This window comes from Butyrivibrio sp. CB08, assembly GCF_003625485.1.
GTDB lineage: Bacteria > Bacillota > Clostridia > Lachnospirales > Lachnospiraceae > Butyrivibrio.
This window is the reverse complement of record NZ_RAIR01000006.1, coordinates 1-115343: the sequence shown is the minus strand read 5'-3', so window position 1 is coordinate 115343 and position 115343 is coordinate 1. Positions and strand designations below refer to the sequence as shown.

Genomic DNA, 115343 nt, shown 5'->3' with positions numbered 1-115343 from the left:
AGGAAAGCCGTGTAGTTGTGGGCTTTTCCGGAGGCGCAGACTCCGTTGCCCTTATGGAAGTCCTCTGTGACCTTAAGGACCTTCTTAAGATCAGCATCTTTCCTATCCACCTAAACCACATGATCAGGCAGGAAGCCGGGGAAGATGAGGAGTTTTGCCGGGCTTTTTGTGCAGATAAGGGCGTTCCCTTTAAGAGCGTTTCTGTAGACATCCCTTCGATGGCAAAAGAGAAGTCCCTCACCGAGGAAGAGGCTGGACGATATGCAAGATACGAAGCCTTTGAAAGCTACGCTGATGAGGTGGGTGCTTCATATATCGCAGTAGCCCATCACCAAAACGACGTGGCTGAGACGCTTCTTATGAATCTCCTTCGGGGATCTGGACTTCACGGCGCTTCTGCCATAAGGCCGGTACGAGGAAATGTTGTAAGACCGCTTCTTGGCGTGACCAGGCAGGAGATCGAGGAGTTCCTTCGAAAAAGAGATATCTCTTTTTGCATAGATAAGACTAACCTTGAGGATATCCACACCAGGAATTATCTTAGAAACCAGATCATTCCAGAACTTGAGGACAGGATAAATGACAGGGCGGTAGAGCATCTTGCAAGCGCCGCAAGCTCTTTTGACAAGGCAGATGAATTTATAAGAGGCTACGCAAAAGAGATATTCCAAAGGATAGTGAGCTCTGCAGGGGATAAGCTGTCTGTTAACAGAAGTGACCTTCTTACTGAAAAGGAGATAATCCAGGAAAACATTGTTCTTATGATGTTTGAAGAGCTTGTAAGGAACAGAAAAGACATTGGAGCTGTCCATGTGGATGCGGTATTATCACTGCTACATGGGACAGATGGCCAGACTATAGCAGATCTTCCCTACGGACTTGTAGCAAAAAGGACCTATGACAGGCTTGAGATCGGGAAAAAAGGAAACCCTAAAGAGTCTTTCGAGGAGGTAAGCGTCAGCCTAAGTCAGGATGAGGAAACTGAAATTACAGTTCCAGTACTGGGGCGGGTTAAAATGGCGGTTTTTCCTTACAATAAAGTAAAAGAGGTTCCCACAGAGACATATACTAAATGGCTCGATTATGGTAGAATACAAGAAGTTTCCTTTAGAACTCGAAGAGGAGATGACTATATCTGTATCAACACCAGCGATGGCAATCGCAAAAAGCCCCTGTCCAAGTTCATGACAGACGTCAAGATCCCTAAGGATGAGAGGGATGAGATGGTGATCGTTGCAGATGGCAGCCACGTTTTATGGGTGCCGGGATATCGCTTAAGTGCTTCCTGCAAGGTCAGTGAAGCTACTAAATATATTTTGGAAATTAAAATCGATGATGGAGGAATAAATAATGGCTGAATCAGTAAGAATATTGCTTTCTGAAGAAGAAGTGGATAAGAGGATCAAGGAGCTGGGCGACCAGATCAGCAAGGACTACGCTGGCCAGACTGTACACCTTGTATGCGTATTAAAGGGTGGCGTTTTCTTTATGTGTGAGCTTGCTAAGCGCATCACTGTTCCTGTAACCATGGATTTCATGTCAGCTTCCAGCTATGGCAGCGCAACCAAGTCCAGCGGAGTAGTTAAGATCGTTAAGGACCTTGACGAGCCACTTAAGGACAAGAACGTTATCATCGTTGAGGATATCGTTGATTCAGGCAGAACTCTTTCTTACCTTATCAAGATGCTCGGTGACAGAGGACCAGCAAGCATCAAGCTCTGCACAATGCTTGATAAGCCAGAGAGAAGAGTTACAGACGTTAAGGTAGACTACACAGGATTTGAGATCCCTGACGAGTTCGTTGTGGGATATGGTCTTGATTATGATCAGAGATATCGTAACCTTCCATACATTGGGGTAGTGGAGTTTAACTGATATCGAGGGGAAGTATTGTTAAAGGGGGACTGCGCGTAACGTGAATCGGTCTAGGAATTATAATTCTATTTTTGTATTTGTAATAGTGCTGCTGGTAGCAGTGGTGCTACTTGAGTATGGAAGAGGGCTTGTAAACAACAAGGACACTCTGTATTCAAGAAGTTCACTTGAAAGCGACGTGGCAGCACAGAGAGTAAGATATGTAGCGATCATGCCAAATGCCGAGACTCCAACAGGTTCTGTGAGAGTCAGCTTTAGTGATGGAAGCGACGACGTTGTCTTCTATTCAACAGATGTGGCAGCTATCGAGACATATCTTATTACTAATGGAGTAAACGTGGAAGTCAAGGACGTTCCCACGGAGAATGTCCTGATAAATGGAATTATTCCAATCATCGTCGGACTTATTGTCATGGTATTTGTGTTCTCCATGTTTTCCAATGCCCAGAATGCGGGCTCTGGAAACAGCAGGATGATGAATTTTGGCAAGAGCAGAGCCAAGATGTCCACTGGAGAAGAGAACAAGATCACACTTAATGACGTAGCTGGTCTTAAGGAAGAAAAAGAGCAGCTGTCAGAGATCATAGAATTCTTAAAGGACCCTGAGAAATTCACCAAGGTTGGTGCAAGGATTCCAAAGGGTGTCCTTCTTGAGGGTGCACCAGGAACCGGTAAAACTCTTTTGGCGAGAGCGGTAGCTGGAGAAGCTGGAGTACCATTCTTTAGTATTTCAGGTTCAGATTTCGTAGAGATGTTTGTCGGTGTCGGCGCATCAAGAGTAAGAGATCTCTTTGCTGAGGCGAAAAAGAACTCTCCCTGTATCGTATTTATCGATGAGATCGATGCTGTGGCAAGACGCCGCGGAACCGGTATGGGTGGCGGACACGACGAGAGAGAGCAGACTCTTAACCAGATGCTTGTTGAGATGGACGGCTTTGGTGTCAATGAGGGAATCATTGTCATGGCAGCCACCAACAGAGTAGATATCCTTGATCCGGCTATTTTAAGACCTGGAAGATTTGACAGAAAGATCACTGTATCAAGACCTGATGTAGGCGGAAGAGAGGAGATCCTCAACGTTCATGCAAGGAATAAGCCGCTTGCTGAGGACGTAGACATCAAGCAGGTAGCTCAGACAACAGCCGGATTTACGGGAGCTGACCTTGAGAACCTTCTCAATGAATCAGCCATTAACGCGGCTATAGCTGACAGACAGTTCATCAAGCAGGATGACATCAATAAGGCGTTCATCCAGGTTGGAATCGGAACTGAGAAGCACAGCAGGATCATTTCCGACAAAGAAAAGAAGATTACAGCTTACCACGAGACAGGACATGCTATTTTGTTCCATGTTCTTCCAGATGTAGGCCCGGTACATACAATTTCCATCATCCCAACTGGTCTTGGGGCAGCAGGCTACACAATGCCTCTTCCGGAAAAGGATGAGATGTTCCTTACAAAACGCAAGATGCTTCAGGATATTATGGTCTCCCTTGGGGGAAGGATTGCAGAAGAGATCATATTTGGCGACATTACAACCGGTGCTTCCAGTGATATCAGGAAGGCCACACAGGAAGCCAGAAGCATGGTTACCAAGTACGGAATGTCAGATAATATCGGTGTAGTCAGCTACGACGACAACGAAGAGGACGTATTTATCGGTTATGACATCTCCCACAGCAAGAAACATTCTGAGCTGGTGGCTGGTGAGATCGATAAGGAAGTCAGAACCATCATCGAGAAGTGCTATGCAAAGGCAAAAGAGATCATTCTGCAGTATGAGGATGTTCTCCACGCCAGTGCTGATCTTCTGATAGAAAAAGAGAAGATTGGCAGGGAGGAGTTTGAAGCCCTTTTCGAAGGACATGACATCACAGAGGATGTTGAAGTGTCCATTTGATTGTGCAATTTTCACAAAAACAACGAGCTGTTTTTGACAAATTTGTGAAGTATTAGTCTTTACGCGGGGTTGGGGTGATGTTAGTATAATATGCGTAACCCCCCAATACATTATATAGTTTTTTGCTATACCCCATAAGAAAGAAATACCTTCTCTAAAAAGACAGCTTACCCGCTGTCTTTTTTGCTATTAATAAATATTTAAGGACGACCTAGACCTATGAACACAAACGCGTTCTTCCATGACATGACACTGGATTACCTTCGTCCTGCGGAGCCAGATGCCTTCCGAATCACAGATTTCAGATTCAGATGTGCACACAATGACGCTGCGCAGGTAGTTTTGGTGTTTGGAAATGAGAGAAGGAAGATGAAACTTAGCGAGACCGAAGGCGGTTTCGATTATTACGATATTTCTGTCAACATCGGAAAAGATCCTTTCAGATACCACTTTGAGATCACAGGAAAAGACGAGAGCTTTAGTTACTTCGACAAGCGAGGCGCTGTAGGCAGCCTTATGGAGAGCATGAAGTTCGTGGTAGTACCTGGTTTTTCCACACCAGACTGGGCTAAAGGCGCAGTAATGTATCAGATCTTTGTGGACAGATTCTGTAACGGCGACAAGAGTAACGACGTCTATTCAGGGGAGTATTCATACAATGGTATGGCAGCCCGCCTTGTCGAAAACTGGGAGGAATATCCTGATGCCAGGAGGGATTTTGGAGATTTTTATGGCGGAGACCTCCAAGGAGTAATAGACAAACTGGATTATCTTCATGACCTTGGCGTTGATGTTATCTACTTAAATCCTATCTTTGTTTCACCATCATCACACAAGTACGACACACAGGACTATGACCACATAGACCCTCACTTTGGTAAGATCGTTGAGGATGGAGGAGATATTCTTCCTCAGTATGAAAAGAACAACAAGCGCGCAGAGCGCTATATCAAGAGAGTAACCAGCAAAAAGAACCTTGAAGCCAGCGACATGCTTTTTGCAAAGCTCGTTTCAGAGGCTCACGCAAGAGATATCAGGGTAATCCTTGACGGCGTATTCAACCACTGCGGTTCATTTAACAAGTGGCTGGACAGAGAGAGAATCTATGAGGATGCCAAGGGCTACGAGAAGGGTGCTTATGTTTCAGAAAGCAGCCCCTACAGATCATATTTCTCTTTTACAGGCGGCAACTGGCCATATAACGGAAATTACGATGGATGGTGGGGATATGACACCCTGCCAAAGCTCAACTACGAAGGTTCCAAGGACCTTGAGGACTATATAATCCAGATCGGTAAAAAATGGGTTTCAGAGCCCTATAACGCCGATGGATGGCGTCTTGACGTGGCTGCTGACCTGGGACATTCTCCAGAGTACAACCACAAATTCTGGAAGAGGTTCAGGCAGGAAGTCAAAAAGGCTAAGCCTGATGCCATAATCCTTGCTGAGCACTACGGACCAGCAAGAGACTGGCTTATGGGCGATGAGTGGGACACAGTGATGAACTACGACGCCTTCATGGAGCCTCTTACCTGGTTCCTCACTGGTATGGAGAAGCACAGCGACGAGTTTAAGCCATTGCGAGTTGGAAATGCCAGAGAGTTCTTTGACACCATGCTCTATCAAGGCGGCGAGAACTTCACAATGCCTTCTCTTTATACAGCAATGAATGAGCTTTCAAACCATGACCATTCAAGATTCCTTACAAGGACCAATCAGAAGGTTGGAAGAGCAGATTCCATGGTCAGAGGCTCTTCAGATACCGGAATCAAGAAATATCAGATGAGACAGGCTGTTATGGTTCAGATGACATGGCCTGGAGCACCTACGATATATTATGGAGATGAAGCCGGACTTTGCGGCTTTACTGATCCTGACAACAGGCGTACCTACCCATGGGGCCAGGAGGACAAGGAGATGATCCGTTTCCATAAGGAGATGATAAGGATCCACAAAGCCTGCCCTGAGCTCATTAAAGGTTCTATTCGAGAACTTTTCGCAGAAAACAACATTATTGTTTACGGAAGATTCAATAGAACCGCGGCGGTCATAGTTGCGATCAACAACAACGGTTTTGAGGTTACAAGGGATATTCAGGTATGGCCATTGGGAATTCCAAGAGATGCAAAGCTCAGGCAGCTCATTGTAACTGATGCCACAGGATTTGATTCAACTATTACAACCAAGACAGTAAGTGACGGCATACTCAGCCTTACAATGTCAAGAAATACCGGATATGTCCTGAGGTTCAACAGCTTCGCTGCTGTAACGGATGACGAGTTCTGGTCAGACAACGTAATCGAGTTCTAGTGCCTTTACACCTAATAAAAGCAAGTATATAATGGGTTTAACCATCAAAAACTATAGTAAAGGGGAGAATCAAAATGTTAGTATCCGCAAAAGACATGCTTGTAAAAGCAAAAGAAGGCCACTACGCAGTTGGTCAGTTCAACATTAACAACCTTGAGTGGACAAAGTCTATTCTTCTTACAGCACAGGAGCTCAACTCTCCTGTAATCCTTGGTGTTTCTGAGGGCGCTGGTAAGTACATGACAGGTTTTGGCACAGTTGCAGCTATGGTTAAGGCTATGGATGAGAGCCTTGGAATCACAGTTCCAGTAGCACTTCACCTTGACCACGGTACATACGAAGGATGCTACAAGTGCATCAAGGCTGGTTTCACATCTATCATGTTCGATGGATCACACTATGATATCGAAGAGAACGTAGCTAAGACATCTGAGCTCGTTAACGTATCACATGCTCTTGGCCTTTCAATCGAGGCTGAGGTTGGTTCAATCGGCGGTGAGGAAGACGGCGTTGTTGGAATGGGCGAGTGCGCAGATCCAGACGAGTGCAAGAGAATTGCAGACCTCGGTGTTGATATGCTTGCAGCTGGTATTGGTAACATCCATGGTAAGTATCCAGAGGGATGGCCAGGACTTAGATTCGACGTTCTTGATGCTATCCAGCAGAAGACAGGTGCTATGCCTCTCGTTCTTCATGGCGGCACAGGTATCCCAGCAGACATGATCAAGAAGGCAATCACACTTGGTGTTTCCAAGATCAACGTTAATACAGAGTGCCAGCTCTCATTCGCAGACGCAACACGTAAGTATGTTGAGGCAGGCAAGGATCTTGAGGGCAAGGGATTTGATCCTCGTAAGCTTCTCGCTCCTGGTGCTGAGGCAATCAAGGCAACAGTTAAAGAGAAGATGGAACTCTTCGGATCAGTTGGCAAGGCTTGATATTTGCAAGAGAGTTTATACAAAGGGTAGAGCCAATGGCTTTACCCTTTTTCTTTTAGAAATTTAGGAGCATAACATGAACAACGAACTAACTAAAAAAGATATCGAGGATATGGAAAAAGAGATCGAGCACCGCAAGGTGGTCGTGAGAAAGGAACTGCTTGAGCACGTTAAGGAAGCAAGGGCTCAGGGAGATCTGTCCGAAAACTTTGAATATTACGCAGCAAAAAAGGCCAAGAACCAGAATGAGAGCAGGATAAGGTTTTTGGAGAGGATGATAAAGACTGCGAGAGTTATAGATGACGATGCCCAGGAAGATGAAGTGGGAATGAACAAGACCGTAACCTTAAGGATGGAGGATGACGGTTCTATAGAAACCTACAAGATTGTTACTACCATGCGCAAGAATTCCTTAAAGGGTCTCATCAGCATTGAGTCTCCCCTTGGCAAACAATTACTTGGACATAGGGTAGGAGACCGTGTTACTATTAAAGTGAGCGACCAAATTAGTTACGACGTAACGATAACAAAAATTGAAAATACCGGATTGACAGAAGAGGATACGATCAGGGATTTTTAAGCTTTTGTCATCCGTAATATAAGGAGGTATCTATGCACGTTTTTCAGCCAGTTGATCCAGTTGAAGTGGATGAGGGACCATTCACATTTACCGGCCTTAAAATGCTTGTAACTGCAGGCAATGGGGACAAGGTCAACACTGGTGTAGCTACTTTCGGGGGAGTCGGATACCTGTGGAACAGGAGAGTTGTCTACATTTTCCTTCGCGGTAAGAGATTTACCAGGGAATACGTAGAAGCTTCTGGGGAGTTTTCAATCAGTTATATCAACAATCAGGAATACAGGGGCGCCATGAAATATATTGAGGCGGTCTCAGGTCGCGATGAGGACAAGATAGCGGGAGCCAGACTTAACGTTAATTACTACGAAGGCATTCCGTTTATCGACGAGGCAGACACTGTCATTACAGCCAAGCTCCTTTATGGCAAGGAGTTTTCCAAGGATGGCATTGTGGAAAAGGGGATATTAGACGAGTTTTACAAAGACGATGAGTTTCACATGGTCTATGTTGGGGAAATAAAGAAGATATTGGTGAGATAAGCATTACGGCTATTCTTACGAGGGACATATGAAGAGTAAAAGGCTTCGAAATATCTTTATTTCCATCGTTTTCTTAATAATAATGATCACAGGTGCGCTTTCTGAAAAGAGTTTTTCAGAGGCGGACCTTGTATTTGCGGCGTCAGAGGAAGAAAAAGCTGACATTAGAGCCGTAAAAGAAATAACAGGCTTGGAAGGTATTATTGAACAGGATCGGCCAGTCATTAGGATTGCCTCCTGGTATCAGGAATATGACCTTGCTAATCTACAGGCATATCTTGCCAGACAATTTCCAGAATACACATTTGAATACGTTTATATCGACAAGAGCAACTATGAGCCCATTATAGATGCTCAGCTTTCCTATAAAGGTGCACCTGACATCATCTTCATGGATCAGGAAATGGTAGAAAAACATGCCAGAACAAGGTATATAGCCAATGTAACTGACATTACTACCGGATTCACTGAGGAGGCCAAAAGGTCTTTTGACTATGGAAATGCTATCTATGCGGTGCCAAACACCTCCCAGTTTGAATGCATCTACTACAACAAGGATCTTTTTAGGGAGAAGGGCGTCATTGTACCCTATTCTTTTGATACGTTTATTGGATCCTGTGACAATTTAAGGATAGTAAAAAAGATCAAGCCACTGGCAGTAAGCTTAAAAAATCCTTATGCTCTTTCTAACAGTGCCCTTGCTCTGGTTTCTGCCGATTACTTCTGTACTGACAGAGGAAGCGGCTTTGGCGGAAGGCTTCAGTACGGAAGGACTACATTTACCGAGGAGTTTGAACCCTTCCTTGATGAGTGGGAAGTGCTGATAGAGCACAAGGTGTTCACAAAAGAGATGTACACCGTAGACAACCTTACTGCCCTTGAGGAATTTGCAAGTGGTAAAGCGGCTATGATTGTTGGAGGCCCGGAAACCTACAATGCCATTATCAGGATGAGACCTGATATGAACATGGGAACACTTCCCTTCTATGGTAAAAGGGGAAGGCTTAAGGCAATGATTGGAGGATGTGATGTGGGCCTCGCCCTCAATGTCAATTCTCCAAACTATAACGAAGCAAAAAAAGTACTGACTTCTCTTTCAACACCGGCAGGACAGTATGCACTGTGGCAGGACAGACCAGGGAGTCAGACATATCTGAAATATACGCAGTTTGAGAACAGCGATGTGTATGCGGGACTTACAGAGTGCAGGGAGCAGGGTCTTATCTATTCTCCATGGATGGACTGGGGATCAGACCTAAATGGACCTATTCACTATCAGCTGGGAAAAGAGCTGCAGAAGGTGATACTTGGAAAGCAGACCACAGACCAGGCCCTTGAAAAAGTAGATAAGCGGGTTAACGAGATCCTTAGACCACAGTAATAGAGGTGTCAGATGGAGCAGAATGAGAGAAAGAAAAAACTTGGAAGTATAAGAACCAAGCTCATAGCAATGATGGCGGTACTCATTATCATCCCCATCGTTATCCTTGGTGTGTATGCCTATATCGTTGCGAAGAACAACCTTATTGAGCAGACCAGGATATCCATGATCGGAAATGCTGAAGTTATCGCTTATGGTATTGAAAACAATGCCAAAAGAGAAAATGATGTTGTAAAGTTCTTTTCCTATGAGGATTCCTTCAGAAAAGCGCTGGAGAGGGTCCATGCGGATCCCTTTACTCTGACTGATGAACTTAACGATAACATTGAACCGCTCATATGGTATTACCTCAGTAGTGATACAAACATCGAATCCATCGTTATCTATTCCCATATCATTGAAGACAAGCATATGGGTGATTTCCTTATGCAGCCAGAAACTGATCAGGAAAAAGCCTGGTACGAGTATACAGATACAGAATATGGCACCAACTGGATGGTGGATGGAAATGGCGGTGTTTACCTCGTAAAAGCCCTTCTGGATTCGGCAACATCATCAAAGAGAATTGGAATGATCGTTCTTAAGGTCAGAAACGAATCCTTCTTTTCTATAGTTAACCAGAGCAGCTACCTGGATAACGGACTAGTGATACTTGATGGAAACGGAGATGTGGTTACCCACGACCAAATAACAGATGCCAGACTTGACAGAGAGATCATGGAACGGATCCAGACCGGTGAGGTCGTTGAGTTTGAGGAGCAAAAGAACTACTTTATTGTTCCCTCAGCCAGGATGTCTAATGGCTGGATATTATACTACTACGTGGACAAGGTCGAGATCACATCTGATGTTTTCAGGATTCTGTTTTCTGTCCTTGTCATTGCCCTTGTGCTATTTTTGATATCTCTTTTCCTTGGAACAAAGATTTCAGACAGCCTGTGTTCAAGGATCGGGGCTATCAACAACATGGCCAACGAGATCAAGAACGGGTATTTTGGTGTTGAGAATAACGACACCGGAAATGATGAGATCAGTATGCTGTCAGCATCCATGAAGGATATGGCAGATACTCTGAGCAACATGGTGCTTGAGATTGACAGGATGAATAAAGAGCAGCTGGCTCTTAAGGAGAACGACATCCATTACAGAGAGTGGCTCTTTGATTTCGTTGTTGAGAGAAACAACGATATCCTCGCTGTTGTCAATGAGGATTCCTATGAGGCAAGCTTTATTACAGCCAATGCAGAAAAAGTTCTTGGACTGCCACTTGAGGAGCTTAAGGCTGACATAAGAACCCTTGAAAAAGCTCAGCGTGAGGGCGAAGATAGAAAACTTGGCGAAGCCATTACTACAGCCCTTACAACAGGCGAGGTTCAGATCTTAGAGGAGATCAGGTTCAGGAACGTCAAGACTGATGAACATCTGTATTATCGTGGAGTAATCATATGTACTTTTGATGATGGAGGAAAGAGGCTGGCCATCGCTCTCTACGACAGAACTCTTGAGATCCGAAGAAATCACACTCTTCAGGAAGCACTCAATTCAGCTGAGACTGCTAACAAGGCAAAGACAAGCTTCCTTGCAAATATGTCCCATGACTTCAGGACTCCTATGAATGCCATCACAGGCTTTAATCTCCTGATAGACAAGCACGCCCAGGAGCCAGAGAAGGTAAGAGAGTACACCCACAAGATTTCACTGGCATCCCAGAACCTGCTGGCGCTTCTTAACGATGTACTTGATATGAGTAAGATTGAGAGTGGCAAGACCACCCTTGATATCAGTGAGATGGCCATGGGACTTCTTTTAGAGGAGATAAACTCAGTCATCAGCTTCCAGGCCAAGGCCAAGAACCAGGAATATACGGTTCGTCTTGAAGAGATGGAACATGATATGTTCATGGGTGACAAGCAGAGGATCAATGAGATCCTGGTAAATATTCTTGGAAATGCGGTCAAGTATACGCCAGAGGGCGGTAAGATCGAGTTTAGGATAAGCGAGGCTCCTACTGCTTCTGAGGGCTTCTCAAACCTTAAGTTCACTATTAAGGACAACGGAATCGGAATGAAGCCTGAGTATAAGGATAAGATCTTTGATGCCTTCACAAGAGAAGAGAAGGGCGAGACCAAGGGTATCCAGGGAACAGGACTTGGTATGGCCATCACTAAGAGCCTTGTTGAGCTTATGGGCGGAACTATCCGCGTAGAAAGTGAAGAGGGCAAGGGAAGTGAGTTTATTGTAAACCTTAGACTTAAAGTGGCAGACAGCAGCTACGGTGATTTCTGGATCTCCCATGGAATCAAGAGAGTTCTCTTTGTTGATGCTAACCACTACGAGTGCGAAAAGATCGCCAACCTTCTTGAGAATGACAGTGTGGAGGTTATGGAGTCTCCAACAGGATTTGGAGCACTACATCTTATTGATATCTGTGAGGGCGAAAATCAGCCATTTGATGTTATCATGGTAGATGAGACAGTTGGTAACATGAATGCCGCTGAGATCATCAAGAACATCAGAGCCAAGGACAAGAGGAACAATGTCCTTATTATTGCCATGGTTGATGATTTCTCGGCAGTTGAGGATGAGATAAGGGCAGCAGGCGCCAACGACCTGATGCAGAAGCCATTCTTCGTATCAACCTTCAAGCAGCTCATCGAAGATATCAGCAGCCGTGCAGGAACAAACACTGCGCAGGAGGAAAAGAATCCTCTTGAGGGCATGAAGTTCCTTGCAGCAGAGGATAATGATATCAACGCAGATATCCTTATAGAGCTTATGAACATGGAGGGTGCACAGGTTACAAGAGGCGTCAATGGTCAGGAAGTTGTTGAGATGTTCAAGGCCGCCAATGAAGGCGACTACGACATGATCCTTATGGATATCCAGATGCCTATAATGAACGGATATGAGGCTGCAGCGGCTATCAGAGCATTGGACACAGACTGGTCTCAGAGGATTCCTATCATCGCCATGACAGCCAACGCCTATGCAGACGACGTTCAGCTGGCATTTGATGCGGGAATGAATGCCCATGTTTCAAAACCTATCGACATTAAGATAGTTGAGAGAACTATTTTGGAATTCAAACAATAAAACCAGGAGGAAAGAGACTTGAATAATGTAAAAAAAGTAACTGAGGGAATTTACTGGATTGGCGGAAGCGACAGAAGACTTGAGAGATTTGAGAATATCTTCCCAATTCCAGAGGGAGTATCTTATAACAGCTATTTTATCGATGATGAAAAGACAGCGGTTTTCGACACTGCAGACGTAACTGTTGCAGATCAGTATATGGAGAATTTAAAGACAGCCCTTTCTGGAAGAAAGCTTGACTACCTTGTGGTTCTTCATATGGAGCCGGACCACTGCTCACTTATCGATAAGGTAACAGCTCTTTTCCCTGATGTGACAGTAGTAGGCGGTAAGCAGACCTTCGTGTTTATGGAGCAGTTCTTCCCTGAGTCCAGGGACTATAACAAGCTTGAGGTTAAGGAGGGGGACAGCCTTTCAACAGGAGCTCATACTTTTAACTTCGTATCTGCACCTATGGTTCACTGGCCTGAGGTTTTGTTTGCTTATGACAGTGCGTCGAAAGCTCTTTTGTCTGCAGATGCATTTGGAACCTTCGGAGCCCTTGATGGCGGGCTTTTCGCCGATGAGTACGATTTTGAGAAGGACTTTCTTGAGCATTCAAGAAGATATTATGCTAACATAGTTGGAAAGTATGGCGTTCAGGTTCAGGCAGCTCTCAAAAAGGCAGCAGGCCTTGATATTCAGATGATCCTTCCACTTCACGGGCCAGTGTGGAGAAAGGATCTGAACGTAATTTTAGAAAAATATCAGAAATGGAGCACCTATGAATCTGAGTCAGATGGTGTTATAGTAGTGTATGGCAGTCTGTATGGACATACAGCCAGCGCAGCAGAAGCTGTGGCTGCATCCCTGCGGGAGAAGGGTGAAGAGGGCGTTAAAGTCTTTGATGTGTCCGGGACTGATGTATCCTATCTGATAGGTGAAGTGTGGAGGACTAAAAAGATCGTCCTCATGTGCCCAACCTATAACGGCGGAATTTATCCACCAATGGAGGGATTCATTAATGACATGATCGCTCTTGGAGTTCAGAACAGAGTATTTGCCCTGGCTCAGAACGGAACATGGGCACCTGTCACTGGCAAGATGATGTCAGAAAAATTGACAAATCTTAAGAACGTGAATATTCTTGAGAATGTACTAACCATTAAAAGTGCTCTTTCTGCAAAAGATGCAGAGGCACTAAATAGTTTCACTGATGCGGTTCATAGCGCATAAGTGGATCAAGTGGAGGTTTGTTGTGGAGAAAATGAGAGTAGTGAAAAAGTTACTGGCAGGAGTCATGGTTGTTGCAACTGTGGCATTTTCCAGTAAAGTAACAGGATTAGTAACAGACAACAGGGGAGCAGTTGCAGAGGCAGCAGGCAGAGTTGTAAGCATCGACTCATGCGTCATCTCTGGAACTGATGTTGTTGTAAATGTATCAGCCAAGAACGTTCCATCATCAGATGATGGAAAATATTATCTTTATGCTGATGAAGTATATCAGGACGGCTGTGTAGGAACAATCGTGGCAACAACTGAGAAGGGAGCAAGAGCAACCTTTACATTCCCTTTAAATCACTATCAGGAGGGATCAAACCTTAGCAAGAAGTTCCTGGTAGCAGTTAAGAGCGGCGGATCAATGCAGCAGGTTAGTGATGAGCACTATATCACAAACCCTGAGGCTATTGCTAAAAAGACAGTAGCAAGAAACGACCACGGAATGAAGGGTATTCTTCCTGGTTCAGTAGATCCTGAGACATTCAAGGATCTTGGAGTAGCCCAGATCGTTTACAATCTGTACATGGGAGACATTGTTGGACCAAGCCCTGATGGCAGAACAATCGACTTTACCTATAATGGAATTCCTTATCAGTTCAATGGTGCAGCTCTTGATCAGTATGACGGCTTTGTTCGCTGGTGTGCGATCAACAACTTCCAGCTTACAATGACAATCCTTAATAACAAGACAGAAGCTGGCGCAGACCTTATTCATCCTCTTTCAAGAGATGATCATGTTTGCCCTGGTTATGCCATGAACACTGACGAGGATGAAGGAACACAGCACCTTAAGGCTATCGCAGCCTTCCTTGCTCAGAGATATTCAGGCGGAGCTTATGGAACAATTGATAACTGGGTAATCGGTAACGAGGTTAACGCAAGAACAGAGTGGTACTACCTCAACTCAACCAACATTGAGCTCAATGTCAGCGAGTATGTTAAGGCTTTCCGTATCTTCTACAACGAGATCAAGTCTGTAAATGCCAACGCAAGAATTTACACTTCCTTCGATCAGGAGTGGAACAGAAAGTCAAATCCTGGATGCTTCCTTTCCAAGGAGTATCTGGACAGATTCAACTATTACATCAACAGAGAGGGTAACGTAGACTGGTGTCTTTCAGTTCACCCTTACAATGCACCTCTCTTTGATCCATATGCATGGAAGCAGCAGTCACAGTATGTAAATACAAGCCTTACAACTCCATACATCACAATGGAGAACATTTACATCCTTACAGACTATATGTGCCAGCCATCATTCCTTGCTCCAAGCGGTGCAGTCAGGGATATCTCTCTTTCAGAGATCGGTTACACATCAAGCTTTGGCGAGGATGCTCAGGCAGCTTCTATCACATATGCATACACAATGGCTGAGAACAACCCATACATCTCAAGCTTCATCCTCTTTAGAGAGATAGATGATGCTCACGAGATGGAGAGCCACATCGCTCAGGGTCTTAAGAACCTTGATGGCAGCAACAAGATGGCATATGACTTCTACAAGAACCTTGGCACAGCAGGCGCTGCACCTTACAAGGCAAAGGCTTCCGAGATCATCGGAGAGAACGTAGATGCCCTTGTTTTAAACAGAACATTCATGTCAAGAAGCGGATGGTTCTTAAACGACTGATAAATACTGATAACGGTACGCCAGATACGGCGTGCCGTTATTTTTTTCTTTTTATTTGTGGTACTTTGATTTACAATGGTATAGTCGTTATGACAAATTGAAATTTTTTGGAGTAGTTATGGGAAGAGATTTAGACAAGGAACTTGAAACACTTGAAAAGATAACAAATATGCAAAAGGATCTGCTCGGGGGAATCTACGGGGACTTTTTCTCAGCAGGAAGCAGCTCAAAGTCAGGAGATTTCTCTTTTCCTGAACTTGAAAGAGAGAAAAAGCCGGTAGATCAGGCGGCGCCTGCAGCTGCGCCAGAAGCTAAGAAGGACGCCATGCAGGATGCCAATGAGGCTCTTGAGGAAGCGAAAGCTCTTTTTGCTAAAGACAGCAATGTCAGCGCCCCCAAGGAAGAGGAGGTCAAGGAGCCTGAAGAGGATCCAATGGAGACCCTTGATAAGCTTATCGGCCTTTCAACTATTAAGTCAGATGTAAAAGAGCTCACAGCTTTTGTTAAGGTACAGAAGGCCAGACAGGAGCAGGGACTTAAGTCAGTTCCGGTTTCACTCCACCTGGTATTTACTGGTAACCCGGGAACAGGTAAGACCACTGTAGCAAGGATCATCGCTCAGATCTACAAGCAGATCGGAGTACTGTCCAAGGGACAGCTGGTTGAAGTTGACAGATCAGGCCTTGTAGCTGGATATGTTGGACAGACTGCGATTAAGACTCAGGAGCAGATCGCCAAGGCTAAGGGCGGAGTGCTCTTTATCGATGAGGCTTATTCACTGGCACAGAAGGATGACGCCTTCGGTCAGGAAGCTATAGATACAATTCTTAAGGCAATGGAAGATAACAGAGATGATTTTGTTGTCATCGTTGCGGGATACACAGATCCTATGAAGAAGTTCATCGAGAGTAACCCTGGACTTAAGTCCCGTTTCAACAAGTACATTGAGTTCCCGGATTACAATATCGACGAGCTTGAAGAGATCTTCAACATGAACTGCAAGAAGTACGACTACAAGGTTGAAGAGGAAGTTCAGCACCAGATAAGGGCGCTTATCACATCAAGGAAGATTCAGAACATCGACAATTTCGCCAATGCCAGAGAGGTCAGAAACCTCTTTGAGGAGATCATCACAAACCAGGCAAGAAGAATTGCGACTCTGGAGAATCCTACAAGTGATGATATGATGAAGATCGTCCTTGAGGACCTTACTGAGGAGAAGCTTGGCGAAGAGGAGAGCGCTCCAGCAGAAGAGAACGCTGAAACAAAAGAAAACGCCACTGCCGAGGCAGATAGCGTTTCTGTAGATTCAGAGGATGCTTCAGAAGAAAGCAGTGAGGCTTAATTGCCTGAGTACGAATTAGTAGAAATACCGCGGGCTGCGGCCTGCTCATACAGGGTTTTGGTAAGTGTTTCAGTGTTTTCGCTTGTGACATATACGCCAAAGCCCTGTTCTGTTAACTGGGGGTCTGCTTCGCCTTCAAGCATGCAGGCAATCATCATGTCAGCAACTTCGGGACTAAAGTGACTTGTCTCGTAGTAGTAAGACATATCTGTAGTAATATCATTTATTCCGCTGAAATTATAATAGTCAGTAGTGTTTGCCAGTTCTGTGAGGAAATCTATGTAGCCATTTTCCACATCTTTTTCGTAGGTGTAGATGTTTATTGGATTTGTAAAGAAGACAAGGTGTATATTGTTTTCTTCGCAAAGGGCTTTAATAGCTGCGATGTCTTCAAAGACTTCTTTCCTTGGTGCATAGTAATCAGACCAGGTTGGAGCGGTGTCGCTCTCATCAAAGCCTGTGGGCATATCAAGTCTTTCTGTTCCTGTTTCAAGGAGTCTGCCACCAAAATCCGGATCATTATCTGTAAAAGCACCAGATACTTCAAGGGATTCGCTGATGGTTATCAGATCAAAGTATCCAAGGTAGAATTTAAGCTTTGAGATGGGATTCTTATTCCAGGGATAAGCCTTTCTGTAGAGCATTTTCTGGTGACTTGATGGGTCAACGAAATATGCTATGTCATCAAGGCCGATATAAACGTTCTTTGGAACAATACCCTTTGAGATAAGTATTTCAAGGTCCTCAAGGTGCTCAGCTGGAAGACCCTCTGAATAGGACATGTCGTAGCACTTTCCGTCACTCATCTTGGATACATCAAAATAGCCAACTCTTGAAGAGCCGAATAATAAGGAATCATACTTGTCAGGATTCTTGATTACATTGCGCATCTTGATGTAGCGCTTGTTGGGCTCGACTCCGTTATTCCTTACATTTGTAGCGTGGAACACGTTGTAGGGGTCGATAACATAAGCCGGAATGGCAAAGATCAAGCCGACGATTATGAAAAAAGCTATGCACTTAAGTAGAAAGTTTTTCATACGAATACCTGACCCTGCCTTTTAAAACGTAAAGTAAATAAAGCTCTGAGTGGTTCCGCCGTTAAGCTGTGTGGTTACTACCCAGACAGTAAGGGCTATATAGATAGGCCATCTTACCAGAAGAGGAACCTTTGAAAACTCAGTAGAAATGTCTTTTTTAAGCGAAATAAAGTCGTAGATCACAAGTAAAATCACGGGAGCAGTAAGCTTTAAGAGGTCAAGGCCTGTAATACCAAAGTCGGTCAGCATCCTGGTCCATGCAGCTGCAAAATGAAGGATCACTCCACTGTGGAGATGTGATACAACGTAAAATGCGTCTGAGAAATTGTCTGCCCTGAAAAAGATCCAGGCTATATCAACCAGAATGAAGGTAAGAGCCCAGTGGATGACGTTGGATGCAACGCCCGTCTGCCGATCTTTCTTTTCCCCAGACCTTGTCCAAAAGAGGCCTTCAATAACCTGATATATTCCGTGAAGTCCGCCCCAGACAATAAATGTCCAGTTTGCGCCGTGCCAGAGGCCGCTTGCCAGCATGGTGAGAAGGATGTTTCGGTTCTTTTTAAGCTCTCCGTGTCTGCTGCCTCCAAGAGGGATATACACGTAATCCCTAAACCATGTGGAGAGGGAAATGTGCCATCTGGACCAGAATTCCTTAATAGACCTTGAGAAATAGGGGCTCTTAAAGTTCTCCATAAGATCGATATTAAAGAGTCTTGCAACACCAATAGCGATGTCTGAATAACCGGAAAAGTCGCAGTAGATCTGCATGGTGTACATAAGAGAAGTGATGATAAAGGTCATTCCAAAGTAGTCATAGACTGAGGAATATATGCTATCAACGTAGGCTGAAAGAGAATCTGCGATGATGAGCTTTTTAAAATATCCCCACATGATAAGGCGAAGGCCGCTTTCAGCCTTTGCGGCGTCGAAATCTCTTTTCTCAAAGAACTGCCCAAGAAGCTGCGGAGCCCTTCCTATAGGTCCAGCTATGATCTGAGGGAAAAATGAGACATAGAGAGACAGCTTTGCAAAATTGCTCTCTGCCTTGATCTTGCCCTTATATACATCCACCAGGTAGCTTACAGTCATAAAGGTATAAAAAGAGATTCCAGCTGGCTGAGCTATTGCCAGTGTCTTAGGGTGAAGGTTAAGACCCACAGCCCCTGCGATACCTGAAGCAATTTCAGAAGCGAAATTAAAATACTTGAAAAAGAACAGGAAAGAAAAGCAGATAAGGATAGAACAGATAAGGTACAAAGACTTGTTCTTAGAAGAAGTCTTTTGCCTGTCCATCATTATTGCAAAGATCCAGCTAATAAAAGTTATAAAAAGTAGTAATGGGAAAAACTTTGGACATAAGGATAAATAGAAATACCAATCGATGACTAGCAGAACTATCCATCGGATCTTATCTGTACTGAGCCAGTACAAGCAGAACGCTATGGGCAGGAACAATACAAATTCCAGGGAATTAAACAACATGGAAGACTCCATACTCTTAAAAGAATCGAAATCGGGGCGACGTGATTCGAACACGCGACCTCTGCGTCCCGAACGCAGCGCTCTACCAAGCTGAGCCACGCCCCGAAATCTGTGGTTGCCAAAATATTATATTTGATAATCTGCTCTTTAGCAAGTGGAGTAATTAAGGTATAATTATAGGTGATTAGTATCTTATTTTCGGAGAGGGTGGACATAAGTATGCTGACTAAAGAAGAAATCTATACCCAGTACAGAGACAAGGTTTTTGGCTATGTGAGAAATCACGTCAATTCACCGGAGGATGCTGAGGATATCACAAGCGATATCTTTGTTAAGATCTACAGTAAGCTTGATACCTACGATGAATCCAAGGCAAGCCTTTCAACATGGATCTATTCCATGACCAGCAACACGGTCATAGATTTTTACAGAACTAATCACATACATTCAGAGATCCCAGAGGATCTTACCGACGAGGGAAGCTCCATTGAGGATGAGGTATTAAATAACGAGAACCTGGAGATTCTTGCAGATGCGCTGAGTAGGCTCCCGCAGGAACAGATGGATATAATCGTCCTCAGGTATTACAAGGGACTTACCCTTCAGGATATAGCTGTTAAGATGAACCTCTCATATGGCGTTGTCAAGTTAAGGCACAGAGAGGCTTTGGGAAGACTAAGAGATATGTTATAAATTTTTTTGCCACATATCCTTGTCGTTCGTATAAAAGATTGAAAGCAAATGAACGATGCTTACAAAATGGAGGTTGCTTCTATGGAAAAGAAATTATCAAGATTGTTTGATTATCAGAAATATGAGCCAAATGATAAGCTTGCATCTATCATAAAGGACGTTGAGTCCAGATATTCAGATGATATTCAGGTTCTTTCAGATGATGAGCTTGGAATGTTAAATGCCGCTGGTGTTGTAGACGCATTCACCAAGAAGCAGGAGACCAAGCTGTGATAGTTTAAACAAAATGAAACTGGGCACGAGAGATTATCCCGTGCCCAGTTTTTTATTGTTTATTTTTGTGGATGAACGAATCTGAAAAATGGCAAAAAAATAAGCGATAGACGGGGCTCGAACCCGCGGTCTCCACCTTGGCAAGGTGGCGCTTTACCAACTAAGCTACTATCGCATTGCCTGTCGTTGTTGACAGCAAAGTAAATATTAAACTACATTGAAAGCTTTGTCAATAGCTTTTTCTTATTGGCGCGATTTGGTACAATCGGATTTATGGATAAGCAGTATAAAACAAACGAAAACAAACAATATCTGATCTTTGCCGCAACAATTCTGTTTCTGTTAGTTACTATTGTTGTTGGTGCAATTGTTTTCAGATTTTATAAGCTTAGTGTTAAGGGAAGTTCCGACGTAAGGGAATATGACAAGTACTACTGCCTTATCGCTGACAATCACAAGTCAGATTTCTGGCAGTCGGTTTACGACGGCGCTTTAGAAGCGGCTAAGGAAGAGAATATCTATGTGGATCTGCTTGGTAATAATCTCTCAGGAGAGTACACGACCGAGGAACTCATGAAGATGGCCATAGCTGCAAGGCCCGACGCCATCATGGTATCTGCTGATGAATCTGATACCATGACAGAGCTGATAAACGAAGCTGTCTGGGGAGGAATCCCAGTAGTTACCCTGTACGGAGACAATACGAGATCTGACAGGCTTAGTTTCGTTGGAGTTGGCGGATACAGTATAGGTAAGATGTATGGCAAGCAGGTTATCAATGTCATCAAGGAGAGACGAAGAGAAGACTTTATTGAAGCTGAGAGCTTTGAAGAGCGCTCCCACGTCAAGGTGGTTGTAGTTGCCAATTCTGATACCAAAGATACCGGACAGAACATCATCATCCCTGCAATGCAGGATGCCATCATGGAAGAAAACGCCACAGATGCGGAATTTTCCATATCCATCATGACGGTTGATAATTCCAATTCCTTCTCAGTGGAAGAGTCCATAAGGGATATCTTCATGGAAGAGGAGGTTCCGGACGTCATCGTTTGCCTCAATGAACTTAGTACAGTCTGCGCATATCAGGCAGTAGTTGACTTTAACAAGGTTGGAGAAGTAAACATACTTGGATATTACGATTCACAGGATATACTGACAGCCATTGAAAGAGGCGGAATTTACGCCACTGTTTCAATAGATGCAAGGCAGCTTGGTGAGTACAGCATCAAGGCCCTTTCAGATTATTATGACCTTGGAAACACAAGTGAATATTACCTTGCAGATGTAACTCTTATAAATCAGGACAATGTTAATCAGTTTCTGACAGGGGAGGACGAAGATGAAGAGTAGATTCTTTGATAAGCCCCTGCAGTTTAAGATCATTATCATCTGCGCTATCACCAATGTTATCATCTTCGTGGTGAATATCTTCCTGATCCTTGGAATCAACAGCATGTCCAACGATATGGAAGCAGCCTATCTGGACAACAGACAGCTGAATGAACTGACCACCGCTCTTTCTGATGTGCAGGATTCCATGACGGAGTACCTAAGCTCCAAGACCAGTGAGTCTTTGGAAAACTATTACAAAAGTGCCCAGAGATACCAGGATCTTACTGATACTCTGAATGATAAGATAACCGACCAGAGCTACGACAGGATGGAGCGCAATATCAAGTTTATGTCCAAGACTTATCTTGATGAAGTTGCCCAGACTGTTGAGGCCAAGCGAGGTCGAAATGTTGAGAAGTATCGCACCTACTATGAGAATGCCACAGAGCTGTGCGACGATATCGAGGAATATATCACAAACCTGAACCTGGAACTCTTTGTAGTAAACTCAGAGAAGTACACTGCCCTCAGCAAAGCCTTTAAGAAGTTTGAGGCAGCAGGCGTTCTTGTCATGACCCTTATCATGGTGGGCAACGTTATAATGGTAGCCAGCCTTGTAAACGCCATGACCATGCCGCTTAAGAATCTTGCAAGCAGCGCGGACGAGGTTTCTAAAGGTAACTTCGATACAGAGATTCCGGACACTCCATACGACGATGAGGTTGGTGTCGTAACAAGGGCCTTCAACAAGATGGTTGTCAGCATCAAACAGTACATCGAGCAGCTCAAGGAGAGTATGGAAAAAGAGAGACTCCTTCAGGAAAAAGAGCTGATGATGACCGCTCACCTTAAGGAAGCCCAGCTTAAGTACCTGCAGGCTCAGATCAATCCGCACTTTTTGTTCAACACCTTAAATGCAGGCGCTCAGCTTGCCATGATGGAAGGTGCAGATAAGACCTACGAGTATGTTCAGACAGTTGCAGACTTTTTCAGATATAACGTTAAGAACAACAAAAATGACGTTACAGTAAGAGAAGAGGTAGACCTGGTAGACAATTACATCCAGATCCTGAATGTAAGATTCTCCGGAGATATCGGCTATGAAAAGCAGATAGACAAAAGGCTCCTTGATATCAAGATGCCAAGCATGATCCTTCAGCCCATCGTAGAAAATGCCGTAAACCACGGTATCAGAGAGATGGGAGATAAGGGAAAGATAAGCCTCAAGGTATTCAGGGACGGAGAGGATGTCTGCATAAGTGTTGCTGACAACGGGAAGGGCATTGCCAAAGAGGAGATCGACAGGATCCTTGATGGCAGCTACGAGCCAAGAGAGCAGCAGTACGACAACAACGGAATAGGACTTGGCAACGTTATAGCAAGACTTCGCCTCTATGCGGGAAGGGATGACGTTGTAGAGATCCACAGCCAGGGAGAAAATATGGGCTGCGAGTTTATAGTGCGCATCCCAAGACAGAAGAAAGAAGCAAACGATGTACAGAGTGATGATCGCGGATGACGAAGGAATCGTCATCGACTCAATGAAATTCATAATTGAAAAAGAGTTTGGGGACAAGTGCAGTCTTGAGTTTGCAAAGACCGGCAGACGCCTTATCGAGGTGGCTGAGCAGTTCAGACCGGATATTGCGGTTGTTGATATCCACATGCCCGGTATCAACGGTATCGACGCCATCAAGGAGATGAAGCAGTTCTGTCCAAACGCTGTGTTTATCGTCATGTCAGCCTATGATAAGTTTGACTACGCCAAAGAGGCCATCAAGCTTGGAGTACTTGAGTATATAACAAAGCCCATGGAGCGAATGAAGGTAATAGACACCTTAAAGCGCGCCATGGACCAGATAGATTCAGAAAGAGCCAAGAGGAGCAACGAGCTTCTCATAAAAGAAAAGCTTGAGACCATCGAGCCTATCATTGAGAACGGCCTTATCTACGACATTCTTCTTCAGGAGCATTTTGAGGAGGATGTGGACAGCTATAAGAGCATTCTTGGAATCGAGGACGACTACGGATACATGATGGCTATCGTCTGCGGCGAAACCCAGGAAGGTAACCACATGACCAACGCCGTAGGAAGCTCCGTAAAAGTATCTGGTATGTACAGGGAGATCCGTGAAGGGGTCAAGAGCTTTTTTGACTGCAAGATAGGAAACGTTATGGCCAATAAGATCGCTGTGCTGGTTCCTTATGGAAGCAAGGTCCTTGAGTACAATGACAGAACTGAGCTCATTGACAGAGCCAGGGACATGTGCAGATACCTTCGCAAAAAGACAGATATCAACTTCCGTGTGGGAATTGGCGCTCTGCATCCACTGAGGGATCTGGGAGATTCCTACAGAGAAGCTTTAAATGCTCTTATCGCTACAACAGGAACCGTGGCTCATGTGGATGACCTTACCATCAGCTGCAGCTATGAGGAGGACTATCCCAAAGAGCTTGAAAAGCCTATGTTTGAGGCTGTTTCAAAGGGAGACTTAAACGGCATGCTGGTTTACGCCGACAAGTATGCTGACTGGATGTGCCAGAGAGCTGGTTCAGGAGACCTGATGTCCATGAGGCTTAAGGCCCTTGAGTTTGCACTCTATGCTGAGCACATTGCATACCAGAGTGGAGGTCAGACCTACCACTATTCAGGAAGAGACACCTACCTTCCGGAGATCATGGGAATGAGCACTCCAACGGAGGTCCGGGACTGGTTTATCGCCAAGCTCTCAAACGCCTGCAGCGACGTAGTAAGTAAGAGGGAAGAGCGTTCCAACGATATCATAAGGACCGCTATGGAGTATATTAAAGATAACTACAGCAAAGAGATTTCCTTAGACGACGTATCAAGACAGGTCAACATCTCGCCCTACTATTTCAGTAAGATCTTCAAGGAGGAGAGTGGCCTTAACTTTATTGAGTACCTGACCAATATAAGGATCGACAAGGCAAAAGAGCTGTTGTCTGGTACGGACATGTCCATCAAGGAGGTCTGCGCTACCTGCGGATACACAGATCCGAACTACTTCAGCCGCAGTTTCAAAAAGAATGTGGGAGTTACACCTACTGAGTTTAAAGAGAGAGGTTAAAAAGAGTAATGGGGAAAATAGTAAGGAAAAGAGGGATTTCTTTTATCCTTGCGCTTGTATTATGCGTTTTGTCGCTGACAGCCTGCGGAGGGGAAGGCGCTGACAGCAGCAAAAAGGACAAGGAAGACGACGACAAGATAAGCATTGGAATGTGCTTTGACTCCTTTGTCATTGAGAGATGGCAGAGGGACAGGGACGTGTTCGTGTCTACTGCCAAGGAGCTTGGGGCTGAGGTCAATATCCAGAACGCCAACGGAGACCCAATGCAGCAGAAGCAGCAGATCGAGTACTTCATCAAGAGCGGAATGGACGTTATTGTCATCATCTGTATTGATTCCACAGCCATAGCTGAGTCCGTTAAGAAGGCTCAGGACGCAGGGATCAAGGTTATCGCCTACGACAGGCCCATCAAGGATGCAGGTGTTGATCTGTATATCTCTTTTGACAACGAGAAGGTTGGCCAGATGATGGGCGAAGCCATAGTTAAAAGAGATGTGAAGAACGGAAAAGTTTTGATGATATGCGGATCGCTTACAGATTTCAACGTACCTATGGTTGAAAACGGCTTTAAAAAAGTCATGAGACAGAACAGAAACGAGATCATCGACACCTTCTACGCAGACGGCTGGAAAGCTGAGGAGGCAGGCAACTACATCATAAATAACATGGACAAAGTTGTTATGGCAGACGCAATAATGTGCGGTAACGACGATCTTGCCACAAGAGTGGTACATGCCCTTGCGGAAAAGAGACTTGCAGGAAAGATACTGGTTGTTGGTCAGGACGCAGACCTTGAGGCCTGCCAGAGGATTGTAGAGGGCACGCAGCTTATGACAGTTTATAAGCCTATTGAGAAGCTGGCTCAGAGAGCTGCCCAGGCGTCGGTTCTTCTTGCGCTTGGACAGGGTGTTGAGGATCCCAATCTCTCTCAGTATGATGACGGATCAGAAATGGTGCCATACCTTAAGATAGACCCTGTAAGCGTTAATGAGAGCAACATCAATGAGGTTATCATTAAGAGTGGATTCCACTTAAAAGAAGATGTGTATCTTAATGTTCCTGGTAAGATGCCATCAAACTAATAGCATTATATTAATATCGTGTGCTGTGCTGGCAAAAAAATGCTAGCACAGCTTTTTTATTAAATTTTTGTAAATAAAAATATGCTGTATTTCATAAATCATTGCTATTTAATATGTGATAACTTATGTGTGTAAACAAACCAACTTAATTTTTTAAGGGAGGGAAACCATGAAGAAAAAACTTTTAAGCGGTATTCTTGCAACAGCAATGACAATGTCATTACTTGTTGGTTGCGGCTCATCTGCACCAGCAGCAACAGAGACAGCTGAGGCTCCAGCAGCAGAAGCACCTGCAGCAGAGGCTCCAGCAGCAGAAGCTCCAGCAGCAGAGGCAGGCGGAGCTGGAAGAGTAGGTGTTGCAATGCCTACTAAGGATCTCCAGAGATGGAATCAGGACGGCGAGAACATGCAGAAGCAGCTCGAGGCAGCTGGATACGAAGTTGACCTTCAGTATGCATCAAACGATATTCCTACACAGGTTTCACAGATCGAGAACATGATCTCATCTGGCGCTAAGGTTCTTGTAATCGCATCTATCGATGGTGATTCACTTGGAACAGTTCTTGAGCAGGCTAAAGAGCAGGGCGTAGCTGTTATCGCTTACGACCGTCTTATCATGAATTCTGACGCTGTTTCTTACTATGCTACATTCGATAACTACATGGTAGGAACAAAGCAGGGCGAGTACATCAGAGATCAGCTTGATCTTGACAACGCAGCAGGCCCATTCAACATCGAGCTCTTCACAGGTGATCCTGGTGACAACAATGCTAGATTCTTCTTCGGCGGCGCTATGGACGTACTTAACAAGTACATCGATGAGGGCAAGCTCGTAGTTAAGTCTGGTCAGAAGGATTTCGATAGTGTTGCTACAGCTAACTGGGCAACAGAGAACGCTCAGTCAAGAATGGACGCTATCATTTCTGCTAACTATGCAGATGGAACAAAGCTTGACGCTGTTATGTGCTCAAACGACTCAACAGCTCAGGGTGTTACAAACTCACTCGAAGCTAACTACACAGGTGATTGGCCAATCATCACAGGTCAGGACTGTGATATCGTTTCTGTAAAGAACATGATCGCTGGAAAGCAGTCAATGTCTATCTTCAAGGATACACGTACTCTTGCAGCTAAGACTGTAGAGATGGTTGACGCTATCATGAAGGGTTCAGAGGCTCCAGTTAACGATACAAAGACATACGACAACGGAACAGGTATCATTCCTTCATTCCTTTGCGAGCCTGTATTTGCAGACGTTAACAACTACAAGGAACTTCTTATCGATTCTGGTTACTACACAGAGGATCAGCTTAAGTAATAGCTTAAACGGGTTAGGTAAAAAACTATAATAACTATGAGGCGGGCGCAATATGACCCGCCTCTATTAAAGCAAAAAAGAGATTAAGAGAGAGAAGGAGGGGTTAAATTGGCGAAGATATTACTGGAAATGAAAAATATCACCAAGACCTTCCCCGGTGTGAAAGCCTTAGATAATGTAAATTTACAGGTTGAAGAAGGAGAAATCCACGCACTCGTTGGAGAAAACGGAGCTGGAAAGTCCACTTTGATGAACGTTCTTAGTGGAATTTATGCATATGGCTCCTATGAAGGCGATATTGTTTACGATTCTGAAATATGCAAATTTAACGACATTAAAGACAGTGAAGGTAAGGGAATAGTTATCATCCATCAGGAGCTTGCGCTTATTCCTTATATGACCATCGCTGAGAACATGTTCCTCGGAAATGAGAGAGGAAAGAAGTTTAAGATCAACTGGAATGAGACCGGTGCTCTGGCAAGACAGTATCTTGACACTGTTGGCCTTTCAGAGAGCACACAGACATTAATTAAGGACATTGGTGTTGGTAAGCAGCTCGTAGAGATTGCAAAAGCTCTTTCAAAGCATGCAAGGCTCCTCATCCTTGATGAGCCTACATCCTCACTTAATGAGACTGATTCAAGAGCACTTCTTGATCTTCTCCTTAAGCTTAAGAAAGAGCAGAATCTTACATCAATCATTATTTCACATAAGCTCAATGAGGTTTCCTATGTTGCAGACAAGATCACAGTTATCCGTGACGGAGCAACTATTGAGACCCTTACAAAGGGCGTAGATGATTTCTCAGAAGCAAGAATCATCAAGGGAATGGTAGGAAGAGAACTTTCTGACAGATTCCCTAAGCGTGAATCTCACGTTGGCGAAGTAATGATGGAAGTTAAGAACTGGAATGTTTACCATCCATTATATAACGAGAGAAAGATCGTTGATGATGTAAGTATCAACGTAAGAAAGGGCGAGGTTCTTGGTATCTCAGGACTTATGGGAGCAGGAAGAACCGAGCTTGCAATGAGCATCTTTGGTAAGAGTTATGGAGAGAATATCTCTGGACAGCTCTTTATCCAGGGAAAAGAGGTTCACCTCAACTCTGTACAGGACGCTATCAAGCACAAACTTGCATATGTTACTGAAGACAGAAAGGGTAATGGACTTATTCTTTCTAACCCGATCAAGATAAACACAACTCTTGCAAATCTTGGCGAAGTAAGTAACAGGACAGTAATTGATAAGGATAAAGAGTACTCTGTAGCAGTTGAGTACAAGGAGAAGCTTAAGACAAAATGCCCTACAGTAGAGCAGAACGTTGGTAACCTTTCAGGTGGTAACCAGCAGAAAGTTCTTCTTGCTAAGTGGATGTTTGCTAATCCTGATATCCTTATTCTTGATGAGCCTACAAGAGGTATCGACGTAGGTGCTAAATATGAAATCTATTGTATTATCAACCAGCTGGTAAGCGAAGGTAAATCTGTAATCATGATATCTTCTGAGCTTCCGGAGATCCTTGGTATGTGTGACAGAATCTATGTCATGAACGAAGGAAGAATGGTTGGCGAACTGGATGGCAAAGATGCTACCCAGGAGAAGATTATGACTTATATTTTACAGTCATCCGGAAAAAGGGAGGTTGGTTAATAATGAATAATACTAGAGTAATTGATTTTATAAAAAAGAATACGATGATCATTGTTCTGATCATTGTACTTGGATTCTTCTCATGGAGAACAGGCGGAGCAATCCTCCTTCCCATGAACGTAAGTAACCTTATCTCACAGAACGCATACGTGTTCATTCTTGCAACAGGTATGCTGCTGTGTATCTTAACTGGAGGTAACATCGACCTTTCAGTTGGATCTGTTGTTTGTTTCGTTGGTGCTATCGGCGCTACTTTGATGGTTAACTTAAATGTACCTGTATGGCTTACTATTATCATCATGGTACTTATCGGAACTGCTATCGGAGCATTCCAGGGATTCTGGATCGCTTTTGTAAGAATTCCTCCTTTCATCACTACACTGGCAGGAATGCTGGCATTCAGAGGACTTTCAAACGTAGTACTTAACGGTCTTACAGTATCCATCAAGGAGCAGACCACATTTGTAAACCTCTTCGGAGGCGGTGCTGACTGCTACGTTCACGACTTCTTAGGCGGAAATGGCATCAACCTTACATGCCTTGTATGTGGTATCCTTGCAGCAGCTCTTTTCGTAATCCTTCAGTTCATCACACGTATCAACAGAAAGAAACACGGTTACGAGACAGAGGCTCTTTGGACATTCGTAGTAAAGATGGTAGTTATCGTTGGTGTAGTTATCCTCTTTGCTTACAAGCTCGCTCAGCACAAAGGTATTCCTACAGTTCTTATCTGGGTTCTTGTTGTAGTTCTTGTTTATGGCTACATCACACAGAACACCACAGTAGGAAGACATTTCTACGCAGTAGGTGGTAACGAGAAGGCTACAAAGCTTTCCGGTATCAATACTAATAAAGTTTACTTCCTTGCATACACAAACATGGGATTCCTTGCAGCCCTGGCTGCTATGGTAACAATCGCTAGACTTACATCAGCTCAGCCAACATACGGCCAGAACTATGAGATGGACGCTATCGGATCCTGCTTCATCGGTGGAGCATCAGCTTACGGCGGAATCGGAACAGTTCCTGGAGTTATCGTAGGTGCGGTTCTCATGGGTGTTATCAACCTTGGTATGTCACTTATGGGTGTCGATGCCAACATGCAGAAGGTGGTTAAGGGCGCAGTTCTTCTCGCTGCTGTTATCTTTGATGTAGTATCAAAGCGTGGCGGAAAGATGATAGTTAAAAACTAACATATAGACTTGTTGCCAAATTCTTTCTCTTATTTCTTTGCACAGGGCTGCTATCTGGGGATGTATACCCCCGGGTAGCAGCCTTGTACTTTTTTGCGAAAAATAAAACCCAGAACATGAAAAAGTGTGATATATTTATTGTGGGATTTAACAAATTAACGTGCAAAAGAGATGTTGGGAGGTAAATAATGTTTGTTGATTCATTTTGGGCACTAGTGCCGGCGATTATCGCAATTGCTTTAGCTTTAATCACTAAAGAAGTTTATTCTTCTCTTTTTCTTGGGATTCTTGTGGGAGGACTTCTTTATTCTTCTTTCAGTATAGAAGGAACCATTCAACATGTTTTTGTTGATGGAATGATAGCTCAACTTTCGGATAGTTGGAATGTTGGAATCTTGATCTTCCTGGTGGTTTTGGGAACTATGGTCATGTTGATGAATCGTGCAGGCGGTTCAAGCGCATTTGGAAAATGGGCAGTTGAGCATGTAAAGACCAAGGTTGGAGCCCAGATTGCAACTATTCTCCTTGGAATGTTGATTTTTATTGATGACTATTTTAACTGCCTGACTGTAGGCTCTGTTATGCGTCCACTTACAGATAAGCACAAGATTTCCAGAGAAAAACTGGCTTATCTTATTGACGCAACAGCTGCTCCTATATGTATCATTGCTCCTATTTCGTCATGGGCCGCAGCTGTAACAGGATTTGTTGACGGCGCAAACGGACTTACTCTTTTTGTAAGAGCCATTCCTTATAACTTTTATGCTCTGCTTACGATCGTAATGATGTTTGGGCTTACTGCGATGAACTTTGATTACGGTCCTATGAAAAAAGCAGAAGAGCATATTCTGAAGGATCCAAAAAAATACAATTACGGCGACGGAGAAGGACTTTTGGGCGCTACCGATCAGCCACATCCACCAACTTCTCAGAAAGGTAGAGTTATTCACCTTGTATTTCCTATAGTGGCACTTATTATTTGCTGCGTTGTTGGTATGATCTATACTGGTGGTTTCTTCAGTGGCACAAATTTCGTTGATGCTTTTTCTGGTTCAGACGCATCTGTAGGGCTTGTATATGGTTCTGTAGTTGCACTGCTTTTAACAGTTATCTTTTTTATGGCAACCCGGGTTCTTTCCTTCAAAGAATGTATGAATTCTATTCCAGAAGGCTTCAAGAGTATGGTTCCTGCTATTCTAGTCCTTACATTCGCATGGACCTTAAAGAGCATGACAGACTCTCTTGGCGCAGCAACCTATGTTGCTGGTATTTTTGAAAACGTTGCAGAAAACAATGCTGTTATGAGTTTCATCCCTGCCTTGGTTTTTGTCATCGCTACTTTCCTTGCTTTTGCTACTGGTACTTCCTGGGGAACCTTTGGTATCCTTATCCCTATAGTTGTTAATGTATTTGGAGCAAATCTGGATAATGAACTTATGATCATTTCTATTTCTGCATGTATGGCAGGTGCAGTTTGCGGAGATCATTGCTCACCTATTTCCGATACAACTATCATGGCTAGCGCAGGTGCACAGTGTGACCACATCAGGCACGTATCAACTCAGCTGCCTTATGCAATAACAGCAGCAGCTGTATCCTTTGCCGCTTATATCATTTCAGGTTTTGTCAGAAACTGGGTTATTTGTTTCGCAATTGGAATCATTCTTATGTTTATTACGCTTTTTGCAATTAAAAAAGTCGAAAGTAAATAGCTTTACTAACAGAAATACCACCAGACCTGATATCAGGCTGGTGGTATTTTTTAAATATAGGATTACAGTTCGTCACATACCTGGAAGATCACGAATTTCAGATAGTAGGAAGCAGATCCGCCCCAGAGGATCGGGTGATCCATGGCCTGCTGCCTGAACTCTACCTGCTTAAGGCGCTTGTGGGCGTCTCTGGCTGCATCGCTTATGGTCTTTAAAAAGAGCTCTTCATCCATAAAGTGCGAACATGAGCAGGTAGCAAGATATCCGCCGTCTTTTACAAGTCGCATTCCGCGAAGATTGATCTCTTTATATCCTGTAACAGCCTTCTTGATAGAAGCCCTTGATTTGGTAAATGCTGGAGGGTCAAGGATGACAACATCGAACTTCTCGCCCTTTTTCTCAAGGTCAGGCAGAAGCTCAAACACATCTGCACACTGGAAGGTTGCCACATTTTCAAGGTTATTTAGGGCTGCATTTTCTCTTGCCTGGTCACAGCCAAGGTCTGATGCATCTACGCCAAGGACTGAAGTTGCTCCAGCAGCTGCAGCGTTAAGAGCAAAGGAGCCAGTATGTGTAAAGCAGTCCAGGACTTTTTTGCCCTTGCAGATTCCCCTGATAGCCTGTCTGTTGAACTTCTGATCAAGGAAAAATCCGGTCTTCTGGCCGTTTTCTACGTCAACGTAGTATTTTACGCCATTCTCTTCAATGAGAACCTTGGTATCAAAAGGCTCTCCAATAAATCCCTTGGTCCTCTCAAGACCTTCAAGCTCTCGAACCTTGGCATCACTTCTCTCATAGACTCCACGAATGATTACGCCATCCTCAGCAAGGACTTTTTTGCAAAGGTCAATGATCTTATCCTTCATCCTGTCAGTTCCAAGAGCCAGGGATTCGATTACTAAAACGTCGGAGAACTTGTCGATTGTGATTCCAGGAAGGAAGTCCGCCTCTCCAAATACAAGTCTTGTAGAAAGTCTTGTAAGAGCATCGGATCTCTCATTATCTGTTATGGCAGACAGCTCTTTTCCATTAAGAAGATATTCCTTAATGTAGCTACGCATGATATTCTTCCTGTGATTCCAGGCGTCGCGAACTCTCTTTTCAAGGAGCATGAGATCCACCGGGTTATCCTTTTTCCTGGACATGACGCGGACTCTTATCTTGGAGTTCTCATTGATAAATCCGTATCCCAGGAAATAATCGTCAAAGTCGTGGAGCTCAATAATATCTCCGTTTTCAAAGCTGCCATCTACTCTGTCTATCTCGTTGTCATAAATCCAGAGACCGCCTGATTTAAATTCTCTGCCCTGTCCCTTTTTTAAGATCACATTTGCCATATCAATAAACCTCTTTTTACCATACTTTGTTACACAGGTCTCTTGTATATTTTGCAGAAAATGAAGGATCCTGCTTAACTATTTCATTTTCTTTCCCGAGTTCGTCTGTGTAGTCCTTTAGTGGATATACTATAACGCCTTCATGGCCTTTGTGTAAATGACAAACGACAGGAGTGATACCGTGATCTTTGATCACAATCTCGCCATTTGTATTCTTGCCAATTTTGACGTTGGCCATTCCGCCAACCATGCGATTTGCAACTCCCTTTCCTTTTCCGGAGGTCCAGTTTACAAAATTACCAAGGGAATAGTATACAAGCATGTCGCCGTCACCATGATTGTTGGTTATTGCTGCGTTATCATCTTCAAGCATTTCGATGGGCTCGATCACATGGGGATGGGTACCAAGAACCAGATCGGCTCCGTTTTTCCTGAAAATGTCTGTCCAGTATTTCTGGGAGGAGTCTGCTTCCAGCTTATATTCCGTTCCCCAATGGGGACAAACTATTGTAAAGTCTGCATTTTCTTCTGCGAATTTAAGATCCTTTACAACCTTTTCCTTTTCCAGCATATCTACTGCGTGGGGCATATCTTTTGGCTGAGGAATTCCGTTTGTTCCATATGTATAGTTAAGTATTGCGATCTTAATGCCCTTTTTTTCAAAAATAGAAACTGTATTATATTCTGCCTCTGTCTCGTTTATTCCAAGGACAGTTACCAGAGGATGCTGCTTCCAATACTTCAGGCAGTTCAAAACGCCACTTTTTCCCTTATCCAGCGCATGATTTGTTCCGTGACAGACCACGTCAAATCCGGCATTTATCAGCGCGTCTCCAATCTGGTAAGGGGCATTAAAGGAAGGGTATCCGGAAACGCCAAGTTCCTGACCTCCAATTATCACTTCCTGGTTGACTATGGCCAGATCCGCCGCACTTATATCTGCCTTTAGATTCTGAAAGATGAAATCAAAGTTATAACTTCCATCAGCATTACGGGCAGCTTCTTCAACCGGGGTATGAAGTAGAATGTCTCCCACCATCACTATTGTGATATCAGAGTTTTGCTCCGCAGTCTTTTGGGCAAAAGAGATATTGTCCGCTGTCAGAAATACTGACAAAAACACTGTAAGTGCTAAGATATGAGCGATTAGTTTTTTTCTCATAACCAAATCACCAAATAGAAAAATAATGTGTTGACAATCCATTAATCTATCGTGTATTATAGTTTTTGCGTTGCGATAGCAACTTTATATATATTTTACGCGATAGTAGCTTAGTTGGTAAAGCGCCACCTTGCCAAGGTGGAGACCGCGGGTTCGAGCCCCGTCTATCGCTCTTTTTTATGCCCAAAATCCCAGAGTTCACAACCTGGGGTTTTGTTTTGTGAAATAATAGATTGTGCGCAAGATAAACAAGTGTTAGTATAGTGGATGTGGGCGAGAGCCTACATTCACTTTTAGTTTATGGAGAAAAAATATGACAGACTACAAGTTACTTGCAAAACAGATAAGGGCTCTGGCAGACGATGAGCCCAACTACATCCCGGTTTTTTCCAACGCGTCAGCTCTTTTATATGACAACTTAGAGGACCTTAACTGGGCGGGATTCTACATTATGAATAAGGGATCTCTTATGCTGGGACCATTCCAGGGAAAGGTTGCCTGCATCAGGATCGAGGTTGGAAAGGGTGTCTGCGGAACAGCAGTAGCAGAGGATAAGACTCAGCTTGTTATGGATGTGCACCAGTTCCCGGGACACATTGCCTGCGACAGTGCATCAAATTCAGAGATCGTTGTTCCTATTCATAAAGATGGCAAGGTTGTAGCTGTTCTTGATATCGACAGCCCAAGTCTGTCACGCTTCAATGAAGAGGACAAAGAAGGACTTGAGCATTTCGTTGCTGCACTTGAGGAGGTTATAGAATTCTAATGAGCACCAGGATTTCTTTTTCCAGTGATTATACAAAGGGCGCACACCCACAGATCTTAGAGCGCCTTATGGAGAATAACTTTGACCAGATGTCAGGTTATGGCACAGATGATATCTGCAAGAGCGCAGCTGACAAGATCAAGGCAAAATGCGGATGCCCTGATGGTGATGTGATCTTCCTTGTTGGAGGAACCCAGACTAACCAGACAGTTATCGACATTCTTCTTAATTCATATGAAGGAGTAGTGGCAGCTCAGACTGGCCACGTGGCAGCCCACGAGGCGGGAGCTATTGAGTTTTCAGGACACAAGGTACTGACTCTTCCTGCTAAAGGAGCTGAAAAAGATACTGCGAAGTACGGATCAGACATAGGCAAGATTGACGCTAAAGACCTTAAGAAGTATCTTGAGACCTTCTACGGCGATGACAATCACGAGCATATGGTATTTCCTGGTGCGGTTTACATCTCACATCCAACTGAGTACGGAACTCTTTATACTAAGAAGGAGCTGACTGATATCTCGGCAGTATGCAGAGAGTATAAGATACCTCTTTTCCTTGATGGAGCAAGGCTTGGCTACGGCCTTATGAGCAAGAGAACTGATGTGACAATTCAGGATATCGCATCACTTGTTGATGTGTTCTATATAGGTGGAACCAAGGTGGGAGCTCTTTTTGGCGAGGCTGTTGTGTTCCCTAAGGGCGTTCCAACTGCCCACCCTGTTCCAATCGTCAAGCAGCACGGAGCACTTCTTGCCAAGGGATGGCTTCTTGGAATTCAGTTCGATACTCTTTTTGCAGATGACCTGTACTTTGAGATAAGTGAGAATGCCATAGAGATGGCGGAGCTTTTAAAAGAGCGCCTTACAGAGAAGGGCTATAAGTTCTTCCTGGATTCTCCAACGAACCAGCAGTTCATTATTATAAGTGATGACAAGCTAAAAGAGATCTCGGAGCACGTGGGATACAGCTTCTGGGAAAAGTATGATGACACCCATACGGTCATAAGACTTGCTACCGACTGGGCTACTTCAGAGGACGATATAGACACATTGATGATGTACTTATGAAAAAGTTTTTCAAAAACATGGGCAACTGCTAAGCCGCGCAGTTGCCCTATTTTTACGGGTTTCTGCTTTGTCCGGTAGGCGCGTTGAAGGGAAAACGGTTTAAAGTGATAAAGTTTTTGTTGACATTCCTAGTGGTAAGCGCTTACTATGGTTAATATACATCAATTGTATACACGTATAAGCATTAATATCACCAGGAGGATAAAAGTTATGAAGAAAAAGCTTTTGTCAGTTATGCTCGCTTCTGTTCTTGCTATGAGCATGATCGGATGCGGAAGCTCTGCAGTAAGCGGAGTAACTGAAACAGAGACAACAGAATCTACAGATTCTGCACAGAGCACAGACGCAGCACAGAGTGCTGACGCTACAAGTGCAGAGCCAGCAGGCGAGGGTTCAGGAGAGGATCTCAACGTAATGCTTGAGACACCAGTTGAGTCACTTGACCCACAGCAGGCTACAGACGGAACATCATTTGAGGTAATCGCTGATTACACAGATGGTCTTATGCAGATGGATGCAGATGGACAGGCTGTAAACGCTATCGCTGAGAGCGTTGATATTTCAGATGACGGTCTTACATATACATTCCACCTTCGCGCAGATGCTAACTGGAGCAACGGCGATCCTGTAACAGCAAACGACTTCGTATTTGCTTGGCAGAGAGCAGTTGATCCTGAGATCGCTTCAGAGTATTCTTACATGCTCAGCGATATCGGCCAGATCGTAAACGCTCAGGACGTTATCGATGGTGCTAAGGACAAGTCAGAGCTCGGCGTTACAGCTGTTGATGACAAGACTCTTGAGGTTAAGCTTAACGTTCCTGTAAGCTACTTCCTCAGCCTTATGTACTTCCCAACATTCTACCCTGTAAATGAGGCTTTCTATGAGAGCGTTGGTGATACATTCGCAACAAGCCCAGAGACAACTCTTTCAAACGGCGCATTTGTTCTTGATGACTATCAGCCAGCTGCTACAGCTATTCACCTTACAAAGAACGAGAACTACTACGACGCTGCAAAGGTTAAGCTTGCAGGCCTCAACTATCAGGTAATCCAGGATTCACAGCAGGCTCTTATGAGCTACCAGAATGGTGACCTTGATACAACTCTCGTAAATGGTGAGCAGGTTGACCAGGTTAAGGATGATCCTGCATTCGCAGCAATCGGTGCTGGATACATGTGGTACATCAGCCCTAACATCAAGGAAGTAAAAGAGCTTGATAACCTCAACATTCGTTACGCTATCACAATGGCTCTTAACAGAGAAGCAATCACAACTGACGTCCTTAAGGATGGTTCAGCTCCTACATACACATCAGTTCCTATGGACTTCGCAGCAGGCCCAGACGGATCAGACTTCTCAGCAGATCAGACAATGTTCTCAGACTACTGCAAGTATGATGCAGCTGCAGCTGCTGACTACTGGGCTAAGGGTCTTGAGGAGCTTGGTATCACAGAGCTCAACCTCACAATGATCCACGACGCTGATGATGCTCCTATCAAGGTTGCACAGGTTGTTAAGGAACAGCTCGAGACAACTCTTCCAGGTCTTACTGTTGATCTTCAGCAGATGCCTAAGAAGGAAAGAGTTGAGCGTATGCAGGAAGGCGAGTTTGAGATCGCTCTTACACGTTGGGGTCCTGACTATGCAGATCCTATGACATACCTTGGTATGTGGGTAACAAACAACTCTAACAACTATGGTTTCTGGAGCAACGCTGAGTACGACAAGATCATCGACGAGTGCACAACAGGTGAGACAGCTATGGATCCAGCAGCTCGTTGGGCAGCACTCTATGATGCAGAGAAGATCGTTATGGAAGAGGCAGTTATCTTCCCTCTCTACACACAGTGCAATGCAGAGCTTATCTCTACAAGCGTTTCAGGAATCGAGTTCCACCCAGTTGCTCTTAACAGAGTATATAAGAACGCAGTAAAGAACTGATCTAAAAATTAAGACATAAGAAGGCTACTGCGCGAGGATGGGTAGTGGACACATTACTTATCCCCGCGCAGTTTCTCTATTGGGGTAGTCATGAAAAAATATGTTATTAAAAGAGTGGTGACAGCTCTTTTCACACTGCTGGCCATCACACTGATATTATTTATACTGATGCAGCTCATGCCGGGTTCACCCTTCAACGATGAGAAGCTCAACGATACCCAGAGGGCATCACTATATGCAAAATATGGACTGGACCAGCCTATCGTTGTCCAGTTTTTCCGCTATGTAATAAATATGTTTAAAGGAGACCTTGGCGTAAGCTACAAGATTTCCAAGAACACACCAATCACACAGCTTATTGCTTCACGTCTTCCAATCTCAATCGGGGTTGGATTTGCAGCAGTAATGATCGGAGCTTTGGTTGGTCTTTGTCTGGGACTTCTGGCTGCATTTAAAAAGGATACAGTCTGGGATACCCTGGCAACAATCATCTCAGTAATCGGTGTATCAGTGCCTTCCTATGTGTTTGCGCTGGCACTGTCTTACCAGTTCGGTTTCAAATTGAAATGGTTCCCAATGCTTTTCTCAGCAAAAGATGTAATTGGATCAAGCGTACTTCCATCAATATCCCTGTCCATGTTCACCATGGCTTCAATCGCAAGATTTACAAGAGCGGAGATGATCGAGGTTTTAGGTTCTGACTATATGCTTCTTGCAGAGTCCAAGGGACTTTCCGGCAACAAGCTTATCTTTGCTCATGCACTTAGAAACGCTCTTATTCCAATCATCACAGTATTGGCACCACTTGTTGTTGACCTTATGACAGGTTCTCTGGTTGTAGAAAAGATCTTTTCCATCCCTGGCGTAGGTTCACTTCTTGTAAACGCAATCCAGTCTAACGACTATAACGTGGTTATAGCCCTTAGCTTTATATATTCTGCAATGTACATTGGCATCATGCTTGTGGTTGATATCCTCTACGGCGTGATCGATCCTAGAATCCGTGTGGCAAAGGAGGGTGACTGATATGGCAGATACAACAGTACTTACAAAAGAGCCCTATGTGCCTCAGGATGAGGACTTCAAGCTAAAAGGCAATATTGAAGATATCCTTGTGGATACCAACTTCGCCTCCCAGAGCTTCTGGAAAGAGGTAGTAGCAAGATTCAGGAAAAAGAAAAGTGCAGTACTTGGACTTATCTTCGTGCTGGTCATCACTTTCTTTGCATTTATCGGACCTGGCATGAATCAGTACACCTACTCAGGTCAGGATCTTTCACAAAAGAACCTTGCACCAAGAATCCCGATCATTGAGTACACTGGTTTCTTCGATGGACACGAAAACATCGCAACAACCAAGGGTACCAAGACAGTAAACCTTTACTTTGAAAACAAGCTTCCTGACGTATTCTACTGGTTTGGAAGTGATAATTTCGGAAGAGATATCTGGACAAGGACATGGTCCGGAGCCCAGGTTTCACTTATCATCGCTGTTGCTGCAGCTATCATCGACATGATCATTGGTATGAGCTACGGTCTTATTTCCGGATATTTTGGCGGAAAAGTGGACATGGTTATGCAGAGAATTTTGGAGATCGCAAACGGTATTCCAAGACTTGTTATCGTAACCCTCCTTCTTCTTGTATTTAAGCCAGGTATGCTCACTATCATCGTCGCTTTGATGCTGACAGAGTGGGTAGGAATGAGTAGGATTGCAAGAGCTGAGATGCTCAAGCTCAAGGAGCAGGAGTTCGTTCTTGCATCAAGAACTCTTGGCGCTGGAAGCATGCACATCATCTTCAGCGAGGTCCTTCCTAACATCATTGGACCTATCATAACTCAGGTTATGTTCTCAATTCCTACAGCTATTTTCACTGAAGCTTTCCTGTCCTTCGTTGGACTTGGAATCCCGGTACCAAGATGTTCTCTTGGCTCCCTTATTTCAGAAGGCTTCAACAGCTTCACAACACACCCTTATCAGATAATTCCACCTATCGTGGTTATGGCACTTCTTATGCTGAGCTTTAACCTGGTGGCTGACGGCCTTAGAGAGGCCCTGGATCCAAAGCTTAAGGAGATGTAACCAAGATGAGTGAAGAAAAAAAGACCCGTGAAAAAATTCTTGATGTCAAAAATCTTGACATCACCTTTGAGACAACTGCCGGTAAGGTACATGCCATCAGAGGAGTTAATATAGATCTCTATCAGGGCGAGACTGTAGCCATCGTTGGTGAGTCAGGCTCTGGTAAGTCAGTTACCATGCGTGCTGCAATGGGTATCCTTGCCAAGAACGCAGTGGTAAACAGCGGAGAGATCATCTACAGATACCGCGATAATGTGGGCGGAATCGACTACAACCCTGAAAACGATGCCTCAGCTCAGTGGAAAGAGGCAGACATCCTCAAGATGGATAAGAAGTGGATCAGAAAGCACATCAATGGTCGTAGAATTGCCATGGTGTTCCAGGATCCAATGACCAGCCTTGACCCAACCATGACCATTGGTAAGCAGATCATGGAGGGTATGATCTGGCACTACAAGATCGACAAGAAGGACGCCTATGACAGAGCTGTAAACCTTCTTAAAGAGGTTGGAATCGAAGATGCGGAAAAGAGAATGAAGCAGTATCCACATCAGCTCTCAGGTGGTATGAGACAGAGAGTGGTTATCGCTATAGCTCTTTCATGTAACCCTGACCTTCTTATCTGCGATGAGCCTACAACAGCTCTGGACGTTAATATCCAGGCCAAGATCCTTGAGCTCATCAAAAAGGTTCAGAAGGAAAGGGATATTGCAGTAATCTACATCACCCATGACCTTGGTGTTGTTGCTAAGGTAGCAGACTACGTAAACGTTATGTATGCTGGTAAGATCGTAGAGGTTGGCAATATCAACGAGATCTTCTACGAGCCCAAGCACCCATATACATGGGGACTTCTGTCAGCTATGCCTGACCTTGGAACAGATGATGACAGACTCTATACGATCCCTGGTTCACCACCAAACCTTCTCCACGAGAAGGAGGGAGATGCATTCGCACCAAGAAATGCTTATGCCCTTGAGATCGATGATAAGCTTGAGCCACCAATGTTCCAGATTTCAGAGACCCACTGGGCAGCCACATGGCTCCTTGACCCAAGAGCTCCTAAGGTAGAGATGCCAAAAGAGCTGAAGGCCAGAATTGAGAGAATGAAGAAGGAGGCGCAGGCAAATGACAGCAAATTATAATGCAGAGCCTCTTTTGGAGGTAAAGGGACTTAAGCAGTACTTCCCTATCAGCAAGACATACACAGTTAAGGCTGTAGATGATGTCAGTTTCAAGGTTTATCCTGGCGAGACATACGGCCTTGTTGGCGAGTCGGGATCTGGTAAGTCCACAATCGGCAGGAGCATAATAAGGCTCTATGATCCAACAGAAGGTACTATCAACTTCTGCGGAATGGATATTTCCGGCAAGATGAGCAAGGATGTTAAGGAGAAACTAAGGATCCAGATGCAGATGATCTTCCAGGATCCTATGGCATCACTTAACCCAAGAAAGAAGATCAAGGACATCATCGGAGAAGCTCTTGATGTTCATAAGTTCTATAACAGCAAGGAAGAGAGAGACCATCGGGTAGAGGCTATCCTTGAAAAGGTTGGTCTTGCAAAAGAGCACGCTGACAGATATCCACATCAGTTCTCTGGTGGACAGAGACAGAGAGTTGGAATCGCCAGAGCCCTTATCCTCAATCCTAAGCTTGTTATAGCTGATGAGTGTATCTCAGCTCTTGACGTATCCATTCAGGCCCAGGTAGTTAACCTTATGAAGGACATCCAGGCGGAGCTTGGAACAGCATATCTGTTCATCGCCCATGACCTTTCAATGGTTAAGTATATTTCAGACAGGATCGGTGTTCTTCACCTTGGACACCTTCTTGAGACCGGAACAACAGATGAGATTTTCTCCAATCCAATTCATCCTTATACGAAATCTCTTTTGTCAGCTATTCCGATCCCTAACCCTGAGCTTGAAAAGAACCGTGAAGCCATCAACTACGACTACAAGACATCAGGAATTGACTACACTAAGGGCACGGAGCACCTTGTTGATGGAAGCCACTATGTAAAGTGCACAGATGAGGAGTTTGCAGCCTGGACAAAATAGTCCTTGTGAGGCGCACATTTTATATGAATTAGTTCTTGCATGTTTAACGGATTAGTAGTAGAATGTGTGCATTATATGAAGAAAAGCTGTGACGAAGACAGTAGACAGCAGACGAAAGCATGCAGAGAGCTGACGGTTGGTGCAAGTCAGTGCAAGTAGTAGCTGATCGAAGATCACTTCTGAGCCGCAGGATCGAACCTTATTACATATAGTAGATCCTGACGTACCTTCGGCGTTAACGAAGAGCGTATTCAATCAGATGCAGACAGCAGATGACGCGTATGTGTAAATGGGTGGTATAACGAGTTTGTACATTTATGACCTCGTCCTTTTTACAAGGACGGGGTCTTTCTTCGTTTAAAAGAGTCATTCTGCGCAATATGAAAGGAGCTCAAAATGTATAACAAAGTCGATACCGATATGAATTTTGTCGGCAGAGAAAAGAAGATCGAAGAGTTCTGGAAAAAAGAAGACATTTTCCAGAAGAGTGTTGATACCCGCAGCCAGGGTGAGATGTATATGTTCTATGATGGCCCTCCAACAGCTAATGGTAAGCCACATATCGGACACGTTCTTACTCGTGCCATCAAGGATATGATCCCAAGATACCGCACAATGAAGGGCTATACTGTTCCTCGTAAGGCAGGTTGGGATACTCACGGACTTCCTGTAGAGCTGGAAGTTGAGAAGATGCTTGGTCTTGACGGCAAAGAGCAGATCGAAGAGTACGGCATGGAGCCTTTCATCAAGAAGTGTAAGGAATCTGTGTGGAAGTACAAGGGAATGTGGGAAGATTTCTCAGGCACAGTTGGTTTCTGGGCTGACATGGATCATCCTTACATCACATACGATGACAACTTTATCGAGTCCGAGTGGTGGGCTCTTAACGAGATCTGGAAGAAGGGCCTTTTATACAAGGGATTTAAGGTAGTTCCTTACTGTCCTCGCTGTGGTACCCCTCTTTCATCTCACGAGGTAGCACAGGGCTACAAGACATTAAAAGAGCGCACAGCTGTTGTTCGTTTCAAGGTTACAGGTGAGGATGCTTACTTCCTCGCATGGACAACAACACCATGGACACTTCCATCTAACATCGGCCTTTGCGTAAACCCTGATGAGAAGTACGTCAAGGTTAAGGCAGCTGATGGCTATACATATTACCTTGCTGAGGCTCTTGCAGACAATGTACTTGGCTCTCTTGCAAAAGAGGAAGGCCAGAAGGCATATGAAGTCCTTGAGACATATGTTGGTACAGATCTTGAGCACAAGGAGTACGAGCCACTTTACCAGTGCGCTAAGGATGAGGCTGACAAGCAGCACAAGAAGGCTTTCTTCATCTACTGCGACAACTATGTAACTATGTCAGATGGTACTGGTATCGTTCATATCGCTCCTGCATTCGGTGAAGACGACGCAAGAGTAGGACGTAAGTATGACGCTCCGCTTGTACAGATGGTTGATTCAGAGGGACGTCTTAAGCCTGAGACACCTTTTGCTGGCTACAGATGTAAGCCTACACAGAAGGAAATGGATGAGGGTGCTATAAGTGCAGATCCAGAGGTACTTAAGGATCTTGATTCAAGACAGCTCCTCTTCTCAGCACCTAAGATGGAGCACGATTATCCTCACTGCTGGAGATGCGGTACACCACTTCTTTACTATGCTCGTTCTTCATGGTTCATCAAGGTTACAGAGGTTAAGGACGACCTTATCCGCAACAATAAAGAGATCAACTGGGTTCCAGAGTCAATCGGTAAGGGAAGATTTGGTGACTGGCTTGAGAACATTCAGGACTGGGGTATCTCCCGTGACAGATACTGGGGAACACCTCTTAATATCTGGGAGTGTGATGACTGTGGTCACCAGCTCTCTGTAGGTTCAAGAAAAGAGCTTGCTGAGCTCTCTGGAGATCCATCAGCAGAGACATGCGAGCTTCACAGACCATATATCGATCAGTACGAGATCACATGCCCTAAGTGTGGCAAGAAGATGCACAGGGTAAAAGAGGTTATCGACTGCTGGTTCGACTCAGGAGCAATGCCATTTGCACAGCTCCACTACCCATTTGAGAACAAGGAGCTCTTCGAGAAGCAGTTCCCTGCAGAGTTCATCTCTGAGGCTGTAGACCAGACAAGAGGATGGTTCTACTCACTTCACGCAGAGGCTACACTTCTTTTCAACAAGCCTGCATTTAAAAATGTAATAGTACTCGGCCTTGTGCAGGATGAGAATGGACAGAAGATGAGTAAGTCAAAGGGCAACGCGGTTGATCCTTTCGATGCTCTTGAGAAATACGGTGCAGATGCTATCAGATGGTACTTCTACACTAACTCAGCACCATGGCTTCCAAGCCGCTTCTCTGGTGATGCGGTTATGGAGGGACAGCGCAAGTTCCTTGGAACTCTTTGGAACACATATGCGTTCTTTACACTTTATGCTAATATCGATGGCTTTGATGCAGCTAATTACAAGCTTGAGCTTGATAAGCTCACTGTTATGGATAAGTGGCTTCTTAGTAAGCTCAACAGCTGCGTAAAGGCTGTAGATGAGAACCTTAATAACTACAGAATTCCTGAGGCTGGTAAGGCCCTGGATAACTTCGTTGACGAGATGTCTAACTGGTACGTAAGAAGATCCCGTGAGAGATTCTGGGCTAAGGGAATGGAGCAGGATAAGATCTCAGCTTACATGACTCTTTACACAGCTCTTGTAACTGTATCCAAGGCAGCAGCTCCTATGGTTCCATTCATGACAGAGGAGATCTACCAGAACCTTGTAAGAAACAGCTTCAAGGATGCTCCAGAGTCAATCCACCTCTGCGACTTCCCAGCAGTAGATGAGGCTCTCATCGATGCTAAGCTTGAGAAGGACATGGAGGAAGTTCTTGATATCGTTGTTCTTGGAAGAGCTGGCAGAAATGCAGCTAACATCAAGAACCGTCAGCCAATCGGCCAGATGTATGTAAAGGCTGAGCAGACTGTAGGCGAGTTCTACACAGATATCATCAGAGAAGAGCTCAACGTCAAGAACGTTGCATTCACAGATGACGTAAGAGACTTTACAAGCTACAGCTTCAAGCCACAGCTTAAGACATTAGGACCTAAGTACGGCAAGAACATCGGCGCTATCAAGAATTACCTTGAGGGTCTTGATGGAAATGCCACAATGGATGAGCTTAACACAAACGGCGTGATCAAGTTCACTGTAAACGATGTTGACGTAGAGCTTGTTAAGGAAGATCTCCTTATCGAGATGGCTCAGAAGGAAGGCTTCATTTCTCAGGAGAACTGGGGAATCACAGTAGTACTTGATACTAACCTCTCTGAGGAGCTCATCAACGAGGGCTTTGTACTTGAGGTTATCAGTAAGGTACAGACAATGCGTAAGGATTCCGGATTCGAAGTTATGGATCACATCAAGGTTTCCTTAAATGGCAACGACAAGCTTGCAGATATCGTTAAGGCTAACGAGAGCAGCATCGCAACCAAGGTTCTTGCTAACGAGGTTGTTTATGGCTCAGATGTAGCCAACGCTAAAGAGTGGGATATCAACGGCGAGAAGGTTACAATCGGCGTAGAAAAGGTTTGATATTCTACAAAATGCCAGTATAATATGGATTAGAGGGACAATCCCCTGTGCAAAGGCGCGCAAATGCTGATGCACAGGGGATTTCTTTTGGGGATATGCTTAATTTACTTAATGTTTATAGAATTGTGAACTAATATGCGGTAAAATATAAACGTATATTGTATTGGGACGAAATCGTTTTCGTACAATGAAGTTGAGGAGGCAGGCTATTTATGAAGAAAAAGAAAATGTCTTTTGACAAGGACTTATTCAAGAGAAGTGTCCAGTATAACGTAAAGACGTTGTACAGAAAGACTATGGAAGAGGCAGAGCCCCAGGAACTCTATCAGGCAGCAGCTTATGCCATCAAGGATGCCATAGTTGACCACTGGATGACCACTCAGAAGGCAGCAGCCGAGCAGGATCCTAAGATTGTTTACTACATGTCCATGGAATTCCTGATGGGAAGGGCGTTTGGTAACAATATCATCAATCTTCAGGCATATAAGCCCGTTAAGGAAGCTCTGGACGAGCTTGGAATAGATGTAAACGTACTTGAGGATCAGGAGCCGGATCCAGCCCTTGGAAATGGTGGTCTTGGAAGACTTGCAGCCTGCTTTTTGGATTCTCTTTCAACCCTTGGATACATGGCTTATGGCTGTGGTATCCGCTATAAATATGGAATGTTCCGCCAGAAGATCCAGGACGGTTACCAGGTTGAGGTTCCTGATGCATGGCTTGAGAACGGCAATCCATTTGAACTTAGAAGAAATGAGTACGCCAAGGAAGTTAAGTTTGGCGGCTATGTAAATATGTACACCGACGACCGAGGCAGAACAGTGTTCAAGCAGGAGGGATATCAGGTAGTTAAGGCTGTTCCTTATGATCTTCCTGTAATTGGCTATGGAAATGGCGTGGTTAACACCCTCAGGATCTGGGATGCTGAGCCAATCCAGTGCTTCCAGCTTGATTCTTTTGACAAGGGCGACTATCAGAAGGCTGTTGAGCAGGAGAACCTTGCAAGCCAGCTCTGCGAAGTCCTCTATCCTAACGACAATCACATCGCAGGAAAAGAGCTAAGACTTAAGCAGCAGTATTTCTTTATCTCTGCTTCTGTTCAGACCGCACTTAAGAGATATTTAAAGCACCACGACGATATCAAGAAACTGTACGAAAAGGCTGTATTCCAGCTTAATGATACCCATCCTACAGTAGCAGTTGCAGAGCTTATGAGGCTCCTCATGGATGAGTACTATCTCACATGGGATGAGGCATGGGATGTTACAACCAAGACCTGCTGCTACACCAACCACACTATCATGGCTGAGGCTCTTGAGAAGTGGCCAGTAGATCTTTTCCAGAGGCTTCTTCCTAGAATCTATCAGATCGTTGATGAGATCAACAGAAGATTTGTTGATCAGATCATGCGTAAATACACAAACAGCGCTGGTATCGATGTTCAGGCCAAGATCCGCAGCATGGCTATCCTCTATGACAATCAGGTCAAGATGGCTCACCTTGCCATCGTTGGTGGACATTCAGTAAACGGCGTTGCAAGACTTCACACAGAGATCCTTGAAAAGAGAGAGCTCAAGGACTTCTACGAGATGATGCCAGAGAAGTTCAACAACAAGACAAATGGTATCACTCAGAGAAGATTCCTTCTCCACGCTAACCCACTTCTTGCAGACTGGGTAACAGACAAGATCGGAGATGGCTGGATCACAGATCTGTCAGAGATGGACAAGCTTAAGGCTTTTGCTAATGACAAGAAGGCCCTTGAGGAGTTCATGGACATCAAGCTCCAGAACAAAAAGCGTCTTGCAGCTTACATCAAGGAGCACAACGGTGTTGATGTTGATCCTAAGTCAATCTTTGATGTTCAGGTAAAGAGACTTCACGAGTATAAGAGACAGCTCCTTAATATCCTTCAGGTTATCCACAAATACAAGGATATCAAGGCTCATCCAACAAAGGACTTCTATCCAAAGACATATATCTTTGGTGCAAAAGCAGCAGCTGGCTACCTTACAGCAAAACTTACAATCAAGCTCATCAACTCAGTAGCTGATGTGGTTAACAACGACCCTGATATCAAGGGAAGACTTAAAGTTGTATTCATTGAGGATTACAAGGTTTCAAACGCAGAGCTTATCTTTGCTGCTGCTGATATCTCTGAGCAGATCTCTACAGCAAGTAAAGAGGCTTCCGGAACCGGTAACATGAAGATGATGCTCAACGGCGCAGTAACTCTTGGAACACTGGATGGTGCTAACGTTGAGATCGTTAACGAAGTTGGCGAGGAGAACGCATTTATCTTTGGTCTTACTTCTCAGGAGGTTATGGACTATGAGAGAAATGGCGGCTACAATCCAATGGACATCTACAACTCAGATCCTAACGTAAAGGCAGTCCTCGACAGCCTTGTAGATGGCACATTCTCAAGCGATAAAGAGCTCTTCAGACCTCTGTACAACTGCCTTCTTAACACAAACAACTCCAGCAAGGCAGATCAGTACTTTATTCTTAAGGACTTCGAGGCTTACCTTGAGGCTCACAGAAAGATCACTGATGCGTATGCAGACAAGAAGCGCTGGGCTAAGATGTCACTTCTCAATACAGCATCCTGCGGTAAGTTCTCATCTGACAGAACAATTCAGGAGTATGTTGACGAAGTTTGGCATTTGGACAAGCTGGTACTATAGGGGAATAAGAAAAAGGAGTGACCATGTTTACATGGTTCACTCCTTTTATTTATGACCCGCCCAAACATGAGGAAAAAAGAAGCGCGAAGAATGAGCGATTCGATTTCCGAATGTTTGCAGGATTGCGAGAGCGAAGCGAAGCAATCCGTATAGTACCAACTCAGTTTGGATCGTTGGATTCCAAGTGCCGCTCTTCTATCAGTTTTTCCACCTGTTTTAAGTTTTCCTTGTTTCCTGCAGGGGTGTCGCTCTTTGGAAGGCTCTTTCTGTAGACGGAGGGCGACATTTTCTTTTCCTGGCGGAAAGCTTTTGAGAATACAAGGGGATCCGAATAGCCGCAGGAGATGGCGATGGATTCTATCGGGAGCTGAGTAAGCTGTAATAGCTCCGTGGCCTTGGCTATGCGGTAGCTTGTAAGGTACTGCTGAGGCGATATGCCAAGGGTCTTTTCAAAGAGGGTGTACAGGTAGCTTCGGTTGATACAGACGTAGTTGGCGATATCTGTGACCTTGATGGGGTTACAGTAGTTGCTTCTTACGTAGGCCTGAGCCCTGGTCACGTAGTTGTTGGCACTTCCGCTGTCGCTTCTTGCAGTTACGCTGATTCCGGAGGCGATAACCGACAGGAACATGGACAGAAGGCCATTTCTTCTAAGGACGTCCTCAACGCTGAAGGTGTTGTGGTCCATCATGTCCTTGACTATATCGTAGATGTCATTTGATGCATCGCTCTTAAATACAGGCTGCTGAAGGGATAAGCCAAGCTGTGATACCACGTCACCGGCTTTTTTGCCTCCAAAGCCGATCCAGGCATAGGTCCAGGGATCTTTTTCATCTGAGACGTAGTAAGCAAGCTCCTCAGGAACGATAAGGAAGCCATAGCCTGCCTTAAGGGGATAGTTCTTTCCCCCGATTGAAAACTTGCCCTTGCCGCTAAGACAGTAATGGATCATGTAGTGGGGCTTAAGGGCCGGTCCAAAGCTGTGACCTGGAAGGGTCTGCGAAAGACCGCAGCAATATACATAAAGATCGTCGGATTCTTCTGTGTTAAAAAGCAGTTTGTAGGCTTTCTCCATGAATGTTCCTCTGTTTCGATGTGTCAGTTTTGGTAAATTCTATGTTAATTGTATTGTATTATGCAAATTATAACCTTTTCAAGCCCTCCAACTAATTGTGTTTTCTACCGATTTACTGTAAAATGTAAGGTGCATTTTGGTTAAATGTGAAAGGACTATGTTTTGCAGAACGATATTCAGGAATTTTTAAAAGCGGGAAACGACATTCTTAACAGCGTTTCAAGCGCCATAGACAGAAATGACTACAGCAACCTTCATGCAGATGTGGCAAGGGCTGTGAAGTCGGTTAGCATAGAGAGGAAAGTCAACTACTCAAGCCAGATGAAGCAGGGAGTGCAGCCTCAGCAGCAGGCCAAGCCAAGAACAGTGGTGTTCCCATTCCTTCAGAAGAACATCAGCAAGTTCCTTGGAGTTCCACAGATGGCAATTTCAGGTGCCATTGGAGCATTTTTCCTTCTTCCTCTTCTGGGAGCGATCTTAAGCGGTTCCATAGCCGGATCCATTACTCTGGGAGTAATTATTGCTACCTGTGCATTCATCTTTGCAAGGGGTAAAAAGAAATATGACCTCTCCAAGAAGTATTATCAGTACGGATCTATCCTCAAGCAGGCTGAGTTTTTCAATATCGCAGACTTGGCAAGGGCATCAGTTAAAAGTGACAAGAGCGTCCTTAAGGACATCAAGAACATGATCAAGTTTGGCTTTCTTCCAAGAGCCCGTTTCGATAGCACAGAGACAGTGTGCATGGTGACAGACAGGGCTTATGAGCAGTATCTTGGAGCTGAGAGCGACAGGATCGCCAGAGAGCAGAGGGAAGAAGAGGAGAAAAAGGCAGCGATCGCAGCCGAGAGAGCTAAGCACGCTGAGTACAAGAACCTCTCTGACAAGGAGATACAGATTCTTGAAGATGGTAAGGAATACATCACCTTTGTTCGTCAGATCAACGACGTGATCCCTGATACAGAGGTTATGTCAGACAAGCTATACAGACTTGAAGAGATCATGAACAAGATCTTTGCTCAGGTCAAAAAAGATCCTGGCAGCGCAGAAGAGCTTCACAAGCTCATGACCTACTATCTGCCAACTACTAAAAAGCTTCTTAACGCATACGTTGAGCTTGATAAGCAGCCAGAGGTTGGTGAGAACATCACCCAGACCAAGAGAGAAATCGACGATGCTATGGATACCATCAATATGGCATTTGAGACCCTTTTAGACAGCCTTTTCCAGGATATGGCATGGGATATTTCTTCTGACATCTCTGTCATGAAGACAATGATGGCACAGGACGGACTTACTGTAGAGGGACAGGGCATCACAGCTCAGACTGGGGCAGTTGCTCAGAGTATGGTAGGACAGGCTGCAGCCCAGAGCCTTGAGTTTGGAGGACAGGCTCAGGCACAGACACAGCCCAAGTAAAGACAAGCACAAAAGTAATATTTATTATAGAATATTAAGTTCTTAGGAGGATGATATGGGAGCAGATTTAGAATTCGGTGCAGCTCCAGCAGCACCATCACTTAGCTTTGGGGCAGAGGCTCAGGCACAGGCAGCACCTGCAGCTGCAGCAACAGCCGCAGCAGAACCTGAAAAAGAGGCATCTAACGGAAACCTCGCACTTGAGGCACAGCTTACAGCAGAGGAGCTCAAGCAGGTTGAGGATTTCAGCAAGCAGATCGACATTTCCAACACAACAGGAGTTATGAACTACGGTGTTGGCACACAGAAGAAGCTTGCAGATTTCTCTGAGAAGGCTATTGAGAATGTAAGAACCAAGGACATGGGCGAAGTTGGAAACATGATCACAGATCTTGTAACTGAGCTCAAGGGCTTTGAGATAGAAGAGGACGAGAAGGGACTTAGAGCTCTTTTCAAGAAGGGCGCCAACAAGTTTGAGGGCATGAAGGCTAAATATGCCAAGGCTGAAGTTAATGTTCAGACCATCGCTAACGAGCTTGAGAAGCACCAGGTTACACTTCTTAAGGACGTAGATGTTCTTGATAAGATGTATGACCTTAACCTCAACTACTACAAGGAACTTACAATGTACATCCTTGCTGGTAAGAAGAGACTTGAAGAGGAGAGAAACACCACTCTTGTAGAGCTCCAGAACAAGGCTCAGACTTCAGGACTTCCTGAGGATGCAGAGGCAGCTAAGGACTTCGCTAACAAGTGCGACAGATTTGAGAAGAAGCTCTATGACCTTGAGCTTACAAGAACCATTGCTATGCAGACAGGTCCTCAGATCCGTATGGTACAGTCATCTGACACAATGATGGCTGAGAAGATCCAGTCAACTATTGTAAACACTATTCCTCTCTGGAAGAACCAGATGGTTATCGCTATGGGTATCGAGCACGCTACTCAGGCTGCAAGAGCAGAGAGAGAAGTTAACGATATGACTAACAACCTGCTTCGCAAGAACGCAGACGCTCTCAAGGTTGCAACAATCGAGAGTGCCAAGGAAGCAGAGAGAGGCATCGTAGATATCGAGACACTTAAGCACACCAACGAGTCTCTCATCACAACACTGGACGAAGTACTTCGTATCCAGACAGAGGGCAAGCAGAAGCGCCACGAAGCCGAAGCAGAACTCGCCCAGATCGAAAACCAGCTTAAAGACAAGCTTCTTGAAGCTGCCAAAAACTAATTGGGGCAGTTCCCATAGTTTATTTTCACTCGCGTTGACTGCGTCGTGATTCATTAGAACTTAAAAAAGAAGGATATCCTCATTTCATGTTATTCAAAGAAATCGGATATCCTTCTTTTTTGCGTTCCATGAATCATCTCCTCGTCAAAATGACTCGTGGAAATAGACTATGGGAACTGCCCCATTTAACATTTTGACATGTTTCAGAAACAAAGAGGCATGGATATTCGGAAAGTGTTTGTGTATGATTAAGGAAAGTAAAACATTTGTGAGTGTTTTGGAAATGAGAGGCGTAGAGCCTCAGGCAGTCAACAAATTAGGAGGGTTATATGATTGATCAGGAGATGAAGAAGGCGGTTCTTGAGAGCTTTGAGAAGGCATTTGGTAAGAATGATAAGGTTAAGGCGTATTTTGCACCTGGAAGGGTTAATCTTATTGGGGAACATACAGATTATAACGGAGGTCATGTATTTCCTTGTGCACTGACAATTGGTACTTATGGAGCAGCTGCTAAGAGGGATGATGACAAGATCCGTTTCTATTCAGTAAATCAGGACAGGGCTGGTGTTATTGAGGCTTCTCTGTCAGATCTTGAGGCCAAGAAAGAGGCGGGCTGGACCAACTATCCAATGGGTGTTGTATGGGCCTTTGCTGGAAGAGGAATGAAGATAGACAAGGGATTTGACATGGTCATCTATGGAAATATTCCTAATGGTTCAGGTCTTTCTTCTTCAGCGTCTCTTGAAGTGCTGACAGGTTTCATTTTAAGAGATCTCTATGGATTTGAGGTTTCTAATCAGGACCTTGCCCTTATCGGACAGTATTCTGAGAATAACTACAACGGATGTAACTGTGGTATCATGGATCAGTTTGCAGTAGCCATGGGTAAGGAAGGCAGCGCGATCTTCTTAGATACAGCCGATCTCTCTTTTGAATATGCACCAATTAAGCTTGATGGCGCCAAGATCATCATTGCTAACACCAATAAAAAGCACAAGCTCACTGACTCCCAGTACAACGCAAGAAGGAGCATGTGCGAAGAGGCTCTTGCAATTCTTCAGAAGAGCCTTGATATCAAGGGACTTGGTGATCTTTCAATCGAGGAGTTTGAGGCCAACAAGGGACTTTTAACAGACCCTGATATGCAGAAGAAGGCTAAGCACGCTGTTTACGAGAACCAGCGCACCATCGAGGCTGTTAAGGCTCTTAAGGCTGGCGAGCTTGACCGGTTTGGTGAGCTTATGAGACAGTCCCATGAGTCACTTCGCGATGATTACGATGTAACAGGCGTTGAGCTTGATACCCTTGCTGAGGAGGCTTGGAAGATTCCTGGTGTTATCGGATCAAGAATGACAGGCGGCGGATTTGGCGGATGCACAGTTTCCATCGTTAAGGACGAGGCGATTGAGAACTTTAAGAAGACTGTAGGCGAGAACTACAAGAAAAAGATCGGCTACGATGCCACATTCTACACAGTATCAATCGGCGGCGGCCCAGAAGTAATCTGATAGTAGTGAGTTTGGAGGAAAGTAATGAACTTTAATGCAGTAAAAAACCTTGTAGCATATGGTCTTAGGACAGGTCTTATTGAAAAGGAAGACGTGATCTATGCAGTTAACAGTCTTCTTATCATCCTTGGACAGGACAGCGCAGAGTACGAGGCTTCTGAGATAGAGGCTCTTTCTGAAGGCATCGACCAGGCAGGTATTGATGACGGTACATTCCTTGAGGGCGTGTTAAAAGAGCTTGATGACTACGCAGCATCTGCTGGCCTTATTGAGAATGACAGCGTGGTTTACAGGGATCTTTTTGATACAAAGCTCATGGGAGTTTTGACCCAGAGACCAAGTGATGTAATAAGAAAGTTTAATGAGAAATACAAAGAGAGCCCAGAGGCTGCTACAAACTTCTACTATGATTTCTCCAGAAACACAGACTACATCAGACGCTACAGGATCTCCAAGGATATGAAGTGGATAGCTCCTACTGAGTATGGAGACCTTGATATCACCATCAACCTCTCCAAGCCGGAGAAGGACCCTAAGGCTATCGCTGCAGCCAAGAATGCCAAGCAGAGCGGATATCCTAAGTGCCAGCTTTGCTGGGAAAACGAAGGCTACTCTGGAAGAGTTGATCACCCTGCAAGGGAGAACCACAGGATCATTCCTGTAACTATCCAGAATTCAAAGTGGGGATTCCAGTATTCTCCTTATGTATACTACAACGAGCACTGCATCGTGTTTAATTCAAAGCATATCCCAATGAAGATAGAGCACGATACTTTCTGCAAGCTCTTTGACTTTGTTAAGCAGTTCCCTCACTATTTTGTGGGATCAAATGCAGATCTTCCAATAGTTGGAGGCTCCATTTTAAGCCACGACCACTTCCAGGGCGGACATTACACCTTTGCAATGGCCAAGGCTGAAGTTGAGAGAACCTTCACAGTACCTGGATTTGAGGACGTAAAGAGCGGAATTGTTAAGTGGCCAATGTCTGTTATCAGACTTTCAGGTAAGTCCAGCGACAGGATTATTGAACTTGCTGATGTGATCCTTAATAAGTGGAGAGGATATACGGACGAGGCAGCTTTTGTGTTTGCTGAAACAGACGGAACTCCTCACAACACCATCACTCCAATAGCAAGAAAGAGGGGCGAAAACTTCGAACTTGACCTTGTTCTTAGGAACAATATCACTACAGATGAGCATCCTCTTGGGGTATATCATCCTCATGCTGAGCTCCATCATATCAAGAAAGAGAACATTGGTCTTATCGAAGTAATGGGTCTTGCTGTTCTTCCTGCAAGACTTAAGGGCGAAATGGCAGAGCTTAAAAAAGCTATCCTTAAAGGCGCAGATCTTAGAGCCGACGAGACTCTTGAAAAGCACGCTGACTGGGTGGATCAGTTTAAGACCAAATATGACAGCTTAAGCGCAGATAATATAGATGAGATAGTTGAGAAGGAAATTGGCGAAGTGTTTATGCATGTTCTTGAGGACGCTGGTGTTTACAAGCGCACCAAAGAGGGACAGGAAGCCTTCGACAGATTTGTTAAGACATTAGGATAAAGAAAAGCCGTGGCAGCGCTAAAACGCTTCCACGGCTAAAATTTTAAGATGTTATTCCTCAGCGGCCTGATCCTTGTTGCGATCAAGTAGCTTTAAAATAGTGGACCTGCTAAGAGAATTAAGGCTGTTTGCTATAGGAACAAGACCATCAAGCTTTCTTTCGATCTCGGCTTCGTTATATTCAAGCTTGGTCTTGTACATATCTATAAGAAGCCTGTAGGTGGCTGTTATGTCTGTTCTGGTCTTAACAGCAAACTCAAGAACCTTAGCTGCATCTTCAAATCTGCCAAGGGCATAGAGGGCATCGCCCCATTTCTGCAGGGTTATTACAAGAGTTGTATAGTTCTGATCATACTCAGTAAGCGCTGTGATGTTGGCAGTTCCATACTCGAGCTTAAGATCAGTGTTGGAGATTCCGGTAAAGTTGACGATCTTTGCATCTTTAAGGGCAGTTAGTTCATCTTCAATGCCCTGGAGAGTTTCATTATCTTCCGCAGTACCAAAGGGAAGAAGATCATAAGGGATGTGAACATATTCAAGGGTATCAAGGCTTTTTTTCCTGACGCTGTTGGCCCTGCGTTCTTTGTCCCAGAATTTTTCTTCCTGTATTTCCTCTTTTCTTGAGACCCGGCGAATCCTGATGTTGAACAGGACAATAAACAATATGAAGGTTGCTAAAAAGGGGAATTTCATCTATAATATCCTTTCAGTAAATCGTGGTTCATTCCATATAATGATATCACAGAGGAAGTGTTATGAGAATTCAATTTAAATGCGTGGCAGCTGCCTTGCTACTGACCCTTCTGATCCCAGCAGGGAAGGCTTATGCAGCTGAGGGTGACGCGCGAAAAATAGCAAATGGGGTTTATATCGGATCAGTTGATGTCTCTGGTATGAGTGTAACTGACGCAGAGACAGCCGTTTCAGCATATGTGAATGAGCTTTCAGCTGAGCAGATCACACTGTCTGCTGGCGAAGGCAGAGAAACAGGTTTTACTGGTGAAGAAATAGGTCTTTACTGGAGCAATACCAGCATTGTTGAAGATGCTTACGCTCTTGGACACCAGGGCAATATCATCCAGAGATACAAAGCCCTCAAGGATCTTGAGAAAAACAAGCATGTATTTGATATAGAGTACGGATATGAAAAAGAAATGATCGAGGCAATTGTAGCGGATTGCGGAAAGGCCTACGATCAGGAGACTATCAATTATAATCTTACCAAGACTGCAGACGGATTCGTGGTATCCGATGGACAGACAGGATATCTTGTAGATCAGCCAGCGTCTGTATCTCTTATAGAGAGCTTTATCCAGGACGATCTTGGAAAGGGTAACAACCTTGTAAGCCTTTCAATCAAGGCAGACGAGCCAAAGGGCAGCGCTGAGGAGCTTGCCAAGGTCAGAGACGTTCTTGGAACATTTACTACAAGCTACAAGTCATCAGGCGCTTCACGAAGTGCCAACGTGGCCAACGGCTGCAGACTTATCAATGGCTCAACCATTTATCCTGGAGAGGAATTCTCAGTTCTTGATACCATCACACCATTTACTGAGGCTAACGGATATTTCCCAGCGGGATCATACCTCAACGGCCTTGTTGTAGAGAGTGTTGGCGGTGGAATCTGCCAGGTATCAACAACACTTTACAACGCAGTTCTTTTATCAGAGCTTGAAGTAACAGAGAGACACAACCACTCCATGATCGTCAACTACGTTGATCCTTCAGCGGACGCTGCTATCGCGGAGTCTGGCGGCAAGAACTTCAAGTTCGTTAACAGCACAGAACATCCTATCTATATAGAGGGATACACTTCTTCTGACAAGCACATTACATTTACCATATACGGCGTGGAAACAAGACCTTCTGGCCGCCACGTTTCTTACAAGAGTGAGGTTTTAGAGACAACTCCTGCATCAGCAGATGAGTTTGTAACAGATCCTTCACAGGCGGTTGGATATGTGGGAACACAGTCAGCGCACCTTGGTTATAAGGCACAGCTTTGGAAGATTGTCACAGAAAACGGCGAGACTACCAAGGAAGTGGTCAACTCCAGCACTTACAAGATGGTTCCAAAGATCATCACAATTGGAACAGGCGGAGCTGATCAGACAACACTTTCCCAGCTTCAGACAGCAATGGCAACCAAAGACGTTGGAACCATCAAGGCCGTTGCAGGAGCTTTGGCAGCAGCCAGAAACGCTGCTGGAACTGATGGAGCTGAGGCAGCAGCCCAGGCTGTAGGCGATGCGGTTGGTGCAGCTAATGCACTTTTACAGCAGCAGGCCATTGATACAGCAGAGGTCATCGAAACAAACTAAGTTTTTTGGAGAGTTCATGAGGATTGGCAAAATAACTGAGAATGCTCTTAAGCGCTCAGTTTTAAAGCAGATCAGAACAGAATACAAAGATATCAAAAGCGCAGCTGTAGGGTCAGACTGCGCTTTTTTTAATGATAAAAAGACATTCAGTGCCACTTTTCCTGTTGTGGCGGACATTAAGGACGCTGGATTTTACGCTGTGATAAAGGCGGTAAACAGCCTTGTTGCCCAGGGCATTACAGCGGACCACGTTACTCTTACCGTTCTTCTTCCTGCAGATTCAGAGGAAAAAGAGCTAAAGAAGATAGTTTCTGATGCCCTTTTAGGTAGCAGAACTGTGGGAGTTCCATATGTTGGAGGCCACACAGAGGTCACAGGCGCAGTTACAAGGCCGGTTATAACGGCGACAGCTGTAGGATTTGCCGGGGATAACACAATTGTAGATAGTAAGCCCAAGGCAGGACAGGCTCTTATTGTCACCAAGTGGATTGCCCTGGAGGGTACAGCGATCCTTGCTGGCGAAAAGAAAAATGAACTGGCCACCAGATATCCCGTTCCTTTTATCGAAGAAGCAGAGCGGTTTAAAGCTCTTTTGCCCATAAATAGTGAGGCTGCAGTCGCCATAAAGTCCGGGGCGAGCTCAGTCCATGACCTTTCCTCAGGGGGAATATTTGCAGCCCTTTGGGAAATGGCGGAGAGAGCAGGAACCGGACTTAATGTGGATCTGAAAAAGATCCCAATAAGGCAGGAGACCATTGAAGTTTGTGAATTCTTAGAGGTCAATCCTTACCTTCTTACATCAGGAGGAGGACTTCTTATAGCCACAGATGATGAGGAAAAGGCCCTGTCAGAGCTTGAAAAGGCCGACATAAATGCTGCGGTTATCGGGTATCTGCGGGAAGGAAACGACCGCATTATCGTAAATGGAGAGGAGCAGAGGTTTTTGGAGCTCCCACAGGCCGATGAGATTCACAGAATTCTTTTGTGATATATGCCGTTTTGTGTAGTATCATAGAATTTATAAATATGAGATGGGAGACAGTTATGAGTACTAGAGAAGAGATACTGAATATTATAGAGAAAAACAGCCGTATCGATGTTCATGAGCTTAGCGTCCTTCTTGGGGCTGAAGAGATCGTTGTAGCTAACGAGCTTAAGCAGCTTGAGGAAGAGGGCATTATTTGCGGCTACCATACAATGGTGGACTGGTCCAAGACCAGCATTGAAAAGGTAAATGCACTTATCGAGGTTAAGGTAACTCCTCAGAGAGGCCTTGGTTTTGACAGCATTGCTGAGAGGATCTACAAGTACCCTGAGGTTACAAGCGTATACCTCATGAGTGGCGGATTTGACCTTATGGTAATCCTTGAGGGCAAGAGTCTTCAGGAGGTTGCAAGCTTTGTAAGCAACAAGCTCTCAACACTGGATACTGTCCTTAGCACAGCTACTCACTTTATCCTTAAGAAATACAAAGACCACGGAACAATCCTGGCTAAGAAATACGAAGATACAAGAGAGAAGGTATCACCATGAGAAATCCTATAGGAAAAAAGGTGGTTGATATCAAGCCATCCGGAATAAGAAAGTTTTTTGACATAGTTCTGGAGACTGAGGGCGCTATTTCTCTTGGTGTTGGTGAGCCGGATTTTGACACTCCATGGCACATCAGAGACGAGGGTATCTACTCCCTTGAAAAGGGCAGAACCTTCTATACTTCAAACTCAGGTCTTAAGGAACTTAGGACAGAGGTAGCGAGCTACATTAAGAGAACCCAGGGCGTAACCTACGATCCGATAAAAGAGATCTTTATCACGGTAGGTGGCTCAGAGGCCATAGACCTGGCCCTTAGGGCAATGGTAGATGCAGGAGACGAAGTCCTTATCCCCCAGCCAAGCTATGTTTCATATGAACCCTGCGCTATCCTTGCGGATGCGGTTCCTGTAATAATCGAATTAAAAGAAGAGAACGACTTCAGGTTAACAGCTCAGGAGGTTCTTGATAAGGTAACAGACAAGACCAAGATCCTGGTGCTTCCTTTCCCTAACAATCCAACTGGAGCCATCATGGAGAAAGAGGATCTGGAAGCTATTGCCAAGGTAGTCATTGAAAAGGACCTCTATGTCATCTCAGATGAGATCTACGGAGAGCTCACCTATACAGGCGGTAAGCACGTATCTATCGTATCTCTCCCTGGAATGAAGGAGAGAACGATCCTTATAAACGGCTTCTCCAAGGCCTATGCCATGACTGGATGGAGACTTGGATATGCCTGCGGACCAGCAGCTATCATGGAGCAGATGGTCAAGATTCACCAGTTTGCAATTATGTGTGCTCCAACTACCAGCCAGTATGCAGCTGTAGAGGCGCTTAAAAACGGCGATGATGACGTTGCCATGATGCGCGAGCAGTACAACCACAGAAGAAGATATCTCTTAAACGAGTTTAAGAGGATCGGACTTCCATGCTTTGAGCCCTATGGTGCGTTCTATGTATTCCCATGCATCAAGAAGTTTGGCATGACTAGTGATGAGTTCTGCACAAGACTTCTTAAGGAAGAGAAGCTTGCAGTTGTTCCTGGTACAGCCTTTGGCGACTGCGGAGAGGGATACATCAGGATTTCCTACGCATATTCTTTAGAAAATCTTAAAGCAGCCATGGAGAGACTGGAGAGATTCATCAGTAAACTGTAAAAATTAAATATCTTTAGTAAAAACTAAAAGCTCCTGCTTTGTGGGTAATATGCACAAAAAGCAGGAGCTTTTTTGTGGAAATAGGAAATTATCTAAAATATTTCATAAAAAGCTAAAATATTCGTTGACATGGTGCTCCCCGCACTCTAAAATTTTCATAGAGCGTATTATTTTGGGATTTTCACAAGTAATTTTGACATTCGGGAGTTATATTGTCATGAACCAGAACAGTGAACTTAAGTATTGTCAGCCCTGGATCTTACAGAGAGCTGATCCATACGTTTACAGACATACAGATGGTAATTACTACTTTACAGCTTCAGTTCCAGCTTACGACGGAATAGTTCTTAGAAGAGCTGACAGCCTTGCTGGTTTAGCTGAAGCTAAAGAAACAGAGATATGGCACAAGCATGAAACTGGCCCTATGAGTAAGCATATTTGGGCGCCAGAGCTGCACTTCCTTGACGGAGCCTGGTACATCTACTATTCAGGCGGTGAACAGGAAGATGCCTGGAAGATAAGGCCCTATGTCCTTGAGTGCAGGGATGAGGATCCGATCACAGGCACATGGAAGGAGCTTGGCAAGATCCAGAGAGCAGATGATGATGAATTCTCCTTTGAGGCTTTTTCATTAGACGCCACAGTATTTGAGAATAAAGGTGAGAGGTACTATGTCTGGGCCGAGAAGGTAGGCGTTGGCAGGCAGATCAGTAACCTCTACATAGCTAAGATGCAGTCCCCATGGAAGCTTTCTACAGTACAGGTTATGCTCACAACTCCTGATTATGACTGGGAGAGAGTTGGCTACTGGGTTAATGAGGGACCTGCAGTGATAAAGAGAGATGGCAGGATATTCCTTACTTATTCAGCCAGCGAGACAGGTAAGGCTTACTGCATGGGAATGCTCACTGCTTCTGAGGACAGCGATCTTTTAGATCCCAAGTCCTGGGTAAAAGAAAGATTCCCAGTACTTAAGTCTGATGAGAGCAAAAAGATATTTGGACCAGGACACAACAGCTTTACCGTTGACGAAAATGGAAGGGATGTATGTGTTTTCCACGCCAGAGGAGAAGAGACCATTGAGGGCGATCCTCTTTACAATCCCAACAGGCATGCAATGATAATGCCGCTTAAGTGGGACAGTGACGGAAGGCCAGTGTTTTCTTTTGAACAGGAGTAATACATGAATATTAAGACCAGAGTTACGGTTTTGGCAGCAGGCCTTTGTGCCTGCTTTGCTATTTCAGGGTGCGGAGAGGCTGCTACCACGCAGGTAAGTGCCCTTCCGGAGGAGATGCCAGTGGAAGAGATATCAGTTGGATCAGTTAATTCAGGCGGATCACTTCACGATCCTCAGATAATTGTTGGTGATGATGGCACATATTACTGCTATGGAACCCACATGACAGCTGCAACTTCCAAAGACCTTAGTAAGTGGGATATGTGGGGGGACGGAGTAAACAGCTCCAACAAGATCTTTGACAATGTCATAGCTGAGCCCTTTGATGCGTTTTCTTTTGTTGGCAAGAACGATCAGGGCGGTTATTCAGTATGGGCCCCAAGCGTTATCTATAACAAGAAGACAGGCAAGTACATGATGTATTTCTGCACCACTTCCACTTACATCAAGTCCAATATCTGCCTTGCTACTTCTGATAACATTAATGGTCCTTTCCACTATGAGAAGACCATAATCTACTCCGGCTTTACCAAGCCAGATTTAGAGCTCACTAACTATGAAGAAATAATGGGAGACGATGTTAAGACCCGCACCAGATACATTTCGGGCGGTGCTTTCAACAATCAGCTTTGGCCAAATGCCATCGATCCAGCCATGTTCTATGATGCAGACGACAGGCTGTGGATGGTCTATGGTTCCTGGTCTGGAGGAATCTTCGTCCTTGAGCTTGATGAGGAGACGGGAGAACCCATAAGGCCGGAAACTAATGATGAGACCGAGACAGATGCATATTATGGCAAAAGAGTCATCGGTGGATTCCACCATCCTATTGAGGGGCCATATATTCACTACGACAAAACTACAGGGTATTACTATCTCTTTTTATCCTATGGCAATCTACAGACAGATGGAGGATATCAGATAAGGGTATTAAGGTCTGATAAGCCAGATGGAACCTATGTAGATGTGACAGGAGCGTCACTTGGAATAAAGGGTGATCTTGATAACTTTGCAAACTATGGTACCAAGCTCATGGGTAACTACACACTTCCAAGCCTCAATGTGACCTACATGGCTCCTGGAGGACAGTCAACCTTTGAGGATAAGGATGGCAAGCTCTACGTTGTGTATCACGAGAGATTTAAAGGAAAGGGAGAATTCCACGCTGTAAGAGTGCACCAGATGGCCATGAATGAAGATGGCTGGCCATGTATCTTCCCTTTTAACACCTGTGGCGAGGCGCTTTCTGAGAGCGGATATAAGACCGGAGATATAACCGGGACTTTCTATGTAGTGGACCATGGACTTGAGATAAACAATCTGGTGAATGAACCATCTGAATGCCAGTTTGCGGACGGTCAGATAAATGGTGGTATTACAGCAACATATGAGGTGACAGAGGGCACCAATTTTATTACTATTAAAACTGCAGATGTAACATACAAGGGAATTCTTGTGGAGATGAAGGACGAAGCAGGAAATAACACTCTGTGTTTCTCTGCCATAGGCGATAACAACCACTCCATATGGGGTGTTAAGTATCTGAAAAACGCAGATGAAAACCAGTAAACAAGCAAAAGAGAGGGACGTTAGTATGGCAAAACTTGTTATCAATGAAACCAAGACCCAGGGCGTTATCGCACCTGAGATATACGGTCACTTTTCAGAGCATCTTGGAAGATGTATCTATGAGGGACTTTACGTTGGGGAGAACTCAGATATTCCCAATGTTAACGGCATGAGAAAGGACGTAGTAGACGCCCTTAAAGAGATCAAGGTGCCTCTTCTTCGCTGGCCAGGCGGATGCTTTGCTGATGAGTACCACTGGATGGACGGAATTGGCGATAAGGCAAAGCGCAAGAAGATGGTAAATACTCACTGGGGCGGAGTTATGGAGGATAACAGCTTCGGAACTCATGAGTTCATGGAGCTTTGCAGACAGCTTGGTTGCAAAACATACGTTAATGGTAACCTTGGAAGCGGTACTGTTCAAGAGATGAGCCAGTGGGTTGAGTACATGACCTTTGATGGCGTTTCACCTATGGCTGACCTTAGAAGAGAGAACGGAGCTGAGGAGCCATGGACTGTAGATTACTTTGGCGTTGGTAATGAGAACTGGGGCTGCGGCGGAAACATGACACCTGAGCACTATGCCAACGAGTACAGAAGATATCAGACTTACGTTCGTCAGTACGACGACAAGAGACCAATCAAGAAGATCTGCTGCGGTGCTAACTCAGATGATTATCACTGGACAGAACAGGTTATGAAGACATGTTTTGACCACACACCTGAGCACCTTCACGGCTTTATGGATCTCATTTCCCTTCACTATTACACAGTTCCTGGTCCTTGGGAGCACAAGGGAAGTGCTACAGACTTCGATGAGGAGATCTACTACAAGACCCTTAAGAAGGCTTATGACATGGAGGAACTGGTTTCAAGACACAGCGCTATCATCGATCAGTACGATCCGGAAAAGAAGATCGGCCTTTCAGTAGATGAGTGGGGCAACTGGTTCGATGTTGAGCCTGGAACAAACCCAGGATTCTTATATCAGCAGAACACAGTAAGAGACGCTCTTGTAGCAGGAATCAACCTTAACATCTTCAACAAGCACTGCGACAGAGTTAAGCTTGCCTGCATCGCTCAGATGGTCAACGTTCTTCAGTCTGTTATCCTTACAGACGGAGAGAAGATGCTCAGAACTCCTACATATCACGTATTCCACATGTTCCGTCACCACCAGGGAGCAGAGCTTCTTGCAAGTGAGATTTCAGGAAGCAGCAAGACAGGAACCGAGGAGTGGAAGGTACCAGAGCTTACAGAGTCTGTATCTGTTAAGGACGGCATCATCACTATCACAGTTAATAACTTATCTCTTTCTGAGGCAAAAGAGCTTGATGTTGTATTTGCTGAGAAGAAGGATTTTGAGGTTGTTGAAGCTAATATCCTTGCGAGCGCTGATGTTCGTGACCACAACACCTTTGATGATCCTGATAAGGTTGTCGAGAAAGAGTTCACCGGATACAGCCTTGATGGCGGTCTTAAGCTCACACTTCCTGCAGCCAGCGTAGTTGAGATAAGACTAAAATAATTGTATAATGTATGAAATTACAGCATTAAAGGGGTTACTATGTTACATATCAAATCACTGGACGAGGGACTTGAGCTCTTTAAGGCTTTAGGTTCTGACATCAGAGTTGAGATCATCAAGATTCTTTTAAACGAGAATTCAATGAACATGAACGAGCTTGCAAGCCGCCTGAACATCACCAATGGCGCCCTTACAAGCCACATCAAGAAGCTTGAGGAGTGCGGAGTAGTCACTGTATCCTCTGAGGCCTCAGGACATGGCAACCAGAAGGTCTGCTCAGTTCATCTTGATAAGATACTTATAGAACTTCAGGATAAGCCCAAGAACGAGAATATCTATACTACAGACATCAAGGTTGGACTTTTCTCAGACTATAGCGTTTATCCTACCTGTGGTCTTGCCACAAGCACAAGGCTTATCGGAGAAGTGGATGACACCAGATACTTTGCTCATCCAGACAGATACGAGGCAGACATCCTGTGGTTCACCAAGGGATATGTCGAGTATGCAATTCCAAACTTTGTTCCAGCCAATCAGAAGATCGATGAGATCTGCGTATCTTTAGAGCTTAGCTCTGAGGCTCCTGGCGTAAATAACGTGTGGCCCTCAGATATTTACTTTTATCTAAATGATGTGCTCCTTGGCACATGGACATCACCTGGAGATTTTGGCGATGTTAAAGGTATCTTCACACCAGACTGGTGGTTCCCTAACTGGAATCAGTACGGACTTTTAAAGATGCTGGTTATCAACCACAAGGGTACATATATTGATGGGCTTCAGATCTCTGAGGCCTCTATTGATCAGTTCAATATAACCTCAAAGAGTCAGCTTAAGCTTAAGCTTGAGGTTCCTGACAACGCTGAGCATGTAGGTGGCCTTACGATCTTTGGCCGAGGCTTTGGTAACTACAATCAGGATATCAATGTTAAGATGGCTTACAGCCCTATAGAAATGTAAATATTTAAATAAAAAAGTAACACCGATGATCACTTGGATCATCGGTGTTTTGTTATGCGCTTATTTAATTCCGCTGATTGCGATAGACTGAATGATCATGCGCTGGAACATGAAGAACAGAAGGAGTGTTGGCAACATGGCGATTACGGAAGCTGCCATGATAAGGGCGTAATCACTTTGGATCGCGTAGTAGGAATTAAAGGATCTGATTACTACCTGCAGTGTCCACTGTTTCTCGCTTCTAAGGAAGATCGTAGGTGCAAGATAATCGTTCCAGATAAACATGAACCACAGCATCAGCTGAGTTCCAAGAGCTCCCTTCATAAGTGGAAGGAATATCTTCCAGTAGATTCCAAAGTAGTTACAGCCGTCGATCTTGGCTGCATCCATAAGATCTGAAGGAATGCTGTAGAGGTTCTGCCTCAGGAAGAATATCATGCTGACATTACCAAAGCATCCAGGGATGATAAGTGGTGCCAGTGAGTTGGTCCAGTGGAGCTTGGTGAAAAGAACGTACTGAGGGATCATAACTACCGCAAATGGGATCATGATGGTTGCTAAAAGAGCAAGGAACAGTGCGTTCTTACCTCTAAAGTCCATCTTTGCAAAGGCAAATGCTGCAAGAGATGAAGTAAAACCGCCGATCAGAAGGACAGGGATCTCAACCTTAATAGTGTTGAGGATACCACTTATGAACTGGCCCTTCTGAAGGACCTGTGAATACTTACCTATAAGGATAGGATCAGGAATGATCGTAAGACTTCCTGAAAGGATCTGATTCTTGGTCATAAAGGATGTAGCCACCATGTAGATCAGTGGGAACACCATGGTAATTGCAAACAGGAACAGGATGATAAAGATTATTACGTTAAACACTCTTTCCTTAGGAGTTGTGACGTGATCATCCTGATAATCTTTACTTTTTCTTCTTGGTAAAGCTAAAGTAGCCATCTTATCACACCTCCTTAATCTATAGTCTTAACCCATCTATCCTGGCCCCAGAAGTTGATGGCCGTGATGATGAATATGATTATCGCCAGAATTACAGCTACAGCACTACCATAGCCGAGCTGTCCGTTGGTAAAGGCTTTTTCATACAGATAATAAACAACAGTTGCTGAGCTGTAGTTTGGTCCGCCTGAAGGAGTCATAACCTGGACTTCTACGAATACCTGGAAACCACCGATAAGGGAAGTGATAAGTACGTAGAATGTTACAGGAGACAGCAGAGGAAGGGTGATGTTCATGAACTTGTCAAAGCCGTTGGCTCCATCGATCATGGCCGCTTCGTAGTAGTCCCGGGGGATGTTCTGCAGTCCCGCCAGATACAGGATTACCGTTCCTCCAAGTCCCTTCCACACCATGAAGATGATAAGGGATATCTTGACCATGTGCTCATCGCCAAGCCAGTTAGGACCGTGGGCTCCCGTAAGGAATTTGTAGATTCCGTTTAAGAGACCATAGTCATAGTTGAATACCCATGCCCAAAGAATGGATACAGCAACAAGAGATGATACTACAGGAACGTAGTACATTGTTGTGAGGAGTCTTTTTCCAGGAATTCCCCTTTTAAGACCCATAGCGATCAGCATACCAAGGATCATTCCGATTGGGATACCGATCATGTAGATAATGGTTGTGGCCATTGACTTCCAGAACTTGGCATCAGCAAAGATCTTGGCATAGTTCTGAAGTCCCACAATATTTCCCCAAAGTGAGTTGATACCTGTCCACTTACTGGTACTTGCAATAAGCGCAAACACGATGGGATAAGCCATAAACAGCATGAAACCTATAAAAGGTGGTGCTATAAACAGCCATGCCCAGCGTTCTTCTCTTTTCGCCATGGCAGATCTGTGAACTTTTACTTTATTTCCAGCCATTTCATACTCCCGTTTTTTAAAAATAAAGCCCCTTAGTAGCGCTACCAAGGGGCTTTAGGTCTTTTATAAGCTAGTTCTTGCCCTTATTATTTTGTTGCAGAATTCTGAAGCTCGATTGCTTCGTCAAGGGCTGCCTGCATCTCAGGCTCTACCTGCTTAAGGTAATCTTCAACAGAGATGTCACCATTCTTGATGTTGAATACGCCTGACCAGAAAGGTGTGAACCACTCTGAGTTGTATGTGTAATCTGTCTCCTGAAGAGCTGCCTCGTAGTGGTCATTGCCATCGAAGTAACCAAAGATTACATCTACGTTAGAAGCGTAAGGAACTTTGCCGCTGTTTACAGCATCCTTGAACTCGCCATAAGCAAGATCTACGATGTTAGGAAGCTGAATAGAAGCGCCTGTTGAAATACCTGAAACTGCTCTCTGTCCGTCTGCATCTGTTGAAAGCTTAGCAACAAGCTCTGCGCAGAGGTCAGGATACTCTGTTGTAGCTGATACGCAGTAACCAACTGAACCCATCCATGTGTGTGACTTGCCATCACCTGAAGGTCCTACAGGCCATCCGCAAAGGTTCCACTTGTAAGGGAATGTAGCGTCATCCATAAATGCTGCAACGTCCCATGTTCCGCAAGCGTAGAAAGCAACCTGGCCATCAAGCCATCTCTGATATCCGCCAAGAGCTGTATCCTGCTCAACTGAAGGTGTAAGGCCGTTCTTGGTAAGGTCTGTGTAGAATGTAAGGGCCTCTGTGAGCTGAGGGTTGTTAGCTACGTTAACCTTGGTCATATCATCGTTAAGGAACTTAACTCCGTTTGAGTAGAGGATAGGAGTCATGCCCCACTGATCTGCACATGCAACACCCCACTGATCAACTTCGCCGTCGCCGTCCTTATCCTTGGTAAGAGCCTTACATACTTCTACGAACTCGTCGTATGTGTATGGGTTCTCAGGATCTGGATACTCAAGACCTGCCTCATCAAAGAGGTCCTGGTTGTAAGCAAATGCAAAGCATGAAAGATCCTTAGGGAAAGCGTAAAGTGAACCGCTTCCGATGTTCTTGCCGTCGTAACGGTAGATTGACTGTGTTGTTCCCCAAATGCTCTTGATTGTAGCGTCGTCTACATAGCTATCAAGAGGAAGAACGTATCCGTTGTCTACATAAGAACGAACTGCTGCAGGTCCTACATAGAATACATCTGGCATATCACCAGCTGTCATGTTGGCGATCATCTTCTGGTTGTACTCTTCCTGAGTTGTTACCTCGAAGACAACTTCCTTAACCTGATCTTTGTGCTCCTCAACGAACTCATCGATGAGCTGCTGGTAAATTGTTTTCTCGTGCTCCTGCATGTAAAGGAATACGTGGATTGTCTGATCTCCCTCACCTGTAAGAGACTCTGTTGATGACTCTGATGTGGTCTCAGCTGCTGCTGTGTCAGCAGTCTGTGTGTCTGGTGTAGCTTCGCCAGCATCTTCTACTGTTGTGGTTGCGCAACCAGCAAGAAGTGAAAGACTCATTACACCGGCCAAGATAACACTTAAAGCTCTCTTTTTCATAGTAAATCCTCCTAAAAAAATTGCGTTTACTAGCATCTGATGTAGCAATTTTACTAATAGGAGGATATACAAGTCAATAGATATTTTAGACTTTTCTTAAATATTTTAATTTTTTGTCGTTTTACACAAAAAACTAAAGAAGTTTTTGTTAATCTATAAATGGCCTTTAGTCAATTTTGGATGGATAAATGTTGGTTTCGAAGAATTTATTGAATCCCTGCCATCCAGGAGTGGTTATGTTCTGAAGGATTTCAGAGAAAGTTTCCATCTTGGCATCAGTGTTGTCTGCAAGGTTAAGAGCAACAGCTTCCATGATGGCTGGCTTTTTAGGTGAACCGTATTCAAACTCACCGTGGTGAGCAAGAATGCAGTGCTGAAGCTCCTGCTTTAAGAGCTCTGGGAATCCATCAATGCTGCGGGCCTTTTCTCCGACCATCTCACAGCCCATAACGATGTGTCCAAGGAACTGTCCCTGGTCAGTGTAATCATTTATTGGGAAAAGAGATAACTCCTTTGTTTTACCTATGTCGTGGCAGATAGCTGCGGTTAAAAGGAGATCTCTTTTGAGCATAGGATAGGAAGAAGCCATAAACTCGCAGAGCTTGGTTACGCTAAGAGTGTGCTCTAAAAGACCACCGATGAAGCTGTGGTGTACAGTCTTGGCTGCGCTTGACTTTCTGAAGGCCTCTACGAAAGCTGCATCCTCAACAAAGAAAGCTTCAAGGAGCTTCTTGAGGTATGGATTCTCAATAGTTGCGATTATTCCAAGGAGCTCTTTATACATAACATCGTTGTCCTTGGAGGAAACAGGAAGGTAATTGGAAAGGTCATATTCGCCCTCTCTGCACTTTCTGGCTCTCTTGATGTTGACCTGAAGGGCTCCGTTAAAGCTTGTTACTTCGCCAAAAACATCGATGCAGTCTGTGGCATCAAATTCGTCGATACCTGCTCCGCCTGGTTCCCAAACCTTGGCGTCTACAGTACCTGTCTTATCCTGGAGAATTACTGAGTAGTACTCCTTGCCGTTCTTGGTGGTAGCTGCCTGCTTGTGCTTGCACATGTAGATGTCAGCTACTCTGTCTCCTGGGATAAAGTCCTTGATAAATTTCATAAAAAATCCTCGTTTCTAATTATGTTTCTTTTAATTATGTGTTGCGCTGGAAAGCGTAATGTCGATATCAAGCTCTACATAGTCGTTAGGTCCCTGTCTTAAGACCGTAACAGATATTACATCATCAGGAGCGCATCCTGCAAGCTTGGATACCAGCTGCTCGTAGGAAGAGATCTCCGTTCCATTGATGGAGGTTATGATATCTCCGCTCTGGATACCGGCCATCATGGCTGGAGAGTTTAGCTCTGTGGTAGTGATGTAAGCTCCGGCAGGAATGTTCATTGAGATCTGGATATCGTTTGGAATGGTTGCTCCGTGGATTCCAAGGTAAGCTCTGTCTCTGCCGTTTGAAAGGTCCTCGAAAAGAGACTTTAGCTCAGTGATACCTATGGCGCAGATGTGATTCTCGAGATCGCTCTTGTTGTAGGACATGTCTATAATGCCTATCACCTGGCCACTGAGGTTGGCGATAACGCCGCTTCCTGTCTTGCTTCCATATATGTCAGTTGTAAGGAGTTTGTAATATGAATCCTCAAGGCCAAGAGCTGTCTTTTCAGAAGTAATGATGCCGTAAGCAATGGAGCCCTGTGTTCCAAGGGGACTGCCTACAGCCATTACAGGAAGACCTGTAAGTGAACCTGAGTTGGAGCTTCCAAGGGATGATGTTGCGACCTTGGATCTTGTTGTCTCAGTAAGTGAGGTTCTGCTGACACTGATAACGCTAAGTCCTGTGACATCATCAGTAAGACTCACCTCAGCAGTTGAAACAGCGCCGTCAAAGAATGTGACCCTGATGGTCTCAGCATCAGTGATAGCCGCTGCAGGAACAGCGATGTAGTAGTAGGATACGTTGGTGGCAATGATGACACCTGACGATGAGCCACTGCTCTCAAAGGACTCAGAGAACCAGTTTGTATCGCTGGAAAGGGCAGTTACTGTTACAATGCTGCGACTTACCTCAGTGGATACCTGTTTTAAAGAGGCCATCATCTTGCTGTAATCTGAAGCGTCAAATGAATAAGAAGCGATGGCTTCGTCAATCTGGTCCTTCTGGGCAGACTCGAAGATCTCAGCCTCTTCAGCTGCAATTTCGTGCTCTACAGCGATCATCTCCTCAGGGGTAAGTTCGTTCTGAACGTTCTCCTCAGGAAGTGATATTGCCTCAGGCTCTGCCTCGGGATACAGCTGGTCAGAAAATACCGGCTGCAGAAGAAGAAATGTAAAGCAAGCCACGATACCAAAGATAATAGCCAGGAAAAATGTGATAGCTGTGCGCCTCAAGAGCTTCTTTCTGTTGATCGGGCGCTGCTTTATCTTTTCGCTGATAAAACCGGTATCGGCCAGCTTGTTCTTGTTTTCATCAGTACTTGATGCCATGTGCTCCCCCTTAAGCTAAAACATTACATACATTATAGTATAGATTGATGGCTAAAACTAGACAAATACTAGCCATGGGCTGTTTTAAATGATAAACTGTAACTTGGATTATTGTGTAATACAGCAAGGCAGACGATTAGACATGAATAAAAAAGCACTAAAGGTATTAGAATACGACAAAATAATAGAGAAGCTCGCAGAGCACGCCAGTTCTGAACCTGGAAGAAAGATGTGCAGGGAGCTCCTTCCTTCATCAGATATAAGCGAGATCAGAGCCAATCAGAAAAAGACTGGAGACGCCATTGCAAGGCTCTTTAAAAAGGGATCCATAAGCTTTGGAGATAACAGGGATTTTGAGGGAACTCTTAAGGCCCTTAAGATCGGAAGCAGCCTGGATATGGTGGGCCTTCTTCAGCTGGCGTCATTCCTTGAGAATGTAGGCAGGGTAAAAAACTACGGACGTCCGTCAAAAGAGCAGGAAGAGACCGATTCTTTATCTGAATCCTTTTCACTTCTTGAACCACTGACACCTGTTTCCACAGAGATAAAAAGATGCATAGTGTCTGAGGATGAGATGAGCTCAGAAGCAAGTCCAGCCTTAAAGCACATCAGACGTGGCATCATGCTCACCAACGACCGTATCCACGATCAGCTTGGCAAGATGATAAACGGCTCCATGAGGACCTATCTTCAGGATTCTGTTGTCACCATGAGAGGGGACAGATACTGCATACCTGTCAAGGCAGAGTACAAATCCCAGATAAGTGGTATCGTTCACGACCAGTCTTCGTCGGGATCAACTCTTTTCATCGAGCCTGCAGCAATAGTTGAACTAAACAACAAGCTTCGTGAGATGGCTCTTGAAGAGAGGGCAGAGATAGACAAGATACTGGCAGAGCTTAGTATCATGGCATCGGAGCACGTGGAGGACATCAAGTATGACGCCGACATCATGACAGACCTTGATTTCACTTTTGCCAAGGCTTCCTACGCTTTGGAGATCAAGGGAATGACTCCGATATTTAACGACCACCACGCCTTTGACCTCAAGAAGGCAAGGCATCCTCTTATTGCAAAAGACAAGGTGGTTCCTATCGATGTTTACGGCGGAAGGGACTTTGATATGCTCATTATCACTGGACCTAACACCGGCGGAAAAACAGTAACACTTAAGACGGTAGGTCTTTTGACAATAATGGGACAGGCAGGTCTGGCGATCCCTGCAGGGGACAAGTCAGAGCTTGCAGTATTCGAAGAAGTTTACGCAGATATAGGCGATGAGCAGAGTATTGAGCAGTCTCTTTCAACCTTCTCATCCCACATGACCAATACAGTATCAATCTTAAAGCACGCAGACGAAAACTCCCTGTGCCTGTTCGATGAGCTTGGAGCTGGAACTGACCCTACAGAGGGAGCAGCTCTTGCAATTTCTATCTTAAATGAGCTTCACGAGCGCAGGATCAGAACTCTGGCAACAACCCACTACAGCGAGCTCAAGGTTTACGCTCTTAACACCAAGGGCGTTCAGAACGCCAGCTGCGAGTTTGACGTGGAGTCCCTTAAGCCAACCTACAGGCTGCTTATCGGACTTCCAGGTAAGAGTAACGCCTTCGCGATTTCTTCTAAGCTCGGGCTTTCCGACAAGATCATAGAGGCAGCCAAGGAGCAGATAGGTACGGATGATCAGAAATTTGAAGACCTTCTTGCTGACCTTGAGAGGAGCCGCAAGATCATTGAGAACGAGCGCCTCGAGATAGAGCAGTACAAGAGAGAAGCAGAGCAGTTAAGAAGTGAGCTTGAAAAGAAGACAGACAAGATCGACTCCCAGAAGGAAGAGATCTTAAGACAGGCCAACGAAGAGGCAAGAGAGATCCTTATGGAAGCCAAAGCTGTGGCTGACGACACCATCAAGGTGTTCAGAAAAGCTGGTCCATCAGCATCCATGCAGGATCTTGAAAGAGAGAGGACCAAACTCACCCAGAAGATCTCAGACAAGAATAAGGCAGCAGCCAAGGCTGACAAGCCAAAAGAGACTCATCCTATATTAAAGGAATCTCAGCTTAAGCTTGGTGAGAGCGTCAAGATAGTGTCCATGGGACTTAAGGGAACCATTTCCAGTAAGCCCGACAAGGACGGCAATCTCTTTGTTCAGTGCGGAATCATGAAGACCAAGGCCAACATCAGAGACCTGGTACTCATTGGAGATGAGGATCCAAAGGCAGCCATGAAGAAGTTCTATGGCAGAAACAGCTCTGGTTCATCAGGCAAGATGGATCTTTCAAGGGCAGCCAATATAAGGACAGAGATAAATCTCATCGGTAAGAACTCAGACGATGCGGTTGCAGCTCTTGATAAATATTTAGACGACGCCTACATGTCACACCTTAATAATGTAAGAGTCGTGCATGGCAAGGGGACTGGTGCACTTCGCCAGGCAGTACACGCTTATCTAAAGGGCGTTCCTTATGTCAAATCATTTAAACTTGGGGAATTTGGCGAGGGCGACGCGGGAGTTACAATAGTTACTTTTATAAAGTAAACACAAGGGGGAAACATGGTTACAAAGCAGAAGATCTTAATCGTAGACGATGACAATAACATCGCAGAGCTCATTTCACTCTATCTGGTAAAAGAGTGTTTTGAGACCAAAATATGTAATGACGGAGAGGCAGCTATAACCACATTTGATTCATTCAAGCCTAATCTGGTGCTCCTTGACATCATGCTTCCAGGTATCGATGGATATCAGGTTTGCAGAGAGCTTCGCACCAAGTCACAGATTCCGATCATCATGCTCTCCGCCAAGGGCGAGGTATTTGATAAGGTTCTTGGCCTTGAGATGGGGGCTGACGACTATATGGAGAAGCCCTTTGATTCAAAAGAGCTGGTGGCAAGGGTAAAGGCTGTCCTTAGACGCTATAAACCTCAGACTGCAGAGGCATTAGAATCAGATGACAAGGTTGTAAGGTATCCTGACCTTGAGATCAACATGACCAATTACTCTGTAACCTACATGGGCGAGAGAGTTGACATGCCACCTAAGGAACTGGAGCTTCTCTATTTCCTTGCAGCTTCACCAAACCATGTATTTACAAGAGAACAGCTCCTTGATCAGATCTGGGGTTATGAATATATCGGTGATACAAGGACAGTTGATGTCCACATCAAGCGACTCAGGGAGAAGCTCAGCGACCATGCTAACTGGCGCCTTGCTACAATCTGGGGAATAGGCTACAAATTTGAGGTACAGCAGTAAATGAAGCGAACTCTTTACATTAAGTTTCTGCTGGCATACCTGCTCTTTGCCATATTTGGATTTGTCGTAGTTGCCACCTTTGTTAATGGTATGACCTACGACAGATTAAAGCGTGACAAGGCTGACAGCATGTACAGGATGGCGACACAGATTGCCAATACCTATGCGGCAGATCTTTACAATTCAGAGACTTCCCTGGATACGGTTTACGGAGAGCTCTCGTCTCTTTCCATGTATCTGGATGGTTCTCCCATCTGGATCGTCAACCCTTCGGGAAGACTTGTTCTGGACTCATCAAGGGCGTTGGGGCCACAGGAAGAGATAGTGATAGAGGGCTTTGACCCTACTGTTACTGGCAGTTCCTACTATGCAACCGGCAACTTCTGGGGCTCTTTTAACAAGGAGATGCTAAGTGTCTTTGCGCCAATAACCGCCAACTACAAGGTTCAGGCCTACGTGGTAATTCACACTTCATTAGCCGGTATTCAGGAAAAAACAGACACCTTCCTTAACATATCCTACCTGATGCTACTTGTTCTTTTCCTGCTGTCTCTTATCATCCTGATCTTCTTTACAGAGCTTGTGTACGTGCCTCTTCGCAAGATCACCACAGCAACAGAGCAGTACGCGGCGGGTAATATGGGCTATGAATTCTCTGTAGAATCCGAGGATGAGATGGGATACCTGGCAGCTTCCCTTGCCTACATGGCAGGTGAGATCGCCCGTCAGGAGGATGACCAGAAGAAGTTCATCGCCAACGTATCCCACGATTTCCGATCACCTCTAACATCCATAAGGGGCTACCTTGTGGCAATGCAGGATGGAACCATTCCGCCTGAGATGTACGACAGATACCTGGGAATCGTAATCAATGAAACCGACAGACTTACCAAGCTCACCAACGAGATGCTGACTCTCAACAACATGAGTACCAAAGGCATGCTCCTTGATAAGAGCGACTTCGACATAAACGCGGTCATCCACAACGTTTCAGAATCCTTTGAGGGAACCTGCAGAGAGAAAAAGATCACAATTGAGCTGGTTCTCACCGACGAGAAGATGTTCGTAAATGCTGACATGAGCAAGATCCAGCAGATCCTTTATAACCTGGTGGACAACGCTATCAAGTTCAGCCACCATGACTCATCCATCAAGATCGAGACCACGGAGAAGCACAGCAAGGTCTTTGTTTCTGTCAAGGACTCCGGTATAGGAATCCCCAAGGAAGACCAGAAGCTCATCTTCGACAGATTCTATAAATCAGACCTTTCAAGAGGTAAGGACAAGAAAGGCACCGGCCTTGGACTGTCCATAGTAAAAGAAATAATCAAGGCCCACGACGAAAACATCAACGTCATCAGTACTCCAGGCGTTGGTACAGAGTTTATCTTCTCTCTGCCAAAGGCAGCAGTCATGGACGCAGAGGACGAATAATGCACATAGTACTTCATCAGCCAGAAATACCCCAGAACACCGGGAACATCGGAAGAACCTGCGTAGCTACAGGAACTTCCCTTCACCTTATCGAGCCCCTTGGCTTTCGAATCAATGAAAAAGAGCTAAAGAGAGCCGGAATGGACTACTGGGAGAAACTGGATGTAACCAGATATATAGACTACGAGGATTTTAAGGAAAAGCACCCCGGGGCTAAGATATGGTACGCCACCACCAAGGCAAAGCGTACCTACAGCGAAGTTTCTTTTTCCATGGATGACTACATCATGTTTGGAAAAGAGAGCGCCGGAATCCCTGAGGAGATCCTGGTGGACAACGAGGATACCTGCATAAGGATCCCCATGGGAGAGGACATAAGGTCACTTAATCTCTCCAACTCAGTGGCAATCGTGCTTTACGAGGCACTTAGGCAGAACAACTTTGCCGGGCTTGAAAAAGAAGGGGAGCTTCACAGGCTCCACTGGAAGGAATGAATGAGTAAAAGAGAAGACAGTCAGTATCAGAAGGATCAGATGCTGACAGTGGAAATTACAGATATAGGCAACGATGGAGAGGGCATAGGCAAGATAGAAGGCTATACCCTCTTTATTAAAGATGCGGTAATTGGCGATAAGGTTCGTTGTAAGATCATGAAGGCCAAGAAGAACTACGCCTATGCTCATCTTGAGGAAGTAGTTGAGGCTTCAGCGCACAGGCAACTGGCAAAGTGCCCCATCGCCAGACAGTGCGGCGGATGCCAGCTCCAGAACATGACCTATGAAAAAGAGCTATCCTTCAAACAGAACAAGGTCCGCAATAACATCGTGCGCCTTGGAGGGTTTGACGGTGAGTTTGTGGACTCTGTTATGGAGCCTATAATCGGAATGGAAGAACCCTGGAGATACAGGAATAAAGCTCAGTATCCGATTGGAAGAGACAAAAATGGCAGGATCGTTGCAGGGTTCTACGCAGGTCGCACCCACAGCATCATTCCTGTTTCGGACTGCCTTATTGGAGTAGAAGAAAACAAAGAGATCCTTGATATAGTCATCGCCCACATGGAGAAGCTTCATGTGGAGCCCTATGACGAGGCCAGTGGTAAGGGACTTGTAAGACATATCCTTATCCGCAAGGGTTTTGACAGCGGCCAGATCATGGTTTGCCTTGTTATCAACTACAAGGGCAAGGGCGGTGAGTTCATTCCTGGGCAGCAGGAATTGGTTGACGCTCTTGCAAAGATCTCAGGCATGACCAGCATCTCAGTCAGCATAAACACCGAGAAGACCAACGTCATCATGGGCTACGACATTCGAACCATCTGGGGAAGGGATACCATAACAGACACCCTTAAAGGCCTTAAGTTTGAGATTTCACCGCTTTCTTTTTATCAGGTAAATCCTGTTCAGACAGACAAGCTCTATGGCCAGGCTATAGAGTATGCAGGACTTACAGGAAAAGAGACCGTCTGGGATCTCTACTGCGGGATCGGAACCATCACTCTTTCCATGGCAAAGAATGCTGGCCAGGTCTACGGAGTTGAGATAATTCAGGCAGCCATAGATGATGCTGAAAATAATGCTAAGAATAACGGTATAGAAAACGCAAAGTTCTTTTGCGGAAAGGCTGAGGAAGTCCTTCCAGAATATTATGAGAAGACTGACAGGGAAGATGCTTCCCTACATCCTGATGTGATCGTTGTAGATCCCCCTCGTAAGGGCTGTGACAGTGCCTGTCTTGAGACCATGCTTAAAATGGCACCAGAGCGTATAGTCTATGTGAGCTGCGATTCAGCAACCCTTGCAAGAGATCTTCGGATCCTGTCAGATGGCGGCTACGTGATTCAGAAAGTCCGCCCCTGCGATATGTTCCCTCATACAGTTCATGTAGAAACTGTTGTACAGCTTACTAGAAAAGAGTAATAAAAAAGACCCTCGAAAGAGGGTCTTTTCTTATTTTTATACAGATATTACATAGATGCTGTAGCGCCTGAAACTCCCTTAGGGTTAGGACCGTACTGGTTGTCACCAGGCTGAGAATCTTTGCAGTACCATACAATCAGAATGATTGATCCAACAAGTGGGATGAGTATGAATAAAAGGCACCATCCAGACTTGCCGATGTCATGAAGTCTGCGAACAGCAACTGCAAGTCCAGGAAGGAGCATTGCTAAAGATGCGATGATCTGAACAAATGAAAGCGCATCTACTGCAGCTGCTAAGCCGCTTGTTACAACGTTTACGAGCAATGTGAATAAGAAGAAATACCAATACTCGCTTCTTCTGGCACGGCCAGAAAAGTCAACGTAGTGACTAAATACTGATTTTACTGCTTCGATAAAACTCATTACTTTTTTTCCTCCTTAAAATTCATAACTTAACCATTCTAGTACAACTACTAAAAAGCGTCAATGAAAAAAGACCCTCGATCGAGGGTCTTTCTTACATGCCAAATGGCAAAATCTTTAACTTGGATTACTGTACGTCAGCTGGTCCCTGAGGTCCCTGTGCAGGAGCCTGTGAAGCAAGTACTCTTGTGTCAGTTGTGTAGTCGTACTGGCCAGGCTGAAGCTTGCTTGCGTCCGAAAGAAGCTTGATTGATCCAACGATTGTGATGATGTTTGCAAGAACAGCAAATCCTGTAGAAACAGGCTGCTCAATTCTCTCCATTACATCCTTGAATACTACAACGCCGATAGCTACAGTAAGAACTGTAACGATTAGGCTGCCGATTCCGCTAAGGAACTCAATGTTAGATGTGATAACACTGAATGCTGTAAGGATCAGTGGGTAAAGCTTAACAACGATAGCTGGAAGCTCTACGCCAAGAACCTTGATCTTCTCAACGTTGCCATAAGTAGCATCAACTGTTCCATATACGTTAAGGTATGGAATGAATGCAAACCATGTATTTGTGTAGTTACGTGCCTTTAAGTATTTGAATCTTCCGATTGCATCAACAAGGTAAACAACCAGGCAGATTACAAGTGCAATAACGATTGCCGCAGCACCTACGCCCATAAGGGCAAGTAATTCAGTATCATTCATAATTTTTTCCTCCTCAAAATGAACTATTAACACTGCAAATCATTATACTATAAAAGTATGAGAAATAAATAACAATTTAACAAAGTTGTACTTTCCTTTTCTGACGGCAAAGATTACAATTGAGTCTATGACTAAAGGTTCTATTACGAAAAACCTTATATTGTTTGCGATTCCGCTGTTCTTTGGACAGCTCCTGCAGCAGCTCTACAACGTGGTAGATTCTGTTGTAGTTGGTAACGTCCTTGGAAAAGAGGCATTGGCTGCAGTAAGTACAACTGGCAGCCTTATTTTTCTGATGGTTGGATTTATCAACGGTCTCTTTATGGGAAGCAGCGTTATCATAGGTAAGAGATATGGCGCAGGAGATGAAAGGGGTGTGTCCATAGCAGCCCACACAGGAATCACCTTTGCTATAATCATGGGAATAGTCATGACTGTATGGGGATATTTCTTTACCCCGGTTCTTCTGTCCTGGATGGGAACTCCAAGTGATGTAATGCCCAATTCTGTGCTATACTTCAAGATATATTTCCTGGGAGGTCTTGGAAATATCATGTACAGTGCCTGCTGCGGTGTCTTTCAGGCTATGGGAGATTCAAGGCATCCACTTTACTACCTTGCAGTTAGTACGGTGATCAACACTGTTTTAGATATTTATTTTGTAAAATATACACCCCTTGGAATAGCCGGAGCAGCTCTTGCAACGATAATTGCGCAGTTTATCAGCGCAATCCTGGCTTTTGTTAAGCTCACAAGAGTCGATGGTCCCCACAGGATATTTATAAGGCAGCTTCGTATGGATGGGCCGACCATCAAAAAAGAGCTGATGATGGGCTTTCCAACAGGCATCCAGAATAGCGTCATCGCTATAGGAAATGTTGTGGTCCAGTCCAACATCAATGCCTTCGGAGCTGCTGCCATGGCGGGCTGCGGCAGTTATTTTAAACTGGAGGGATTTGTCTTTTTACCTATTACATGTATGTGTATGGCGCTGACAACCTTCGTAAGTCAGAACCTTGGAGCTGGCGAGAGCGACAGGGTGAAAAAGGGAAATGTTATTGGATGTATCATTGCAGTTGGCTGCGCGGAGCTTATAGGCGTTATCGTATATCTTTTTGCGCCAACGCTTCTTCGCATGTTTTCATCGGAAGCCGAGGTACTGGCAATCGGAGCAACACAGGCAAGGACAGAGAGTCTTTTCTTTTGCCTATTATCTCTTAGCCATTGCCTTGCAGGAATATACAGAGGGGCAGGTAAAACCACTGTTCCCATGATAGTAATGCTCTCTAGCTGGTGTCTTTTGAGAATAACCTACATAACTATAATCGTAAGGATCATCCCGGTTGTTAATGTGATCTTCTGGGCATATCCACTTACCTGGTCAGTAAGCACGATTATATTTATCATCTATTATTTCAAGGGACATTGGCTTAAGATAGGATCAAATTAAATAATGAGGAGAAAGAAAAAAGGTATGAAAGAGTTTTTGAAAAGGAAAGACATTGAGATCTCATTAAAGAGATACGGAATTGATGCGCTGGGCGCAATGGCACAGGGACTTTTCTGTTCCCTGCTTATTGGAACCATCATCAATACTATTGGAACACAGTTCCATATCCCATTCCTTATGCAGAACGTTGCAACTGTTGCAGGAGTTGATTACACAGTCGGGGGACTTGCAACAGCAATGAGTGGTCCAGCTATGGCTGTGGCTATTGGATATGCACTTAAGTGTCCACCACTTGTTCTTTTCTCAATGATCACTGTTGGATTTGCAGCTAACGCCCTGGGCGGAGCTGGCGGTCCTCTGGCAGTTCTTTTTGTAGCAATCATCGCTGCTGAGTTCGGAAAAGCAGTTTCAAAGGAGACTAAGGTCGATATTCTGGTCACTCCACTTGTTACTATTGCTGTAGGAGTTTTCTTCTCCTGGCTCATTGCACCACCACTTGGCAAGGCTGCAATGTCAGTAGGTAACCTTATTATGTGGGCTACAGAGCTTCAGCCATTCCTTATGGGAATCCTTGTGTCAGTAGTTGTAGGTATGGCACTTACACTTCCTATTTCTTCAGCTGCTATTTGCGCAGCTCTTGGTCTTACAGGCCTTGCAGGCGGCGCTGCTGTTGCTGGATGCTGTGCACAGATGGTTGGCTTTGCAGTTATCTCTTTCAAGGAGAATAAATGGGGCGGCCTTGTATCACAGGGAATCGGAACATCTATGCTTCAGATGGGTAACATCATCAAGAACCCAAGAGTATGGATAGCTCCAACTGTAGCATCAGCAATCACAGGACCTATCGCAACATGCATCTTCAGACTTCAGATGAATGGTGCTCCTGTTTCTTCAGGAATGGGAACCTGCGGACTTGTTGGCCAGATCGGTGTTTACACAGGATGGGTAAAAGAGATATCAGAGGGAACAAGAACTGCTATCACAGCCTTTGACTGGGCAGGACTTGTACTTATTTCCTTCGTTCTTCCAGCTGTATTTTCACTTATTATCCATGCGATCGTTAAAAAGCTTGGATGGGTAAAAGAGGGAGATCTTAAACTCCAGTAATCTTTTTTAGGAGACTATTATATGTTTGAGATTCCAGCAATAATCCTATATACAATAGTAGTTGTGGCAATCGTTGTTTTGGGTGTTCTTGTAGTGAGGGGCTATATTAAGAACAATCCAAAAGAGCTCCCCATGGATGAAATGGAAGGCCACGACTTCGAGTATTACTGCGCTGACCTTCTTAAGAATTCTGGATTTCTCGATGTGGAAGTCACAAAGGGATCCGGGGATTTTGGCGCCGATATCCTTGCTGAGAAGGACGGGGTAACCTATGCTTTTCAGTGCAAGTGCTATGACAAGCCAATCGGAGTCAAGGCGGTACAGGAGATTTATGCTGGAAGAGATTTCTATGGCAGGATGGTGGGTGTTGTCATGACCAACCAATACTTCACTCAGCCTGCTGTGGAACTTGCAGGTAAACTTAACATAATGCTTTGGGACAGAGGATATCTGGACAACATGGATTCATAACAGAAAGAGGTCCAAGTGAAAAAGATTCTAATCACCAATGACGATGGAATACATGCAGATGGAATTGTGAGACTTTCGAGGGTAGCTCAGGAGTTTGGAGAGGTCTGGGTAGTTGCTCCCGACTCAGAGAGAAGCGCCATGTCTCACAGCCTTACCTTAAGGCGCAGGGTGGAAGTCTGGGAAACAGATTTTCCTGTTCCGGGAGTTAAGGCTTTTGCCTGTGATGGCAAGCCGGCAGACTGTGTCAGGATAGGAGCTTTAAATATAATTCCTGGCGGACCAGACTGCGTTATGACAGGCATCAATTATGGATACAATGTGGCGGCAGATCTTCAGTATTCTGCTACTGCGGGAGCGGCTCTTGAAGCTTCTTTTCAGAAGATTCATGCCATCGCTTTTTCAGAGAGCAACAACGGTATCCACGAAGTAACAGATAAGCATATTAGGGACATAATGGCTGAGCTCATAGACGCTCCGCTTGATGAGTGGCAGATCTGGAATGTGAATTTCCCGGGATGCAGCCTGGAAGAGTGTAAGGGAATCCTTAGAGGGGTCAGGGTATCAAGGGATGGCTTCTATGAGGATCGCTACAGCGAAGAAGTGGTGTCTGAGGGCAGGAAGTCCTACATGGTGGATGGTATCCGCAAGTGGGAAGCCGCTGCAGGGACAGATCTCTGGGCTATGATAAACAACTATGTGTCCATTGGAGTAGTTAATAACCTTTCATGATAGTTAGAATAGATGATGATTTTGATCTTAAGAAAATAGCGGACAGCGGACAGTGCTTCAGATTCAACGAATGCGCTGACGGATCCTACAGTGTATCTGCTTTTGGCAGGCACATCTTTGTAAGCGAACTTGAGGATAACCGGTACGAGTTTGGGTGTTCCAAGGAGGCCTTTGAGACTTTCTGGAAAGACTATTTTGACCTGGACCTTTCATATAAGGACATAAGGGGTAGGATAGACCCCGAGGAAGATCCCTACCTTTACAGCGCTTCAGAGTATGGCAAGGGCATAAGGATCCTTAAGCAGGACCCATGGGAGATGCTTATTTCCTTCATTATTTCTCAGCGCAAGAACATTCCTGCAATCAAGGCTTCCATCGAGAAGCTCTGCAGGCTGGCTGGAGATGTGATGTGTGAGGATGAGAGATCCGGAGTCATATACTCTTTTCCCACACCAGACAGATTAGCGGCCCTTTCTATGGAGGAGCTTGCGTCCTGCAGCCTGGGCTACAGAGACAAGTATGTGCACCAGGCGGCTATGGATGTTGCCAGCGGAGCCGTGGATCTTTATGACTGGAAAGACCTTGAAGATCAGGAGCTTATGGACAAGCTCATGTCCCTTTACGGGGTTGGAGTCAAGGTGGCAAACTGTGAGTTTCTTTTTGGTTACCACAGACTGGATGCTTTCCCAAAGGATGTGTGGATCAACAGGGTTCTTGATCTTAAGTACCCTGATGGCTTCCCGTTTGAAGCATACGCTCCATATAACGGAATAATGCAGCAGTATCTGTTCTTCTATTCAAGGATGGATGGACTATCATAAAAAGATGCCTTTTGTGGCGTCTTTTTTTATGTCCATAGGCAAACTTGTACATATACAACTTGGATAAATTGTACATTGTGTTAATTGACATGCCAGGGCTGCGGCTTTATGCTGAAATAGCAGTAAATAAGCATATTTCAACAGGTGTAAAAGTGTCAAAATACAAACAGGTAATCAATTGGTTAACAGAAAAAATCGATACAGGAAAGCTCTCGCCCGGGGAGAAGATTCCATCTGAAAACGAGCTGTGCGACAGATTTTCACTTAGCCGCCAGACGGTAAGACACGCTATATCGAAGCTCGTGGAAGATGGTCTTGTGGAGACCAGGCAGGGAAGCGGAACCTTCGTATCAGATCAGAGAGCTGGTGAAGGAGAGCGCAACGTAGTGGCTGTTGTCACAACCTACGTGGACGACTACATTTTCCCCAGCACCATAAGAGGAATAGAGAGCACCTTAAGTGACAAGGGCTATTCAATGCTTCTTTCTTTTTCCAACAACACAGTGGGAAAAGAGAGGCAGATCCTGACGGATATCCTTGGGAGAAACGACGTGGCGGGCATTATCATGGAGCCCGTTAAGAGCGCCCTTCCAAGTCCCAACATGGATCTGTACAAGAAGCTTCAGAACAAGGGGGTCAAGATCCTTCTGATAAACAGCTTCTATCCGGAGCTCACTCTGCCACACGTGTCATTAAACGATGCAGATTGTGCATACAATGCAGTTAATGCCCTTATTGAAGCGGGTCACGAGAAGATTGGATGTGTACTTAAGCTGGATGACGGTCAGGGCAGGGAGAGATATAGGGGTTATCTTAAGGCTCTTATGGAGGCAGGGCTTCCTTTTTCCTACGACCACGTAAACTGGATCGACACCATCGACATAAGGGATGGGAAAAAAGCTTTCCAAATGGCGCTGGAGAGACTCAGGGAGTGCACAGCTGTCTTTTGCTACAACGATCAGGTTGCAGGCATGATGATAGAAGTGCTGCAGGAAAACGGCTACAGAGTTCCTGAGGATATGTCAATTGTGGGAATGGATGATTCCGACATCGCAAGAAACGGTGTCAATGGCGTAAGGCTCACATCTATCCCGCATCCCAAGGAGAAGCTTGGAGAGAAGGCGGCCCAGAACATGATCAGGATGATTCACGAAGGTAAGCTTGCATTCAACGCCACCTTCGAGTTTGAAGAGAATGTTATTCTTAGAAATTCAATATATAAGCGCAAAAAATAAAAGGAGGGTTTTATTATGGGAGATGCAAAAAAGGCTATAGCAGAGGGGAAGACATATCTTGGTATTGAGTTTGGTTCAACCAGGATCAAGGCTGTGCTCACAGATGCTGAGTATAATCCTATCGCTTCCGGATCACACGGCTGGGAGAACAGACTGGACAACGGTATCTGGACCTACACATTAGATGATGTTTGGGAAGGCCTTAGAGACTGCTACAGCAACCTCGCTAAGGATGTTGAGAAGCAGTACGGCGAGAAGCTTGAGACAGTAGGTGCTATGGGCTTTTCAGCTATGATGCACGGCTACATGGCTTTTGATAAGGCAGGAGAACTTCTTGTTCCTTTCAGAACATGGAGAAATACAATAACAGAGAAGGCTTCTGAGGATCTTACAGAGCTCTTTGGATATCACATTCCTCAGAGATGGAGCATTGCTCACCTCTATCAGGCAATTCTTAACGGCGAAGATCACATCGGCAAGATCGACTTCTTCACAACTCTTGCCGGCTACGTTCACTGGCAGATGACCGGGGAGAAGGTTCTTGGTGTTGGCGATGCATCAGGTATGTTCCCAATCGATTCTTCAACCTGCGACTACAACCAGAAGATGCTGGATCAGTTCGATGAGCTCATCGCTCCTAAGAGCCTTGGATGGAAGATCAGAGATATCATTCCTAAGTCACTTCCTGCAGGCGTTTCAGCTGGCAAGCTTACAGAAGAAGGTGCAAAAAAGCTTGATCCTACCGGAACTCTTAAGGCTGGTATTCCAGTATGTCCTCCAGAGGGCGATGCTGGAACAGGTATGGTTGCTACAAACTCTGTCGGCGTAAGAACAGGTAACATCTCTGCTGGTACATCAGTATTCTCAATGGTTGTTCTGGAGCATTCACTTTCAAAGGCATATCCAGAGCTTGACCTTGTTACAACTCCTTCAGGAGAAGAGGTTGCCATGGTTCACTGCAACAACTGCACATCAGACTTAAATGCATGGGTTGGGCTCTTTAGGGAGTTCGCTGGTGCCATTGGCAAGGATGTTGACGACGATACACTTTACGGAACACTTTACAGAAAGGCTATGGAAGGCGACGCAGATTGCGGCGGACTCCTTGCATACAACTACTTCTCAGGCGAGAGTATCACAGGCTTTAACGAGGGAAGACCTCTCTTTGTCAGAAGACCTGATGACAAGTTCAACCTTTCAAACTTCATGAGAACACACCTTTACACAGCGCTTGGTGCTCTTAAGGTTGGTAACGATATCCTCATGAAGGAAGAGAATGTCAAAGCTGACTTCTTCTTTGGACAGGGCGGATTCTTCAAGGTTCGCGGCGTTGGTGACAGAGTAATGGCAGCAGCTCTTAACACTTCCATCAAGCTTATGGAGACAGCTGGAGAGGGCGGTCCTTGGGGACAGGCTATTCTTGCTGGCTACATGTGCCAGAAGGAAGAGGGCGAGACTTTAGAGAACTACCTCAAGAACAAGGTATTCGTAGGTGGCAAGGTTGAGACCTGCGATCCAGATCCTGCAGACGTTAAGGGATTTGATAAGTTCATGGTGGATTACAATGCTGGCCTTACTGTAGAGAGAGCAGCAGTTGATTCACTTAAATAATGATAAATAGATAGCAAGAATTAGGTCGCATTTTACAGTGCGACCTAATACAATGATTATGGAGCGAAATTATGTTAGAAGAACTCAAGAAAAAAGTATACGAAGCGAATATTCTTTTACCCAAGTATGGTCTTGTAACCTTCACCTGGGGCAATGTCAGCGAGATCGACAGAGAGTCTGGTCTGTTTGTAATCAAGCCAAGCGGTGTTGACTACGACACAATGACTCCTGATGACATGGTTGTTATGGATCTTGATGGCAACAAGGTTGAGGGCAAGCTCAATCCTTCATCAGACACACCAACCCATGTTGAGATCTACAAGGCATTCAAGGATGTGGGAGGCGTTGTCCACACACATTCATCCTATGCAACCAGCTGGGCACAGGCAGGCAGGAGCATTCCCTGCTACGGAACAACTCACGCAGATTATTTTTACGGCGAGATTCCATGCGTAAGATGCCTTAACAAGGACGAGATCGAGACAGCATACGAGGAGAATACAGGACATCTCATCGTCAATGAGTTTAACCGCATGGGAAAAGACCCTGTGGCTGTACCTGCAGTTCTTTGCAAGAACCACGGTGTATTCACCTGGGGTAAGGACGCTCACGAGGCAGTTCACAATGCAGTAGTTGCTGAAGAAGTTGCCAAGATGGCTTACAGATGTGAGGTAATAAACCCTGAAGTTAAGCCAGCACCACAGGAGCTTCAGGACAAGCACTACTACAGAAAGCACGGAGCTAACGCTTATTACGGACAAGGCTCCGCAAAATAACTTAAGTCAGCCATTCTGGCCTAAGTATGTTACAATAGTTACGCTAAAAAACTAAAGAGTAAAAGGAAAGGAATTATGGCTATGACCAACCTAGAGTTACAAAGAAAAGCCAACGAAGTTCGCAAGGGCATTGTTACGGCAGTTCATGCAGCAGGTGCTGGACATCCCGGCGGATCTCTGTCAGCGGCAGATATCTACACATATCTGTATTTTGAAGAGATGAACATCAATCCTGAGAAACCAGACGATCCTGATCGTGACCGTTTTGTATTATCAAAGGGCCACACAGCGCCAGGTCTTTATTCAGTAATGGCTCAGAGAGGATATTTTCCAGTAGAGGAGCTCACCACACTTCGTAAGCTTGGTTCAAGACTTCAGGGACATCCAAGTATGCAGTATCTTCCTGGTCTTGATATGAGCAGCGGATCCCTCGGACAGGGAATCTCAGTTGCTTGCGGAATGGCTCTTTCTGCTAAGCTTGATGGCAAGGACTACAGAACATACACACTCCTTGGAGATGGTGAGATCGAAGAGGGACAGGTTTGGGAAGCTGCTATGTTCGCAGGCTTCAGAAAGCTTGATAACCTGGTTGTCATAGTTGATAATAACGGTCTTCAGATCGATGGACCAATCGATCAGGTATGTTCACCATATCCTATTGACAAGAAGTTTGAGGCATTCAACTTCCACGTAATCAACGTAGATGCTCACGATTTTGATGCACTCAGAGCTGCATTCAAAGAGGCAAGAGAGACCAAGGGTCAGCCTACAGCCATCGTTGCTCACAGCTTAAAGGGCAAGGGCGTTTCATTTATGGAAGGCCAGGTTTCATGGCACGGTGTAGCACCTAATGATGAAGAGTATGCTAAGGCAATGGACGATCTCAACAAGATCGGCGAGTCTTTGGCCTAAGTAGCGAAGGAGGTTAGAATGAGCGAAGTTAAGAAGATAGCTACAAGAGATAGCTATGGTAAAGAGCTTATAGAGCTGGCTAAGGTCAATGACAAGGTAGTAGTTCTTGACGCAGACCTTGCAGCAGCAACAAGAACAGGATGGTTCAAGAAGGAATTTCCTGACCGTCACATCGATTGTGGTATCGCAGAGTGCAATATGATGGGCATCGCAGCTGGCCTTGCAACAACAGGCAAGATCCCATTTGTAAGCACATTTGCTATGTTTGCTACAGGACGTGCTTTCGAGCAGGTTCGTAACTCAATTGGATATCCTCATCTTAACGTTAAGATCGGTGGAACACATGCTGGTATCACTGTAGGTGAGGACGGCGCCAGCCACCAGTGCAACGAGGATATCGCGCTTATGCGCACTATCCCAGGCATGGTTGTTATGTGCCCTGCAGATGACATCGAGGCAAGAGCCTGTGTAAGAGCAGCAGCTGAGCACGTTGGTCCAGTTTACATCCGTTTTGGCCGTGCAGCATGCCCTGTTGTTAACGACAGACCAGATTATAAATTCGAAATTGGAAAAGGTACTGTACTTAGAGAGGGTAGTGATGTTAGTATTATAGCTACGGGTATTGGCGTAGGCGCAGCACTTGAGGCAGCAGAGAAGCTTGCAGCTGATGGTATCAGCGCTGAGGTTGTTAATATCTGCACCATCAAGCCTATCGACAGAGAGCTTGTAGTAGCTACTGCCAAGAAGACAGGTAAGGTTGTAACTGTTGAGGAGCATTCAGTAATCGGCGGTCTTGGAAGCGCTGTAAGCGATGTCCTTTCAGAGGAGCATCCAACAGTTGTTAAGAAGATCGGTATGCAGGACAGATTCGGTGAGTCTGGTTCAGCAGGCGCGCTGGTTAAGAAGTATGGCCTTGACGGAGATGGTGTTTATGCATCAGTAAAGGATTTCCTCAAGTAATGAATATTTTAAGCCCTTCAATTTTAGCAGCAGACTTTAAAAACTTAGGACACCAGATCGCAGACGTAGATAAGGCTGGTGCCCAGTATCTACACATAGATGTTATGGATGGCGTTTTTGTGCCATCCATTTCATTTGGTATGCCGGTGATAGAGAGTATCAGAAGTGCCACAGACATGGTGTTTGACGTGCACCTCATGATCACAGATCCCATCAGGTATATTGAAGAGTTTGCTAAGATCGGATCAGATATCATAACCTTCCACCAGGAGGCTACAGATGATCCACAGGCTGTAATAGACAAGATACATTCCTTTGGAAAAAGAGCTGGAATCTCCATCAAACCTGATACTCCGGTTTCTGTTCTTGCTCCATATCTGGATAAGGTTGAGATGATACTTGTCATGACAGTTGAGCCTGGATTTGGCGGTCAAAAACTTATCCCAAAGACACTGGATAAGATAAGAGAAGTCAGAGCCATGCTTAATGAGAAAAATTTATCTACAGACATCCAGGTGGATGGTGGTATCAGCAAGGATAATGTGAAGACAGTAATTGACGCTGGAGCGAATGTTATTGTGGCTGGTTCCGCAGTGTTTAAAGGAAATGCGGGAGATAATGCTGCTGAACTCCTTAAAATTCTTGGAAACTGATATAATTATTATCGAAAAAACGCTGTTTGACGCGGTGGCGCGTTGACATGTTAAAGCTAAGATTTCGTTGACAAACAGTGGGTTTTCACATAAAATACGTTCGTGTAGTTAGCAAGGAATTCCCCATGTGGATACACATGGGGATTTTTTTGCGAAAAAATTATAAAAACGCCTATTTTAGGCAGGAGGATTTATGAAGAGATTTTTTGCGACAATGGTTGCAGGCATTTCATGCGTAGCAATGCTTGCAGGATGCGGCAATTCTGCATCAACAGAAACAGTAGCTGAGCCAGCTACAACAGAAACTGCAGAGACTACAGAGGCAACTGCTGTAGAGACACCTGCAGAGTCAGTAAAGATCGACAAGGTTACAATCGGCTTTGTTCCTTCTCGTGATCCAGACGAGATCGTTACAGCTACAGAGCCTCTTAAGGAGCTCCTTACAACTGAGCTTGCTGGCCTTGGCTATGAGGTTGGTGAGGTTGATATCACTGTTGGTACATCTTACGAGGCAGTAGGTGAGGGACTTTCAGCTGGTACAATCGACGTAGGACTTATCCCTGGTGGTACATATGTACTTTACGAGGATGGCTGTGATGTTATCCTTACAGCTACAAGAGATGGTCTTTCAATCGAGAGCCCAGACGCTAAGGTATGGAACGACAACAAGCCAACAGAGCCAACACCTGAGAACCAGGTAACATTCTACCGTGGACTTATCATTGCAGGTCCTTCAGATGCTGGTAAGGCAATCTCTGAGAAGGTTAACAATGGCGAGGAGATCACATGGGAAGATCTTGACGGACTTAACTGGTCAGTTATGAACTCTTCATCTTCTGCTGGATATATCTATCCTTCACTCTGGCTCCAGGCTAACTATGAGAAGCACATCACAGACCTTACACACGCTGTACAGGCTGATTCTTATGGTAACGCTTTTGCTAGACTTGCTTCAGGCCAGATCGACGTTCTTTGCTGCTATGCAGATGCAAGACGTGACAACGAGGAGAAGTGGACAACAGAGTTTGGCAGAACAGATTCTATCTGGGATGAGACCAATGTAATTGGTGTTACAGATGGTATCTACAACGATACAATCAGCGTAAGCAAGACTTCAGCTGTTATGGATGATGCATTCAAGGCAGCTCTTACACAGGCATTCATCAACATCGGAAACACAGATGCTGGTAAGGAAGTAATCTCTATCTACAACCACAACGGATACGTTGAGGCTAAGGCAGAGGACTATGAGTCTGAGAGAGCAGCTCAGGAGCTCATCAAGTCAATGCAGTAATTATTAGTTAAATATGGGGAGGTTTTTAGCCTCCCCTATTTTTTGCTGTTTATAGTTTGTTTTTTTCGGGAGAAGGTAAAATGATCAAGTTCGAAAACGTAGGAAAAGTATATCCAAACGGTTTTGAGGGCCTTAAGAATGTGGACCTCACAATTGAGCAGGGGGAATTTGTTGCTATCATCGGTCTTTCTGGAGCCGGCAAATCTACACTTATTCGTACCATCAACAGGATGCACGATGTTACAAGTGGAAAACTCACCGTGGATGGTGTTGATGTGATGAGCTTGTCCGGAAAAGCTCTTAGAAGATTCAGAAGAAAGATAGGAATGATCTTCCAGTCCTTTAACCTGATCACAAGGACTACTGTAATAAAGAACGTTCTTACTGCTTTCGTTCCTGATATGCCATGGTACAGATCAGTATTTGGTATCTATACCAAGGAAGAAAAGATCAAAGCTTTAGAGTGTCTTGATAAGGTTGGTATCCTTGACAAGGCATTTATCAGAGCTGACCAGCTTTCTGGTGGTCAGCAGCAGAGAGTTGCTCTTGCCCGTACTCTTGCACAGAATCCACAGATCATTCTTGCGGACGAGCCAGTTGCAGCCCTTGACCCTGTTACAGCCAACCAGGTTATGGGAGACTTTAAGAGGATCAACGAGGATATGAACATCTCAATCCTCATCAATATTCACCATATCGACCTTGCTCTTAAGTATGCCACAAGAGTAGTTGGTATCAGAGCTGGTGAGATCGTATTCGACGGACCAGCATCTGAGGCAACTCAGGAAGTTCTTGATAAGATCTACAACGGAAAGGTAGACCGCGACGGCAACATTCAGGAAGAGGGGTGATTTTGGTGAAGCTTAGTTTATACGACAAGATCTTTAAGCCAAAGGAATACGTTCTTCCTAATGGCAAAAAAGCATATAAGAAAGCCTCAAGAGCACCAATCTACCTCATTCTTGTACTTGCTATGTGTGCTCTTTCGGTAAAGATAACAGGCTTTGATATGAAGATACTTACCACAAGAATTGGTCAGTTCTTCGTAATCCTTGGTGAGATGTTCCCACCAAAGACAGGCTACATGCCTACAGTATGGAATCCTCTTTTTGACACCATCAAGATGTCACTTCTTGGTTCCGTAGTAGGTGCTTTATTATCAGTTCCATTTGCAATGCTTGCCAGCACCAATGTGTGCCCAAGCAAGATTATTGTTTCCATCATGAGAGTAATGTTCTCACTTATAAGAACACTGCCAACAATCGTTATCGCTCTTGTTGCAACTCTTGTTTTTGGACTTGGAACTTTAGCCGGTACAGTAGCTATTGCCGTTTTCTCTTTTGGCTATATCGGCAAACTTACATATGAAGAAATAGAGACAGTTGACATGGGAGCCTTCGAGGCTATGCAGGCCATGGGTGCCACAAGAAGACAGGCATTTGTTTCTGCCATTATCCCTCAGGTCCTTCCATTCTATCTTTCAAACTGCCTCTTCAACTTTGAAGGAAATGTTAGATACGCTGCAGTTCTCGGATACGTAGGTGCTGGTGGTATCGGTCTTATCCTCAATGAAAAGATAAGCTGGAGAGAATATCCAAGCGTTGGAATGATCCTCATAGCTTTGTTCGTAACAGTATTTATCATTGAGTCAGTAAGCCGTGCGCTTCGTAAGAAGCTTGTCTGACCGGGAGGATTTACCATGAATCAGAGAATTGTAGAAGCTTATGAAAAAAGACCCAAAGACTGGGTATATAATCTGACCACCGCACTCATCGTGGTTGGACTTCTTGTTTGGAGTGCCAGCGCAGTTGAGACCAGTGGCTCAACACAGGACGGCGGACAGATCGCGCTGAACGTCCTTTCAGGAATTTTCCATCCTGACCTTAGCTTTTTGTTTGATATGACAAAGAGCGGTGTTCCTTACCTTATGCTTGAGACAGTATGTATTGCTTTCCTTGGAACCATTGTTGGTGCCATCATTTCAATACCTCTTGCATTTATTTCAGCATCAAACCTTACTCCTAAGCCAATCGCTTTTGCAGGAAGGATCATCATAATGGCAGCTCGTACAATCCCTGCTTTTGTATACGGTCTTATGTTTATCCGTGTTACAGGACCAGGAGCCTTCGCAGGTCTTCTTACCATGGGCGTTTGCTCAATCGGTATGATCAGCAAGATGTACATCGAGGCCATCGAGGACCTTGATACTCACGTTATCGAGTCTCTTGACGCCGCAGGCTGCAACACATGGCAGAAGATCAGATATGGTATCCTGCCACAGCTTATGCCAAACTTTGCATCAACTGCTATTTACAGATTTGATATCAATCTTCGTGACGCAACCATCCTTGGTATGGTAGGCGCCGGCGGATTTGGTGCACCTCTTATCTTTGCCATGAACTCCTACAGATGGAATGAGGCAGGAGCTCTTTTGGCAGGACTTATCGTACTGATCCTCATCATTGAGTACATCTCAACAAGGATCAGAGTTAAGCTCACAAGAGGTTGATTATAAGAGGAATAAAAATGAGAATCGTATTTACATCAGATACACATGGAAGTTTATATCCTGTAAACTACGCACAGAATTGCCCCGAGAACACGGGGCTTTTTTGTGTTGCTGCGCAGATTAAAAAAGACGAAAATACCCTTGTTCTTGACGGAGGAGACTCCCTTCAGGGAACACCTCTTTTGTCCTATTATCTCGGACATAAGGATGAGTATGAGTTTAATCCTATGGCAGAGGGCTTCAATGCCATGGGCCTGGACTATTACACTCTTGGAAATCACGACTTCAACTTTGGGTATGATGCCATCCTGGATTATGTAACGGCCATGAAGGCTCAGCTTGTAAGCTGCAATGTTGTGGATAAGAGAGGCGCTCTTTGTATAAAGAGGAGCGTAGTGCATACCATGCCAGATGGACTTAGGGTTGGTATCACCGGCGCTGTTACCGGCTTTGTAAACGTATGGGAGCAGAAGGAAAACCTCACAGAGCTTGAGGTCCTTGATCCAATAGAGGAGCTTGAAAAAGAGCTTTCTATTCTTAAGGAAACTTGCGATTTAACTGTCTGCATCTACCACGGAGGCTTTGAGGAGGATCTTTCAACAGGTAAGCTCCTTTCAGAGTCCAGAGAAAATGAGGCCTGCAGGATCTCAAGGGAGATGGATTTTGACATCCTTCTTACAGGCCATCAGCACATGGCGGTTGAGGGCGTAATGATTGATGGAACCTACGGAGTACAGCCACCGGATAAGGCAAGGAAGTACTGCGAGCTTACTATTGATGGCACAAAGGGAAGCTTTGATATTTCATCAAGTCTTAAGTCTGTTGAAGCTCCTGGAAGTGAATACGAAGAGATAGCAGCAGCTCATGAGTTTATGAACGGACTTAATGCCACTGTAGATAAGTGGCTTGATGAGCCAATCGGATTTTTGGAAAAAGAGATTCAGCCTGAGGAGAAGCTTTCTGCAGCCCTTAAGGGAAGCAAAGTGGCAGCAATCTTTAACCAGGTGGAGCTTGATTTTACCGGGGCGGATTTTGCCTGCACAAGCCTTTCAAATGACCCACTTGGCCTTAAGAAGGGCATAACTGTAAGGGATGTGCTTGGAATCTACCAGTTTGCCAATACCATTGAAGTTAAGTCTGTGACCAGGGCAGTGCTCAAGCAGGCTCTTGAGAGATGCGCTGAGTATTTTGATTACGATGAGGAAACAGGCAAGGTTAGCATTTCCAAAGTGTTCCTGCAGCCTAAGGTTGAGCACTACAACTACGATTTCTACGCTGGACTCTGGTATGAGTTTGATCTCACAAGACCAGTTGGAGACAGGGTTGTGACCCTTAAGAAGATTGATGGAACTGAGCTTTTGGAGGATGCGGAATATACTCTTGCCCTTAGCAATTACAGGGCAACTGGAACAGGAGGATATGAGTGCATAGGCCAGAGACCTGTGGTTCGCAGTACTTCTGAGGAGATGCCAGATCTTCTTATTGATTACATCAGAAAGAACAGCCCTGTTCCTGAGATAATCAACAGCAGGTTCTCCTGCAAGCCGCAAGAACAGTGAATTATTTGACTTTTGACTATCAAAAAGGCATACTATATTTGTTGAAGTAGCCTCACTTGGTCCCAAGGAGAGGCGTCTTACGTTATAAAGAAGGATATTATGTACAAAAGATTAGACAGAAACGATCAGTGCTGGTGTGGGAGCGGCAAAAAATATAAGAGTTGCCACGCTGCATTTGACGACAAGATAATTAAATATGAGCACCAGGGAATGATAGTTCCATCAAGACACCTTTTTAAAACAGAAAAGGATATTGAGGGTATTAAGAAGAGTGCGGTCATCAACATGGCAGTACTTGATGAGATAGGTGAAAAGATTCACGCTGGTATGTCCACACAGGAGATTGACGATATAGTCATGAACACCACCAAGAAAATGGGCGGTATTCCGGCAGATCTCGGATATCAGGGATTTCCAAAGAGTGTGTGTACATCTATTAACGAGGAAGTATGTCACGGTATTCCATCCGAGGACATCATTCTGAGAGAAGGGGACATAGTAAACGTTGATTGTTCCACTATCCTTGACGGTTATTACTCGGATTCTTCACGAATGTTCTGCATCGGCGAAGTTTCTCCCGAGAAGAAGCGTCTCGTCGATGTGACCAAAGAGTGCCTTGAGGAAGGTCTTAAGGCAGTTATTCCATGGACACCTATTGGAGACATGGGCAATGCAGTACATCAGCACGCTCTTAAGAATGGCTACACAGTAGTAAGAGAGATTGGCGGACATGGCTGTGGCAATGATTTCCACGAAGAGCCTTTCGTTAGCTTTGTCAGTGAGCCTGGAACCGGAATGCTGATGGTACCTGGTATGGTATTTACCATTGAGCCTATGGTCAATATGGGTGGCAATGAGATATTCGTAGATGAAGAAAATGACTGGACTGTCTATACAGCAGACCTTAAACCTTCTGCACAGTGGGAGGTAGAGCTGCTGGTAACAGAGACAGGTTACGAGCTTTTATGCTGGTAATAAAGTAGGAAGGTGATTATACAATGCAGAATAAAGGGAAATACTATATTACAACAGCTATTGCATATACTTCAGGTAAGCCTCATATCGGAAACAGCTATGAGATAGTCCTGGCAGATGCAATTGCAAGATATAAGAGAAGAGACGGATTTGACGTATTCTTCCAGACCGGTTCTGACGAGCATGGTCAGAAGATCGAGACAAGAGCCATCGAGGCTGGATGCGACTCACCAAAGGAGTTCGTAGATCAGGTTTCTGATACTATCAAAGGCCTTTGGAATCTCATGGACACATCTTATGACAAGTTTATCAGAACTACTGATGACGACCACGTTAAGCAGGTTCAGAAGATCTTCAAGAAGTTCTATGACCAGGGCGATATCTATAAGGGATCATATAAGGGAATGTACTGTACAGAGTGTGAGGCTTTCTACACAGAGTCTCAGCTTGTAGATGGCAAGTGCCCTGAGTGTGGCGGTCCTGTTCACCCTGCAGAAGAGGAAGCATACTTCTTCAAGATGAGCAAATACGCTGACAAGCTTATTGAGCACATCAATACTCACCCAGAGTTTATTCAGCCTGTATCCCGTAAGAATGAGATGATGAACAATTTCCTTCTTCCAGGACTTCAGGATCTTTGCGTATCAAGAACATCTTTCAAGTGGGGAATCCCGGTTGATTTTGATGACAAGCACGTTGTTTATGTATGGCTTGATGCTCTTACAAACTATATCACCGGTATTGGATATGATGCTGATGGCAACAGCTCTGAGCAGTACAAGAAGTACTGGCCTGCAGATCTTCATCTTATCGGAAAAGACATTATCAGATTCCATACAATCTACTGGCCAATCTTCCTGTTTGCACTTGGAGAGCCACTTCCAAAGCAGGTATTTGGACATCCATGGCTCCTTCAGGGCGGCGAGAAGATGAGTAAGTCCAAGGGCAACGTTATCTACGCTGATGATCTTGTAAGTATCTTTGGTGTTGATCCTGTAAGATACTTCGTTCTTCACGAGATGCCTTTTGATAACGACGGTGTTATCACATGGGAGCTCCTTGTAGAGCGCTTCAATTCAGATCTTGCCAACACTCTTGGAAACCTTGTAAATCGTACTATCGCTATGAGCAACAAGTATCTTGGCGGAGTGGTTGCAGACAAGGGAGTAAAAGAGGCAGTTGATGACGACCTTAAGGCAGTAGTTACATCATGCTACAACAAGGTTGAATCCAAGATGGATGAGCTTCGTGTGGCTGATGCCCTCACAGAGATATTCACACTCTTTAAGAGGTGCAACAAATATATCGATGAAACTGAGCCATGGATCCTTGGTAAGGACGAGGCCAAGAAGGACAGACTTTCAACAGTTCTTTACAACCTTGTAGAGTCTATCAGCATTGGCGCAGCACTCCTTGATCCATTTATGCCTGAGACAGCTCAGAAGATCAAGGAACAGCTCTCAGCTCCTGACAGAGATTTTGATACTCTTTCAGAGTTTGGTAAGCTTCCAAATGACACCAAGGTATCTGACGCTCCAGAGATGCTCTTTGCGAGAAAGGACTTAAAGGACGTTCTTGAGAAGGCAGCAGAGATCACCAAGAAGCAGAAGGCAGAGTTCGAGGAGTCACAGAAGAAGGCAGCAATAAACCTTGCCAAGGCTGGACTTGCTCCTGCTCCTGTAGAGAAGGCTGCAGATTCTTCAGAAGAGAAGGCTGCGATCGATATCCCTGCAAAAGAGGAAATCACTTTTGACCAGTTTGGTGCCATGCAGTTCCAGGTAGGTGAGATCATTAAGTGCGAAGCAGTTGAGAACTCCAAGAAGCTCATTTGCTCACAGGTTAAGATTGGAAGCCAGGTTAAGCAGATTGTATCAGGTATCAGAAAGTACTATTCTCCAGAGGAGATGGTTGGCAAGAAGGTAATGGTTTTAGTAAACCTTAAGCCTGCCAAGCTTGCTGGTGTTCTTTCAGAGGGAATGCTACTCTGCGCAGAGGATGCAGATGGCAATCTTTCTCTCATGACACCTGAAAAAGAAATGCCTAGCGGAGCAGAAATCTGCTGATAATAAGTGGATCAAAGTCCATGAGGCTCATGGACACATGAATGACTCATGGACCTTGAGACACAAACACGCATGAGGAAGTAGCACGTAGTGCGAATTCCGAATGCGTGCATGGATTGCGTACGCAATCCATGTTATTATATATACATACACTATTCTTATAGGGAGGAATTCCGAATGGTACGCAAAGAAGAACTGACTTACAAATCAAGAGACAGGCAGACAATGCTTCACGCTATCAGATGGATTCCGGAAGGTGATCCTATCGCTATCCTTCAGATCATCCACGGAATGCAGGAGTATGTCGATCGCTATGATGAGTTTGCCAATTATCTTGCAGAGAGAGGAATACTTGTTATAGGTAATGACCATCTTGGACATGGCGGATCTGTTGGTACCAATGGAACCAAGGGATTTTTCTGCAAGGACGATCCTGCGACAGTTCTTGTAAGAGATGCCCACAGACTTAAAAAGATGACTCAGGAGGACTATCCTGGAATTCCTTGCTTTATCTTAGGACACAGCTTTGGCTCTTTTATTGCCAGAGAATATATCACCAGATATGGAACAGGTATCAAGGGTGCTATCATTCAGGGAACAGCCTTCATGCCAACAGGAACAGTCAAGAGTCTTGCTGGTCTTGTCAGCTTCATGCAGTTTATTAAGGGCGAGAAGACAAGAAGCCACACAATAAACAACATGGCCTTCAAGGGATATCTTAAGAGGATCCCTAACCCAAGGACCAAGTTTGACTGGCTCTCACACAATGAAGAGAGTATAGATAAGTACATTGCAGATCCATTCTGTAACTTCGTCTTTACAATTAATGGCTTCAAGACTATGGCTGAGCTTCTTAAGAGAATCCAGGATGTGGAGAAGATGGAGGATATTCCTAAGAACCTTCCAATCCTTATCACTGCTGGTAAGGAAGATCCTGTAGGCAGCTATGGAGATGCTCCTAAGAGACTTTACACAATATATACAAATGAACTTCACATTGAGAATGTTGAACTGAAGCTCTATGACGGAATGCGCCACGAACTTCAGCAGGAGATAGGCAGAGAAACTGTATTTGAGGATCAGTATAACTGGCTTAAGAAAGTGATTGATGGTGGAGCAGCAAATTGACACGTCAAAAATAATGGTAAGGTGCGCTTACCATTCTGACTGGGATGGGGCGATGAAGCTCGCATGGGATACCTTTGTGAGATTCGACGCCCCTGACTATTCTCAGGAGGGAATAGAGAATTTCCGAAAGTTTGTAAATGATGATATGCTCAGGAAGATGTTTGTGGCAGGTCATTATCAGCTTTTTGTTGCCGTAGACGATTCCAGGTATGTGGGTATGCTGTCTTTGCGTGAAAAGAAGCATATCTCTCTTTTATTTGTAGATGAACGCTATCACAATCATGGAGTAGCTACGGCTCTTCTTAACTTTGTGAAACGATACGCTTATGAGGAAGAAGGTGTTGACAAGCTTACCGTCAACTCATCACCTTACGCCGTGGGATTTTACCACAAAAAAGGCTTTAAGGACCTTCAGGGGGAGACCACGCTTGATGGCATCAGATTTACGCCCATGGAGCTGGTAATAGGAAACAGATAGAAAATAGGAAGGAAATAGTTTTAAATGGGGAGAATTTTTGATCTTGATAGTCCTATTATGAGGGGACTTAGCAAAATGGCCGATGTTATGTGGCTCAATATTCTGGTGCTTGTTTTTGCACTGCCACTTATCATTCAGCAGTACCTTATGCTTGGGGCCATGGCCTATGACGAGCAGGGATTTGTTATCAACTACGTGTTCTGGGCATGGATAGTTGGTATCGTAGCTTCAATACCTCTTGGAGCAGCCCTTACAGCGATGCACTTTGTTCTCTTGAAGATCGTAAGAGATGAAGAGAGTTACATAACCAAGACATTCTTTAAGTCATACAAAGAGAACTTCAAACAGAGTTCAATTCTGATGATAATTCAGTTTATCGCAGCAGGCATACTTGTAATGGATTTCCTCCTTATGAGAAATGCCGGCGTTGTTTACAGATATATCATTACTGCAGCATCTATCGTTTTACTGATGGCAGCGATGTATATTTTTCCACTTCAGTCCAAGTTCCAGAACACTATACTTGGGACACTGAAGAATTCATTTTTGGTTGCGATCATGGCTCTTCCTAAAACAATAGCCATGGTAGTTGTTTCTCTTTTTCCAATACTTCTTTATTACTTCTTCGGATTTAAGCTTGTACCTCTTATCATCCTCATTGGAATAGCAGGCCCTGGATATGCCTGTGCGGCGCTTTACAATGAGACTTTTAAGAAGTTTGAGCCCAAGGAAGAAGAGGTATCTGAGGAGCAGGAACTTGAGAATGCTATAAAGAAAATAGAAGAAGATGACCAAACATAAGAGATCATTTCTAAGATGGCTTGTTCCGCTTTTATGCTATTACGCTGTTCTGGCCATATTCCTAACTGCATATTGGAAGCAGGCATACAACAGGGCTGTTGATGCAAAAGAGAATGAGATAGCCTTTGATGTAGAGCTTGCCATGGATGATATTGACTTCTCTGTAGAGGAAGCCACAGCTCGTATTGCACAGATTTCAGAGGCTTTTTCCCTTTATACCCTTTCTTACAACAAGAATCAGATCACTCTGCTTCTTAAGAACATGGTTGAGGAGACAGATCTTTCGTATTCTATAATCTGTGATCTTGATGGAGCAGGCTATGACATGGATGGCCGCGACGTGAATATCAGCAAGGAGTCCTATTTTGATGATGTGGCAGCTGAGTATTCAAGGGGCGGACTTGGGATGCTCCTTCCTGATGGACAGACTGACCTTGACCAGGAGATCCTCATAGTAAGCGGACTTACCTTTGGCAACAAGGAAAAGGGATATCTCATTTCCAAGATTCCGGTTGTAATAGTGTCCGAGCAGCTCTTCCAGGACAAGTACATTGCAAACAGGTCTGATATTGTTACTATAGATGGCGATATCCTTACCTTCGGCCACAACAAGAAGCATTCTGCCACAGCAGGTGTAACAAGGCAAAAGCTCTGGACCAACCTCCCTTCAGGAATCTCAAAGGATACCATTAAACTTAGTATTTCTCAGAAAAATGTATACATATCAGACATTCCTGACTATGGCTATGTAATCGTAGTGCCTTTTGCCAAGATGACAGGCGCAGTGGTTACATTCATCACAGAAGATGAGATGAAGCAGATGATAGATCCTGATCTGGATGAAGTCAGATACTTGTACACATGGCTTTTCCTTTCATCTATTTTCCTCGTATTTCTTGTATTTTTTGCTAACGTCGTTAGTAATTATATTGAGAAAAAGAAACGTGAAAAGAGATTTACCGCTGTTGAGAGAGATATTGTTACCGGACTTATGACAAGACTTTCAGCTACAAGAGCGATAGAGTCCTACATTGCAGAGCCGGGAGAAAAGAGAGGCCTTCTGTTTATCATTGGCTTAAACAGCAGCGATAAAGACAAGAAAGAAACTGCTTTTACAAACGAAAGAATAAAGGAGTTTTCCCGTGTTCTGGAGATGAACTTTAGAGCTACGGATATTCTGGGAAGGATTTCTGATACTGAATTCATGGTATTTCTTAAGGATATCCATGAAGACAAGGACGTAAGAAAGCAGACTGATCACATGCAGATGTTCCTTCACGACGTCAGGGTCACAGATGGGGAGATGGAAATATCTGCCAACGCAGGTGCAGCTCTTTACCCTGATAATGGCAAGGGAGCCCATGATATCATAGCCGCTGCACAGAACGCCCTTGCAAATTCCCGCAAAGATGGCGATGGAAGGCTGTCTTTCTGATAAAAAAGCAATAGGCAAATTGCACAGTGATATTTTGGTTTATTCGTCAACATTTTGGGGATGGAGCAAATTGCTCCAAAATCTAGGCAGATTGGCTAATGAAATATAAAATATTTGTGAAAATGGTGAATAGTCAATAATCTGCCAAGCACGTATACTTTAACCTAGCAAAAAGCTTTGTACAAAATAGGAGGATTAATCGGTATGGCAAGTTTATCACTTGAGCATGTAACTAAAGTTTATCCTAACGGTTTTGAGGCTGTTAAAGATTTCAACCTTAACATCGAGGATAAAGAGTTTATTATTTTCGTAGGACCTTCAGGATGTGGAAAGTCTACAACTCTTCGTATGATCGCTGGACTTGAGGATATCTCTTCAGGAACACTTAAGATCGGTGACAGAGTTGTTAACGATGTAGAGCCTAAGGACAGAGATATCGCCATGGTATTCCAGAACTACGCTCTGTATCCACACATGACTGTATATGATAACATGGCTTTCGGACTTAAGCTTAGAAAAGTTCCTAAGGCAGAGATCGACAAGATGGTTAGAGATGCTGCTAAGATCCTTGATCTTGAGAAGCTCCTTGATCGTAAGCCTAAGGCTCTTTCAGGTGGACAGAGACAGCGTGTTGCTATGGGACGTGCTATCGTTCGTAACCCTAAGGTATTCCTTATGGACGAGCCTCTTTCAAACCTTGACGCTAAGCTCCGTGTTCAGATGAGAACAGAGATCGCTAAGCTTCACCAGAGACTTGGCACAACAATCATCTACGTTACACATGACCAGACAGAGGCTATGACTCTTGGTACAAGAATCGTAGTTATGAAGGATGGTGTTGTTCAGCAGGTTGACACACCTCAGAACCTTTACGACAAGCCAGGCAACCTCTTCGTTGCTGGATTCATGGGATCACCTCAGATGAACTTCCTCGATGCAGAGGTTGAGGTTCAGGGTGACAGCGCTTGCCTGAAGATCGCTGGACAGTCAATCGAGCTTCCACCTGCAAAGGCTAAGAAGCTTATCGACGGCGGTTACGCTGGAAAGACTGTTACATTCGGTATCCGTCCTGAGGATGTTGATGATTCTGAGATGGTTGTTAACACATCTAAGGCAGTATTCGAGTCAACAATCAACGTATACGAGCTTCTCGGTGCAGAAGTTTACCTGTACTTTGATCTTGCTGAGTTCCCTATCACAGCTAGAGTTGATTCTCGTACAACAGCTAGACCTGGCGATAAGGTTAAGTTTGCATTCGATGTTGAGAAGATCCACATCTTCGACAAAGAGACAGAGCAGACAATCACAAACTAATAAAGATTTTTCAAGGAGCTGCGCTTTTTGGCGCAGCTCTTTTCGTTTAGGGGCAATAAGTGATATACTCATATTTAGAGAGGTTTTTTCAGCCTAAGGGGGTTAAACTATGATAACTGCACAGATAATTAAAACCAGCATCGAAGAACTTAGCACAATTACTAAGGTTGAGCTATGTGTAATGGATCTTAGCGGGGATGTAGTTGCCTCCACCAGTGAAAAAGACTTCCTGGATGTTTCGATAGTAGTAAGCTTCGCCAATTCACCTGTTGATTCACAGGTTATTGGTGATGTTCATCTGTTTAAGGTTCTGGATGATTCAGATCCGGCCTATATTCTTCTTGCTAAGGGCGATTCCGAGCACGCATACATGGTTGGTAAGATTGGCGTAAGTCAGCTTCAGGGCCTTGTTCTCGCTTACAAGGAAAAGTTCGACAGGAATAATTTCTTCCAGAATCTTCTTCTGGACAACATGCTTCTTATAGACGTATATAACAGAGCAAGAAAGCTCAAGATAGAGGTCAATGCCCCAAGAGTTATCGTGCTTGTTGAGATAGGCAATGCTACTGATAACATGGCCCAGGAGCTTCTTGGAGGAATGTTTGGAAGTCACTCCGGTGATTTTGTTACAGCTGTTGATGAGAACAGCGTGATCCTCATTAAGACTCTCTCTAAGGGTCAGTCCTACGACGAGGTTCACAGGATCGCTACAACCATCGTAGATATGATGAATACTGAGGCTATGCTCAATGTCCGCGTATCCTATGGCGCGATAGTTGATGAGCTCAAAGACCTTAGCAAATCCTACAAGGAAGCCAAGATGGCTCTTGAGGTTGGCAAGATCTTCTATGCAGAAAAGAAGGTTAACGCGTACAACACTCTTGGAATTGGAAGACTTATCTATCAGCTTCCAGAGAGCCTCTGCAGATTGTTTATTGATGAGATATTTGGGGACAATGAAGTTCCGGATGATCTGGATGAGGAGACCCTCAACACGATAAATAAGTTCTTTGAAAACAACCTCAACGTCTCAGAGACTTCAAGGCAGCTGTTTGTTCACAGGAACACACTTGTTTATAGAATTGAGAAACTGGAAAAGAGCTGCGGGCTGGATGTTAGAAAGTTCGATGATGCCCTGACATTTAAGATAGCTATGATGGTAATCAGCTATATGAAATATCTTGAAAAAAAGAGCTGATGTCGATGCTCTAAAGGATGCATGCACGTCTCTCCGGAAGAAGCAGGCGACCTTACAACACATGAAAGGTTCCACTTAGTGCTGCTTCGTTCCCGACCTGACACGGTTCGCGGATTTCCATTGCATAAGACCCACTCCCTCACAGAAGTGCAGCTACATGCACCCTTTACAAAACCGCTCTATTACTATACTTACTTTTTGGATTTATGTCAAACTCACTTTTGCTGTCCTAACAGGTCCTGTAGAGTGAAGCTGTCAATATATTCGTTGATGACCTTATCAAGGCCCTGCCAGAAGATGGCAGTGGAGCATTCACTGGCTAGTGGACAGGAAAGACCTTCGGAGTCAGCTGTGCATTCAACAGAAGCCAGGGACCCTTCTACCGTTCTTAAAATATCCCCTACATTTATATCTGAAGGAGCCTTGGAGAGCCTGTGTCCTCCGTTGCTTCCACGCATGCTGTCAAGGTAGCCACCTTTGTTAAGGGCGGATACTATCTGCTCCATGTACTTGGGTGTAATGCCCTGTCTGTTAGAAATATCTTTAAGCGCTATGTATTCTCCGTTGTTGTGGAGCGCCAGATCAAGCATGACTTTCAGCGCGTATCTTCCTTTTGTGGATATCTTCATTGTGTACCTCGAATAAAAAACTTATAATAGAAATGAGCTGTAAAAATATAATAGCAAAAACAAAAAGCAATTACTACCAAATTGGTATGAATTATGAAAAAAGAACCATTGTCTGAAGAAGAGAAAAAAGACATTAAATATATGAAGGCTGCCCTGGCACAGGCAAGAAAAGCGTACAAGCTTGGAGAGGTGCCAATTGGCTGCGTTATAGTATATGAGGACAAGATAATAGGAAGGGGATACAACAGGAGAAATACCGACAAAACGCCCCTTGCCCACGCTGAGATAACTGCCATCAAAAAGGCAGGTAAGTACATGAAGGACTGGCGCCTTGAAGGATGCAAGCTGTATGTGACCTTAGAGCCCTGCCAGATGTGCTCAGGAGCAATTGTCCAGGCCAGGATCCCAGAGGTCATTATGGCTGCTGAGAATCCCAAGGCGGGATGTGCCGGATCTGTAATGGATATCCTAAATAATCCCGATTTTAATCATCAGGTCCTGGTAAAGAAAGGTGTGCTCCAGGATGAGTGCAGTCAGATGTTAAAAGAGTTTTTTGTGGAGCTACGTGCTAGAAATAAAGCTGAAAAAGAGCAGAAAGGTAAAGCCTGTGAATAAGAGGATTGTATCAATTCTACTTGTTATAACAATGCTGTTTGTCACAGTGGGCTGTGGCGCTCCTAAGAGAAGTGGGTATCGCAATCAGGCGGCTATGGATGAGATTGATTTTGGCGAGGAGCCTGTGACCATTACCTATCTTACCATTGGAGACAAGCCTACTAATGGTAGAACAGAAGAAGTCATAGAGAAGCTTAATAAGATCCTGGAAAAGAAACTCAATGCCAGACTTGATATTTACTATGTGGGTTGGACAGATTATCTGGAAAACTACAACAATACAGTAAAGACCAAGGAGCTGGGCGTTGATCTTATTGGCACGGGATCAGATTGGCTTGATGCATGGCCTAACGTCATGGAAGGCAATTTCATGCCTCTTTCTGAGGATATGCTTCGCACCTACTGTGCAGTAACTTATACCAATGTTCCCAAATCTATATGGAGAAGCTGCTCTTACAACGACAATATCTATTTTATTCCAGAGAACGAGTACACCCAGTGGACCAATCATGGTTTTATCTACAGAGAGGATCTTGCAAAAGAGGCTGGCCTCTACGAGATCAACTCCTGGGAAGATCTGACTACCTACTTTTCAAGTGTCAGAGAGAATCATCCTGACATGATCCCTTGGGACACCGATGGAAAATCAAGCATAGTACCTCTTGGGTACATAATGAGTAAAAGAAATTATGCCCCAATCTATGAGCTAACAACTTATGGACTTTGGGGAGAGGACCTGAATAATAAGGGCAAGATCATTTCCCCATATTACAAGGGAGATGAGCTTATTGAATACGCAAAGCTCATGAAGGAATGGCGTCTCAAGGGAGTATTTAGAAGTGATATGTCTCTTATAGGGGATAATAATGCTGAGTTCTACATGGGCGAATCATCAGTAATTCAGCACCATACCCAAAACTTCTATACAGTTATTAAGCCAAGGGTACAGATCGATATGCCAGAGACTAACGTGAAGTTTTACTGGTTTGGAAAAGAGAATGGAAATCTTCTCAAGGTATCCAACCTCCACGGAGCCATGGCTGTATCAGCTTACTCAGAGCATCCGGAGAGAGCTCTGATGGTCTATGACATGATCAGAAACGATGAGGAATGCTATAACCTCATGCGTTACGGTATAGAGGGTGTACAGTATGAATTTACCTCAAGCCATATGGTGGAAAAGCCAAGTGGTTACAATGAGAACAAGGACAGCTTTGTTACCAATTTCTGGTGGGGAAGAAGAGATGAGTATGAGGCTCCGGAGGCTACATTTGCGCTGGATGATTATTACACTCTTGTAAACAGCTACGAACATGTGGCAGAGCCATATCCTTGGGAAGGCGTTCCTTTCTCAACGCCTTATATAAACGAAGAACTCAAAGCGATCAGCGCTATATGCGATGAATATATTCCGCAGATCAACATGGGAGCCTATGTGGGTCCACCAGAGGAGAAGGTTGCGGAGTTCAGGGCCAAATTAAAACAGGCTGGATTTGAAAGAATTACTGGTCAGATACAGAGAATTTATAATGAACAGTAAAAAATATCATATTATTGGGATATGATTTGTGCTAAAATAGCGCAAATGCGTATTTTTAGATAATGGTATGAATTAGGAGGAGCACAATGGTAACGACTTTGGACAAGGGATGCTATCTGGTTAACGGGGAAACCCTTATACCAGCAGATGGCGAAGCAGCTGCTAAGCTTTCAGGACTTGGCATTACAGAGGCAGAAAGAGATTCAGCAAAAGAGAATACTATCGCCTATGGTATTTTGAAAGATCACAATACATCAGGCAACATGGACAAGCTCTGTGTTAAGTTTGATAAGCTCACATCACACGATATTACCTATGTTGGAATTATCCAGACAGCAAGAGCATCAGGACTTGAGAAGTTCCCTATTCCATATGTTCTTACCAATTGCCATAATTCACTGTGCGCAGTAGGCGGCACAATCAATGAAGATGACCACATGTTTGGACTTACAGCAGCCCAGAAGTACGGCGGAGTATATGTTCCACCTCATCAGGCTGTAATCCACCAGTATGCAAGAGAGATGCTCTCTATGGGCGGCGGAATGATCCTTGGTTCTGACTCCCACACAAGATACGGAGCACTTGGAACAATGGCCATCGGAGAGGGCGGACCAGAGCTTGTTAAGCAGCTTCTTGGTCAGACCTATGACGTAGACAGACCAGAAGTCGTAGCTATTTATCTTGAAGGAACACCTAAGAAGGGTGTAGGACCTCAGGACGTTGCCCTTGCGATCATTGGCAAGGTATTTGGAAATGGCTATGTTAAGAATAAGGTAATGGAGTTCGTAGGACCTGGCGTTAAGAACTTAAGCGCAGACTTCAGAATTGGCGTTGACGTTATGACAACAGAGACTACCTGCCTTTCATCTATCTGGGAGACAGATGACGAGATCAAAGATTACTACGAGATCCACGGCAGATCAGCTGATTATAAGGAGCTTAAGCCTGGCAAGGTTGCTTACTATGACGGCCTTGTTAAGGTTGACCTGGATTCACTTAATCCTATGATCGCTATGCCATTCCACCCAAGTAATGTTTACGAGATCTCTGAGGTTAATCAGAATCTTGAGGATATCCTTGAGGAAGTAACAAAGCGTGCAAAGGTAAGCTTTGGTGATAAGGTTGAATACTCACTTAGAGATAAGATCGTAAATGGCAAGTTTGTTGTTGACCAGGGAATCATCGCTGGATGCGCAGGCGGCGGATTTGAAAATATCTGCGCTGCAGCTGATATCTTAAAGGGCAACTTTATCGGTAACGACAGATTTACACTTAGCGTATATCCTGCTTCAACACCTATCTACATGGAGATTGTTAAGAACGGCGCTGCAGCTACTATTCTTGAGACCGGAGCAATCCTTAAGACAGCATTCTGCGGACCTTGTTTTGGTGCTGGCGATACACCTGCTAACAACGCCTTCAGTATCAGACACTCAACAAGAAACTTCCCTAACAGAGAAGGTTCTAAGGTTCAGAATGGTCAGGTTGCATCTGTTGCACTTATGGATGCCCGCTCAATTGCAGCTACTGCAGCTAATAAGGGCGTTCTTACACCTGCAACTGATTTTGATGGTGAGATCAACAAGTACAAGTATCACTTCGACAGCAAGATATATCAGAACAGAGTATTTGATTCAAAGGGCGTAGCTGATCCTTCAGTAGAGCTTCAGCTTGGTCCTAACATCAAGGATTGGCCTAAGATGTCAGAGCTTCCTAAGAACCTGGTTCTTAAGGTTGTATCTGAGATCCACGACCCTGTAACAACAACCGATGAGCTCATTCCATCAGGGGAGACTTCTTCCTACAGATCCAATCCTCTTGGCCTTGCAGAGTTCACTCTTTCTAGAAAGGACCCTGAGTATGTAGGCCTTGCAAAAGAGGTAAGGGCTGCTCAGGATGCACTCATAGAGGGATCAGATCCAGTAGCAGCATTCCCTGAACTTAAGGGCGTTATGGATGTTATTGGAAAAGAGTATGCTGACGTAAATAACAGTAACGTTGGATTTGGCTCTACTATCTTTGCTGTTAAGCCTGGTGATGGATCTGCCAGAGAGCAGGCTGCGTCCTGTCAGAAGGTACTTGGCGGATGGGCAAATATTGCTAACGAGTATGCTACAAAGAGATACCGTTCAAATCTCATTAACTGGGGTATGCTTCCACTTATCATTGATGAGGGAGATCTTCCATTTAAGAGACTTGATTATATCTTCCTTCCAGACATCAGAGAGGCAGTTGAGGCTAAGAGTAGCACAATAAAGGCTTTTGCTGTTTCAGGTTCATCTATGAAGGAATTTACTCTTAAGATGGGTGATCTTACAGATGATGAGAGACAGATCATCCTTGATGGTTGTCTTATAAACTTCAACCGCGTAAAATAATTAATATGTCTTATGAGTGTAATTTGTTTAAAAGAATAACAGTAACTGGTTTAGTTATGACTATGATTGGAAGCGTCGCAGGTTGCGGCGCTTCTTCTGCTGAAATGCCTACGGAGATAGCAGAGCTTACAGGGACTGCGGCGGCTTCTGTGGACTATCAGGTTCCAACTCAGGTCCCAGCAAGCCTGGTGGATCAGGTTGGATATTCCTCTGAGTCAGAAAAGGTGGTTGTATTTAAGGGAGAGGACATATCAGGCAGCTTTGGCGTATATAACATAGAAAATGGCAAACTTGTTTATACAGGAGAGATACTTAAACCTGTGTTCAATGAAGCCCTAGGAGAGTATGACAGCCTGGGATACTTTAACGACCTTCAGGAAGAGGGACAGTACTGTATCTACACAGATGCAGTGGGAGAGTCATACTCTTTTACAGTGTCAGAGGATGCTTACAGAGAACTGTTTAATGAGGCCTGCAAGAAGTACTACATAAACAGGTGCGGAATCGGACTTTCAGAAAACTATGCAGGGGACAATGCTCACAGTGCCTGTCACACCACAATGGCACATCTTCAGGAGGATATGTCAGTATCCATAGATGTGACTGGAGGCTGGCATATGGACGAGCAGGCAAGGCGTGACACAGCTCTTGGCAGCAGGATTGCTGAGAACCTCCTTATGGCCTACGAGATGAATCCTTCGGCCTTTACCGACGACACAGGAATACCTGAGAGTGAAAATGGAATCCCGGATATCCTTGATGAAGTAAAGTACGAGGTTGACTGGCTTTTAAAGATGCAGGATCCAAGAACAGGTGGTGAGTACGCGGCGGCAATGACCAATGTTCAAAAGGGCGGGGACGTGTTTGCTGCTCCAGTTCTGGTATCGCCAGTGTCCATGGATGCCACGATCTCTTTTGCCTCAATGATGGCTAGATTTAGTTATTTCTATCAGCAGTACGATTCTGAGTTTGCAACCACTGCTCTTAAGGCGGCGGACAGGGCTTTTTCCTGTTTCCTCAACAACCAGAAGGCAGAGGATGATTCAGCAGCGTTTAAGGCGGCAGCACAGCTTTACAGGGCGACAGGATCTCAAACATACGCAGATGTGCTGGGAATGTATTTTGATAAGCCTGACTTTGATCAGCTCTTTATAAGCGATGAGAATATTTTCCTTGGTTCTGTAACATATCTTTCCATCAACCAGAAGGTGGATGTGGACAGATGCACATATCTGATGAAGCTTCTTATGAAGGCTTCTGAGGACATCGCTTCAAGGGCTTCAAAATCCAGCTATCTTGTGACGGATGAGGCAGGCAGGGGTGGTTTTGACACTATCTTAAAGGATATGAGATGTCTTACCATAACGGACCACATTATTTATAACCATGAATATACAACCATCATTGAGAACCACGTACACTTCCTTGCGGGCATGAATCCCAAGGCGGTTAATTATCTAACTGATGCCACAGAGAGGACCTACCAGGAAACAGGAGAGAGCGGTGTTATGAACGATCCTGAGTCAGTAGCTCTTTTGATATTCATGCTTAGCGTCCTTGAACAGTGAAAATTTGAGTAGCACTTTTTCCAAAATGATAGCCTCTTTTTGGTTTGCAACTGCTTTTGGGTAGTGTTAATATGGATGGGTCATGAAAGCGATAATAGGTGATTTAAATATCAATTACATAGATGAGGGCCAGGGGCCGCTCCTTGTGATGCTCCATGGATGGGGATCTAACATCGATCTCTTTTCCCAGGTGATAAACTTCACCAGGAAGGGCTATCACACAGTAGCGATGGATATGCCAGGCTTTGGTAAGAGCGATGAGCCCAAAGAGCCCATGAACGTCGACGACTACGTAAACTTCGTTCTCGATTTTATTAAGACTCTTTATCCTGAGGAAAAAGAGATCATTTTCCTTGGTCATTCTATGGGCGGAAGGATAATAATCAAGCTGGCTTCCGGAATACATGATGGAAGGATCGAGAGCTCTTTTACCATACCAAAGGTGATACTTACGGATTCAGCAGGAATCATTCCTGTTAAGACCGAGGCTCAAAAGAAGAGAACAAGGAGATACAAGTTCTACAAGAACCTTATTACCAAAACGGGAATTGCAAAGGCTTTCCCGGGAACACTTGATGCTCTTCAAAAGAAATTTGGAAGTGCGGACTATGCTGCAGCTTCACAGGTTATGAGACAGAGCCTTGTAAAGGTTGTAAATGAGGACCTGGAGCCATATATGCCTTCAGTGACAATGCCGGTACTGCTTATCTGGGGCGACAAGGACACAGCTACGCCGCTCTCTGACGGTCAGAAGATGGAGAAGCTCATGCCGGAAGCAGGCCTTGCAGTTATCGAAGGCGCAGGGCACTACAGCTTTATCGACAACACATATCTGTTTAACAAGATTCTGGGAAGCTTTCTTGGAATCGGTTTTTGAGGTAATTAGATGCTTTTTTACATTCTTGTATATCTGCCAATCATATGCTTTGCAGTTCTGGGGCTTCGCTATCACACCCACATGCTGCAGCTTTCAAGCTATCAGTTTCAGGGGTACTTCAGACACCTTAGGACTGATATTGTAAGATGTATAGCCCATATCTCTTTTATCCTGCTGTTTGTTCTTACCATGGCAGGAGAGGGCGTAAACCGAGGAATAAGGCTCATTGCCATGGTCCTTTTGTTTGCGGTTTACATCGGGCTTATCATCTCTTACATTCCCAAGCAGGCCAAAAAGAAATTTGTGGTAACCGACAGGGTCAAGAGACTTTTTGTCACATATGTGATCATCTCAGCTCTGATGCTGGTTCTGCCAATGATGATATACAGCTTCGGACTTAGAAAAGAAGGTCAGGACCTTGGCACAGCGTTCATGTCCATGGCTTTGGCAGTTATTCTCTTTGTTCTGTACATTGGTCTTCTGCCACTTATTCCTGCTCTTGCAAATCTCATCAATAAGCCAATCGAGAACAGAATTAATAGGTGGTTCATCGACGACGCAGTGAGGATGATCAACGAGCATGGAAACCTTCGTATCATCGGTATCACAGGAAGCTTTGGTAAGACCAGTGTAAAATACTACCTGACAACTCTTTTGTCAGAGGGCTTTAATGTTCTTATGACTCCTGAGAGCTACAACACTCCAATGGGAATCGTAAGGACCATAAGAGAGCATCTTAAGCCAACCCACGAGATATTTGTCTGCGAGATGGGTGCAAGACACCTTCATGATATAAAAGAGATAACGGATATCGTTCACCCTGATGATGGAATCGTAACTTCCATTGGCTATCAGCATCTTGAGACTTTCCACAGTCTTGAGAACATCATTAGCACCAAGTATGAGCTTTTGGATGCTGTTGATGAAAAAGAAAAGCAGCAGGGGAAAGAGCCTGGCAAACACCTTAAGTTTGTTAACGGCGACAACGAGATCATCAGAGCCAACATGAAGTATCAGGACGCCATAACCTACGGTCTTAACGATGGCAATGATTATCAGGCAAAAGACATACAGGTGACCGGAGCTGGAACCAGCTTTACCGTAACAACTCCTTCAGGGGAGAACGCAGAGTTTACAACCAAGCTTGTTGGCAGACACAATGTTGAGAATATCGTGGGAGCCATAGCAGCAGCCCACAGTCTTGGCGTTCCATTTAATAAGCTTAAGATGGCAGTCAGAAGACTTGCCAGCGTTCCACACAGACTTGAACTTGTTAAGCACGGGAATGTTTCAATTCTCGATGATGCATATAACTCCAATCCAAACGGAGCAAAGGTTGCTCTTGAGACACTGTCTCTTTTTGAGGACAGCGTTAAGATCCTTGTAACACCTGGAATGGTTGAGCTTGGAGAAAAGGAAGCTGAGTACAATGAGGAGTTTGGAAGACAGGCAGCAGCTGTCTGCGATTACATTATCCTTGTGGGACAAAAGAACAGCGCAGATATTGAAAGAGGCGCGCTTTCAGCAGGCTTTAATAAGGACAACATTTTTACAAAGGCAAGCTTTAATGAGGCTTCCGAGCTGATGTATCAGATAGATGCTGGAAAAGAAAAGGTCATTCTCCTTGAGAACGATCTTCCAGATAACTATAAGTGATTTAAATGAAAGAAGGCATATTATGAAGCTAAAGGTAGCAGTTTTATTTGGCGGAAAAAGTACAGAGCATGAGATCTCAATCATCTCAGCAATTCAGGCTATAGGTTCTATCAACAAGGATAAGTATGAAGTTATCCCTGTTTACATGACCAAGAACAACGACTTTTACGTTGGTGAGTCTATCGGAACTATCGAGGAGTACACCAATATCCCTCAGCTCCTTAAAAAGAGCACACAGGTAATCTGGGTCAAGGAAGGGGACAGAGTAAGCCTCGTAAGATACCCTATGAAGAAGTTTGGAAACAATGTGATCACAACAGTTGACGTTGCTTTCCCTATCGTTCATGGAACAAACGTTGAGGATGGAACCCTTCAGGGCTATCTTGCTACAATGGGACTTCCTGTAGTAGGATGCGATGTTCTCTCATCAGCTGTTGGAATGAACAAGTACGTTATGAAGACTGTTCTTAAGGACAATGGAATTCCTGTCCTTGACTGCAAGTGCTACACATGGAAGGACTATGAGGATGTTGACGCTCTTGTAGCCAAGATTGAGGCTGCTTTCTCATATCCAGTTATCATCAAGCCACTTAACCTTGGTTCAAGTATCGGAATCAAGAAGGCATCAGACAGAGATGGACTTTTAGAGGCTCTTGAGCTTGGATTTGAGTTCTCAAAGAAGATCCTTGTTGAGCATGCTATTGAAAATCTTAAAGAGATCAACTGCTCAGTCCTTGGTGACTACGAAGAAGCTGAGGCTTCAGAGTGCGAGGAGCCAATCAACTCAGATGAGATCCTTTCATTCGAGGATAAGTACATTGGCGGAGCCAAGGGCTCAGCTATGGGTGGACAGTCAGGTTCAAAGGGAATGGCTTCTCTTAAGAGAAAGATCCCTGCAGACATCTCATCAGAGATGAGAGACAAGATCAGAAAGATGGCAGTAGATTCATTCATCTGCCTTGGATGCACAGGAGTATCCAGAATCGACTTCATGATCGACATGGATACCAATGAGGTATATCTCAACGAGATTAATACTATTCCTGGATCCCTTGCTTTCTATCTCTGGGAACCTCTTGGAATGAAGTACGAGCATCTTCTGGACAATATGATCCAGCTGGCTCTTAAAGCCGACAGAGAAAACCATAAGGTAGTTTACTCCTTCGAGACCAACGTCCTTGAAGGCGTTCACCTCGGTGGCGGCAGCAAGGGTAGCAAAATGTAATTTATCAATAAAAATGGGCTGTGGAATAATTCCACAGCCCTTGTTTTTGGATACTCTCATAATGGCACTAACCTACGGAAATGCCTGTATATACCTTCAGCGAAGGTTTTTGATCTGTGAAGGTATACTTTTGGGATAAAACCTGCACATAGGTATAAAAAAGTATACCTTCTGAAGTGATAACGTAAAAGTAGACACCTAACTTATTTTTGTAAACAGGAATAACCTTTTGCTGCTACACTAGAGTAA

Annotated in this window: 93 protein-coding genes, 3 tRNA genes, 1 other RNA gene and 1 other annotated feature (1 of these 98 running past the window's edge); of the genes, 80 read left to right on the top strand and 17 right to left on the bottom strand. The window is 44.6% G+C overall.

Annotated features, from left to right (window positions below):
* The 12 genes from tilS to D6855_RS11605 form a co-directional block, all read left to right on the top strand.
* Positions 1-1358, top strand: partial view of a tRNA lysidine(34) synthetase TilS gene (tilS, locus tag D6855_RS11660; protein WP_158589517.1) — the 3' portion only. It extends 10 nt beyond the left edge of the window; 1358 of the gene's 1368 nt are visible here — the last part of the coding sequence; the start codon falls outside the window, past its left edge; it ends in the stop codon at positions 1356-1358.
* A complete protein-coding gene (hpt, locus tag D6855_RS11655; protein ID WP_120741240.1) occupies positions 1351-1875 on the top strand; it encodes a hypoxanthine phosphoribosyltransferase in 525 nt (174 codons plus the stop codon). Before tilS ends, hpt begins: the two co-directional genes overlap by 8 nt.
* Before the next feature lie 40 nt (positions 1876-1915).
* Positions 1916-3775: an ATP-dependent zinc metalloprotease FtsH gene (gene ftsH / locus D6855_RS11650; RefSeq protein ID WP_120741238.1), complete on the top strand. Its 1860-nt coding sequence runs from the start codon at positions 1916-1918 to the stop codon at positions 3773-3775.
* A gap of 219 nt (positions 3776-3994) precedes the next feature.
* Positions 3995-6085, top strand: a complete 2091-nt coding sequence (locus tag D6855_RS11645) for an alpha-glycosidase (RefSeq protein ID WP_120741236.1) — start codon at positions 3995-3997, stop codon at positions 6083-6085.
* Between the two features lie 74 nt (positions 6086-6159).
* Positions 6160-7023, top strand: coding sequence for a class II fructose-1,6-bisphosphate aldolase (gene fba, locus D6855_RS11640; protein ID WP_120741234.1), 864 nt, complete (start codon positions 6160-6162; stop codon positions 7021-7023).
* 76 nt (positions 7024-7099) lie between these two features.
* Entirely contained in the window at positions 7100-7603 is a 504-nt protein-coding gene (gene greA / locus D6855_RS11635) for a transcription elongation factor GreA (RefSeq protein WP_120741232.1), read from the top strand.
* A 32-nt stretch (positions 7604-7635) separates the two neighbouring features.
* Entirely contained in the window at positions 7636-8142 is a 507-nt protein-coding gene (locus tag D6855_RS11630; RefSeq protein WP_120741231.1) for a flavin reductase, read from the top strand.
* A 28-nt stretch (positions 8143-8170) separates the two neighbouring features.
* Entirely contained in the window at positions 8171-9523 is a 1353-nt protein-coding gene (locus tag D6855_RS11625) for an ABC transporter substrate-binding protein (RefSeq protein ID WP_120741229.1), read from the top strand.
* A 12-nt stretch (positions 9524-9535) separates the two neighbouring features.
* On the top strand, positions 9536-12616 hold the full coding sequence (locus D6855_RS11620; RefSeq protein ID WP_120741227.1) for a response regulator: 3081 nt from the start codon (positions 9536-9538) through the stop codon (positions 12614-12616).
* Positions 12617-12634: 18 nt separating this feature from the next.
* Positions 12635-13831 (top strand): FprA family A-type flavoprotein, encoded by a 1197-nt coding sequence (locus D6855_RS11615; RefSeq protein WP_120741225.1) that lies wholly within the window; start codon positions 12635-12637, stop codon positions 13829-13831.
* Between the two features lie 31 nt (positions 13832-13862).
* Positions 13863-15506, top strand: coding sequence for a DUF5722 domain-containing protein (locus D6855_RS11610; RefSeq protein WP_442861350.1), 1644 nt, complete (start codon positions 13863-13865; stop codon positions 15504-15506).
* Positions 15507-15624: 118 nt separating this feature from the next.
* The gene (locus tag D6855_RS11605; protein WP_120741221.1) at positions 15625-16851 is read left to right on the top strand and encodes an AAA family ATPase; all 1227 of its coding nucleotides are present in this window, start codon (positions 15625-15627) and stop codon (positions 16849-16851) included.
* Here the strand turns inward: D6855_RS11605 and D6855_RS11600 are convergent.
* The 3 genes from D6855_RS11600 to D6855_RS11590 form a co-directional block, all read right to left on the bottom strand.
* Entirely contained in the window at positions 16848-17891 is a 1044-nt protein-coding gene (locus D6855_RS11600) for a hypothetical protein (RefSeq protein WP_120741219.1), read from the bottom strand. The genes D6855_RS11605 and D6855_RS11600 overlap by 4 nt on opposite strands.
* 21 nt (positions 17892-17912) lie before the next feature.
* Positions 17913-19187, bottom strand: coding sequence for an MBOAT family O-acyltransferase (locus D6855_RS11595; protein ID WP_158589516.1), 1275 nt, complete (start codon positions 19185-19187; stop codon positions 17913-17915).
* A 217-nt stretch (positions 19188-19404) separates the two neighbouring features.
* Positions 19405-19478: transfer RNA gene (locus D6855_RS11590), tRNA-Pro, on the bottom strand.
* A 114-nt stretch (positions 19479-19592) separates the two neighbouring features.
* Between D6855_RS11590 and D6855_RS11585 the strand changes: the two genes are divergently transcribed.
* Together D6855_RS11585 and D6855_RS11580 are read left to right on the top strand one after the other, a co-directional pair.
* Positions 19593-20066 carry an RNA polymerase sigma factor gene (locus D6855_RS11585; protein WP_120741215.1) on the top strand — a complete coding sequence of 158 codons (474 nt, stop codon included), beginning with the start codon at positions 19593-19595 and terminating at the stop codon, positions 20064-20066.
* Positions 20067-20147: 81 nt separating this feature from the next.
* On the top strand, positions 20148-20339 hold the full coding sequence (locus D6855_RS11580; RefSeq protein ID WP_120741213.1) for a hypothetical protein: 192 nt from the start codon (positions 20148-20150) through the stop codon (positions 20337-20339).
* Between the two features lie 102 nt (positions 20340-20441).
* On the opposite strand, the gene D6855_RS11575 is transcribed toward D6855_RS11580, so the two are convergent.
* Positions 20442-20514 (bottom strand) — tRNA-Gly (locus D6855_RS11575).
* Positions 20515-20612: 98 nt separating this feature from the next.
* Between D6855_RS11575 and D6855_RS11570 the strand changes: the two genes are divergently transcribed.
* The 8 genes from D6855_RS11570 (at position 20613) to D6855_RS11535 (ending at position 31721) form a co-directional block, all read left to right on the top strand.
* The gene (locus tag D6855_RS11570; RefSeq protein WP_120741211.1) at positions 20613-21692 is read left to right on the top strand and encodes a sugar ABC transporter substrate-binding protein; all 1080 of its coding nucleotides are present in this window, start codon (positions 20613-20615) and stop codon (positions 21690-21692) included.
* On the top strand, positions 21682-23193 hold the full coding sequence (locus D6855_RS11565) for a sensor histidine kinase (RefSeq protein ID WP_120741209.1): 1512 nt from the start codon (positions 21682-21684) through the stop codon (positions 23191-23193). Before D6855_RS11570 ends, D6855_RS11565 begins: the two co-directional genes overlap by 11 nt.
* Positions 23168-24763: a helix-turn-helix domain-containing protein gene (locus D6855_RS11560; RefSeq protein WP_120741207.1), complete on the top strand. Its 1596-nt coding sequence runs from the start codon at positions 23168-23170 to the stop codon at positions 24761-24763. Before D6855_RS11565 ends, D6855_RS11560 begins: the two co-directional genes overlap by 26 nt.
* A gap of 8 nt (positions 24764-24771) precedes the next feature.
* Complete coding sequence (locus D6855_RS11555) at positions 24772-25845, top strand: sugar ABC transporter substrate-binding protein (protein WP_120741205.1); 1074 nt, start codon at positions 24772-24774, stop codon at positions 25843-25845.
* 169 nt (positions 25846-26014) lie between these two features.
* On the top strand, positions 26015-27163 hold the full coding sequence (chvE, locus tag D6855_RS11550; RefSeq protein WP_120741203.1) for a multiple monosaccharide ABC transporter substrate-binding protein: 1149 nt from the start codon (positions 26015-26017) through the stop codon (positions 27161-27163).
* 108 nt (positions 27164-27271) lie between these two features.
* On the top strand, positions 27272-28816 hold the full coding sequence (gene mmsA, locus D6855_RS11545; RefSeq protein ID WP_120741201.1) for a multiple monosaccharide ABC transporter ATP-binding protein: 1545 nt from the start codon (positions 27272-27274) through the stop codon (positions 28814-28816).
* A 2-nt stretch (positions 28817-28818) separates the two neighbouring features.
* Positions 28819-30009, top strand: a complete 1191-nt coding sequence (gene mmsB / locus D6855_RS11540; protein WP_199712445.1) for a multiple monosaccharide ABC transporter permease — start codon at positions 28819-28821, stop codon at positions 30007-30009.
* A 188-nt stretch (positions 30010-30197) separates the two neighbouring features.
* A complete protein-coding gene (locus D6855_RS11535; protein ID WP_120741197.1) occupies positions 30198-31721 on the top strand; it encodes a Na+/H+ antiporter NhaC family protein in 1524 nt (507 codons plus the stop codon).
* A gap of 62 nt (positions 31722-31783) precedes the next feature.
* On the opposite strand, the gene D6855_RS11530 is transcribed toward D6855_RS11535, so the two are convergent.
* Entirely contained in the window at positions 31784-33058 is a 1275-nt protein-coding gene (locus D6855_RS11530) for a class I SAM-dependent rRNA methyltransferase (protein WP_120741195.1), read from the bottom strand.
* Positions 33059-33074: 16 nt separating this feature from the next.
* Complete coding sequence (locus tag D6855_RS11525; protein WP_158589515.1) at positions 33075-34220, bottom strand: CapA family protein; 1146 nt, start codon at positions 34218-34220, stop codon at positions 33075-33077.
* Between the two features lie 99 nt (positions 34221-34319).
* Between D6855_RS11525 and D6855_RS11520 the strand changes: the two genes are divergently transcribed.
* From D6855_RS11520 to D6855_RS11475, 10 genes are all read left to right on the top strand, one after another.
* Positions 34320-34392, top strand: a tRNA-Gly gene (locus tag D6855_RS11520).
* A gap of 141 nt (positions 34393-34533) precedes the next feature.
* Entirely contained in the window at positions 34534-34986 is a 453-nt protein-coding gene (locus tag D6855_RS11515) for a GAF domain-containing protein (RefSeq protein WP_120741191.1), read from the top strand.
* Positions 34986-36056 (top strand): threonine aldolase family protein, encoded by a 1071-nt coding sequence (locus D6855_RS11510; protein WP_120741188.1) that lies wholly within the window; start codon positions 34986-34988, stop codon positions 36054-36056. Before D6855_RS11515 ends, D6855_RS11510 begins: the two co-directional genes overlap by 1 nt.
* A gap of 210 nt (positions 36057-36266) precedes the next feature.
* Entirely contained in the window at positions 36267-38000 is a 1734-nt protein-coding gene (locus D6855_RS11505; protein WP_120741186.1) for a peptide ABC transporter substrate-binding protein, read from the top strand.
* A gap of 90 nt (positions 38001-38090) precedes the next feature.
* Positions 38091-39026 carry an ABC transporter permease gene (locus D6855_RS11500; protein ID WP_120741184.1) on the top strand — a complete coding sequence of 312 codons (936 nt, stop codon included), beginning with the start codon at positions 38091-38093 and terminating at the stop codon, positions 39024-39026.
* A 1-nt stretch (position 39027) separates the two neighbouring features.
* Complete coding sequence (locus D6855_RS11495) at positions 39028-40083, top strand: ABC transporter permease (protein ID WP_120741182.1); 1056 nt, start codon at positions 39028-39030, stop codon at positions 40081-40083.
* Between the two features lie 5 nt (positions 40084-40088).
* Entirely contained in the window at positions 40089-41228 is a 1140-nt protein-coding gene (locus D6855_RS11490; RefSeq protein WP_120741180.1) for an ABC transporter ATP-binding protein, read from the top strand.
* Positions 41212-42147, top strand: coding sequence for an ABC transporter ATP-binding protein (locus D6855_RS11485; protein ID WP_120741178.1), 936 nt, complete (start codon positions 41212-41214; stop codon positions 42145-42147). Before D6855_RS11490 ends, D6855_RS11485 begins: the two co-directional genes overlap by 17 nt.
* Before the next feature lie 79 nt (positions 42148-42226).
* Positions 42227-42481, top strand: a binding site (T-box leader).
* 62 nt (positions 42482-42543) lie between these two features.
* On the top strand, positions 42544-45735 hold the full coding sequence (gene ileS, locus D6855_RS11480; RefSeq protein WP_120741176.1) for an isoleucine--tRNA ligase: 3192 nt from the start codon (positions 42544-42546) through the stop codon (positions 45733-45735).
* A gap of 212 nt (positions 45736-45947) precedes the next feature.
* Complete coding sequence (locus D6855_RS11475; RefSeq protein ID WP_120741174.1) at positions 45948-48419, top strand: glycogen/starch/alpha-glucan phosphorylase; 2472 nt, start codon at positions 45948-45950, stop codon at positions 48417-48419.
* A 160-nt stretch (positions 48420-48579) separates the two neighbouring features.
* Here the strand turns inward: D6855_RS11475 and D6855_RS11470 are convergent, their stop codons facing one another.
* Positions 48580-49494: an AraC family transcriptional regulator gene (locus D6855_RS11470; RefSeq protein WP_120741172.1), complete on the bottom strand. Its 915-nt coding sequence runs from the start codon at positions 49492-49494 to the stop codon at positions 48580-48582.
* A gap of 162 nt (positions 49495-49656) precedes the next feature.
* Here D6855_RS11470 and D6855_RS11465 point away from each other — a divergent pair, with 162 nt between their 5' ends.
* The 4 genes from D6855_RS11465 to galT all read left to right on the top strand — a co-directional run bounded on the left by D6855_RS11465 (position 49657) and on the right by galT (position 55212).
* On the top strand, positions 49657-50913 hold the full coding sequence (locus D6855_RS11465) for a 5-bromo-4-chloroindolyl phosphate hydrolysis family protein (protein ID WP_120741170.1): 1257 nt from the start codon (positions 49657-49659) through the stop codon (positions 50911-50913).
* Positions 50914-50968: 55 nt separating this feature from the next.
* A complete protein-coding gene (locus tag D6855_RS11460) occupies positions 50969-52144 on the top strand; it encodes a toxic anion resistance protein (RefSeq protein ID WP_120741168.1) in 1176 nt (391 codons plus the stop codon).
* Between the two features lie 344 nt (positions 52145-52488).
* On the top strand, positions 52489-53652 hold the full coding sequence (locus D6855_RS11455) for a galactokinase (RefSeq protein ID WP_120741457.1): 1164 nt from the start codon (positions 52489-52491) through the stop codon (positions 53650-53652).
* Positions 53653-53676: 24 nt separating this feature from the next.
* Entirely contained in the window at positions 53677-55212 is a 1536-nt protein-coding gene (gene galT / locus D6855_RS11450; RefSeq protein WP_120741166.1) for a UDP-glucose--hexose-1-phosphate uridylyltransferase, read from the top strand.
* A gap of 51 nt (positions 55213-55263) precedes the next feature.
* On the opposite strand, the gene D6855_RS11445 is transcribed toward galT, so the two are convergent.
* Complete coding sequence (locus D6855_RS11445; protein ID WP_120741164.1) at positions 55264-55905, bottom strand: hypothetical protein; 642 nt, start codon at positions 55903-55905, stop codon at positions 55264-55266.
* Positions 55906-55967: 62 nt separating this feature from the next.
* Here D6855_RS11445 and D6855_RS11440 point away from each other — a divergent pair, with 62 nt between their 5' ends.
* The 8 genes from D6855_RS11440 to D6855_RS11405 all read left to right on the top strand — a co-directional run bounded on the left by D6855_RS11440 (position 55968) and on the right by D6855_RS11405 (position 65460).
* Positions 55968-57533 (top strand): VanW family protein, encoded by a 1566-nt coding sequence (locus tag D6855_RS11440; RefSeq protein ID WP_120741162.1) that lies wholly within the window; start codon positions 55968-55970, stop codon positions 57531-57533.
* 16 nt (positions 57534-57549) lie between these two features.
* The gene (locus D6855_RS11435) at positions 57550-58521 is read left to right on the top strand and encodes an AIR synthase-related protein (RefSeq protein WP_158589514.1); all 972 of its coding nucleotides are present in this window, start codon (positions 57550-57552) and stop codon (positions 58519-58521) included.
* 56 nt (positions 58522-58577) lie between these two features.
* Entirely contained in the window at positions 58578-59066 is a 489-nt protein-coding gene (locus D6855_RS11430; protein ID WP_120741158.1) for an Lrp/AsnC family transcriptional regulator, read from the top strand.
* Positions 59063-60223, top strand: a complete 1161-nt coding sequence (locus D6855_RS11425; protein WP_120741156.1) for a pyridoxal phosphate-dependent aminotransferase — start codon at positions 59063-59065, stop codon at positions 60221-60223. Before D6855_RS11430 ends, D6855_RS11425 begins: the two co-directional genes overlap by 4 nt.
* A gap of 217 nt (positions 60224-60440) precedes the next feature.
* Positions 60441-61403 (top strand): glycoside hydrolase family 43 protein, encoded by a 963-nt coding sequence (locus D6855_RS11420; protein WP_120741154.1) that lies wholly within the window; start codon positions 60441-60443, stop codon positions 61401-61403.
* Positions 61404-61406: 3 nt separating this feature from the next.
* Positions 61407-62972 (top strand): glycoside hydrolase family 43 protein, encoded by a 1566-nt coding sequence (locus D6855_RS11415; RefSeq protein WP_120741152.1) that lies wholly within the window; start codon positions 61407-61409, stop codon positions 62970-62972.
* A 25-nt stretch (positions 62973-62997) separates the two neighbouring features.
* A complete protein-coding gene (locus tag D6855_RS11410; protein ID WP_243111903.1) occupies positions 62998-64500 on the top strand; it encodes an alpha-N-arabinofuranosidase in 1503 nt (500 codons plus the stop codon).
* Between the two features lie 39 nt (positions 64501-64539).
* Positions 64540-65460: an ArsR/SmtB family transcription factor gene (locus D6855_RS11405; RefSeq protein ID WP_120741148.1), complete on the top strand. Its 921-nt coding sequence runs from the start codon at positions 64540-64542 to the stop codon at positions 65458-65460.
* 60 nt (positions 65461-65520) lie between these two features.
* Here the strand turns inward: D6855_RS11405 and D6855_RS11400 are convergent, their stop codons facing one another.
* The 5 genes from D6855_RS11400 to D6855_RS11380 form a co-directional block, all read right to left on the bottom strand.
* Entirely contained in the window at positions 65521-66411 is an 891-nt protein-coding gene (locus D6855_RS11400) for a carbohydrate ABC transporter permease (protein WP_120741146.1), read from the bottom strand.
* Between the two features lie 14 nt (positions 66412-66425).
* Entirely contained in the window at positions 66426-67343 is a 918-nt protein-coding gene (locus D6855_RS11395) for a carbohydrate ABC transporter permease (RefSeq protein ID WP_120741144.1), read from the bottom strand.
* Between the two features lie 86 nt (positions 67344-67429).
* Positions 67430-68905, bottom strand: a complete 1476-nt coding sequence (locus D6855_RS11390) for an ABC transporter substrate-binding protein (RefSeq protein WP_158589513.1) — start codon at positions 68903-68905, stop codon at positions 67430-67432.
* 166 nt (positions 68906-69071) lie between these two features.
* Complete coding sequence (locus D6855_RS11385; protein ID WP_120741140.1) at positions 69072-70016, bottom strand: 3'-5' exoribonuclease YhaM family protein; 945 nt, start codon at positions 70014-70016, stop codon at positions 69072-69074.
* A gap of 30 nt (positions 70017-70046) precedes the next feature.
* Positions 70047-71393 carry a S1C family serine protease gene (locus D6855_RS11380; protein WP_120741138.1) on the bottom strand — a complete coding sequence of 449 codons (1347 nt, stop codon included), beginning with the start codon at positions 71391-71393 and terminating at the stop codon, positions 70047-70049.
* A gap of 142 nt (positions 71394-71535) precedes the next feature.
* Here D6855_RS11380 and D6855_RS11375 point away from each other — a divergent pair, with 142 nt between their 5' ends.
* From D6855_RS11375 to rlmD, 5 genes are read left to right on the top strand one after another with little or no spacing between them, the layout of a single operon-like run.
* On the top strand, positions 71536-73932 hold the full coding sequence (locus D6855_RS11375; protein WP_120741136.1) for an endonuclease MutS2: 2397 nt from the start codon (positions 71536-71538) through the stop codon (positions 73930-73932).
* Positions 73933-73947: 15 nt separating this feature from the next.
* Positions 73948-74649 carry a response regulator transcription factor gene (locus D6855_RS11370; protein ID WP_120741134.1) on the top strand — a complete coding sequence of 234 codons (702 nt, stop codon included), beginning with the start codon at positions 73948-73950 and terminating at the stop codon, positions 74647-74649.
* The gene (locus D6855_RS11365) at positions 74650-76083 is read left to right on the top strand and encodes a HAMP domain-containing sensor histidine kinase (RefSeq protein WP_120741132.1); all 1434 of its coding nucleotides are present in this window, start codon (positions 74650-74652) and stop codon (positions 76081-76083) included.
* Entirely contained in the window at positions 76080-76577 is a 498-nt protein-coding gene (gene trmL / locus D6855_RS11360) for a tRNA (uridine(34)/cytosine(34)/5-carboxymethylaminomethyluridine(34)-2'-O)-methyltransferase TrmL (protein ID WP_120741130.1), read from the top strand. Before D6855_RS11365 ends, trmL begins: the two co-directional genes overlap by 4 nt.
* Positions 76578-78002, top strand: coding sequence for a 23S rRNA (uracil(1939)-C(5))-methyltransferase RlmD (gene rlmD / locus D6855_RS11355; RefSeq protein ID WP_120741128.1), 1425 nt, complete (start codon positions 76578-76580; stop codon positions 78000-78002).
* Positions 78003-78049: 47 nt separating this feature from the next.
* Here rlmD and D6855_RS11350 read toward each other — a convergent pair whose 3' ends face one another.
* A complete protein-coding gene (locus D6855_RS11350; RefSeq protein WP_120741126.1) occupies positions 78050-78427 on the bottom strand; it encodes a DUF805 domain-containing protein in 378 nt (125 codons plus the stop codon).
* Between the two features lie 127 nt (positions 78428-78554).
* Complete coding sequence (locus tag D6855_RS11345; protein WP_120741124.1) at positions 78555-79127, bottom strand: hypothetical protein; 573 nt, start codon at positions 79125-79127, stop codon at positions 78555-78557.
* Positions 79128-79191: 64 nt separating this feature from the next.
* Here D6855_RS11345 and D6855_RS11340 point away from each other — a divergent pair, with 64 nt between their 5' ends.
* The 24 genes from D6855_RS11340 (at position 79192) to D6855_RS11225 (ending at position 104606) form a co-directional block, all read left to right on the top strand.
* Positions 79192-80577 carry an MATE family efflux transporter gene (locus D6855_RS11340; protein ID WP_305781711.1) on the top strand — a complete coding sequence of 462 codons (1386 nt, stop codon included), beginning with the start codon at positions 79192-79194 and terminating at the stop codon, positions 80575-80577.
* Positions 80578-80601: 24 nt separating this feature from the next.
* A complete protein-coding gene (locus tag D6855_RS11335; protein WP_199712443.1) occupies positions 80602-81684 on the top strand; it encodes a PTS transporter subunit IIC in 1083 nt (360 codons plus the stop codon).
* A gap of 21 nt (positions 81685-81705) precedes the next feature.
* Positions 81706-82155 (top strand): restriction endonuclease, encoded by a 450-nt coding sequence (locus tag D6855_RS11330; protein ID WP_120741118.1) that lies wholly within the window; start codon positions 81706-81708, stop codon positions 82153-82155.
* 15 nt (positions 82156-82170) lie between these two features.
* Positions 82171-82884, top strand: coding sequence for a 5'/3'-nucleotidase SurE (surE, locus tag D6855_RS11325; RefSeq protein WP_120741116.1), 714 nt, complete (start codon positions 82171-82173; stop codon positions 82882-82884).
* On the top strand, positions 82881-83705 hold the full coding sequence (locus D6855_RS11320) for a DNA-3-methyladenine glycosylase family protein (protein WP_120741114.1): 825 nt from the start codon (positions 82881-82883) through the stop codon (positions 83703-83705). Before surE ends, D6855_RS11320 begins: the two co-directional genes overlap by 4 nt.
* A gap of 152 nt (positions 83706-83857) precedes the next feature.
* Positions 83858-84940 (top strand): GntR family transcriptional regulator, encoded by a 1083-nt coding sequence (locus D6855_RS11315; RefSeq protein ID WP_158589512.1) that lies wholly within the window; start codon positions 83858-83860, stop codon positions 84938-84940.
* Between the two features lie 15 nt (positions 84941-84955).
* Complete coding sequence (locus D6855_RS11310; protein WP_120741111.1) at positions 84956-86551, top strand: xylulokinase; 1596 nt, start codon at positions 84956-84958, stop codon at positions 86549-86551.
* A gap of 71 nt (positions 86552-86622) precedes the next feature.
* Positions 86623-87327, top strand: a complete 705-nt coding sequence (locus D6855_RS11305) for an L-ribulose-5-phosphate 4-epimerase (RefSeq protein WP_120741109.1) — start codon at positions 86623-86625, stop codon at positions 87325-87327.
* Between the two features lie 75 nt (positions 87328-87402).
* Positions 87403-88239: a transketolase gene (locus D6855_RS11300; RefSeq protein ID WP_256372311.1), complete on the top strand. Its 837-nt coding sequence runs from the start codon at positions 87403-87405 to the stop codon at positions 88237-88239.
* Between the two features lie 18 nt (positions 88240-88257).
* Positions 88258-89199, top strand: a complete 942-nt coding sequence (locus tag D6855_RS11295; protein WP_120741107.1) for a transketolase family protein — start codon at positions 88258-88260, stop codon at positions 89197-89199.
* Positions 89199-89852 (top strand): ribulose-phosphate 3-epimerase, encoded by a 654-nt coding sequence (gene rpe / locus D6855_RS11290; RefSeq protein WP_120741105.1) that lies wholly within the window; start codon positions 89199-89201, stop codon positions 89850-89852. Before D6855_RS11295 ends, rpe begins: the two co-directional genes overlap by 1 nt.
* A 193-nt stretch (positions 89853-90045) precedes the next feature.
* Positions 90046-91146: a phosphate/phosphite/phosphonate ABC transporter substrate-binding protein gene (locus D6855_RS11285; RefSeq protein WP_120741103.1), complete on the top strand. Its 1101-nt coding sequence runs from the start codon at positions 90046-90048 to the stop codon at positions 91144-91146.
* Positions 91147-91226: 80 nt separating this feature from the next.
* Positions 91227-91997, top strand: a complete 771-nt coding sequence (phnC, locus tag D6855_RS11280; protein ID WP_120741100.1) for a phosphonate ABC transporter ATP-binding protein — start codon at positions 91227-91229, stop codon at positions 91995-91997.
* Between the two features lie 5 nt (positions 91998-92002).
* Positions 92003-92830, top strand: coding sequence for a phosphonate ABC transporter, permease protein PhnE (gene phnE, locus D6855_RS11275; protein ID WP_120741454.1), 828 nt, complete (start codon positions 92003-92005; stop codon positions 92828-92830).
* Between the two features lie 15 nt (positions 92831-92845).
* Positions 92846-93655 (top strand): phosphonate ABC transporter, permease protein PhnE, encoded by an 810-nt coding sequence (gene phnE / locus D6855_RS11270; RefSeq protein WP_120741098.1) that lies wholly within the window; start codon positions 92846-92848, stop codon positions 93653-93655.
* A 17-nt stretch (positions 93656-93672) separates the two neighbouring features.
* On the top strand, positions 93673-95214 hold the full coding sequence (locus D6855_RS11265) for a bifunctional metallophosphatase/5'-nucleotidase (protein WP_120741097.1): 1542 nt from the start codon (positions 93673-93675) through the stop codon (positions 95212-95214).
* 99 nt (positions 95215-95313) lie between these two features.
* The gene (locus D6855_RS11260; RefSeq protein ID WP_120741096.1) at positions 95314-96189 is read left to right on the top strand and encodes a methionyl aminopeptidase; all 876 of its coding nucleotides are present in this window, start codon (positions 95314-95316) and stop codon (positions 96187-96189) included.
* A gap of 23 nt (positions 96190-96212) precedes the next feature.
* Positions 96213-98252: a methionine--tRNA ligase gene (metG, locus tag D6855_RS11255; protein ID WP_120741095.1), complete on the top strand. Its 2040-nt coding sequence runs from the start codon at positions 96213-96215 to the stop codon at positions 98250-98252.
* Between the two features lie 177 nt (positions 98253-98429).
* Complete coding sequence (locus tag D6855_RS11250; RefSeq protein ID WP_120741094.1) at positions 98430-99380, top strand: alpha/beta fold hydrolase; 951 nt, start codon at positions 98430-98432, stop codon at positions 99378-99380.
* Between the two features lie 52 nt (positions 99381-99432).
* Positions 99433-99858 carry a GNAT family N-acetyltransferase gene (locus D6855_RS11245; protein ID WP_120741452.1) on the top strand — a complete coding sequence of 142 codons (426 nt, stop codon included), beginning with the start codon at positions 99433-99435 and terminating at the stop codon, positions 99856-99858.
* 24 nt (positions 99859-99882) lie between these two features.
* Positions 99883-100659, top strand: coding sequence for a YesL family protein (locus D6855_RS11240; RefSeq protein WP_120741093.1), 777 nt, complete (start codon positions 99883-99885; stop codon positions 100657-100659).
* Positions 100646-102094 carry a GGDEF domain-containing protein gene (locus D6855_RS11235; protein ID WP_120741091.1) on the top strand — a complete coding sequence of 483 codons (1449 nt, stop codon included), beginning with the start codon at positions 100646-100648 and terminating at the stop codon, positions 102092-102094. Before D6855_RS11240 ends, D6855_RS11235 begins: the two co-directional genes overlap by 14 nt.
* Before the next feature lie 204 nt (positions 102095-102298).
* Positions 102299-103408 (top strand): ABC transporter ATP-binding protein, encoded by a 1110-nt coding sequence (locus tag D6855_RS11230; protein WP_120741089.1) that lies wholly within the window; start codon positions 102299-102301, stop codon positions 103406-103408.
* 109 nt (positions 103409-103517) lie between these two features.
* Positions 103518-104606 carry a PucR family transcriptional regulator gene (locus D6855_RS11225; RefSeq protein ID WP_120741087.1) on the top strand — a complete coding sequence of 363 codons (1089 nt, stop codon included), beginning with the start codon at positions 103518-103520 and terminating at the stop codon, positions 104604-104606.
* 37 nt (positions 104607-104643) lie between these two features.
* On the opposite strand, the gene ffs is transcribed toward D6855_RS11225, so the two are convergent.
* Positions 104644-104743: signal recognition particle sRNA small type (gene ffs, locus D6855_RS11220), an RNA gene on the bottom strand.
* Positions 104744-104821: 78 nt separating this feature from the next.
* Positions 104822-105235, bottom strand: coding sequence for an RrF2 family transcriptional regulator (locus tag D6855_RS11215; protein WP_120741085.1), 414 nt, complete (start codon positions 105233-105235; stop codon positions 104822-104824).
* Between the two features lie 93 nt (positions 105236-105328).
* On the opposite strand from D6855_RS11215, the gene tadA reads away from it, so the two are divergent.
* The 7 genes from tadA to D6855_RS11180 all read left to right on the top strand — a co-directional run bounded on the left by tadA (position 105329) and on the right by D6855_RS11180 (position 115094).
* Entirely contained in the window at positions 105329-105850 is a 522-nt protein-coding gene (gene tadA, locus D6855_RS11210) for a tRNA adenosine(34) deaminase TadA (protein WP_120741083.1), read from the top strand.
* Positions 105843-107390, top strand: a complete 1548-nt coding sequence (locus D6855_RS11205; protein ID WP_147368139.1) for a DUF3502 domain-containing protein — start codon at positions 105843-105845, stop codon at positions 107388-107390. Before tadA ends, D6855_RS11205 begins: the two co-directional genes overlap by 8 nt.
* Positions 107391-107476: 86 nt before the next feature.
* The gene (locus D6855_RS11200) at positions 107477-109768 is read left to right on the top strand and encodes a hydratase (protein ID WP_120741080.1); all 2292 of its coding nucleotides are present in this window, start codon (positions 107477-107479) and stop codon (positions 109766-109768) included.
* A 56-nt stretch (positions 109769-109824) separates the two neighbouring features.
* On the top strand, positions 109825-111336 hold the full coding sequence (locus tag D6855_RS11195) for a glycoside hydrolase family 9 protein (RefSeq protein ID WP_158589511.1): 1512 nt from the start codon (positions 109825-109827) through the stop codon (positions 111334-111336).
* Between the two features lie 82 nt (positions 111337-111418).
* Positions 111419-112213 carry an alpha/beta fold hydrolase gene (locus tag D6855_RS11190; RefSeq protein ID WP_120741076.1) on the top strand — a complete coding sequence of 265 codons (795 nt, stop codon included), beginning with the start codon at positions 111419-111421 and terminating at the stop codon, positions 112211-112213.
* A 9-nt stretch (positions 112214-112222) separates the two neighbouring features.
* Positions 112223-113869, top strand: a complete 1647-nt coding sequence (locus tag D6855_RS11185) for a Mur ligase family protein (protein ID WP_120741074.1) — start codon at positions 112223-112225, stop codon at positions 113867-113869.
* 22 nt (positions 113870-113891) lie between these two features.
* Positions 113892-115094, top strand: coding sequence for a D-alanine--D-alanine ligase family protein (locus D6855_RS11180; RefSeq protein WP_120741073.1), 1203 nt, complete (start codon positions 113892-113894; stop codon positions 115092-115094).
* The last annotated feature ends 249 nt before the right edge of the window (positions 115095-115343 follow it).

Bases quoted from the DNA above. Each gene is read 5' to 3' on its own strand.
- D6855_RS11310 (WP_120741111.1), top strand. From the start codon at position 84,956: ATGGGAGATGCAAAAAAGGCTATAGCAGAGGGGAAGACATATCTTGGT.
- D6855_RS11370 (WP_120741134.1), top strand. From the start codon at position 73,948: ATGGTTACAAAGCAGAAGATCTTAATCGTAGACGATGACAATAACATC.
- D6855_RS11605 (WP_120741221.1), top strand. From the start codon at position 15,625: ATGGGAAGAGATTTAGACAAGGAACTTGAAACACTTGAAAAGATAACA.
- D6855_RS11440 (WP_120741162.1), top strand. From the start codon at position 55,968: ATGAGAATTCAATTTAAATGCGTGGCAGCTGCCTTGCTACTGACCCTT.
- D6855_RS11265 (WP_120741097.1), top strand. From the start codon at position 93,673: ATGAGAATCGTATTTACATCAGATACACATGGAAGTTTATATCCTGTA.
- D6855_RS11225 (WP_120741087.1), top strand. From the start codon at position 103,518: ATGATAACTGCACAGATAATTAAAACCAGCATCGAAGAACTTAGCACA.
- D6855_RS11625 (WP_120741229.1), top strand. From the start codon at position 8,171: ATGAAGAGTAAAAGGCTTCGAAATATCTTTATTTCCATCGTTTTCTTA.
- D6855_RS11185 (WP_120741074.1), top strand. From the start codon at position 112,223: ATGCTTTTTTACATTCTTGTATATCTGCCAATCATATGCTTTGCAGTT.
- D6855_RS11215 (WP_120741085.1), bottom strand. From the start codon at position 105,235: ATGAAGATATCCACAAAAGGAAGATACGCGCTGAAAGTCATGCTTGAT.
- D6855_RS11595 (WP_158589516.1), bottom strand. From the start codon at position 19,187: ATGATGGACAGGCAAAAGACTTCTTCTAAGAACAAGTCTTTGTACCTT.
- D6855_RS11535 (WP_120741197.1), top strand. From the start codon at position 30,198: ATGTTTGTTGATTCATTTTGGGCACTAGTGCCGGCGATTATCGCAATT.
- D6855_RS11580 (WP_120741213.1), top strand. From the start codon at position 20,148: ATGGAAAAGAAATTATCAAGATTGTTTGATTATCAGAAATATGAGCCA.
- D6855_RS11425 (WP_120741156.1), top strand. From the start codon at position 59,063: ATGAGAAATCCTATAGGAAAAAAGGTGGTTGATATCAAGCCATCCGGA.
- D6855_RS11295 (WP_120741107.1), top strand. From the start codon at position 88,258: ATGAGCGAAGTTAAGAAGATAGCTACAAGAGATAGCTATGGTAAAGAG.
- D6855_RS11570 (WP_120741211.1), top strand. From the start codon at position 20,613: ATGGATAAGCAGTATAAAACAAACGAAAACAAACAATATCTGATCTTT.
- fba (WP_120741234.1), top strand. From the start codon at position 6,160: ATGTTAGTATCCGCAAAAGACATGCTTGTAAAAGCAAAAGAAGGCCAC.
- D6855_RS11610 (WP_442861350.1), top strand. From the start codon at position 13,863: ATGAGAGTAGTGAAAAAGTTACTGGCAGGAGTCATGGTTGTTGCAACT.
- D6855_RS11285 (WP_120741103.1), top strand. From the start codon at position 90,046: ATGAAGAGATTTTTTGCGACAATGGTTGCAGGCATTTCATGCGTAGCA.
- D6855_RS11500 (WP_120741184.1), top strand. From the start codon at position 38,091: ATGAAAAAATATGTTATTAAAAGAGTGGTGACAGCTCTTTTCACACTG.
- D6855_RS11305 (WP_120741109.1), top strand. From the start codon at position 86,623: ATGTTAGAAGAACTCAAGAAAAAAGTATACGAAGCGAATATTCTTTTA.
- phnC (WP_120741100.1), top strand. From the start codon at position 91,227: ATGATCAAGTTCGAAAACGTAGGAAAAGTATATCCAAACGGTTTTGAG.
- D6855_RS11375 (WP_120741136.1), top strand. From the start codon at position 71,536: ATGAATAAAAAAGCACTAAAGGTATTAGAATACGACAAAATAATAGAG.
- D6855_RS11415 (WP_120741152.1), top strand. From the start codon at position 61,407: ATGAATATTAAGACCAGAGTTACGGTTTTGGCAGCAGGCCTTTGTGCC.
- rpe (WP_120741105.1), top strand. From the start codon at position 89,199: ATGAATATTTTAAGCCCTTCAATTTTAGCAGCAGACTTTAAAAACTTA.
- D6855_RS11260 (WP_120741096.1), top strand. From the start codon at position 95,314: ATGTACAAAAGATTAGACAGAAACGATCAGTGCTGGTGTGGGAGCGGC.
- D6855_RS11345 (WP_120741124.1), bottom strand. From the start codon at position 79,127: ATGAATGATACTGAATTACTTGCCCTTATGGGCGTAGGTGCTGCGGCA.
- D6855_RS11410 (WP_243111903.1), top strand. From the start codon at position 62,998: ATGGCAAAACTTGTTATCAATGAAACCAAGACCCAGGGCGTTATCGCA.
- chvE (WP_120741203.1), top strand. From the start codon at position 26,015: ATGAAGAAAAAACTTTTAAGCGGTATTCTTGCAACAGCAATGACAATG.
- D6855_RS11525 (WP_158589515.1), bottom strand. From the start codon at position 34,220: ATGAGAAAAAAACTAATCGCTCATATCTTAGCACTTACAGTGTTTTTG.
- tadA (WP_120741083.1), top strand. From the start codon at position 105,329: ATGAAAAAAGAACCATTGTCTGAAGAAGAGAAAAAAGACATTAAATAT.
- hpt (WP_120741240.1), top strand. From the start codon at position 1,351: ATGGCTGAATCAGTAAGAATATTGCTTTCTGAAGAAGAAGTGGATAAG.
- D6855_RS11430 (WP_120741158.1), top strand. From the start codon at position 58,578: ATGAGTACTAGAGAAGAGATACTGAATATTATAGAGAAAAACAGCCGT.
- D6855_RS11455 (WP_120741457.1), top strand. From the start codon at position 52,489: ATGAAGAAGGCGGTTCTTGAGAGCTTTGAGAAGGCATTTGGTAAGAAT.
- D6855_RS11435 (WP_158589514.1), top strand. From the start codon at position 57,550: ATGAGGATTGGCAAAATAACTGAGAATGCTCTTAAGCGCTCAGTTTTA.
- D6855_RS11495 (WP_120741182.1), top strand. From the start codon at position 39,028: ATGGCAGATACAACAGTACTTACAAAAGAGCCCTATGTGCCTCAGGAT.
- D6855_RS11560 (WP_120741207.1), top strand. From the start codon at position 23,168: ATGTACAGAGTGATGATCGCGGATGACGAAGGAATCGTCATCGACTCA.
- D6855_RS11200 (WP_120741080.1), top strand. From the start codon at position 107,477: ATGGTAACGACTTTGGACAAGGGATGCTATCTGGTTAACGGGGAAACC.
- phnE (WP_120741098.1), top strand. From the start codon at position 92,846: ATGAATCAGAGAATTGTAGAAGCTTATGAAAAAAGACCCAAAGACTGG.
- D6855_RS11470 (WP_120741172.1), bottom strand. From the start codon at position 49,494: ATGGAGAAAGCCTACAAACTGCTTTTTAACACAGAAGAATCCGACGAT.
- D6855_RS11190 (WP_120741076.1), top strand. From the start codon at position 111,419: ATGAAAGCGATAATAGGTGATTTAAATATCAATTACATAGATGAGGGC.
- D6855_RS11385 (WP_120741140.1), bottom strand. From the start codon at position 70,016: ATGAAATTTATCAAGGACTTTATCCCAGGAGACAGAGTAGCTGACATC.
- D6855_RS11395 (WP_120741144.1), bottom strand. From the start codon at position 67,343: ATGGCTGGAAATAAAGTAAAAGTTCACAGATCTGCCATGGCGAAAAGA.
- D6855_RS11645 (WP_120741236.1), top strand. From the start codon at position 3,995: ATGAACACAAACGCGTTCTTCCATGACATGACACTGGATTACCTTCGT.
- D6855_RS11460 (WP_120741168.1), top strand. From the start codon at position 50,969: ATGGGAGCAGATTTAGAATTCGGTGCAGCTCCAGCAGCACCATCACTT.
- D6855_RS11230 (WP_120741089.1), top strand. From the start codon at position 102,299: ATGGCAAGTTTATCACTTGAGCATGTAACTAAAGTTTATCCTAACGGT.
- D6855_RS11485 (WP_120741178.1), top strand. From the start codon at position 41,212: ATGACAGCAAATTATAATGCAGAGCCTCTTTTGGAGGTAAAGGGACTT.
- metG (WP_120741095.1), top strand. From the start codon at position 96,213: ATGCAGAATAAAGGGAAATACTATATTACAACAGCTATTGCATATACT.
- D6855_RS11585 (WP_120741215.1), top strand. From the start codon at position 19,593: ATGCTGACTAAAGAAGAAATCTATACCCAGTACAGAGACAAGGTTTTT.
- D6855_RS11180 (WP_120741073.1), top strand. From the start codon at position 113,892: ATGAAGCTAAAGGTAGCAGTTTTATTTGGCGGAAAAAGTACAGAGCAT.
- D6855_RS11505 (WP_120741186.1), top strand. From the start codon at position 36,267: ATGAAGAAAAAGCTTTTGTCAGTTATGCTCGCTTCTGTTCTTGCTATG.
- D6855_RS11320 (WP_120741114.1), top strand. From the start codon at position 82,881: ATGATAGTTAGAATAGATGATGATTTTGATCTTAAGAAAATAGCGGAC.
- rlmD (WP_120741128.1), top strand. From the start codon at position 76,578: ATGAGTAAAAGAGAAGACAGTCAGTATCAGAAGGATCAGATGCTGACA.
- D6855_RS11250 (WP_120741094.1), top strand. From the start codon at position 98,430: ATGGTACGCAAAGAAGAACTGACTTACAAATCAAGAGACAGGCAGACA.
- D6855_RS11510 (WP_120741188.1), top strand. From the start codon at position 34,986: ATGAGCACCAGGATTTCTTTTTCCAGTGATTATACAAAGGGCGCACAC.
- D6855_RS11490 (WP_120741180.1), top strand. From the start codon at position 40,089: ATGAGTGAAGAAAAAAAGACCCGTGAAAAAATTCTTGATGTCAAAAAT.
- D6855_RS11445 (WP_120741164.1), bottom strand. From the start codon at position 55,905: ATGAAATTCCCCTTTTTAGCAACCTTCATATTGTTTATTGTCCTGTTC.
- D6855_RS11475 (WP_120741174.1), top strand. From the start codon at position 45,948: ATGAAGAAAAAGAAAATGTCTTTTGACAAGGACTTATTCAAGAGAAGT.
- D6855_RS11335 (WP_199712443.1), top strand. From the start codon at position 80,602: ATGAAAGAGTTTTTGAAAAGGAAAGACATTGAGATCTCATTAAAGAGA.
- mmsB (WP_199712445.1), top strand. From the start codon at position 28,819: ATGAATAATACTAGAGTAATTGATTTTATAAAAAAGAATACGATGATC.
- D6855_RS11330 (WP_120741118.1), top strand. From the start codon at position 81,706: ATGTTTGAGATTCCAGCAATAATCCTATATACAATAGTAGTTGTGGCA.
- D6855_RS11405 (WP_120741148.1), top strand. From the start codon at position 64,540: ATGTTACATATCAAATCACTGGACGAGGGACTTGAGCTCTTTAAGGCT.
- D6855_RS11245 (WP_120741452.1), top strand. From the start codon at position 99,433: ATGAAGCTCGCATGGGATACCTTTGTGAGATTCGACGCCCCTGACTAT.
- D6855_RS11630 (WP_120741231.1), top strand. From the start codon at position 7,636: ATGCACGTTTTTCAGCCAGTTGATCCAGTTGAAGTGGATGAGGGACCA.
- D6855_RS11350 (WP_120741126.1), bottom strand. From the start codon at position 78,427: ATGAGTTTTATCGAAGCAGTAAAATCAGTATTTAGTCACTACGTTGAC.
- D6855_RS11600 (WP_120741219.1), bottom strand. From the start codon at position 17,891: ATGAAAAACTTTCTACTTAAGTGCATAGCTTTTTTCATAATCGTCGGC.
- greA (WP_120741232.1), top strand. From the start codon at position 7,100: ATGAACAACGAACTAACTAAAAAAGATATCGAGGATATGGAAAAAGAG.
- D6855_RS11515 (WP_120741191.1), top strand. From the start codon at position 34,534: ATGACAGACTACAAGTTACTTGCAAAACAGATAAGGGCTCTGGCAGAC.
- D6855_RS11620 (WP_120741227.1), top strand. From the start codon at position 9,536: ATGGAGCAGAATGAGAGAAAGAAAAAACTTGGAAGTATAAGAACCAAG.
- D6855_RS11555 (WP_120741205.1), top strand. From the start codon at position 24,772: ATGGGGAAAATAGTAAGGAAAAGAGGGATTTCTTTTATCCTTGCGCTT.
- D6855_RS11530 (WP_120741195.1), bottom strand. From the start codon at position 33,058: ATGGCAAATGTGATCTTAAAAAAGGGACAGGGCAGAGAATTTAAATCA.
- D6855_RS11565 (WP_120741209.1), top strand. From the start codon at position 21,682: ATGAAGAGTAGATTCTTTGATAAGCCCCTGCAGTTTAAGATCATTATC.
- D6855_RS11195 (WP_158589511.1), top strand. From the start codon at position 109,825: ATGACTATGATTGGAAGCGTCGCAGGTTGCGGCGCTTCTTCTGCTGAA.
- D6855_RS11390 (WP_158589513.1), bottom strand. From the start codon at position 68,905: ATGAAAAAGAGAGCTTTAAGTGTTATCTTGGCCGGTGTAATGAGTCTT.
- galT (WP_120741166.1), top strand. From the start codon at position 53,677: ATGAACTTTAATGCAGTAAAAAACCTTGTAGCATATGGTCTTAGGACA.
- D6855_RS11380 (WP_120741138.1), bottom strand. From the start codon at position 71,393: ATGGCATCAAGTACTGATGAAAACAAGAACAAGCTGGCCGATACCGGT.
- D6855_RS11365 (WP_120741132.1), top strand. From the start codon at position 74,650: ATGAAGCGAACTCTTTACATTAAGTTTCTGCTGGCATACCTGCTCTTT.
- D6855_RS11400 (WP_120741146.1), bottom strand. From the start codon at position 66,411: ATGGCTACTTTAGCTTTACCAAGAAGAAAAAGTAAAGATTATCAGGAT.
- D6855_RS11235 (WP_120741091.1), top strand. From the start codon at position 100,646: ATGACCAAACATAAGAGATCATTTCTAAGATGGCTTGTTCCGCTTTTA.
- D6855_RS11240 (WP_120741093.1), top strand. From the start codon at position 99,883: ATGGGGAGAATTTTTGATCTTGATAGTCCTATTATGAGGGGACTTAGC.
- D6855_RS11300 (WP_256372311.1), top strand. From the start codon at position 87,403: ATGGCTATGACCAACCTAGAGTTACAAAGAAAAGCCAACGAAGTTCGC.
- ileS (WP_120741176.1), top strand. From the start codon at position 42,544: ATGTATAACAAAGTCGATACCGATATGAATTTTGTCGGCAGAGAAAAG.
- D6855_RS11420 (WP_120741154.1), top strand. From the start codon at position 60,441: ATGAACCAGAACAGTGAACTTAAGTATTGTCAGCCCTGGATCTTACAG.